Source organism: Catenulispora rubra (assembly GCF_015356825.1).
Lineage (GTDB): Bacteria > Actinomycetota > Actinomycetes > Streptomycetales > Catenulisporaceae > Catenulispora > Catenulispora rubra.
This window is the reverse complement of sequence record NZ_JAACYW010000008.1, coordinates 1-97,863: the sequence shown is the minus strand read 5'-3', so window position 1 is coordinate 97,863 and position 97,863 is coordinate 1. Positions and strand designations below refer to the sequence as shown.

The 97,863-nt window shown below is 70.5% G+C and carries 72 protein-coding genes; 28 read left to right on the top strand and 44 right to left on the bottom strand.

Annotated features, from left to right (window positions below):
• Positions 1-241: 241 nt before the first annotated feature.
• Positions 242-985, top strand: a complete 744-nt coding sequence (locus tag GWK61_RS04840) for a G1 family glutamic endopeptidase (protein ID WP_194905357.1) — start codon at positions 242-244, stop codon at positions 983-985.
• Positions 986-1,105: 120 nt separating this feature from the next.
• On the opposite strand, the gene GWK61_RS59285 is transcribed toward GWK61_RS04840, so the two are convergent.
• The 6 genes from GWK61_RS59285 to GWK61_RS04810 form a co-directional block, all read right to left on the bottom strand.
• A complete protein-coding gene (locus GWK61_RS59285) occupies positions 1,106-2,110 on the bottom strand; it encodes a glycoside hydrolase family 26 protein (protein WP_323747406.1) in 1,005 nt (334 codons plus the stop codon).
• Positions 2,107-3,453, bottom strand: coding sequence for a sensor histidine kinase (locus GWK61_RS04830; protein WP_194905355.1), 1,347 nt, complete (start codon positions 3,451-3,453; stop codon positions 2,107-2,109). The genes GWK61_RS59285 and GWK61_RS04830 overlap by 4 nt, the downstream gene beginning before the upstream one ends.
• The gene (locus GWK61_RS59280) at positions 3,450-4,115 is read right to left on the bottom strand and encodes a winged helix-turn-helix domain-containing protein (RefSeq protein ID WP_194905353.1); all 666 of its coding nucleotides are present in this window, start codon (positions 4,113-4,115) and stop codon (positions 3,450-3,452) included. The genes GWK61_RS04830 and GWK61_RS59280 overlap by 4 nt, the downstream gene beginning before the upstream one ends.
• A gap of 31 nt (positions 4,116-4,146) precedes the next feature.
• Positions 4,147-5,160: a glycosyl hydrolase family 18 protein gene (locus tag GWK61_RS04820; protein WP_194905351.1), complete on the bottom strand. Its 1,014-nt coding sequence runs from the start codon at positions 5,158-5,160 to the stop codon at positions 4,147-4,149.
• 54 nt (positions 5,161-5,214) lie between these two features.
• Complete coding sequence (locus GWK61_RS04815; protein ID WP_194905348.1) at positions 5,215-6,306, bottom strand: glycosyl hydrolase family 18 protein; 1,092 nt, start codon at positions 6,304-6,306, stop codon at positions 5,215-5,217.
• Between the two features lie 145 nt (positions 6,307-6,451).
• Positions 6,452-7,288, bottom strand: coding sequence for a GntR family transcriptional regulator (locus GWK61_RS04810; RefSeq protein WP_194905346.1), 837 nt, complete (start codon positions 7,286-7,288; stop codon positions 6,452-6,454).
• A gap of 254 nt (positions 7,289-7,542) precedes the next feature.
• Between GWK61_RS04810 and GWK61_RS04805 the strand changes: the two genes are divergently transcribed.
• Genes GWK61_RS04805 through GWK61_RS04785 form a run of 5 tightly spaced genes read left to right on the top strand, consistent with a single transcriptional unit; the run spans position 7,543 to position 13,124 of the window.
• The gene (locus GWK61_RS04805; protein WP_194905345.1) at positions 7,543-8,940 is read left to right on the top strand and encodes an ABC transporter substrate-binding protein; all 1,398 of its coding nucleotides are present in this window, start codon (positions 7,543-7,545) and stop codon (positions 8,938-8,940) included.
• A gap of 23 nt (positions 8,941-8,963) precedes the next feature.
• Positions 8,964-9,971: a carbohydrate ABC transporter permease gene (locus GWK61_RS04800; protein WP_228561746.1), complete on the top strand. Its 1,008-nt coding sequence runs from the start codon at positions 8,964-8,966 to the stop codon at positions 9,969-9,971.
• Positions 9,968-10,870, top strand: coding sequence for a carbohydrate ABC transporter permease (locus tag GWK61_RS04795; RefSeq protein ID WP_194905342.1), 903 nt, complete (start codon positions 9,968-9,970; stop codon positions 10,868-10,870). The genes GWK61_RS04800 and GWK61_RS04795 overlap by 4 nt, the downstream gene beginning before the upstream one ends.
• Complete coding sequence (locus GWK61_RS04790; protein WP_194905340.1) at positions 10,867-12,159, top strand: family 4 glycosyl hydrolase; 1,293 nt, start codon at positions 10,867-10,869, stop codon at positions 12,157-12,159. The genes GWK61_RS04795 and GWK61_RS04790 overlap by 4 nt, the downstream gene beginning before the upstream one ends.
• A complete protein-coding gene (locus tag GWK61_RS04785) occupies positions 12,156-13,124 on the top strand; it encodes an N-acetylglucosamine kinase (protein ID WP_194905338.1) in 969 nt (322 codons plus the stop codon). The genes GWK61_RS04790 and GWK61_RS04785 overlap by 4 nt, the downstream gene beginning before the upstream one ends.
• A gap of 49 nt (positions 13,125-13,173) precedes the next feature.
• Here GWK61_RS04785 and GWK61_RS04780 read toward each other — a convergent pair whose 3' ends face one another.
• Both GWK61_RS04780 and GWK61_RS04775 read right to left on the bottom strand, forming a co-directional pair.
• On the bottom strand, positions 13,174-13,869 hold the full coding sequence (locus GWK61_RS04780; RefSeq protein WP_194905336.1) for an aspartate/glutamate racemase family protein: 696 nt from the start codon (positions 13,867-13,869) through the stop codon (positions 13,174-13,176).
• Between the two features lie 72 nt (positions 13,870-13,941).
• A complete protein-coding gene (locus GWK61_RS04775; RefSeq protein ID WP_194905333.1) occupies positions 13,942-14,478 on the bottom strand; it encodes a MarR family winged helix-turn-helix transcriptional regulator in 537 nt (178 codons plus the stop codon).
• A gap of 83 nt (positions 14,479-14,561) precedes the next feature.
• Here GWK61_RS04775 and GWK61_RS04770 point away from each other — a divergent pair, with 83 nt between their 5' ends.
• On the top strand, positions 14,562-15,470 hold the full coding sequence (locus GWK61_RS04770) for an NADP-dependent oxidoreductase (RefSeq protein WP_194905331.1): 909 nt from the start codon (positions 14,562-14,564) through the stop codon (positions 15,468-15,470).
• A gap of 96 nt (positions 15,471-15,566) precedes the next feature.
• The gene (locus GWK61_RS04765; protein WP_194905329.1) at positions 15,567-15,950 is read left to right on the top strand and encodes a limonene-1,2-epoxide hydrolase family protein; all 384 of its coding nucleotides are present in this window, start codon (positions 15,567-15,569) and stop codon (positions 15,948-15,950) included.
• 28 nt (positions 15,951-15,978) lie between these two features.
• Here the strand turns inward: GWK61_RS04765 and GWK61_RS04760 are convergent, their stop codons facing one another.
• The 4 genes from GWK61_RS04760 to GWK61_RS04745 all read right to left on the bottom strand — a co-directional run bounded on the left by GWK61_RS04760 (position 15,979) and on the right by GWK61_RS04745 (position 18,494).
• Positions 15,979-16,965, bottom strand: coding sequence for a zinc-binding dehydrogenase (locus tag GWK61_RS04760; RefSeq protein ID WP_194905327.1), 987 nt, complete (start codon positions 16,963-16,965; stop codon positions 15,979-15,981).
• 124 nt (positions 16,966-17,089) lie between these two features.
• Complete coding sequence (locus GWK61_RS04755; RefSeq protein WP_194905324.1) at positions 17,090-17,674, bottom strand: TetR/AcrR family transcriptional regulator; 585 nt, start codon at positions 17,672-17,674, stop codon at positions 17,090-17,092.
• A gap of 122 nt (positions 17,675-17,796) precedes the next feature.
• The gene (locus tag GWK61_RS04750) at positions 17,797-18,117 is read right to left on the bottom strand and encodes a putative quinol monooxygenase (RefSeq protein WP_194905322.1); all 321 of its coding nucleotides are present in this window, start codon (positions 18,115-18,117) and stop codon (positions 17,797-17,799) included.
• Positions 18,117-18,494, bottom strand: a complete 378-nt coding sequence (locus GWK61_RS04745; RefSeq protein WP_194905319.1) for a nuclear transport factor 2 family protein — start codon at positions 18,492-18,494, stop codon at positions 18,117-18,119. Before GWK61_RS04745 ends, GWK61_RS04750 begins: the two co-directional genes overlap by 1 nt.
• 133 nt (positions 18,495-18,627) lie before the next feature.
• On the opposite strand from GWK61_RS04745, the gene GWK61_RS04740 reads away from it, so the two are divergent.
• The 6 genes from GWK61_RS04740 (at position 18,628) to GWK61_RS04710 (ending at position 26,421) form a co-directional block, all read left to right on the top strand.
• The gene (locus GWK61_RS04740; RefSeq protein ID WP_194905317.1) at positions 18,628-19,488 is read left to right on the top strand and encodes a MerR family transcriptional regulator; all 861 of its coding nucleotides are present in this window, start codon (positions 18,628-18,630) and stop codon (positions 19,486-19,488) included.
• A 265-nt stretch (positions 19,489-19,753) separates the two neighbouring features.
• Positions 19,754-21,841 carry a chitosanase gene (locus GWK61_RS59275; RefSeq protein ID WP_323747405.1) on the top strand — a complete coding sequence of 696 codons (2,088 nt, stop codon included), beginning with the start codon at positions 19,754-19,756 and terminating at the stop codon, positions 21,839-21,841.
• 104 nt (positions 21,842-21,945) lie between these two features.
• Positions 21,946-23,259, top strand: coding sequence for an MFS transporter (locus GWK61_RS04725; protein ID WP_194905315.1), 1,314 nt, complete (start codon positions 21,946-21,948; stop codon positions 23,257-23,259).
• On the top strand, positions 23,256-24,260 hold the full coding sequence (locus tag GWK61_RS04720; RefSeq protein ID WP_194905313.1) for a TolB family protein: 1,005 nt from the start codon (positions 23,256-23,258) through the stop codon (positions 24,258-24,260). Before GWK61_RS04725 ends, GWK61_RS04720 begins: the two co-directional genes overlap by 4 nt.
• A gap of 122 nt (positions 24,261-24,382) precedes the next feature.
• On the top strand, positions 24,383-24,931 hold the full coding sequence (locus GWK61_RS04715; protein ID WP_194905311.1) for a SigE family RNA polymerase sigma factor: 549 nt from the start codon (positions 24,383-24,385) through the stop codon (positions 24,929-24,931).
• Positions 24,928-26,421 carry a hypothetical protein gene (locus GWK61_RS04710; protein WP_194905309.1) on the top strand — a complete coding sequence of 498 codons (1,494 nt, stop codon included), beginning with the start codon at positions 24,928-24,930 and terminating at the stop codon, positions 26,419-26,421. Before GWK61_RS04715 ends, GWK61_RS04710 begins: the two co-directional genes overlap by 4 nt.
• Positions 26,422-26,503: 82 nt before the next feature.
• Here GWK61_RS04710 and GWK61_RS04705 read toward each other — a convergent pair whose 3' ends face one another.
• The 3 genes from GWK61_RS04705 to GWK61_RS04695 are packed head-to-tail and all read right to left on the bottom strand — an operon-like array spanning position 26,504 to position 28,281.
• Positions 26,504-26,941, bottom strand: coding sequence for a zinc-binding dehydrogenase (locus GWK61_RS04705; protein WP_194905307.1), 438 nt, complete (start codon positions 26,939-26,941; stop codon positions 26,504-26,506).
• A gap of 15 nt (positions 26,942-26,956) precedes the next feature.
• On the bottom strand, positions 26,957-27,817 hold the full coding sequence (locus GWK61_RS04700; RefSeq protein ID WP_228561745.1) for an MBL fold metallo-hydrolase: 861 nt from the start codon (positions 27,815-27,817) through the stop codon (positions 26,957-26,959).
• The gene (locus GWK61_RS04695; RefSeq protein ID WP_194905305.1) at positions 27,814-28,281 is read right to left on the bottom strand and encodes a nuclear transport factor 2-like protein; all 468 of its coding nucleotides are present in this window, start codon (positions 28,279-28,281) and stop codon (positions 27,814-27,816) included. The genes GWK61_RS04700 and GWK61_RS04695 overlap by 4 nt, the downstream gene beginning before the upstream one ends.
• Positions 28,282-28,371: 90 nt before the next feature.
• Between GWK61_RS04695 and GWK61_RS04690 the strand changes: the two genes are divergently transcribed.
• The gene (locus tag GWK61_RS04690) at positions 28,372-29,028 is read left to right on the top strand and encodes a CGNR zinc finger domain-containing protein (RefSeq protein WP_194905303.1); all 657 of its coding nucleotides are present in this window, start codon (positions 28,372-28,374) and stop codon (positions 29,026-29,028) included.
• Positions 29,029-29,115: 87 nt separating this feature from the next.
• On the opposite strand, the gene GWK61_RS04685 is transcribed toward GWK61_RS04690, so the two are convergent.
• Together GWK61_RS04685 and GWK61_RS04680 are read right to left on the bottom strand one after the other, a co-directional pair.
• Positions 29,116-31,716 carry a malectin domain-containing carbohydrate-binding protein gene (locus GWK61_RS04685; RefSeq protein WP_194905300.1) on the bottom strand — a complete coding sequence of 867 codons (2,601 nt, stop codon included), beginning with the start codon at positions 31,714-31,716 and terminating at the stop codon, positions 29,116-29,118.
• A 97-nt stretch (positions 31,717-31,813) separates the two neighbouring features.
• Positions 31,814-33,475, bottom strand: a complete 1,662-nt coding sequence (locus GWK61_RS04680; protein WP_228561744.1) for a beta-1,3-glucanase family protein — start codon at positions 33,473-33,475, stop codon at positions 31,814-31,816.
• A 303-nt stretch (positions 33,476-33,778) separates the two neighbouring features.
• Here GWK61_RS04680 and GWK61_RS56000 point away from each other — a divergent pair, with 303 nt between their 5' ends.
• A complete protein-coding gene (locus GWK61_RS56000; protein WP_228561743.1) occupies positions 33,779-35,338 on the top strand; it encodes a discoidin domain-containing protein in 1,560 nt (519 codons plus the stop codon).
• Between the two features lie 53 nt (positions 35,339-35,391).
• Here the strand turns inward: GWK61_RS56000 and GWK61_RS04670 are convergent, their stop codons facing one another.
• The 5 genes from GWK61_RS04670 to GWK61_RS04650 all read right to left on the bottom strand — a co-directional run bounded on the left by GWK61_RS04670 (position 35,392) and on the right by GWK61_RS04650 (position 41,642).
• A complete protein-coding gene (locus tag GWK61_RS04670) occupies positions 35,392-36,621 on the bottom strand; it encodes an ROK family transcriptional regulator (protein WP_194905298.1) in 1,230 nt (409 codons plus the stop codon).
• 136 nt (positions 36,622-36,757) lie between these two features.
• Positions 36,758-37,477, bottom strand: a complete 720-nt coding sequence (locus GWK61_RS04665) for a hypothetical protein (protein WP_194905296.1) — start codon at positions 37,475-37,477, stop codon at positions 36,758-36,760.
• A gap of 366 nt (positions 37,478-37,843) precedes the next feature.
• Positions 37,844-38,884 carry a hypothetical protein gene (locus tag GWK61_RS04660; protein WP_194905294.1) on the bottom strand — a complete coding sequence of 347 codons (1,041 nt, stop codon included), beginning with the start codon at positions 38,882-38,884 and terminating at the stop codon, positions 37,844-37,846.
• On the bottom strand, positions 38,881-40,164 hold the full coding sequence (locus GWK61_RS04655; protein ID WP_194905291.1) for a PrsW family glutamic-type intramembrane protease: 1,284 nt from the start codon (positions 40,162-40,164) through the stop codon (positions 38,881-38,883). Before GWK61_RS04655 ends, GWK61_RS04660 begins: the two co-directional genes overlap by 4 nt.
• Positions 40,165-41,024: 860 nt before the next feature.
• The gene (locus tag GWK61_RS04650; RefSeq protein ID WP_194905289.1) at positions 41,025-41,642 is read right to left on the bottom strand and encodes a carboxypeptidase regulatory-like domain-containing protein; all 618 of its coding nucleotides are present in this window, start codon (positions 41,640-41,642) and stop codon (positions 41,025-41,027) included.
• A 1-nt stretch (position 41,643) separates the two neighbouring features.
• Here GWK61_RS04650 and GWK61_RS04645 point away from each other — a divergent pair, with 1 nt between their 5' ends.
• Genes GWK61_RS04645 through GWK61_RS04635 form a run of 3 tightly spaced genes read left to right on the top strand, consistent with a single transcriptional unit; the run spans position 41,644 to position 44,346 of the window.
• Positions 41,644-42,465, top strand: a complete 822-nt coding sequence (locus GWK61_RS04645) for a hypothetical protein (RefSeq protein ID WP_194905286.1) — start codon at positions 41,644-41,646, stop codon at positions 42,463-42,465.
• A gap of 43 nt (positions 42,466-42,508) precedes the next feature.
• Positions 42,509-43,369, top strand: a complete 861-nt coding sequence (locus GWK61_RS04640) for an SDR family oxidoreductase (protein ID WP_194905284.1) — start codon at positions 42,509-42,511, stop codon at positions 43,367-43,369.
• Positions 43,369-44,346 carry an SMP-30/gluconolactonase/LRE family protein gene (locus GWK61_RS04635; RefSeq protein ID WP_194905283.1) on the top strand — a complete coding sequence of 326 codons (978 nt, stop codon included), beginning with the start codon at positions 43,369-43,371 and terminating at the stop codon, positions 44,344-44,346. The genes GWK61_RS04640 and GWK61_RS04635 overlap by 1 nt, the downstream gene beginning before the upstream one ends.
• A gap of 67 nt (positions 44,347-44,413) precedes the next feature.
• Here the strand turns inward: GWK61_RS04635 and GWK61_RS04630 are convergent, their stop codons facing one another.
• From GWK61_RS04630 to GWK61_RS04565, 14 genes are all read right to left on the bottom strand, one after another.
• The gene (locus GWK61_RS04630) at positions 44,414-44,698 is read right to left on the bottom strand and encodes a hypothetical protein (RefSeq protein ID WP_194905281.1); all 285 of its coding nucleotides are present in this window, start codon (positions 44,696-44,698) and stop codon (positions 44,414-44,416) included.
• 10 nt (positions 44,699-44,708) lie between these two features.
• Positions 44,709-45,341: a hypothetical protein gene (locus GWK61_RS04625; protein ID WP_194905278.1), complete on the bottom strand. Its 633-nt coding sequence runs from the start codon at positions 45,339-45,341 to the stop codon at positions 44,709-44,711.
• Positions 45,342-45,459: 118 nt separating this feature from the next.
• A complete protein-coding gene (locus GWK61_RS04620; RefSeq protein WP_194905276.1) occupies positions 45,460-45,981 on the bottom strand; it encodes a hypothetical protein in 522 nt (173 codons plus the stop codon).
• Between the two features lie 128 nt (positions 45,982-46,109).
• Complete coding sequence (locus GWK61_RS04615; protein ID WP_323747404.1) at positions 46,110-51,746, bottom strand: non-ribosomal peptide synthetase/MFS transporter; 5,637 nt, start codon at positions 51,744-51,746, stop codon at positions 46,110-46,112.
• 6 nt (positions 51,747-51,752) lie between these two features.
• The gene (locus GWK61_RS04610) at positions 51,753-54,917 is read right to left on the bottom strand and encodes a non-ribosomal peptide synthetase (RefSeq protein ID WP_194905274.1); all 3,165 of its coding nucleotides are present in this window, start codon (positions 54,915-54,917) and stop codon (positions 51,753-51,755) included.
• A 24-nt stretch (positions 54,918-54,941) separates the two neighbouring features.
• Positions 54,942-56,312, bottom strand: a complete 1,371-nt coding sequence (locus GWK61_RS04605) for an ATP-grasp domain-containing protein (protein WP_194905272.1) — start codon at positions 56,310-56,312, stop codon at positions 54,942-54,944.
• Complete coding sequence (locus GWK61_RS04600) at positions 56,305-56,496, bottom strand: MbtH family protein (RefSeq protein WP_194905270.1); 192 nt, start codon at positions 56,494-56,496, stop codon at positions 56,305-56,307. The genes GWK61_RS04605 and GWK61_RS04600 overlap by 8 nt, the downstream gene beginning before the upstream one ends.
• 21 nt (positions 56,497-56,517) lie before the next feature.
• Positions 56,518-62,106: a type I polyketide synthase gene (locus tag GWK61_RS04595; protein ID WP_194905269.1), complete on the bottom strand. Its 5,589-nt coding sequence runs from the start codon at positions 62,104-62,106 to the stop codon at positions 56,518-56,520.
• Positions 62,090-64,606, bottom strand: coding sequence for a lantibiotic dehydratase (locus GWK61_RS04590; RefSeq protein ID WP_194905267.1), 2,517 nt, complete (start codon positions 64,604-64,606; stop codon positions 62,090-62,092). The genes GWK61_RS04595 and GWK61_RS04590 overlap by 17 nt, the downstream gene beginning before the upstream one ends.
• A complete protein-coding gene (locus GWK61_RS04585; RefSeq protein WP_323747403.1) occupies positions 64,603-65,364 on the bottom strand; it encodes a thioesterase II family protein in 762 nt (253 codons plus the stop codon). The genes GWK61_RS04590 and GWK61_RS04585 overlap by 4 nt, the downstream gene beginning before the upstream one ends.
• Positions 65,361-67,112: a beta-ketoacyl synthase N-terminal-like domain-containing protein gene (locus GWK61_RS04580; protein WP_194905265.1), complete on the bottom strand. Its 1,752-nt coding sequence runs from the start codon at positions 67,110-67,112 to the stop codon at positions 65,361-65,363. Before GWK61_RS04580 ends, GWK61_RS04585 begins: the two co-directional genes overlap by 4 nt.
• The gene (locus GWK61_RS04575; RefSeq protein WP_194905263.1) at positions 67,109-69,178 is read right to left on the bottom strand and encodes a non-ribosomal peptide synthetase; all 2,070 of its coding nucleotides are present in this window, start codon (positions 69,176-69,178) and stop codon (positions 67,109-67,111) included. The genes GWK61_RS04580 and GWK61_RS04575 overlap by 4 nt, the downstream gene beginning before the upstream one ends.
• The gene (locus GWK61_RS04570; RefSeq protein ID WP_194905262.1) at positions 69,175-70,563 is read right to left on the bottom strand and encodes a DUF6002 family protein; all 1,389 of its coding nucleotides are present in this window, start codon (positions 70,561-70,563) and stop codon (positions 69,175-69,177) included. The genes GWK61_RS04575 and GWK61_RS04570 overlap by 4 nt, the downstream gene beginning before the upstream one ends.
• Before the next feature lie 97 nt (positions 70,564-70,660).
• Complete coding sequence (locus GWK61_RS04565; protein ID WP_194905261.1) at positions 70,661-71,530, bottom strand: potassium transporter TrkA; 870 nt, start codon at positions 71,528-71,530, stop codon at positions 70,661-70,663.
• Between the two features lie 446 nt (positions 71,531-71,976).
• On the opposite strand from GWK61_RS04565, the gene GWK61_RS04560 reads away from it, so the two are divergent.
• From GWK61_RS04560 to GWK61_RS04550, 3 genes are read left to right on the top strand one after another with little or no spacing between them, the layout of a single operon-like run.
• Complete coding sequence (locus GWK61_RS04560) at positions 71,977-75,621, top strand: non-ribosomal peptide synthetase (protein ID WP_228561742.1); 3,645 nt, start codon at positions 71,977-71,979, stop codon at positions 75,619-75,621.
• Positions 75,621-76,301 carry a thiamine pyrophosphate-binding protein gene (locus tag GWK61_RS04555; RefSeq protein WP_194905359.1) on the top strand — a complete coding sequence of 227 codons (681 nt, stop codon included), beginning with the start codon at positions 75,621-75,623 and terminating at the stop codon, positions 76,299-76,301. The genes GWK61_RS04560 and GWK61_RS04555 overlap by 1 nt, the downstream gene beginning before the upstream one ends.
• Positions 76,298-76,864 (top strand): thiamine pyrophosphate-dependent enzyme, encoded by a 567-nt coding sequence (locus tag GWK61_RS04550; RefSeq protein WP_194905259.1) that lies wholly within the window; start codon positions 76,298-76,300, stop codon positions 76,862-76,864. The genes GWK61_RS04555 and GWK61_RS04550 overlap by 4 nt, the downstream gene beginning before the upstream one ends.
• Before the next feature lie 38 nt (positions 76,865-76,902).
• On the opposite strand, the gene GWK61_RS04545 is transcribed toward GWK61_RS04550, so the two are convergent.
• Positions 76,903-77,202, bottom strand: a complete 300-nt coding sequence (locus tag GWK61_RS04545; protein ID WP_194905376.1) for a hypothetical protein — start codon at positions 77,200-77,202, stop codon at positions 76,903-76,905.
• On the opposite strand from GWK61_RS04545, the gene GWK61_RS04540 reads away from it, so the two are divergent.
• Positions 77,189-77,659, top strand: a complete 471-nt coding sequence (locus GWK61_RS04540) for a peptidylprolyl isomerase (protein WP_228561741.1) — start codon at positions 77,189-77,191, stop codon at positions 77,657-77,659. The genes GWK61_RS04545 and GWK61_RS04540 overlap by 14 nt on opposite strands.
• Before the next feature lie 53 nt (positions 77,660-77,712).
• Here GWK61_RS04540 and GWK61_RS04535 read toward each other — a convergent pair whose 3' ends face one another.
• Together GWK61_RS04535 and GWK61_RS04530 are read right to left on the bottom strand one after the other, a co-directional pair.
• Positions 77,713-78,726 carry a hypothetical protein gene (locus GWK61_RS04535; protein ID WP_194905255.1) on the bottom strand — a complete coding sequence of 338 codons (1,014 nt, stop codon included), beginning with the start codon at positions 78,724-78,726 and terminating at the stop codon, positions 77,713-77,715.
• A 119-nt stretch (positions 78,727-78,845) separates the two neighbouring features.
• Positions 78,846-79,640, bottom strand: coding sequence for a DUF1295 domain-containing protein (locus GWK61_RS04530; RefSeq protein ID WP_194905253.1), 795 nt, complete (start codon positions 79,638-79,640; stop codon positions 78,846-78,848).
• 60 nt (positions 79,641-79,700) lie between these two features.
• Between GWK61_RS04530 and GWK61_RS04525 the strand changes: the two genes are divergently transcribed.
• Complete coding sequence (locus tag GWK61_RS04525) at positions 79,701-80,204, top strand: EXPERA domain-containing protein (RefSeq protein WP_194905251.1); 504 nt, start codon at positions 79,701-79,703, stop codon at positions 80,202-80,204.
• 56 nt (positions 80,205-80,260) lie between these two features.
• Here GWK61_RS04525 and GWK61_RS04520 read toward each other — a convergent pair whose 3' ends face one another.
• Positions 80,261-80,416 carry a hypothetical protein gene (locus GWK61_RS04520; RefSeq protein WP_194905248.1) on the bottom strand — a complete coding sequence of 52 codons (156 nt, stop codon included), beginning with the start codon at positions 80,414-80,416 and terminating at the stop codon, positions 80,261-80,263.
• A gap of 381 nt (positions 80,417-80,797) precedes the next feature.
• Here GWK61_RS04520 and GWK61_RS04515 point away from each other — a divergent pair, with 381 nt between their 5' ends.
• On the top strand, positions 80,798-82,426 hold the full coding sequence (locus tag GWK61_RS04515; protein WP_194905246.1) for a discoidin domain-containing protein: 1,629 nt from the start codon (positions 80,798-80,800) through the stop codon (positions 82,424-82,426).
• Here GWK61_RS04515 and GWK61_RS04510 read toward each other — a convergent pair.
• Together GWK61_RS04510 and GWK61_RS04505 are read right to left on the bottom strand one after the other, a co-directional pair.
• Positions 82,410-83,435, bottom strand: a complete 1,026-nt coding sequence (locus tag GWK61_RS04510; RefSeq protein ID WP_194905244.1) for a LysR substrate-binding domain-containing protein — start codon at positions 83,433-83,435, stop codon at positions 82,410-82,412. The two genes, GWK61_RS04515 and GWK61_RS04510, sit on opposite strands and share 17 nt — an antisense overlap.
• Before the next feature lie 70 nt (positions 83,436-83,505).
• A complete protein-coding gene (locus tag GWK61_RS04505; RefSeq protein WP_194905243.1) occupies positions 83,506-84,336 on the bottom strand; it encodes an alpha/beta fold hydrolase in 831 nt (276 codons plus the stop codon).
• Between the two features lie 382 nt (positions 84,337-84,718).
• Between GWK61_RS04505 and GWK61_RS04500 the strand changes: the two genes are divergently transcribed.
• Positions 84,719-87,967, top strand: coding sequence for a LamG-like jellyroll fold domain-containing protein (locus GWK61_RS04500; protein WP_194905241.1), 3,249 nt, complete (start codon positions 84,719-84,721; stop codon positions 87,965-87,967).
• Between the two features lie 105 nt (positions 87,968-88,072).
• Here GWK61_RS04500 and GWK61_RS04495 read toward each other — a convergent pair whose 3' ends face one another.
• A complete protein-coding gene (locus tag GWK61_RS04495) occupies positions 88,073-91,522 on the bottom strand; it encodes a CHAT domain-containing protein (RefSeq protein WP_194905239.1) in 3,450 nt (1,149 codons plus the stop codon).
• Positions 91,523-91,597: 75 nt separating this feature from the next.
• Between GWK61_RS04495 and GWK61_RS04490 the strand changes: the two genes are divergently transcribed.
• On the top strand, positions 91,598-92,032 hold the full coding sequence (locus GWK61_RS04490) for a hypothetical protein (protein ID WP_194905237.1): 435 nt from the start codon (positions 91,598-91,600) through the stop codon (positions 92,030-92,032).
• A gap of 245 nt (positions 92,033-92,277) precedes the next feature.
• On the top strand, positions 92,278-96,396 hold the full coding sequence (locus GWK61_RS04485) for a beta-galactosidase (protein WP_194905236.1): 4,119 nt from the start codon (positions 92,278-92,280) through the stop codon (positions 96,394-96,396).
• Positions 96,397-96,423: 27 nt separating this feature from the next.
• On the opposite strand, the gene GWK61_RS04480 is transcribed toward GWK61_RS04485, so the two are convergent.
• Complete coding sequence (locus GWK61_RS04480; protein WP_194905233.1) at positions 96,424-97,761, bottom strand: condensation domain-containing protein; 1,338 nt, start codon at positions 97,759-97,761, stop codon at positions 96,424-96,426.
• Positions 97,762-97,863 lie beyond the last annotated feature (102 nt).

Genomic DNA, 97,863 nt, shown 5'->3' with positions numbered 1-97,863 from the left:
CACACAGGCCAGCAGCGCCGGTCTTCTCGGTATGCCTTGACAGGGTACGAACACGCTTCTATTTTCCGAGAAATCGGATGATGTCCGACGTATTCGCCAGACGGCGCCCGGAGGGGGGCGCCCTGCCACCCCTGCACCTGCCCGTGCCATACCGCCTGGCTTCGTGCCCGGCTCCCGCCTGCCTTCACGGTGGTTCGCCCGGAACCCGGACGGCCGCCCATCGCCACGTGAAAGGACCACTATGGCAATACCCGGATACCGGGTCGGCCTGGCCTGTCTGGCCGCCGCCGGCTCGGTGGTGCTCGCCGCGACCCTGGCCGATCCCGCCTTGGCCGCCGAGGCGTCCCCTGCCACGGGCGCCGCGAGCTTCCCGCACTACGACCACGTCCGGCACTCGGACCAGATCTGGGGCGGCTACGCGGACACCGGCGCGCGCTTCACGTCGATCAGCGGGTCGTGGACGGTGCCCACGCTCAACTGCTCGTCGGTCCCGAACAGCTCGGTCTCGCCGTGGATCGGCATCGACGGCTTCAATTCCGACACGGTCGAGCAGATCGGTTTCGACCAGGACTGCGAGAACGGGGTGGCCGCCTACTACCCGTGGGTGGAGATGTACCCGGCGGACTCCATCTACTTCACCGAGACCGTCAGGGCCGGCGACCACATCACCGCCTCGGTGTCGGTGAGCGGCAGCTCCTGGACCCTGACCGAGAAGGACACCACCCGGGGCTGGTCGAAGACGTTCCACGAGACCGGCAGCGACCAGCTCTCCTCGGCCGAGGCGATCGTGGAGGACCTGGGCAACGGCATCCAGCCGGTCGCACCCTTCGGCTCGGTGACCTTCACCAGCCTTACCGCCAACGGCAAGCCCCTGGCGAGCGCCGGCACGGTCAACTCGACCGACATCGAGCGCGGCAACACCCCGCTGACGAGGAACTCGTCGCTGTCCGGCGGTACGTTCAAGCTGAGCTGGCTGCATTCCTGATGCGCTGCGACCGCTGATGCGCTGATGCGCTGATGCGGTGACGCGGTGACGCGGAGGACAGGGCCCGGCCGCCGGGCCCGGGCCCTGTCCCTGTGCCTACCCCCGCGCAAAAACGTCACGTCACGGATTGAGATACGGGTCCTGCGCCATGCGCTGGTAGGCCGCGAGCGACTCCGGCGAGGAGTTGATCTGCCAGTGCCTCTCCTTGTCGATGTCGAACCAGACGAAGGCCTTGATCTGCGGGTAGTTGTTCTTCAGCGTCGGGACTATGTCGTCGATCCACTGCGCCTTGCTGCCGCCGACCTCGTCGGAGGCCATCTCGCCGATGATGATCGGCTTGCCCTTCGCGGCGAGCTGCGGGTAGATGGTGGCGAACACGTCGTTGAAGCTCTGCCACGTGAAGCCCGCGGCGGAGGTGCCCCAGTTGTATCCGTCGACGCCGGTCCAGTCGACGTAGTCGTCGCCGGGGTAGTAGTCCATCGCCGCCGGGGCGCCGGAGCTGTCGGTGACGTTGGGGCACCAGGCCCAGACGACGTTCGTGGCGCCGGCCGCGGTGAAGATGTCGTGGATGTGGCGCCACGCGGCGATGAACTTCGCCGGGTCGTGGCCGCCCCAGCCCTCGTCCTCGTTCATCTCGGCGGCGAAGTCGAGGAAGAACTTCTTGCCGGACTGGGCCGCGGCGGTGGCGCGGGCCTGGATGGTGGCGTCCAGGCTGCCGCTGACGATGTCGTCGAAGTTGATGCCGAACGGCTCCCAGTTGACCAGCGGGATCCGTCCGTCGGCGAAGTCGGCGGTGGTGGCCGGTGCCGCCATCCAGTCGTCGGCCCAGTTGTAGTACGTGAGGTGGACTGCCGGCTTGCGCCCGATGCGCGCGTCGGTGTCGGCAATGGTGCCCGCGCCGTAGTAGTGGCCGAGAAGCGCTCCCTGGTCGGGGACCAGGATGTCTCTCGAGTCCGACGGTGTGGTTCCGGCGGAGGCGGCGATGGTCGCTGCGGGAATCGCGGCGGCGGTGAGGATCAGCGCTGCCGCGATGCCGTACCGCTTTCGGAGGCGACGTCTGGACGGCTTCTCATCAGGGGCGTTCTCGGCGGTGGCGGCGCGCTGGCGCCTGAGGTATCTGGTCACGTCGGCAGTCTGTCGAGCGGATCATGACGGGATGATGAGACGTGATGATGAGAGGGTCCGGGCTGGTGTTCCGGAAGGCTGAGCCTGACCAGCGCCCCGCCTCCGGGAGCCGTGGTGGCGTCAGCCGTTCCGCCGTGCAGCTCCGCGACCCAACGGACGATCGCCAGGCCGAGACCAAGACCGAGACCCAGGCCAAGGCCGTTGCCTTCGCGCCCGCAGGTGACCCGGCTGTCGAAGATCCGCTCCCGTTCCGCCGGGGCGATCCCCGGCCCATGATCCCGGACCGTCACCGTCCCTGACGCCACATCCACCTCGACCGGCAGCGTCGACTGCGTTGCTCCGTGGCGCAGAGCGTTCTCCACAAGGTTGCGGACCGCCTGAGCGAGCAGGTCGGGATCTCCGCGCACGATGGTCGGCGTGGTATGCACGACGACCTGCCCGGCGATATGAGGGAGTTCCTCGACCGCCTGCTCGACCAGCTGGTCCAGCCGCAACGGCGTGAGCACGAGCTGGCCCGTTCCAGTCTGGATACGTGCCCGCGTAAGGAGCCCGGACACCAGCCGCCCCATGTGGTCGACGAGCCGGACGGCCTCGGCCATCGCCGCCGGAGCGCGGGCCGGCGAGGCACGGCCGTCTTCCATCATCAGACGGACGGTGGCCAGCGGCGCGCGCAGCTCGTGAGCCGCCTCGGCCAGGAACTGCTCCTGCCGGCCCAGCTCCTGCAGAGCCGGTCGCATGCTCCGTCCGGACAGCAAATGGCCGGCGGCGGCCGACGCGAGCACCAGTCCTGTGCACCCGACGACGAGCCACCGGACCAGTGTTTCGTGGCTCTTCTTCTCCGGCGCGAGGTCGGCCGCGGTGAGCACGACGGCACCGATGTCATCGGCGTCCCACACCGGCGCGGCAGCCCAGCGGGTTCGCCTGCCGTCGCGGCCCGCCATCGTCGTCAAGAACGTGTCCTGCTCCCGCACGGTCGACGTCCACAACAGATCGAGGCCTGCCGCCGACGGCAGCGCGGCGCCAGCGGACCGTACCCAGCGAACCTGGACCTGCCCGCCGCCGGGACGCTGAAGCACCGCGGTGACGGCGGACGCACCAGCCAACTCGTCCTCGGACAACGGATCGAGATGGAGTATGCCCTGGTCCATCCAGACCGCCCGGGACAGCGCTTCGGCATGGCCTGCCACCTGTGCGTCGACGCTGTCCGCCCGGGACCGGCCGTCGATGGTCGCGGCGATGAACGCCAGCGTGATCAGACAGACGGCGCTGGTGGCCGCGTACAGCAACGTCATCGACCGGCGCAGGCGCCGCAGCCGGGCGACGGCGCGGCCGTCCACGGTCATACCGGCTCGCGGATGAGGTAGCCGGCGCCTCGCAGAGTCTCGATGAGATCCGGCGCCCCGAGCTTGCGCCGAAGCCGGCCGATCACCGTGTCGACCACGTTCGACATCGGGTCGCTCATCTCGTCCCAGCAGCTCTCGATCAGCTCGCTGCGGCTGACCACGCGCCCGGCCCGGAGCATCAGGGCTTCGAGCACGGCGAACTCCTTCGCGGTGAGGATGAGCAGCACGCCGGCGCGCCGGACCTGCCTGCGCGGCAAGTTCATGGTCAGGTCGCCGACCGCGATTTCCGGCAGGGACTGTGGCTGACCGCGTCGGCACCGGGCCCGTACCCGCGCGGTCAGCTCAGCCATGGCGAACGGTTTGACGAGGTAGTCGTCGGCTCCGTTCTCGAAACCGGCCACCCGGTCTTCGACGGTGCTGAAGGAGGTGAGCATCAGGACCGGGACCGTGTGTCCTGACCTGCGCCACCTTTTGAGCAGCTCCAAGGCGTCGCCGTCGGGGAGCCCGCGGTCGGCGACCACGCAGTCGTAGGCGTTCACGGACGCCTTGAAGTCGGCCTCCGCGAGCCGGTCCGCGAGATCGACGGCGAAGCCCGCCGAGCGCAGACCGTCGACGATCAGCGGCCCGAGCCCGGGATCGTCTTCCACCACGAGCACCCGCACGGCGGCTCCAGCCTTCGCGACCGGGAAGGGGCTACGGCTGGATCTGGTCGGACAGCGCGAGGTCCCAGACCGCCAGGCCGTGGATCTGCTCGTTCGCGGCCATAGTCCGGCGCAGCGCGAAGGACCGGGCGTCGGACCACCACAGGACCGTGCCGTTGGAGAGCGTCGCGGTCCACTCCCCGGAGGCGTCGTCGAACTGCGCCGTGGCGCCGTCGGCGGCCACGAGGTCGCGCGCGCCCTGGTCGCTGACCTGGGTCGCGGCACCGCCGGCCGGCCAGGAGTAGCCGTAGCCCGCGACGCCCAGATCCACCTTGGCCGCCGGGACCTGGCTCACGAGCGCGTCAAGGCCCTGCTGCTGCCAGGCCAGAGAACCGGCCGGGCCGGGGCCCGAGGCTTGGGTGTGCTGGTCGTAGGCCATCAGCACCAGGTGGTCCACAACCTGGCCGAGGGCCGGCAGGTCGTATCCGAGGGCTGCGTATTCGTCCGCGCTCTGGCCGTTCATCAGGTCCAGGCTGACGGTCTTGCCGGCCGGCAGCGCCTGCTTCAGCGCGGTCAGGAAGGCCGTGAGGCCCGCGGTGTCGCGTGCCTGCAGGGACTCCATGTCGATGGTGACGCCGTCCCAGCCCTGGGAGCTGACCGCGCTGCTGAGGGTGGCGACCACGTTGTCGATGTTGGTCTGGTTGCTCAGCAGGTTGTAGGCGGCCTGCTCGTCGAAGTCCCCGATGCTCTGGCTGAAGTTCCCGGCCAGGAACTCGGCCGGCAGGCCGTCGGCGTGCGCGGCGGCCAGCTGGTTCTGTGCGGCGCTGCTGGGCTGTCCGACGCTCGTGCCGTCGGCGGTGATGTTGACGCCGTCGGTGCCGACCGAGCCGAGGGCCCCGGCGCTGGCGTCGATGAGCGAGGTGGAGTCGCCCTCCTCCTGGTAGCCGATCACCGGCAGGCCGCTGGCGGCGGAGGCGGTGACGCTGGGGAGGGTCATGGCGGCGATCGCGAGGGTGGAGACCGCTGAGACGGCGAGCGTGCGACGGGTTTTCCGGTGGTTCGTCATGTTCTCTCTTTCGCGGTGGTGGGGTGCTCCGGGTGTGGGACTCCGGGTGGGGATCTAGCCGAACCAGGGGTTGCCGCCGCCGAGCGACCACACCGAGACCTTGGTGACGCCCAGGTCGGTGAGGACTTTCAGCTTGGCGGTCAGGGACGCGCTGTCGACGTAGTCGTAGAGGACCCCGCCGGAGGTCCAGCGGATCTCCCCGGAGGACGGGTCGCGGCGGGCGGCGATGACGGCCGGGTCCTGGGAGAAACCGGGGCTGTTCTTCATGTCGCTGAACTGGATGTTGCCGGTGACCGAGTTCAGGTCGCAGGGGTCCGGGGCGTGGTAGCCGTAGGACGGGAGCCCGATGACCAGCCGGGAGTGGTCCGGGACCTTGCTCTGGGCGTAGGCGGTGACCTGCTTGAGCCAGGCGTACGGGGTGATCGCCAGGCAGCGGGCGCCGGGCTGGGTGTCGAACTCCTCGTCGTAGGCCATGATCACGAGCTCGTCGACGCCGGTCGCCGAGACCTGCGCGTAGTCGTAGAACGTGGCGTCGGCGGTCATCGCCGGGGCGTCGACCTGCAGGCGCTTGCCGTGCGCGTGCAGCGAGGTCGCCAGCTGGGTCAGGAACTTCTTGTAGTTCGTGAAGTCCGCGGCGGACCAGGACCAGTAGTCCTCCAGGTCGACGTCGACCCCGGACAGGCCGTTGCTGACGATCAGCGAAGTCAGCTGCGAGACGGCCTTGGACCGGTTGCCGGAACTGCTGACCAGCGCGTGGACGTCGGCGGTCGTCATCCCCGAGATGGTCGGGTACTGATACGCCGAATGGGCCTTCACGCTGGCGACGTTCGCCGCGCTGTAGGCGTTGCACAGTCCCGAGGCGGCGGTCTCCAGCTTGACCGAGCCGTTCGACTGCACCGACCAGTACTCGGGCTTGAGCGCGCCGGTCAGGACGCGGTTGTCGGCGTACTCCTGCGGCGCGGAGCAGGTGGAGTCGCCGGGGGAGCCGGGGTAGAGCCAGGTCTGCAACTGCACGCCGGCGGCCCGCGCGGCGGGCTTGGCGGGCTTGGCGTGGGGGACGGCCGCCATGGCGGGCACGGTCGTCGCGACGATTCCGGCCGCCGCGCAGGCGGTCAGGATGGTGAGCGGTCTTGTTCGGCGAAGCATGTGTCCTCCGGAAGGCGTGACTGATCACCACGCGGACCGGGTGGTCCGCGCGGGGCGTGGCGATGGTTCCGGTGGTGCCTGTCGTGCGTGCCGTGCGTGTCGTGCCTGTCGTTCCTGTGGATGCGCGGACCGCCGCGCCGACCGCTCAGCCGGACCAGTAGGAGTCCAGGACCAGCGTGTCGGCGCCGGGGACGGCCGAGGCCGTCGACCAGGAGCCGCCCACCACCCGGCCGCCGCTGCCGTCGTCGTCGGCGGCGAGCGACAGCTGCGTCACGATGCGGTAGCGGTCGCCGCGGTACACCGAGTGCGTGAACTCCACGACCCGGCCTTCGGTGTCGGCGGTCGCCCGCTCGAACAGCAGCGCCGGGGTGTGGACCGGCACTCCCAGCAGTTCGGCTTCGGCGGTGTCGACGACGGTGGGCTCGATGATCTGCGTCGCGGTGGCGAGCCCGATCCCGTACCGCTGTCCCAGGATCTGATAGAACGAGCCGGTCTCAAGGTCCTGAGGAGCGAGTCCGGGCACGAGGACGGCCGGCACGTGCAGCGTGTCGACCGACATCGGGTCCCCGTCGGCCAGCCGCAGCCTGGTGATGCGCAGGATGGGTTCGGCCGGGGACACGTTCAGGCGCCGGCTGATCCGGGCTCCGGCCGCGACCGCCTGGAAGTCCACCATCCGGCTGGTCCAGACCCCGTCCACGCCGCCGACGGCCAGCGGCCGGCCCGGCGGGGTCGCCGGGGCGCCCAGGCGCTGGGCCACCTTGGCCTTGGCCACGAAGACCCCGCGTCCGTGCTCTCTGACGAGAAGACCGTCGCGGACCAGGTCGTCGACGACCGAGCGCAGCGTCGGGCGGGACACCGAGAGCTCGTCGCTCAGCTGGCGTTCGCCGGGGATCGCCCGGCCCGGGCCGTACTCGTCGACCAGGTCCAGCAGGTGTCCGCGGATGCGCTCGCGTTTCTGCCAGCGGCTCTCGCCCACGTTCATCGGCGCTCGGCTCCCTCTCTGTCCGTCGTGCCGTCCATCGCGCTGTCCATCGCACTGCCCGTCGGCGCCGGGTCTCGGCGCCCGCCGTCCCGGACCGGTGATCCGGAACCCTTGACGTTGACCAAATAATGACCCACGATAAGCCCACTGGTCAATGGTTGGTAAGTTTTCGGCCTCGGATGGGGCGGCTGCTCTCCGTAGATGACCTGAATCCACACCACTTCTGTTCCACCCATCCTGGGTCGGAGGCCCCCATGTTTCTGCACCGCCGCATCCCCGCAGGCTCGCCGAGCACCCGGAACAGTTTCCGGGCCCGCCTGGCCGTCGCCGCTGTCGTCCCCACGTTGGCACTGGCCCTGGCCGCGACGACGGCGGCCTGTTCGGCCGGCGACGGCTCCACCGCCAAGGCGAACACCGGCGCCGAGGACACCACGCCGGTCACCATCACCTTCTGGCACGGTCTGAGCTCGCCGCACGAGGTCGCGTCCATCGACGCGGTCCTGGCCGAGTTCCACCAGAAGTACCCGTACATCACCGTGCAGGCGGTCAAGGCCCAGGACGACGACAAGATCAACCAGGCGATCCGCGGCGGCACCGCGCCGGACGTGGCCTCGTCGTTCAACGCGAACAACGTCGGGGGCTGGTGTACCAGCGGCGCCTTCCAGGACCTCACCCCGGACATCGCCGCCGACCACGTCGACATGACGCAGATCCCGCAGGCCGTCCAGGCCTACACCGCGTACGCCGGCAAACGCTGCACGATGCCGTGGCTGGCCGACACCTTCGGGCTCTACTACAACAAGAAGCTGTTCGCCGCCGCCGGGATCGCCGCACCGCCCAAGACCATGACCGAGCTGGCCGACGACGCCAAGAAGCTGACCGTGCGCAACCCGGACGGCTCGATCAAGACCGCGGGCTTCATGCCGTACTTCGGAGCCTACGAGATGCTCACCGAGCACCTGCTCCCCAGCTGGGGCGGCAGCTGGCTGAAGGCCGACGGCACCTCGAACACCGCCTCCGACCCGGCCTTCGCCGCCGCACTGAGCTGGCAGAAGAACCTGGTCGACTGGTTCGGCGCGGACAAGCTGGCCAAGTTCAAGGCCGGTATGGGCGACGAGTTCTCGGCCCAGAACGCCTTCGAGACCGGCTCGCTGGCGATGATGGTGGACGGGGAGTGGCGCACCGCGTTCATCAAGAACGACAAGTCCGACGTCGACTACGGGACCGCGCCGATGCCGGTCGCGGACGACAAGCCCGACCTGTACGGATCCGGATTCGTCGGCGGCAACGTCATCGGCATCCCGCGCGGCGCCAAGCATCCGGCCGCCGCCTGGAAGCTGGTGAAGTTCCTGACCACCGACCCCGACGCGGTGGCCTCGTTCGCCGACGCCATCGGCAACGTTCCGACCACGTTGGCCGCGCTCAATTCCCCGAACCTCGCGCTGGCCAAGGACCCGAACTTCGCGACGTTCCTGGAGGTCTTCAAGAACCCGAAGACCTCGACCACGCCGGCCAGCCCGAACGGCGGCGCGTACCTGACCAACTTCGGCCCGTTCGCCGACAAGTGGCAGAACGGCAAGGTCCCCGACCTCAAGGCCGGGCTCGCTGATATCGACAAGCAGAACGACGCCGCGCTCAAGCTCAGCCAGTGAGATCCGGAAGACCGGTCCCCATCATGAGCACACCGATACTGCCCGCCCGGATGATTCGGCGGCGGCCCGCCTCGTCCGGCCCGTCCGCTCCGTCCTCCCCGCTCCCGCCGGCCCTGCGCGCCCAGCATCGGCGCCAGCGAATCCGGGTCCTGCTGTTCCTGTCCCCGTGGATCGCCGGCTTCGCCGTCTTCCTGGCCTACCCGCTGGTCATGACGTTCTGGCTGTCGTTCACGAACTCCAACATGATCTCCGCCCCGCACTTCGTGGGCCTGCGGAACTACCGCTACCTGCTCCACGACGACCCGCTGATCTGGCAGGCGGTCCGCAACACCGGCTGGCTGATGGCGGTCATGGTCCCGACGCAGGTGCTGTTCGCGCTCGGCGTGGCGATGGTGACCGCCCGGCTCAAGGCCGGCGCGGGCCTGTTCCGGACCGTGTTCTACCTGCCGGCCCTCGCGCCGCCGGTCGCCGCGACCGTCGCCTTCGTGTGCCTGTTCAACCCCTCGACCGGGCCGGTGAACCGGGCCCTGGGCCTGCTCGGCGTGCACGGGCCGCTGTGGTTCGACTCGCCGGCCTGGTCCAAGCCCGCGCTGACGCTGCTCACGCTGTGGGGGAGCGGGACGATGATGGTCATCTTCCTGGCCGCGCTGCTCGACGTGCCCGCCGAGCTCTACGAGGCGGCGCACCTCGACGGCGCCGGGCCGCTGAAGCGGTTCCGCTTCGTGACCCTGCCGTCGATCTCGCCGGTGCTGCTGTTCGCGACGGTGACCGCGGTCATCGCCACATTGCAGTACTTCACGCAGGCGATGGTGGCTTCCCAGACCGCCAACGGCAACATCCAGTCCTCGCCCGGGTTCCCCGGCGGATCGACGCTCACCTTCTCCCAACAGATCTACGTCACCGGGTTCAACCAGTTCCACATGGGCTACGCCTGCGCCCTGGCGGTCGTGATGTTCGCCGTGGCGATGGCGTTCACCGTGCTCCTGCTGCGCCGGGGCTCCGGCTTCGACACCGAGGGGGCAGCGAAGTGACCACCCTGGCTCCCACAACGCGCGACAGATCCGCCCGGGCGGCCTCGCCGCACCGCGCCGCGCGCGGCCGGTACCGGCGTCGCAGGGTCCTGATCTGGATCGCCGAGCACGCCGTCGCGGTCGGGCTGGCCGTGGCCTTCCTCGGACCCATCGTCTTCATCCTGCTCACCTCGGTGATGACCGACCAGCAGTCCCTGACCTCGGACCCGTGGCCGAAGCACTGGCAGTGGTCCAACTACACCAAGGTGTTCTCCCAGGCCCCGACCGGGACCTGGCTCACCAACACCGTCGTCTACGCCGCAGTGGTGACCGCCTGCACGCTCGTCTCCAGCATCCCGGTCGCCTACGCGCTCGCGCGGTTCCGCTTCCGGGCCCGCAACGGCGTCTTCCTCGCCGTGATCACGATGATGATGCTGCCGCCGCAGGTCCTGATCATCCCGATGTACATCATGTGGGCCCGACTGCACCTGACCGGCACGATCTGGCCGCTGGTCATCCCCTGTGCGTTCGGGGACGCGTTCTCCATCTTCCTGCTGCGCCAGTTCCTGCTGACGATCCCGGAGGACTACCTGAACGCGGCGCGCGTCGACGGATGCAGCGAGGTGCGCGTCCTGCTGCGCGTGGTCCTGCCGATGATGCGCCCCGCGGTGGTCGCGGTCGGCCTGTTCGCGTTCTTCAACGCCTGGAACGACTACTACGGGCCGCTCATATATACCGGCGAGAACCCGGACCACTGGACGCTCGCGGTCGGGCTGGCCAGCTTCAAGACGGCGCACGCCGTCCAGTGGAACATCACCATGGCCGCGACCGTCATCGCCATGGCGCCGGTGATCATCGTGTTCTTCTTCGCCCAGAAAGCCTTCATCGAAGGCGTCACACTGACAGGAGTCAAGGGTTGAAAATCGTCGTCGTCGGTGGCGGATCCACCTACACCCCCGAACTCGTCGACGGGTTCGCCCGGCTGCGCGACACCCTGGCCGTGGACGAGCTGGTCCTGGTCGACCCCGACGCCGAACGCCTCGGCCTGGTCGCGGGGGTCTCGGCGCGGATCCTGGCCAAGCAGGGGCATCCCGGCCGGCTGGTCAGCGGGACCGAGCTGGACGAGCACCTGGACGGCGCGGCCGCGGTGCTGCTCCAGCTGCGCGTCGGCGGTCAGGCCGCCCGGCACACCGACGAGACGGTGCCGCTGATGTGCGGGTGCGTCGGGCAGGAGACCACCGGGGCCGGCGGGCTGGCCAAGGCGCTGCGCACCGTGCCGGTGGTCCTCGACATCGCCGACCGGATCCGGAAGCGCGCCCCCGAGGCCTGGATCGTGGACTTCACGAACCCGGTCGGCATCGTGACCCGCGCCCTGCTGGACGCCGGGCACAAGGCGGTCGGGCTGTGCAACGTCGCCAAGGGCTTCCAGCACCGGTTCGGCGAGTACTTCGACGTCGATGCCGAACAGGTGCAGCTCGACCACGTCGGGCTCAACCACCTGACGTGGGAGCGCGGGGTGCGGATCGACGGGGTGGACGTGCTGCCGCAGCTGCTCGCCGAGCACGGCGAGGAGCTGGCCGCGCGCGTGCAGATCCCGATCGAGGTGATGCGGCGGCACGGGGTGATTCCGTCGTACTACCTGCGGTTCTTCTATGCGCACGACGCCGTGGTCGCCGAGCAGCTGGGTCAAGAGTCGCGGGCCGAGCAGGTGGCTGAGCTGGAGCGGGAGTTGTTGGCGATGTATGCGGATCCGGGGCTGGATGTGAAGCCGGCGCTGTTGGGGAAGCGGGGTGGCGCGTATTACTCCGAGGCTGCGATCGGGCTGGTCGCCGGGTTGCTTGGGGAAGGTGGTGACGGGGGCGATGGCGGCGGCGGTGATGGCGGCACCGTCCAGGTCGCCAACGTGCGCAACGGCGACACCATGCCGTTCCTCTCGGCCGACGCCGTCATCGAGGTGCCGTGCCGCGTCGACGCCACCGGTGTGCATCCGCTGCCGATCGCACCGGTCGATCCGCTACAGGCAGGACTCATCGCCCACGTCGCAGCCTACGAAGAGCTCGCGCTTCGGGCCGCGATACACGGCGGCGCGGGCCGGGTCGAGGACGCCCTGATAGCGCATCCGTTGATCGGGCAGACCGAGCCGGCGCAGAAGCTGGCCGCCGAGCTGATCTCGGTGAACCGGCGGTATCTGCCCTGGGCCGCGTCGTGAACGAGCTCTTTCTCGCCGTGGACGGCGGCAACAGCAAGACTGATGTCGTCCTCGGCGACCTCGCGGGGACGATCCACGCCCGGGCCCGCGGCGGCTCCTTCCGGCCCCAGGTCACCGGAGTCCCAGCGGCGCTCGACGCCCTCGAAACGGTGGTCGCGAAGGTCACGGCGTCGGCCGGTCAAGCCGGGTACATCGACGGTCTGTCAGCGTTCGTGGCCGGCGCCGATCTTCCGCATGAGGAGGCGGCGCTGCAGACGGCGTTCGTCGAGCGGGGCTGGGCCCGGCGCGTGCACGTCGCCAACGACACCTTCGCGCTCCTGCACGCCGGGTCGCCGAACGGTACCGGCGTCGCAGTGGTCTGCGGTACCGGGATCAACTGCGTCGGCATCGGGCCCGACGGTGCGGTGGCGCGGTTCCCCGCCCTCGGCGCGTTGTCCGGGGACTGGGGCGGCGGCCAGGACATCGGCACCGAGATGCTGTGGCACGCGGTGCGCGGCGAAGACGGTCGCGGCCCACGGACGGCTCTGACCGCGGCGGTCGCCAGCCACTTCGGCCTGTCGACGGCACTGGACGTGACCTTGGCGATCCACACCGGGGAACTCGCCGACGGCGAACTGCGGACCCTGGCGCCGGCGCTGTTCGCGCTGACCGACGATCCGGTCGCCCGATCCGTCGTGGACCGCCAGGCCGACGAGGTCTGCGCCCTGGGCCTGGCCGCGCTGCGCCGGCTCGGCCTGGAGCGGACACCGACACCGGTCATCCTCGGCGGCGGCGTCCTCGGTGCTGCGGATCCCTACCTCCTGGGACGGATCACCGAGGGGTTCGCGCGGGAATCGAGAGCCGAACTGCGGGTCGTGACCGAGCCGCCGGTGGCCGGCGCCGCTCTGCACGCCCTCGGCGCCGAAGCCGGCACGGTGGTACGCGAGCGGTTGCTGGAACAGCTCCGGGCTGCTCGGATGCAGTGAAGCGCGTCGCCTCCGGCCGATGGACGTGTCGGCCGGAGGCGGCTTCGGGTTATGCGGGTTTCAGGGCCCAGTCCAGCGCTGCTTCGATGTGGAGCAGGGTCGTGTCGTACACCGGCAGCGGGCTGGTTTCCCGGTCGAGGAGCAGCCCGATTTCGGTGCAGCCGAAGATGACGGCTTGCGCGCCCTTCTGTTTCAGCGACTCGACCACCGCGATGTAGGCCTGTCGCGAGTGGTCGAGGACCTTGCCGAGGCACAGCTCGTCGTAGATGACGTCGTGCACGAGGGTGCGGCCGGGCTCATCGGGCGTGACCACGGTCAGTCCCCGGCGTTCCAGGATCGACCGATAGAAGTCCTGCTCCATGGTGTACCGGGTGCCGAGCAGCCCGACCGTGTGGACGCGGTCTGCCAGCAAGGCGTCGGCGGTGCCGTCGGCGATGTGCAGGATCGGGATGGTGACCGCCGCGCTGATGTCGTCGATGACGCGATGCATGGTGTTGGTGCACAGCACCAGGCACTCGGCACCGCCGGCTTCCAGGCGCCGAGCCCAGGACGCGAGATAAACGCCCGCCTCGGCCCAGTCACCGCGCTCCTGCATCCGCTCCACTTCCGCGAAGTCGACAGATGCGACCAGACACTGCGCCGAGTGCAGACCGCCCAGGCGCTCGCGGATCCCACGGTTGAGGCCCTGGTAGTAGGTGAGCGTGGATTCCCAGCTCATTCCGCCCAGCAGTCCGACTACCTTCATGACGCTGTCTCCTGTTCTCCTCCACCGCGCCAACATCGTAGGCCGGGCACTGCCGGTCCCCGGTCACGCGTCTCACTCGTCCCGGGGCGGCGGCGGCCAGTCCACCGGCGCCGGCAGCGTGCCGTGCGCGATGATGTTCCCGTAGACGCTCTCCAGCGCCTGGCTGAGCGGTTCGACGAGCTCGGGCGGCAAGCCGTCGAAGAACAGGCGGCGTACGAGTTCCACGTGTCCGACGGCCGCGGCCTCGAGCACCTTGCGGCCGTGTCGGGTCAGACTCACCTCGGTCACGCGCCGGTCGTTCGCGGACGGGCCGCAGCTCACCAGGTCCCGGTCGGCCATCCGCCGCACGTGGTGCGAGACCCGGCTGCGCTCCCAGCCGATCTGCGCGGCCAGCACCGTGATCGGCATCAGGCCGCCGTCGGCGACGCTCAGGGCCGTCAGGACGTCGTAGTCCGGCAGGGACAGGTCGCTGTCGGACTGCAACTGGCGATTCATTTCGTAGGTCAGCCGCAGCTGCACCCGGATGTACGCCAGCCAGGCCCGTTGCTGGTCGCCGTCGAGCCACCCGCCCTCGGGCACCGGCGCGCCGCGGTTGGCATTGCGTGACATGTCACCTATGCTTTCTGTCGAGCACCACCGTGTAGCCGTGCCGATCTCATTCTCGCGCGGGCCGCCAGGAGCAGGAGGTACCCATGCCGTACGCAGCAGTGCTCACCGGATACGGATCGCCCGAGACGCTCGTCTGGTCGCAGGTCGCCCTGCCGGAGCCCGGACCGGGGCAGATCAGGATGCGGGTCCAGGCGGCGGGGGTCGGCCCGACCGACCTGAAGATCCGGCGCGGCGACCTGCGGGCGGTCTTCCCGCTGCCCGACCCCGCCGTCCTCGGCTTCGAGGCCGCCGGCACCGTCGACGCCCTCGGCCCGGGCGTGGCCGGCGTGTCGGTGGGTGACGAGGTCGCCGCCCTGCTGCCCGCGCTCGGCGGCTACGGCGAATACGCCCTCGCCTCGGCCTGGACCGTCAAACCGGGCACCGTCGGCTGGGCCGACGCCGCCGCGCTGCCCGCCTCGGCCGAAGCCGCCGTCGGCGTCCTGCGCCAACTCGGAGTCGCCTCCGGCGAGACCCTGCTCATCCTCGGTGGCGGAGGGTCGGTCGGCGTGATCGCCACCCAGCTGGCGGTGTCGCAGGGCCTCACGGTCTTCAGCGCCACCGGCCCGAGCGACGAGCAGTTCGCCAAGGAACTCGGCGCGATCCCGGTCCGCTACGGATCGGCGCTGCTCGCACAGATGCGCGCGCACGTCGAGACGGTGGACGCCGTCTTCGACGCCGCAGGCAGGGGCGGCCTGCGCGACGCCGTCGAACTCGCGGGCGGCCCGGCGCGCGTGATCACCCTCGCGGACGAGCACGCGGCCGACTTCGGCGTGGCCCTGTCCGCCCCCACCCCGGACCGCGCCCCCGACGCGGTCGAGCTGACCATGCCGCTCCTGGCTTCCGGGCGGCTGCGGCTGCGTGCCCAGCGGCTGCTGGCGATGCGGGACGCCGCGCAGGCGCATGCCCTCCTCGAAGCGGGCACAGCGCACGAAAAGCTCATCCTCGCCGCCTAGCGCGGTTATCGCAGCGCACTGTCATCATCGACCGCAGAACTTGGACCGCAGACCGCAGACCGCAGACCGCAGACCGCAGACCGCAGGAGGAGCCAAGTGGAGAGCCCCATCGAGCTGGTGCGCAGGTTCTGCGCGGCGTGGTCGGACAACGCCGGTACCGCCGAGCTGGCGGCGTTCTTCACCGACGACGCCACGTACCACAACATCCCGATGGCGCCCGTCACCGGCCGGGAGGCCATCGCCGACACCATCGCCACGTTCATCCGCCCCGGCGCGCCGGGCATCGAGCGCATCGAGTTCCGCGTCATCAACATCGCGGCCAACGGACCGATCGTGATGACCGAACGGGTGGACGTCTTCACACTCCCCGGCAAATCGTTCGAACTGCCGGTCATGGGGACGTTCGAGGTGACCGACGGCAAGATCGACGCCTGGCGCGACTACTTCGACGTCAACCAGTTCACCAGCCGGATGGGATGAGACCGGCCACCGAATCAGTAGGCTGACCTCAGAGCTCGACCACCATCTTGCCTCCGGCCGTCCCGGCCTCCATCTGCCGGTGCACCGCCACGATGTCCTCGACGGCGAACGTCCGTGGCGGCCTGACTCGCAGCGTGCCTGCGGCCACCTTGGCGAAGATGTCGTTCAGCGGTATCCCGGCCAGCGGATACTCCGGCGTCCCCAGCACGAACGCGCTGCCGAAGAAGCTCAGCTGGACCCCGGTGGGCAGGTCGGTGAGCGGGTTGAAGTCCGCCACCGGCGCCAGTCCGCCGAGGAATCCGAGCTGGCAGAGCCGGCCGCGTGGGGCGACGCACGCCAGTGAGTCCCGCAGGACGCTGTTGCCGACCAGGTCCGCAACAGCGTCGATGCGCAGTCCGTGTGCGGCCGCCTGCGCGGCCAGGGCGCCGTCGTCGATGAGGACGGTGTCCGCGCCCAGCTCCTTCAGCACGGCGGCGCGCTCGGCCGAGCGGCTGGTGGCCACCACGTGGGCGCCGAGGTCGCGGGCCAGGTCGACGACCGCCTGACCGAGGGCGGAGGTCGCACCGCGGACCAGGACGGTCTGGCCGGGCCGTAGCTCCAGGTTGGCGTGCAGGGCGCTCCAGGCGGTCGCGTACACCTCGGGGATCGCGGCCAGGGCGGTCCACGGCAGGTCCGCGGCGACGCCGGTCACCGGGACGACGTTGGTCGCCGGGACGGTGACGAGTTCGGCGTAGGAGCCGTCGCGGGTCCGGCCCATGCCGCCGAGGATCGCCACGACCGGCGTGCCGACGGCCAGCGTTCCCGACGGGTCGGCCTCGACGACGCCGGTCGCCTCGATGCCGGGCACGTCGGCGACCTGGCCCCAGGCTCCGGAGCGCATGTAGGCGTCCGCGTGGTTGATGCCGAAGGCCCGGACGCCGATCAGGACCTCCCCGGCGGCGGGCACCGGGTCGGGGAGGTCAGTGAGGGTGAGGACTTCCGGGCCGCCGGGGCGGGAGATGGTGATGGCGCGCATGCTGATCAATCCATTCTTGAATAGGTGTTCAACTATCGGGCCGGAAAACGGCCGCCGGAATCACACCGGCGGCCTGCTCAACGCCATGGCTCATTGCCATGCTCAGCGCCCTGCGGCGCAGCGGTCAGACGAGGTTGCCGAACGCGCCGTCGACGATGGCCGTCAGCACCCCCTCGTCCGGATTCGCCTTGCCCACGACCATCAGCCCCTGACACGTCGCGACCAGCACCCGCGCCGCAGTCGTCGGATCCAGGTCCTGACGCACCTCGCCGCGGTGCCGCGCGTTCTCCAGCGCCGCGGCCATGTTCCGCTCCAGCCGTGCCAGGTGCCCGCGCACCACCGCCGCGGCCGCGTCGTCCTCGGCCGCCTTCTCGATCGCGGTGTTCACCAGCAGGCAGCCCTGCCGCCCCTCGGGGGTCAGCAGGTCCCGGACCAGGCCGTCGAAGTAGCCGCGGACCTCCGCCAGCCCGGCGTGCGCCCCCTCCAACTCGCCCAACTTCTGTGGCACGACGAGCTTGGAGTAGCGCTCCAGCGACAGCAGGAATAAAGCCTGCTTCCCGCCGGGGAACGCGCTGTAGATGCTGCCCGGTTTGACCCCGGTCGCCTTCACCAGATCCTCGATGGAGGTCGCACGGTAGCCGCGCTCCCAGAACCGGTGCATGGCGACGTCGAGGACGGCTTCGGGTTCGAACTCGCGCGGTCGGGGCATGCGCCCACGGTAGATGAATGGTCACTCAAGAACAAGGGGGTCGCTGACCTGCGGGACGGAGCCGCATCGGGCCGCCGCCGGCCAGTGCGTCGGGCCGGTCGGTGGCGGCGGTGGCGAAGCGCTCAGCGATTCCGCGCCGCGATTCCCGCGCCCTGGAACGCCTCGTCGTAGTAGTGGATGACCAGCGGCCGGGTCATCATCGCCTCGAAGGTCGCGGTGAAGCCGTGCGCGGTACGCCAAGCGAGGTAGTCGGTGTAGTCGTGCCTTTCGGTCCATCGGGTCAGCCCGGCGACGTGGTCGGGGTCGTCCTGGTCGCGCAGGATGCGGATGTCCTCGCATCCTTCGTGCTCGAGGCTCTCCCCGAGGATCTCCAGCAGGAGTTTCGCAACGTCGTCGCCGCGGCCGGGCCGGGCGAACAATTCGGTGACCACCGTCGTGCTCATCAGACGCTCCCGGCGGGCCTGTTGCGCAGGGTGATCAAGCTGGTGATCTTGCCGCCTTCGACGGTGAAGTAGTTGGTCAGGATGAGTTCGGCCGGCAGGTTCGTCTTGTCGTAGTCGCCGTCGTACCGCGCCCGCACGATGGTGAGCGTGCGGTGCGGCACGACCTCGGTCACGGCCATGGTGACCTTGTCGCCGACCAGCTCGCGCCCGGCCCACGCGCGGATCGCCTCGGTGCCGGAGAACTCCCGCTGGGCGTCGTTCACGAGGGCGTCGTCGGCGAAGGTGCCCACGATCGCGTCCAGATCGAAAGCGTTGACCGCCGCGACGTGTGCCGCGATGACGTCGGGCAGCTCGCGGGGCGGGTTCTGCGGGTTCATCGTCGCCGTCCTCCAGGTTGGGTGCGGCCCCCTTTCCGGGGCTGACCTCAACACTCGGGCCTGCGGTTGCCAGAGGGTCAACTGCCGGTGTTCCGCTGGACTCTCAGGTAACCCGAGAGTTGATACTGGGGACATGCACAAGGGCCTGGCCATCGGCGAGTTCTCCCGGGTGACCCACCTGAGCATCGCGACGTTGCGTCACTACCACGAGGTGGGACTACTCGCCCCGGCCCACGTCGACCAGGACACCGGGTATCGCCACTACACCCTCGACCAGGTCCCGACCGCCCAGGTGATCCTCCGGCTGCGCGAACTGGACATGCCCGTGCCGGACGTCAGATCCGTACTGGCCACGCCCGACGCCGTCGCGCGCAACCAGCTGATCACCGCGCACCTCGCGCGGCTGGAACAGCAGCTGTCCCGGACACAGAACGCTGTCGAAGCACTCCGCGATCTGCTGAAACCGCCCGGCGGCGGGCCCGACATCGAGTACCGCACGGTCCCGGCGCAGCCCGCGATCGCCATCCGCGAGGTCGTCGACCGCGAGGACGTGCTGAGCTGGTGGCGGGGTGCGCTCGGCGAGCTCTACGGTGTCGCGGCAGCCCAGAACCTGAACCGCGCCGGCGCGAGCGGCGGCGTTTTCGCGAGCGAGCTGTTGACGCACGAGCGAGGTGAGGCCGTGGTGTTCATTCCGGCGGACGGGGACGTGCGCCCGGTCGGCCGCGTCGAGCCGTTCCTCGTGCCGGGCGCCGAGCTGGCGATCGCCGTGCATCACGGGCCCCTGGACACCATCGACCTGACCTACGGCGCTCTGGGCACCTACGCGGAACGACACGAGATCGGCATCGACGGACCCCTGCGCGAGTACTACCTGCGCAACCCGCTCGACACGTCGCACGCGAAGGACCTCGTCACCGAAGTCGGCTGGCCCATCTTCAGGTCCGACGGCCACGGCGGCGACCCGTTGGACACGATTTCTGGTAAACCTTCTTGACAAGCGTGTCTCAGCGCCTGTAGGTATTCATATCAGCGGCTTGGCGTGAAAGTTCCGAACCGGACACGCTCAGAGGGAATCTGACCCGGCTGCCTGCGGCCCTATGCCGCCATCTCGTTGCGGAAAGCGCCTGCGGCGATGCCCGGGCGCTGCCGTTCCCCCCATCGCATCGAGGGCAGCGTCCCTCAAGGAGACCGACATGCGATCTCGGCATCCCTTTGTGCGTCCCGGGCGCACGCGTCCACCGTTGACTGCGGAACCTCTGTTGGCCACGAAGAAGCGCCGCGCCGTAGTGGCCGCCGGTGCGGCCTTCGCGCTCGCCGCGCTCGGCGTGGCCTCGACCGCCGCGGCGGGTCCGTCCACGGCGTCCTCGTCCTCCTCGAATTCCTACTCGACCTCGGCTGCGGGGCTGCCGGTGTACGACCACATCGTGCTGGTCACCGAGGAGAACAAGTACTACGACGACATCGTCGGCAGCAGCAACGCGCCGTACATCAACTCCCTGATCACGCAGGGTGCGTCGTTCACGAACTTCCACGGCACGACGCATCCGAGCCAGGGCAACTACGTGGCCTTGTTCTCCGGCTCGCTGCACGGGGTCAATTCCGACGACTGTCCGTACAACTTCAGCGCCGACAACCTCGGCAACCAGCTGCTGACCAGCGGCCACAGCTTCGTCGGCTACTCCGAGAGCCTGCCCTCGGACGGCTCGAAGGACTGCGGCGACGACGGGAGCGGCGGCTATGCCCGCAAGCACAACGGCTGGGTCGACTTCGCCGACATCCCGGCGAGCTCGAATCTGCGCTTCAGCCGCTTCCCGACGGACTTCAGCCAGCTGCCGACCGTGTCGTTCGTGACGCCGAACCTCGACGACGACATGCACGACGGCACGGTCCAGGCCGGCGACACCTGGCTGCACGACCACCTCGACGGCTACGCCCAGTGGGCCAAGGCGCACAACAGCCTGCTGATCGTGACCTGGGACGAGAACGACGGCGACGACTCGGACAACCAGATCGCCACCATGATCGTCGGCGCGCACGTCACGCCGGGCGCCAGCAGCGGCACCCACTACAACCACTACTCGCTGCTGCGTACGGTGGAGGACGTCTACGGCCTGCCGGCGCTGGGCAGCGCGGCCACGGCCGGCGACATCTCCGGCATCTGGGACCAGGGCGGACCTCCGCCGACCTCTCCAACATCCTCGACTTCACCGCCGGGCGGCGGTACCGACCTCGCGTTGAACCGGCCGGCGAGCGCGTCCTCCACGGAGAGTTCGTCGCTGGGAGCCGCCAACGCTTTCGACGGCAAGCTGACGACCAGGTGGGCCAGCAAGGAGGGCTCGGATCCGCAGTGGATCTCCGTCGACCTGGGAGCGGATACGGCGATCGCTCAGGTCAAGCTGAGCTGGGAGGCCGCCTACGGCAAGGCCTACACGATCCAGACCTCCGACGACGACAAGACCTGGACGACCGTGTACTCCACGACCACCGGCCACGGCGGAACCGAGGCCCTGACGGTCAACGGCCACGGCCGCTACGTCCGCATGTATGGCACCAAACGTGGCACCTCCTACGGCTACTCGCTCTACGAGTTCGCCGTCTACGGTTCGGTGTCGGCCTTGGCGGCCCCGGCCGATCCGCCGGCGAACGTGCCGACCAGCGACCTGACCGATCCGCGCAAGAAGGAAGTCGCGATGGAACTGGTTTCCAGCGCGCAGAACTCTTCGTTGGACTGGAAATCGCAGTACGCGTCCATCGAGGACATCAGCAATGGCCGCGGCTACATCGCGGGGACCGCCGGATTCAGTTCCAGCAACGGCACGCTGCTCGACCTGGTGAACCTCTACACCCAGCGGGTTCCGAACAACGCACTCGCCGCCTACCTGCCGGCGCTGCGCGCCGTCAACGGCAGCAGCTCGCACCTCGGACTGGACCCGGGCTTCACCTCCGCCTGGCACACCGCAGCCTTGGACCCGGCGTTCCAGCGGGCCCAGAACGACGAGACCGACCGGCTCTACTTCACCCCGGCCGTTGCCCAGGCCAAGGCGGACGGCCTGCACGCGCTGGGGCAGTTCGCCTACTTCGACGCGATGATCGCGAACGGCTCCGGAACGGATCCGGTCAGCTTCACCGCGATCCGCGCCGCAGCCCTGAAGCAGGCGCGCACACCCGCACAAGGCGGTGACGAGGCGACGTACATCAACGCCTTCCTCGGCGCTCGCAAGGCCGCAGGTGGGGACACCAGCCGGATCGACACCGAACAGCAGGTCTTCCTCAGCAAGGGCAATCTGAACCTGAACGCGCCCCTGACCTGGCAGACCGACGGCGACGCGTACCACATCGCCGACTGACGCCGACTGACACTGGCTCGCCCTCCATCGCTTCCGGTGGGCACACCGCTGAGGTGTGCCCACCGGAAGCTCCCGCTCGCGGCAGTCAGTCTGAGAGGACAGACATGTACATCTCGTCGGCGCGCGTGAATCCCACCGATGTAGCGGCTTCGCAGGTCTCAGAGATCTCGGAAGTCTCGGCGATCGCGGTCGGCTCGCCGGGTTCTGAAAATCCTGTACCGGCACATCCCCGCGCAGCCATAGCCCCCAACGTCCTGGCCCTGGGCTCGGTCAGCCTGGTCACCGACATCTCCTCGGAGATGATCACGGCAGTGCTGCCGATGTACGTGATCTTCACCCTCGGCCTGAGCCCGCTCCAGTTCGGCGAGCTCAACGGCCTGTACTTCGGCATCACCGCGCTGGTGCGCCTGGCCGGCGGGCACGCGGCCGACCGGTGGCAGCGCCGCAAGCTGGTTGCGGGCAGCGGATACGCGTTGTCCGCGCTGTGCAAGCTGGGCCTGCTGACCGCCGGTTCCTCGGTCTCGGCGCTCGGCGTCGTCATCGCCGCGGACCGCACCGGCAAAGGCCTGCGTACCGGGCCCCGGGACGCGCTGATCTCGCTGAGCAGCACGCCCGAAACGCTCGGCCGGTCGTTCGGCGTGCATCGGGCGCTGGACACCGTCGGGGCGTTCCTGGGCCCGGTCGTCGCGTTCGGCCTGCTGCTGGCGAACCCGGAGCGCTACGACACCGTCTTCGTCGCCAGCTTCGGCATCGCGGCGTTCGGCGTCGTGATGCTGGCCGTGCTGGTCCGTGACCGGACGGAGGCCGTGGACCGGGCGAACCCGGTTTCCGTGGGCGCCGTACTGCGGCTCCTGCTGCTGCCGCGATTCCGCCGGGTCTGCGTCGCCGCCCTGCTGTTGGGCGTCGTGGCGCTCAGCGATTCCTTCGTCTACCTGCTCCTGCAACAGCGCCTCGACATCTCCGCCGAGTACTTCCCGCTGCTGCCACTCGGCACCACGGCCTCGTACTTGCTGCTCGCCGTCCCGTTCGGACAGCTCGCCGATCGGGTCGGCAGGATCCGGGTGTTCGTCGGCGGCTACGCCGCCCTGCTGTGCGCCTACCTGATGTTGTTCGGTCCGGTGGGCGGCGTGGTGTTGCTGCTGCCTACCCTCGTGCTGCACGGCGTGTTCTACGCCGCCACCGACGGCGTCCTGATGGCCGCCGTCGGGCCGATGGTGCCCGCACATCTGCGCGCGAGCGGCATGGCCCTGATCCAGACCGGCCAGTCGGTGGTGCTGCTGGCGTCCTCGGTGCTCTTCGGCGCGGCCTGGGACCGCTGGGGCCTGCACACGGCCATCGCGGTGGCGGTGGTCTCGTTGGCCGCCGCGATCCTGGCGGCCCTGTGGATCCTCCCGTTGGCGAAGGAAAGCAATACATGAACACGCGTGCACGAGTACTGATATTGACCGCCTCCGGGCTGCTGGCGGCCACCGCGATCACCGGATATGTGGTGAACACCCACGGTGCCGCCGCCGGCGACTCCCCGACCGGCAGCATCGACCTCGCGACGGCCGGCACGATCCTTTTCCGCGACACCGCACCGGGGCCCGACTTCGGCCACGTGGCGTCGGTACCGGCCGCACGTCCGGACGCCACGCCGACCGTCAGCAGCACACTGTGCGATCGCTTCTACGCCGCCCACGGCACCGCGATCTGTCTACAGCGCGGAGGTGCGCTGCCCGCCACCTATGCCACCGTCCTGGACCACTCCCTCCATCAGGTCCGCCAGATCAAGACCGCCGGTTTCCCCAACCGCGCGCGGGTCTCCGCCAGCGGCGCGATGGTGTCCTGGACGACCTTCGTCCAAGGTGACTCCTACCTGGCCGACGACTTCTCCACCCGGACATCCATCCTGGACACCAGGACCGGCCGGCTCGTCGACAACGTCGAGAGCATCCCCCTCACGCTCGACGGCAAGCCGTACCACGCGGCGGACGTGAACTACTGGGGCATCACCTTCGCCGCCGACGACAACACCTTCTACGCCACCGTGCGGACCGGGGGCCGTACCTACCTCGTGCAGGGCGACTACCGGGCCTGGACCGCACGGACGTTGCGGGAGAACGTCGAATGCCCCTCCCTGTCACCCGACGGCACGCGCATCGTGTTCAAGAAGCGCGTCAACGCAAGCGCGAACCGCCCCTGGCGGCTGTACGTCCTCGACCTGCGCACCATGCAGGAGGCGCCGCTGGCGGAGGAGCACAGCATCGACGACCAAGCGGCCTGGCTCGACGAGCATACGGTCGTGTACGGCCGCCCCCGCCAGTCCGGCGGCGACTGGGACGTCTGGTCCGTGCCTGCCGACGGCGGGGGAGAACCGCGTGTTCTGATTCACGACGCGAGTTCACCCGCGCCTCTGGGTACTGATATCGGGCCCTGAAGTCCGGGCCGTGGTTCGGGGCCTGGCAGCTTCCTGATCGCCGACCTCGAACCGGATGACAACCTTTCCGGGCTCCGCGCGCGTATAGCGAGGCGACACCGAGGAGTCGGGGGAGGAGATCGATGCGCAGACCTGATGACGGTGAGTTCACGAAGCTGGTAGCGGCCAGATCGCTGGCGCTGCGGCGGATGGCGTACATGATGTGCGGCGACTGGAGCCAGGCGGAGGACCTGGTGCAGGTCGCCTTCATCAAGTTGCACGCGGCCTGGGGGCGGGTCCGCACGGAGCAGGGGGTCGACGCGTACCTGCGGACCACGCTGCTGCGCGCCTGCATCGACGAGAAGCGGCGCGCGCACTGGCGGCGCGAGCAGCCGTCGTCGAACGCCATGCCCGAACTGGCCGCGACCCACGACAGCGCAGTGAACAGCGTGTCCGACCGCGACGTCGTGGTGTCGGCGCTGCGCCGGCTGCCGCCCGGGCAGCGCGCGGTGCTCGTCCTGCGCTTCTTCGACGACCAGGACATCGAGGGCACGGCCCGGCTGCTCGGCGTCTCGACCGGCACCGTCAAGAGCCAGACCGCACGGGGCCTGGCGGCGATGCGCTCGATCCTGCCCGACCCCGCTCGCCCTGTCGGCGAGGAACTCCTCACGACGAAGAAGGAGCAGTCATGACCGAAGACGGCGAGTGGATGCGGGACGTGTTCGACACGACGCGGGGCGAGGCGGAGCCGATCTGGTACGCCGACACGCAGGCCATCATCGGCGGCGGCGACCGTCGGCGGCGGCTGCGCACCGTCGGGGCCGGGAGCGGATCGCTCGCGGTGGTCGCGGCGGCGGCGACGATCGCGGTGAGCCTCGCCGGACCGGCGGGGGGCGGGCGGTCGACGACCGCGCCGCCGACGACGTCGCTGGCCACCTCGGGGACGCCGTCCGCCCCGCCGACGACCCTGTCGGACGGGACCGTGTTGGAGCGGGTCAACTTCCTGCCCGGCCAGGACAAGATCATCGGCCTCGGTGGCAACGTCCCGCCGAAGACCATGAACGTGCCCGAGCCGGCCGTGGCGGACATGGGGATTGTGCTGGCGGGGCTGGACCCGACGTCCTCGCACATCGTCCCGATGCCCAACCGGACAACGCCCGCCAAGGCGGTGCCGTTCGGCGACGCGCAGGGCGACAACTACGCCAGCCTCGACGTCGCCTCCTTCTGGACGCCGAACGGCAAGCCGCCGGCGCGGAGCGGCATCGCCAATCACCCGGTTTCACCGACCGGCAACCTGCTCACGCGGTTCCTGGACGGCGACGACGCGAAGTTCCAGCCGGCGATGCCCGGCTGCGGCGTGGCGGACGAGCTGGCGGTTCCCTGGAACCAGGCGGCGGCGTGGAGTGCGTGCGACCACCGCCAACTCGCGGACGGATCGGTCCTGGCGAGCTCGACGAAGTCGTTGGGCAAGCTCACGGCGATCTTCGTGATGCGGCAGTTCCCCGGGGGCGCCGGGACTGTGGAGTCCTTCTGGGAGAACTACACTATGAGGCAGGCCGCGCGCGGCATAGAGCCGAACCCGGACACCGTGATCTCGCCGTCGCCACTCACCGTGCAGGACCTGGCGCGCGTGCTTTCCGGCGGCATCGCCCCCGGCCTGAAGCCGGCGGCCGCCGTCACGGTGCCGCCGACGCTGCTTCAGGCGGCTGACTTCGGCACCGGGTGGAACGTCGACGTCACCGGCACGCCCAACCGGCCCTCCACCCTGGTGACCGACGCGTGCGCGAGCGTCCACAAGGATCTGCTCGGCCCGACGGTGCCGGACTACGCCTTCTCCGGTCCGACGCCGAGCGGGTTGAACGTCCGGGCCGACGTCCTCCGCCTGACGGTGAAGTCCGGGACCGGCGCCCAGAAGCTCGCCGCCCTCCGCCAGCAGGCGGAGACCGGATGCGGGGACACCACCGTGACCTCGCTGCCGAGCGGGATCGGGGACGGCGGCTTCGTCGAGAGCATCCCCGAGCTGCCCAGCAAGACGTGGAACGTGTTCGTCCGCTTCGGCGACGTCGTGATCCAGGTCGACGTCAACAGCCCGGAGGGCTCGTCCACCTTCACGCAGGCCGACAAGCAGTGGGTCACCGGCCTCGGCGCGAAGATCGCGACGCGGTTCGCCGCGACGGGCTGAGTCGAGGTCGCGTCGGCGTCGCATCTGGGACGCCCGCCCGCCGCCGCTCGGCCGGATCGTTTCCGGCCGAGCGGCGGCGGTATCAGGAAGCTGACCCGCCTTCGGGGCCGACCGAACCGGCGCCGACATCGACGGAGACGGCGACCTTGCCTCGGCGGCTTCCGGAGGCCACGGCCTGATGCGCCTCGGCGACGGTGCCCAGGTGGTAGGGCGTCGGGTCGACGATGGGGGTGATCAGGCCCCGGTCCACCAGCTCTGCCGCGGCGGCTAGCGCGTTTCCGTGGTGCGCGCGGTGTTTACCGGTGAGCAGCGGCAGGAGCGTGAACACGCCGGAGTAGCTGGCGCCGCGGAAGCTCAGCGGCGCCAGGCTGTGCTCGCCCCAGTATCGGCAGTCACGGCAGACAGCGACACCGGTGGCGGATACTCGCAGCGTCGCCGCTGCTCTGCCCCGCTCGTGCCGGATAATCGACCGGCGCTGCGACAACCCCGCCGGCGTCGTCAGCATTCCGGTCGGCGCCATCGCGCGCCCCGGCGGCTAGTCCGCGAGCAGTCGGCCGGCGCTGAGCCAGACGATGTAGGGGTTGATCCGGTCCGGGTAGAGCTCCAGGACCCGTGCGAAGAATTCGGCCCGGGTGGGCTTGTTCTCCAGCAGGGTGGAGGTCGCGTCCAGGTAGCGGTGGGTCTCGTCGATGTCTGATACCGCGTCCGGGCGCCGGGCGTCCTTGTGTCCGGCCACGACGTGACGCGGTTCCAGGGCGGCCACCAGGTCCAGGGCGCGGTGCCAGGCCTCCAGTCCTCCGTCGGGCGTCTCGGCGAGGTACTGGTGAACGTTGTTGTAGACCACGTCGCCGGCTGCCACGAGACCCAACGAGGGCACGTGCAGGACGGTGCTGTCGTCGGTGTCGCTGTGGCCGGCCTCGATCGACACCAGCTGCTGTCCGTCGATCTCGAATCCGTCGGCCGGCACCGGTTCGACCGCTGCCGCCGCGGCCGCCAGGGCGGCTCCGTCCGACAGCCGTTCCCCGAACAGGGCGGTCCACAGCTCCGGCGCGTTTCCGCCGGCCACGCTCTCGCGAACGCGCCGCCGCGTCTCGCCGCCGGCCAGGACGGTGGCGCGGGGGAAGCGGCGCAGCAGCTCGGCGGTGCCGAACCAGTGGTCGCCGTGCCAGTGGGTGATGTAGATGTGGGTGAGTTCCCGCTCGTGCGCGGCGATCCAGTCCGCGAGCGCTGTCGCCTGTCCGCGCGTGATCGGCGGATCGACGACGGCTGCCTCGCGGGCGCCGTAGACGAGGGTGTGTGCCAGCGGCGACCACTTCGCGGCACTGCCGTCCGGCAGGGTCGCCCCGTGCGTCGGCTCCAGGCCGGAGACGAAGACGTCATACTGCAGCGCGTTCATGCGTGCACCTGCGTTCCGTGCAGAGCCGGAACCGGGACTGACCCGGGATCGGCCGAGAAGTACTGCGCGTATTCGGTGCCGGCGAAGTGCTCGGCCATCAACCGCGACCACAGCAGTACCGAGCCGAGCGGACGGTGGCTGACGATGATGTGCTGGGTCTGGCCCGCCTCGTTGTAGCGGACGACCACGATGCTGCCGATCGGCGCGACGCCCTTGACCTGCGCGCTGTAGTCCTCCGCGAAGCCGTGGCCCGGCTCGCCGTACGGGCCGACGAACTCGAACTCCTGGTAGTCGTACAGGGTCTTGGCGACGCCGAGAATCGTCCGCACCGCTTCCGGCCCGGTCACGATGCCCGTCATGACGGACGCCTCCATGGTCACGTCGTCGGCGAGCTGGTCCAGCCACGCCGGCCAGTAGTCCCGGTTCTGCCTGCCCTCATCCCCGCTGCCCAGATACGTCGCCATCGGTCTCTCCGTCTCTGACTGTTGTTGACAGAGTCAAAGCGCATTTGCCTCTGTCCTGATGGCAGAAGCATAGGCATGTAGGCTGTGTCCATGCAAGACGAGACGGACCAGGGGATACGACCTGCCGGGCGCGCGCCCGGCGGGCTGGTCCTGGTCCAGGACCTGGTCAACACCGCAACGCTGGAGCAGTACGCCGAGCACGCGTACCCCGGCGATCTGCTCGCGGACCTCGCGGCGGCGAACCGTTGGCTGGACGGGGCTTCGGCCCGGTGGGCCGCCGCGAACGCTCAGGCTCCGCCCGCGCTGCACCTGGCCGAGGCCGACCTGGCGCCGCTTACCAGGTTTCGCGAGGCCGTGCGTGCACTGGCCGCCGGCAACGGCGAAGACCGCGCCGGGATCGACTCCGAGGCCGGCGCAGGCCAGGGCGAACAGCCCCAGACCGCCATCCCGCTCGGCGCCGCGAGCCTGAGCCTGCGCATGGACGGCGACGGAGTGGTCCGCCACGGGACGACGGCCTCAGGCTGGCGGGGCGTGTCCGCCCTGGTGGCCGGGGAGATCATGCTCGCCCAGCACACGGGAACGTGGTCGCGCTTGAAGACCTGCCGGTATCCGGTCTGCGGCGTCGCGTTCTACGACGAGTCACGCAACAACAGCCGCGTCTGGCACGACGTGCGCACCTGCGGCAACCGCACCAACCTGGCCGCCTCCCGCCAGCGCCGCCGGGCCGTCGGCGCGACGGAGCAGTGATCGAGCGTCGCACCGGCGGCGGTGCGGCGGTGCGGTCGGTGCGGTCGGTGCGGTCGGTGAGCGCACCGCCGCACCGCGCTGCTCGCCTTACGCCACTTCGATGCCGTTGACCTGTGCGTTGTCCTTGACCGTGACGAACTGGACGGCGATGTGACCGCTGCCGTCGGCGGTCGCGGTGAACTGTTCGACGACCGCCTTGTTCGTGGCGCCCGCGGCGGTCAGGATGTCGAAGGAGTTGAGTACCTGGGTTCCGTTGATCGTCACGTTGAACAGGCGCGCGCCTTTCGTCGTCCAGTACGTCTCCGCGAAGTGCAGGCGCACGGTGTGGCTGGAGCCTGCTGTGAAGCCGGGGATGGTGTACGTGAAGTTGCCGTACCGGTTGGTCTGGTAGACGGCCATCGGCGCCGGGTTCGTCACCCCGCTCAGGTCGATCGTGTTGGTGCTGCCCGCGGTCGCGCTGCTGCTGAAGTCCTCATCCGCAACGAACGGGGACGCGGCCGGACCGCCGGAGTTGATCTGCACCGATGTGGGCGGTGGCGTCGTCGAGGACGACGGGTTGATCTCGATCCCGTTCACCTGTGCGTTGTCCTTGACGGACGCGAACTGGATGGTGACCTTTCCGGAACCGTCGGCGGTCACGGTGAACTGTTCGACGACTGCCTTGTTCGCGGCGCCCGCGGTGGCCACGATGTCGAAGGAGTTGAGTACCTGGGTTCCGTTGATCGTCACGTTGAACAGGCGGGAGCCCTTCGTCGTCCAGTACGTCTCCGCGAAGTGCAGCCGCACCGTATACGTGCCGCTCGTCGGCAGTCCGCCCACGCTGTAGTCGAAGGTGCCGTAGCGGTTGGTCTGGTAGACCGCCGCAGGCGCCGGGTTGGCCGCCCCGCTCAGGTCGATCGCGTTGCCGCTGCCCGATGTCGCCCCGCCGGTGGAGTACTGGTCGGCGACGAACGGGGACACCGCGGGGCCGCCGGCGTTGATCTTCACGCCGTTCGGCAGCGGCGGTGGCGGCGGTGGCGCGTTCGCGATGATGCCGAAGATGGCGAGGCTGGAGGACAGTCCCACGAAGACCTGACCGTTCGTCACCACCGGCGACGTGAACTTCACGTACCCCGAGATGCCGTCCCGGGCCTGGTTCTGACTGCTGTTGTAGAGCTCGCTCCCGAGGTTTGTGGCGTCGTAGGCGCGCAGCACCGATTCGCCGCCCTCGGTCCACAGGACACCGCTGCCGGCCGCGGTCCCGTTGCTCGAGACCACCGCGTCACCGCCGGTGCCGCCGAACGACTCGGTCGTCTTCGAGGTCGGGTTCGCCGACAGCTTGCCGCCGCTGAACGAGTAGGCCACGGTCGGCCCGCCCGACTCCGAGAAGTACACGGACTGCCCGTTCGGACCGTTGTAGAACCCCGGCGTGCTGAACAACGACCCGACGCTTCCGACCGGCAGCTCCTGGACGATCTTGTCGACGTCCGTGCGGTTGTAGTCGGTGCCGCCGCAGACGAGGTTGGGATCCGCCGTGAAACCGCCCATGTTCGTGGTGCTCACGACATAGGGCCGCCCTTCCTTCCCGGCGTCGATCACCTCGTTCGCCGACGGGATCAGCAGCGGGCCGCCGGCGCCGAGGTCGTTGTCCCCACCGCACTTCGCCGTGAACGGCGCGAAGTAGTCCTGCCGCTGGAGCGAGGAGTTCAGGCGCACGAAGCTCTGGCCCATGTCGGGACCGCCGCTGTCGGCGTCGAACGTGCCGTTCCCGCTCACGTAGTAGAGGCTGCCGCCGGGGTCGGCGGCCAGCCCGGCGCCGCCGCCCCAGATCCCGCCCTCGGAACCGTTGGCGGTGTCGTTGTAGAGGTTCGCGACCGCGAACGCGCTGTTCGAGTAGTTGTAGCCGAAGATCCAGCCGTGATAGTTGCCGATGTCGCAGAACGAGGTGAAGCTCACGTAGAGCCGGCCGTTGGCGAGCACGAGCGCGGACCGCTGCCGTTCGACGCTCGGGTCGAAGGTGATCGTCCCGCCGACGCTGCCGGTGCCCGTGCCCGGCGCCGAGCCCTGGATGACGACGGCCGGCCACTTGTCCGCGCCGGTGGAGACGTCCAGGGCGTGCAGGCGGTAGACCTCTTTGCCGTTCTCCTGGTCGTAGGCCACGACGAACATCGTGTTCGTGGCCGGGTCGATGACCGGCGTGCTGGTGATGCCGATGATCGGTTGCAGGTCGCCGCAGTCCTGGAATGTGCTGGGCACCGCTTGTGCCCCGGCCGGCAGCAGGCTCACCTTCCACAGAGGTGCCGGGGGAGTGGTCGTGAACTGGTCGGCGTCGAAGGCGTAGACGCTGTCGTTCTCCGTCGCCGCGAAGACCACGTTGTGGGTCGCGCCGCCGATGGTGAGGTTCGGCAGGTAGAGCGGCTGAGCGTAGAGCTGGCCGTCCACCGGGTAGGTGACCCGCTTGCCGAACTGGGACGAGGTGACGTTCGAGGTGTTCAGGACGGTCTCGTTCGGATACTGGCCGCTGTGCGCGTTGTCGTTGCGCAGCGTGGTGACGGCGGTGTTCGCCGCCGCCGCGTGCGCGGGCGTGGTGCTCAGGTTCACGGTGATCAGCGTTTGCGCGACCACCAGCAGTGCGGTGAACCAACTCAGGAGGACGGAGCGCCGTCGCCGTCGTGTGGCGGATGGCGCGGGCAGGATGAAGGCTCGCATCTGGCATGCCCCTTAGGCAGGGCCGCGGCCGGGGAACTCGCCTGGGTGGGCGGGCTCCCCGGCCGCGACGAGAGGGAGCCCGCCGTCCGTGCGGCGGCTACCAGCCGACCGCGACCACCATGTACTGCGGGTTGGTCACTGAGACGTCAGCGGACTGACCCGCGTAGTCGTCGTACGGGAAGCCGTACTGCACCCCGTTGATCGCGTTCTGGTGCCAGAACTGCGCGTAGTAGTTGGCCGGGGCGGCCTGGTAGAAGTTGCCCGGGACCGACTGCTGCGCGGCCGGCAGCTGCGCCACGTGCCGGTTCAGGCCGGCGCACAGCTGCGGGTTGGCCGCGAGCGTGCCGCCGCACCCGAAGATCTGCGCGGTGGAATCGCTGGTGTCGCCGTTGGCCGCGGCGTAGCTCTGGAAGTAGTTCGCGTACGCGCCGCCGGTCTGGAAGGCCTTGTCGTTGCCCGGCGACGGGATGCCGTACGGCGCCTGGTCGGTCGCCAGCTCCTTGAACTCGGTGGGCACCGAGCTCTGGAACCGGCTGAAGGTCGCCGCCCGGGATTCCTGGAACGTGGCGTAGTTCTCGCCGACCTGCTGGTTGGAGCCGTCGTGGCCGTGCAGCAGCAGGGCCAGCTTCAGGCCGAACCGGTCGACGCGGGTGGTGTCCACGTTGATGAAGGTCGTGCCGACGGTGAACTCGATGAAGTCGTAGTACTGGCCGTTCGGCGTGCCGAGGTAGAAGTACATCCGGCCGGCCGAGTTCGCCGGCATGTCGACGTACCGCTGTTGGGCGATCGACTTGGTCTGGCCGTTGAAGCTCCAGAAGACCTGGCTGTCGGGGTACTGGCCGTTGGTCTGGTTGACGATCGACAGCTCCAGAACCTGCGTGGCCGCCGGGATGGCGGACGTGTCGCCCCAGAACTGCGGCGGCGGAGCGCCGTTGCCGCTGCTGGTGCCCACGGTCCAGCTGAAGGTCGCGGTCCCCGAGGCTCCGGTGGTGTCCTTGGCGGTGACCGTCACCGTGGAGTTGCCCGCCGTCGTCGCCGTGCCGGTGATCAGCCCGGCGGGGCTGATGGACAGCCCGGCCGGCAGGCCGGTGGCGCTGTAGGTCAGCGTCTGGCCGGCAGCCGAGTCGGTGGCCTGGATCTGGAGGTTGACCGAGCCGCCGGTGGCAGTGGTCTGATTGCCCGGATTGGTCACCGTCACGGTGTCGCCGCCGACGCTGCCGGTGCCGAACACCTGGAACTCCCACAGGGAGTAGCCCCACTGGGTGCCGCGCGCGGTGCCGTACATGCGGACGAACCGGCCGCTGCCCGAGACGTTCAGCGTCTGCGTGCCGCCGGTGCCGGTCGTGGTCGAGTAGACCGAGGTCCAGGTCGCTCCGTCGGTGGAGGTCTGGATCTGGAACGCCTTGCCGTAGGCGGTCTCCCAGTGCAGGGCGACCTGGCACAGCGACTGCACCGAGCCGAGGTCCACCTGGACCCACTGCGGGTCGGAGAACTGCGAGGACCAGCGGGTGTTCAGGTTCCCGTCGAAGGCACCCGCCGCCGGGAAGCTGGCGTTCTCCTGCGAGGAGGCGGTGGCGAGGTGGTTCAGCGCCAGGTTCGTGCCGGTGTCGCAGGTGGCCGCCGCCGCCTTCGGCGTGCCGGGCTGGCTCAGGATCAGCCCGGCGACGAGGGCCAGGACCGCCAGGACGATGGTCAGGGGTCTGCTACGGGGTCGGTTACGCGGTCTGCGGGCAGCCCGGGCGATGGGTGCTGAGGACAAAGCTCTCTCCAGTACACGAGGAAGTGACGCTCCGTGCGTCGCGAATGAATCAGCCTTCGTGCACCAGTCGGGGGGCACCCTTGGTGGCTGATGTTGCGCCGGTGTTTCGGCGCTGTCAATCCCGGACCCGGTTCCGTAACCGATTTCGGTACCGGTTCCGGCCCGACGTGGGGTCCTGGCCGCAGCTCGCGGTCACGACTTGTTTCAAAGCTTGACGAAACCCCTCGGCGTCAATACCGTGCGACACGGCCACCAGTCGGCCGGGGCATCGCAGAGCACGACACAAGTGATCGTGGAGCTGCCATGAAAGAAATCTCTCGCTCGGCGGGCACGTCGCTGCGCCGTCTTTTGGTCCTGGCCGCGGCGTGCGCCCTGGCTGCGGCAGGGCTGACGCAGGCCCCTGCCTTCGCGGCCGGGACCCCGCCGCCGGCGCCGCTCAACCTGGGCATCAACGCCAACCCCGACACCTCGCTCTCCCTGAGCTGGGACCAGACGCCGGGTGCGACGTCGTACCACGTCTACCGCGGCACCGCGGCGGGCGGCGAGGCGGCCGCGCCGATCGCGACGACGACCGTCCCGAGCTACAACGACACGCACCTGAGCAACACGCTGGACTACTTCTACGTGATCACCGCGATCAACGCCGGCGGTGAGTCGCCCAAGTCGGCCGAGGACTCCTCCCGGACCCCGCCGCCGATCGGGACCGGCGGGAACACGCCCGGCACGGGCTCGGGCGGCTCGCTGGTCTACTACGGCAAGGACGCGCTGCTCGGCGGCTTCGACTGGTTCCCGACGTTGAGCGGCTGGTTCCCGCAGCTGCTCGGGTCCTCCGGCGCGCTCACGCCGGGCGGCCAGGTCGTCGACATGGCCTACGCGGCGGAGGGCACGATGTCGTTCAACGACGTCGTGGTGCCGACTGCCGGGCTGTATACGCTCGATTGGCGGTACGCTTTCGCGCAGGGGCTGTTTCCCGGGGTGATGTTCCGGGACATGCAGCTTGTGGTGAACGGCACGGTCATCACGTCGACCGAGCACTTCCCCGTGACCGGTAGCTTCGACGTGTATCAGCACTCTGCGTTGCAGGTCCATCTGAACGCGGGTAAGAACTCGATCACGCTGGGCGCGACCAACGGGCACGGCGTTTCGCGCGTCGACGAGCTGACCGTCAGCCCGGCGACGGCCTCCGCACCGAGCGGCCCGAGCAACCTGAAGGCGACCGCCGGCAACGCGTCTGTCACGCTCAACTGGACGGCCGCCAGCGGTGCGACGTCCTACGGCGTCTACCGCGGCTCGACCATCTCCGACGGGGAGGCCACCACGCAGGTCGCCACGGTCGCCGGCACGAGCACGACGTTCACGGACACCGGACTGAAGAACGGCACGACGTACTTCTACTTCGTCGCCGCGAACAACGCCACTGGCGTCTCGCCGGACTCGAACGAGATCTACACGAGTCCCGGAGAGGCTTCCTTCAACGGTACGAACCTCGCGCTGAACGCGGATGCCTACGCCTCGTCGGTCGAGGGCAACGGCACCCCGGCCTCGGCCGTGACGGACGGGTCGTTCAACAGCCGGTGGTCCAGCGTGGCCGCCGACCCCCAGTGGCTGATGGTCGACCTCGGGGCCGTGCACACGATCAACCAGGTGGTTCTGTACTGGGAGAACGCGTACGGCAAGGCCTTCCAGATCCAGACCTCGAACGACGGGACCACCTGGACGACGGTCTACTCGACCACGACCGGGACCGGCGGCACGCAGAACCTCGCTGTCACCGGCACGGGCCGCTACGTGCGGATGTACGGCACGCAGCGGGGTACCGGGTACGGGTACTCGCTCTGGGAGTTCCAGGTATACGGCAGCTGATTTTCGATCCGGTTCCTTCGCCGGTCATCGGTCATCGGCCGTAGGCACAGTGCCTACGGCCGATGACCGATGGCGCCGTTGAGGAAGCCCTCCAGGGGCAGCGTCGCCGCGCCGAGCACCATCGATTCCGGGCCGAGCCGGCCGAGTTCGATCGACGTCGCCGCGAAGGGGTGCTTGAGCGAGTGGCGTTCCGCGGCCGAGCGGATCGCCGGCAGCAGCCGTCCGCCGAGCATCAGGCCGGCCCAGCCGGCCAGGATCACCCGCTCCGGATTGAACAGGTTGACCAGATTTGCGATGCCGATGCCGAGGTATTCCGCGGTCTGCGCCAGCAGAGCCTGCGCGGCCGGCGACTCGTCCATCGCGACCAGGGCCGCGAGCGCCGACTCGGCGTCGCCGGCGGATGCGGATGCGGATGCGGAGTCGGCCACGGACATGGCCGCCGCCGGGTCGGCGAAACGCTCCAGGATCGCCTCGGCGCCGACGTAGGCTTCCAGGCAACCGGACGAGCCGCACCGGCACCGCCGCCCGTCGGCGATGATCGTCGTGTGGCCCCATTCGCCCGCGCTGGAGTTGACGCCCCGGTAGATGCTCCCGCCGGAGACCAGCGAGGCGCCGACGCCGGACCCGATCAGCGCCACCGCCGCGGTGCGCGCGCCGCGTCCGGCCCCGAACCACAGCTCGGCCTGGCCGGTCGTCTTGGCGCAGTTCTCGAACCGCAGCGGCAGGTCGGTGTGGGCGCGCAGCAACCGCTCCAGCGGCACGGCGTTCCAGCCGAAGGTCTGGCCGTGCACCACCGCCTCAGGGCCCTGCTCCACGATGGCCGGGACGCCGATGCCGACGCCGAGGACCGCTGCGGGGTCCACCGCGGCGTCGGCGAGGACGGCGTGCAGGGTGTCCGCGATGGCCTGCACCGCCGCGGCCACGTCGTGCTCGCCCGGGCCGAACGGCCGCTCGGCCTTCGCCCGCTCGACCAGCGTCAGGTCGTACAACCCGGCCTGCACCCGCGTCTCGCCGACGTCCACGCCGATCACGAACCCGTGCTCGGCGTAGACGTCCAGCAGCCGGCGCGGTCGCCCGCCGTCCGAATCCTGCGATCCGACCTCGGTGACGATGCCCTCGTCGAGCAGCTCGCGCACCACGTTGGTCACCGACGCCGGACTCAGGCCGGTCGCGGCGCCGAGGTCCTGACGGCTGCGCGGCCGGTCGAAATACAGCGACCACAGGACCGCCGACCGGTTCTCGCGTCGCAGGTCCCTGAGCGTCCCGCTTCTTCGGCCGTGCATCGGCTCCTCGTTGTTTCAAAGCGTGAATGAAGGGTCGCTCCCGACCGAGGCGCGATTGCCGAGAGAGGGGAGAACAAGAGCATATGCGGTGGACCGTCGGGGCGGAATCCATTCCCCCTGTGACCGGGTCAGGTCGTCAGGTCACGAGCAGGTGGGTTTGCAGCCAGTGACAGACGGAGTCGACCGTCGGCTGGTGGAAGAGGTGGTGCACGATCGCCAGGACGATCACGCTGATGATGTAGAGCATGATCGACAGGGGAGCGTAGGCTCCCAGCGACAACAGCGACAGGATGATGCCGACGGCCAGCACGGCCATCCCGATGCCGAGCGAGACGGTGAACCAGGGGGTTTCGAAGGTGGGGACGGCCGTCGACGTCGGATGCTCGAAGGACGGCAGGATGCCCGCTTCACCGGTCGCCGGCACGGCGGGGCGCGCGATGGGCGTGCTCGTCAGGAGGATGAGCCCGCCCAGGACCAGGACCCAGCCGAGAGCGACGATGCTGGCCATGGCACCGTGGATGACCTTCGCCACGGCGTGTACCGAATCGACCTTCGACACATTGATGCCGAGTCGGTCTGTGACGACGACCGCGGTCCTGAGCAGGGTGCCCGCGATCAGCAGGAAGATGAGATCCCACAGTCGTGACTCCGGCGCCGCGTGGGCGAACTGCAGGCTGCTCGCGTGGAAGTCGAACGCGGTGATGCGGTGACCACCCAGTACTTGGGAGCCGCCTGGCGGGTTGAACTTGGCCCCGAACAGCGGCAAGGGCAAGGCGATCAAGAAGATCGCGGTGCCGAGCCACATCAAGATCAGCCCGCGACGGGTTTCCACGGGCTGCGGCTTCAGTGACACCATGCGGCTCTCCCCCTGTCCACGGACCGGCTGCGCCCCTGGTACTGACGGACGGGTTGTGGCTTTGCTCCTGCTGAAAGCGGCGGCGCTGGTCGGCCGCGGCATCACCGTTCGGGGCGTTCGCCGCCCCGCTCGAACCTGAACACCTCGCCTGGACAGGTCGAGCGGTATGTCAGTACTCCGCCGTGGTGCCCTGGTGCCCTGGCTCCGTGGTCCGCTGGCTCCCTGGCCTTCTGGCGTCCGGGGACACGGAGGCGGCGAGTGGCGTGTTCGGAGCAGGCCGCATCGCCGCGTGGTAGTGGCGCCGGCCCGCCGCAGGCGTCATTGCCTGCGGCGGGCCGGCGGCTTGTGGTGGCCCTTGCGGCTAGCTCACGTGCTCGGGTGCCCGGTCGCGTCGAACCGGGCGACCGCCGTGCCGCCATGCCACAGCTCCTTGCTGCCGTCGGGGTGGTAGACGACCATGCCGCCGTCGGGTTGCGCCGCCGCCACGGACTGCGGCGGCTGCCACTGCGGCGCCGGGGGCTCCTGCCACGATTGCGTGACCGTGCCGCTCGGGGCCAGGCGCCAGCAGGTGCCGTCGGGGGCGCGCACGTCCTGTGTGCCGTCCGGGTAGTGGGTGCTGCTGGTGCCGTCGGGGTTGAGGATCGCGTTGTTGTGGAACGACGGGGTCAAGTTCTGGCTCTCCATGTGCGTCGTGCTCTCCACGTGCGTCGTGCTCTGGACGTGGGTCATGCTCTGGACGTGCGCCATCGGCGGTTGCGGGCCCGGCTGGTTCAGCAGCGGCGGCGGCGTCGGTGCCGGGTTGGGCGGGATCGGGGGCTTGGTCGGGTCGAACTGCCAGTTGCCGGAGCCCTCGAACATGCCCGGGGTCTGGGCGTTGAACTGAGGCGTCCCCGGCGACGGCGCCGTGGTGTCCCACTGGAGGCCGACGGCCCAGTCCGGCCCCGGCGGCTGGGCGCCGCTCGGGTCGTGCTGGAAGCGCGGATCGTAGTCCGGCGAGTCGTAGGACTGCGGTCCCGGCAGGCTGTCGGCGGGCGTGGACGGGAAGAAGTAGGGGTCCCGCAAGTGGGCCGGGTCGGGGTCCGGGCCGGCGTCGAGGATGAGGCCGCCGGGCGGCCTGGCCATGATGTCGGGCATGGGCCGGTACGGCGGGGGCTGTTGCGGGCCGGCGTCGGTGCCGCCACCAGCGCCACCATCGGCACCGCCGCCTGCGCCGGCGTCAGCGGACTGCGAACCCGATGAGGCAGGCGGCGAAGCGGGCGGGGTCGGCGCTGGAGCCGAGGCGGTCAGGGCAGGTGCTGCGGCGGCAGTGCCGGTCGCCGCGGCCGTCGACGCGTCGGCCTGGTTGGCGCTCGGTGCCGCGGCGGTGTTGTGCCAGAGGTCGAAGATGGTCTGGAGTAGTGAACTCATCGCTGTCCTCCGAACGGGGCCGAGTGCCACGGACCGGGTTGAGGTGCCGATTGCGGTACTGATTGAGGAGCGCTGGTCTGAAGCTGAGCCAGCTGCGTACTGCGCCGACCACTCTCAGCGGCGGTGAGCCACAGCCAGTGCGGAACACCCACCTGCTTCTGCTGCTGCGCACCGTTCCAGAACGCCGGAGCCTTCGTGGCCCGCCGCCACTCGACCACGACCATCGCCGCGACGCCGCCGATCAGCAGCACCGAGGACAGCCGCCCCCACAGCGTCACCCCCGACAGCAACCCGATCCACCCCGGCGCCGCGTCCCCGGCCAGTGCCTTGCCGTTCCACGAGGCGTGTTCGGCGAACGCGACCAGGAGCCCGGCCGGCGCCGCGAGCCAGGCGAACCGCCAGCGCCGCCGGTAGAGCACGCCGATCCCGAGTCCCAGGCCGACGACCCCGGTGTAGAGCAGGTGTCCGGCCCCGACCTGGTTCAGGCCGCTGACCTGTGCCTGGGTCGGGAAGATCACCGAGAACGGCGCGGCGCCGCCGAAATGCGCACCGCCGCGACCGAACATCGCGTCCTCGTAGAGCGCGAAACCCGCGCCGACCCACATGCCCAGCAGCGTGATGTCCACCGCCGACGGACGCACCTCACGGCGGCGCGCGGCCAGCCACACGATCAGCACCAGCAGCAGGGCTTTGAAGACCTCCTCGATGGCCGGGCCGATCACCGCGCCCTCCAGCAGGCTGTCGGGACCGTAGTGGTTGTAGATCGGCACGTTCACCACCCGGACCAGGGCACTCACCGCCAGCAGCCCGGTGAGCCCGGCGCCGAGGTGCACCCGCCACGTGAACGTCCGCACCGACCCGGCCGCGACGGTCACGATCGCCAGCGTCCAGCCGTGCGCGAACACGTCGCCGAAGAACGGCCCCATACCGCCGGCCTTGGTGATCCGCGGCAGCGTCCCGACCAGCACCGCCCCCGACACCGCGAGCCCGGCCAGCGACACCCGGTTGAGCACCTTGGCCCGGTGCGCGGCCGCCGCCGAGCGCGCCGAAAACAACAGCAGGATGCGCAAACTGATCGCCACCGCCCCGAACCCGATGCCGACCGCGGCCGAGGCGGGCAGCAGATGCAACGCCCGCAACACGATCCCGGCCACCGACACCGCCAGAGCCGCCACCGCGAGCAGCGCCAGCCGACGGTCGACGCCGGACTTGGCGGCGCGCAGGGCGGCGGCCGGCGGCATGCCGACCGGAGGCGGCGGCGGCGAATACGCCATGGTCATCGCGCGCTCACCGCACAGCGCGCCAATCCCAGCGGTAGCAACCTGATCGGCATGAGATCCCCCTAGCTCTCGATCGGACACGAACGACGCTAGGGACTCCAGTGACTGGTCGAACCCGTGGAACTACGCGAATCCCGCGACGGAAGCGCACCGGGGCCGCGAAGCCGCACCCCTGCGTGCCCCTCAGCGCGACGCGGGCCAAGCGATGGCGCCTGACCTGCTGTCAAAGCTGGGCGCCACTGTCTTGTGTGTGGGTTGGGTGCTGGGTGCTGGGCGTTGCGGGTGCGGTTGTTTTGTGGGTTTTAAGGGCTTTTTACGGCTTCGCGCATGGTTTGATGACCTCGCAGGGGGACGCAGTTCGGTTGTGCGAGTCGTTTCGCGCTGGCGGCCGCCGGTTTTCGCGTACACGACCGCGCGGCGGTCCGAGTCACTGCGCACACGTCATGCGGGCGGGCGTCTGCCGCGTGTGGTGGGTGCCTGAGATCAAGAGCAGGCGCCTGCGCGGCGAGCGGCCTCTGCTCGGAGGGATGACCAACCCCGCGCGCCGCCGCCGGTCTGAGTGTTGGTCGCCTTCGTCCCGGTTCCCTCATCGCTGTCGTCGCCGTGAACGGAATCAGGCCGGCCAGGCGGTATCAAGTCGGATCGCTGCTGCTGTGGCCGGGTTTCGTGCGACTTGACACCGCCTGTCCGACCTGATTGGCAGAGCCCGCCGACAGCGACGAGGGAACCGGGACAACCCCCGCCTGTGGTGTGGACGGGGTCCACTCGGTGGCCACACGCGGCGGTGAGGCGTCGGGCGGGAGGTGCGGGAACCCATCCCGCAGGCGGGGTTGTCCGGGAACCCGGAGTGCTTCAGTCCGTCACGCGGTGGCCAACGAGAAGTCGACGTCGAAGACGCCGCCTCTGCGGATCACCACCTCCTTGCTCTGCGCGGCGTATCCCGCGCCGGACGCGACCACTGCCAGCGACTCGCCCCGGCCGGGCAGCCACAGCGAGTACCCGCCGTGCGCGTCGGTGGTGACCGTGTACCTCGGGTGCGTGCAGGTGCCCGACGCCGCGTCGCGGGCCGCGCACAGCTGCACCGTCGCCCCGGGAAGGGGTTTCGCGGCGCTGCCCGCCGTCGCGGCCGAGGTCACCGTGCCCTTGACCTCGCCCCAGGACCGGGGCGCGGTCGCGTGCAGCTTCACCGGCAGCGCGGCGTACTTGCCCGGCGCCGTGAGCTGCGAGGCGTCGACCGTCACCCGGACGTTGACGCTCTGGCCCGGCGCCAGCTCCAGCGCGCCGCGGCTCCGCTGCGTCGTGAGCCAGGACACTGTGTCGCCGCCGCACTGGTCGAAACCGGGCAGCACCTGCGCCACGGTGTTGCCGCTCGGGAAGCCGAACCCGGCCGCGATCGAGCCGCCGATCTGGTACATGCCGCAGCTCGTGCCGCCGCTGCGGAAGGTCGGGTAGACCGCGTTCGGCAGCGCGCTCCACACGTTGGTCGCCCGCGGCCAGCGCGAGATCGGCGGCCTGCTCGGCGTACCGGCACCACTGCGTCATCTCGTTCGCGGCCTGGTAGTGGTAGGCCAGTCGCGCGACGGGTACCGGGCGCTTGTCCTCCAGCGTCGCCGCGGCCCGCCGATGTGCGGCCCGGCGATCCGGTCCGGCGGCACGGTGATAGACGGCGCGCGCGGCGAGGACGTGCCGGAACGCTATGCGTCCTGCCTCGTCCTCGCCGATCAGGCCACTGAGAACCGCCTCGCGCAGTGCGGAGTCGACCTCGTGCGGAGCCAGACCACTGACATGGGCCAGGACCGGCTCCGCCTCGGCGTCCACGAGCACCGCGGCGGCCAGCAGCATCTGTTGTGCCTCGGCGCTGAGCCGGCCGACGCGGTCGGTGACCGCGTCCCGGATCGAAGGCGGCACGTCGATCTCGTCGAGGGTGCGCCGGATCCACTCGCCGTCCCGCCGGATCAGGTCGGAGCGGGCATGCAGAAGCCGTACCGACTCTTCAAGCGCCAGCGGCACGCCTTCGGTTCGCGAGTGCAGCAGCTCGGCGAAGGCCGGGGAGACCAGCTCGTCGTCCAGCATCGAGGAGACCAGCTGCTGGTGCCCGACTCGGGGAGAGCGAGGGGCCGGGGATCAACACCGTTGAGAAGCGCGGTGCCGCCGGATCTCTCCGTGGCCGCGGCGGAGGTCGATGTTGCCTGCGTCACGATCGTCGCGGACGGCATCGCACCCACCTGTTTTCTTTCCGCCGGGTGGCTACCTTACCAAAAAGTGGCTACTTCCCAGCGGTTAGTCCGCAGGTCAGCATGAAGGCGTGCCGCGGGAGGCCGCGGCGGAAAAGAGGAACGGGTCCATGTCAGTCGTCGTCACCGGAGCCACGGGACAGCTGGGCCGGCTCGCCGTCGAGGCGTTGCTGCGGCGCGGGGTGCCGGCCTCGCGGATCATCGCGACCGGGCGGGAGGTCGCCGGGATCAAGGATCTGGCCGATCGCGGAGTCGTGGTGCGGCGGGCCGACTTCGCCGACCCGGAGAGCCTTTCGGCGGCCTTCGCCGGGGCCGAGAAGCTGCTGCTGATCTCGGCCTCCGTCCCCGTGGCGGAACGCCTGGCCAATCACCGGCGGGCCGTCGACGCCGCACAGGCCGCGGGCGTCTCGCTGGTGGCGTACACGAGCACGACGCGCGCCGACTCGGCCGCCACGATCATCGGCGCCACGCACCGCGAGACCGAGGAGTACTTGCGCGAGCAGGCGATTCCCAGTGTGGTGCTGCGCAACAGCTGGTACCTGGAGAACTACACCTCCCAGTTGCCGGCGGTCCTCCAGCACGGCGCCTTCATCGGGGCTGTGGGCCAGGGCCGGATCAGCGCCGCGTCCCGCGCCGACTACGCCGAGGCCGCCGCGGTCGTGCTGACCACCGAAGGCCATGCAGGCAAGGTGTACGAGCTCGGCGGCGACGAGGCGTTCAGCCTGCCCGAGCTCGCCTCGACGGTCTCCGTCGTCCTCGGCCAGCCGATCGCGTATACCGACCTGCCGGTAGAGGAGTTCGCGAAGACGCTGGTCGGCGCGGGCATACCGGCCGATCTCGCGCACGTGCTCGCCGACGCCGACCTCGGCCTGGGCCGCGGCGAGATGTTCAGCGACTCCGGCGACCTGAGCCGCCTGATCGGCCGGCCCACGACCTCCCTGGCCGCCGCGATCGCCGAGGCGGTGCGGTGATGATGCGACGCACGCTGGTCACCCTCGCCGCGACCACCGCCGCCCTGGCCGCCGTCACGGTTCCGGCCACTGCTACGACCACGGCCGCGACGTCCCGGAGTCATCAGCAGGGTGCTTACACGCTCACCATCCACGGCGAGAACGCCTTCCCGGAAAGCATCGCGACCGACGGCGACCACATCTACACCGGCAGCATCGAGGACGGCACGGTCTACCGCGGGCGGCTGGGAGTGAAGACGCTGGAGCCCTTCCTGCCGGCGGGCCAGGACGGTCGCACTGAAGTGACCGGCGTCAAGGTCGTCGGCGACCGGCTGCTGCTCGCTGGCGCCTTCACCGGACGTTTCTTCGTCTACACCAAGGCCGGCAAGCTCGTCGCCTCCTACACTGTTCCTGACACCGGCGAGAAGACCCTCGTCAACGACGAGGCGATCACCCCGAACGGCGACGTCTACATCACCGATTCCCTGCGCGCCGTGGTCTACCGGATACCGGCTGCCGAAGTCCGGGCCTCGGCGGCGGGGCGTGCGCCGCAGCGGACGTTGCAGGTTGCCTACCGGCTGCCGGACTACGTGGCCGGGCAGTCCAATGGCAACGGCATCGTCGCGACGCCGGATGGCAAGTCCCTGATCATCGGGTACTGGTACAGCGGGGCGCTCTACCGGCTCACCCTGGCCGACGGCACGGTTCGGAAGATCGACGTCCCGGCGCTGCCCAGTGACGACGGCATGGTGCTGCGCGGGAACACCCTCTACATCGCGCGTTCCGTGAACAACGAGGTCACCGTGGTGCGGCTGTCGCACCACGACACCCGGGGCGCGGTCGTGGCCGAACGTACCTACCCGGGAGCCGACACCACCACCGGGATCGCGGTCAGCGGGGATCGGTTGCTGGTGACCAACTCGCAGTTGGACGCCTTCCTTTATGGCAACCCGCTCAGGAGCCCGGTCTTCACTGTCGAGGACCTGCCGTTGCGGTGATTCGCTAAGCACTGATTCAGCGAGACGGCCTCCAGACCCGCCTGTGTTCTGGAGGCCATGGGTCGTGTCAGCCGGGGGAAGTGGCGAGTACCGGCGACCGCTTGGCTCTCACGTCCGCGAGCCACTTGGTCGTTCCGGTCGTGGCGTCCACGCAGGCGATCGCGTATTTCTCGGTGTCGCGGTTGAGTCGGTAGGCGACGTTCATGAAGGCCTCGCCGCCTGCGGTCACGACGGTCGAGTCCTGGAGGAGGAAGTCGGTGCGTTCCCAGAGCTTGGCGCCGGTCGCGGCGTTGAATCCGGCCGGGTTGAGGTAGAAGCTGCCGTAGTTTCCGGCCATGGAGGTCGCGCTCACTCAGGGTGCATCACGACGACGGCGCGGGCCACTCGGTCGCCGTGAACGTCATCTTCTGATAGTTGGGCCCGTCTCTGCCGCTCTCGGAATCCAGCCGGACCCAGGCGATTCGGCCGGTCGCCGTGATGACGCACCAGGCGGTCCCGGGCGGGGCGGCATCGATGGTCATCTGCTGAAGCGGGGCCGACTGGATCGCCAGGGTGCAGGATGCGGCGGACGGGTGTGCCGGTGCGGCCGCGAACTCGTTGTTGTAGTTGGGCGAGAAGTAGGCCAGCAGCGGTCCGTTTATCGTGTCGCCGCAGTTGTAGAGCAGATCGCTTTGGTCGGCCAGTCCGACGTGGACGCTCGGCTTGTCGAGGTTGAGGGCTGACAGCCCGTACATGCACCCGCCGCTGATGTCGATGGTCAGCGCGCGGTTGGTGTACAACGCCGCCGGTGTCGAGGCGATGCTCGAGTGGCTGGAGTTGCCGGCCGCCGGCGGGGCTGCGCCGCCTGCGCCCGCCTTGCCGGACGACGGCGCCACCGATCCCGTGCCGCTCGCGACCGGCTGGACGGTGTTCGGCCACAGCCACGTCGCGAGTGCCGCGACGGCGCCGACGAGTGCGGCGATCGCACCGACGGCGACCCACCGGCCTTCAGTCATGTCGCCCTGCTCCGCTCCTCAGACTCGCTGCCACTCTATCGCAGGGTTCTGCTATGTAGTGCCGCATGACGCTCTCCAAGCTGGCTTGGGGTCCGAGCGCCGTCCGCGCATGTCGCCGTCAGAGGATGCTCTTGATGAGCAGCAGGTTGTGATCCTCCGGGGTCCAGCGCCACGCGGTACCGATTACGGTGCCCTTCTCGGCCAACTGGCGCCGGTACTCGGTGACCATCTGGGGTACCGTGCGCACGATCAACGAGAAGTAGTCGGGAGCGGCCAGCATCGCTTCCAACAGGTGCGTCTGGTGCAGGATCAGCGACCATCCCGCCTCGGCGTCGTGGAAATACACCGGGAAGAAGGTGTTGTCGCGGGTGAACGAGTTAGCTGCCTCCAGCGCCGCGAGGCGGTCGTGGTTGATGTCGTCGTGGTTGATGTCCTTGACGATCCCGCCGGAGACCATGATCCGGTTCTCCTGCCCCGCCATGATCGACAGCAAGGCGTACTCGGTCTCGCCGAAACCGACGACCATCCCGACCCCCATGACGAAGTCGGGGAGTTCGAGGTACTTGAGCCCCAGGCCGTCGCAGAGCACCTTGATCCGGTTGAGCTGCTGGGCCGCCAGCGCGTTCATGGCGTTCTCCATTGCGGTGTCCTCCTCATCCCAGGCCGTGTACCGCCACAGGTGTCTGACGGACCGGCCCCGCGGAAAACCCGATCGGCGCTCAGGCCAGGCGTAGGAGTCTGCCGGAGGAGTCGTCTCGTGGCCGACGCTCAGCGCGCGCTGCCGGCGAATTCCCCCTCCGCGACTGCACCCTCCGCGACTGCCTCCACCGCAGCCTCCGCCGCCCTGCGCTCCCGCTCCCGGAGCCCGACCAGGTCGTCCGGCACGGGTTCGGCCGCGTCCTCGTCGAAGTGGGCGAACACCCGCAAGCGCATGGCGATCAGCGTGGCGACGAGTACCGCGAGCGCCATCGCCACGAACATCAGGCCGATGCCGCGGCCCTTGCCGGTGCCGAGGATGGTGCCCAGGGAGGAGGCCAGGGTGCCGTGGGGGGCCATCAGGGATTCGAAGCGGTCGGCGACGGCCGGGGCGAGGATCCAGCCGAGGGGGAGGGTGGACCAGGCGATCATCATGTTCAGGGAGAAGACCCGGCCGTGGTAGCGCTGGGGGACGGTGACCTGGACGATCGTGGTGTAGATCGCCTGGATCACCTCCAGGCAGAAGGCGGTGCCGAAGACGCCCAGGCCGATGACCAGCACGCTCGGGTGCAGGCCGGTGACGAGGAAGAACACCGACAGGACCAGGGTGGCCAGCATCGCGCCGGCCATGCGGCGGCGGCGCGGGCCGCCCCAGACGGTGATCAGGGCTGCGCCGCCGACCGCGCCGAGGGCTTCCAGGAGGGAGACCACGCCGACTTGGGTGAGGCTTCCGAAGGCCAGGACCAGCGGAACCACCAGGATGAAGACCGGTGCGAGGAAGATGTTGAGGACGGCCGAGAACAGCAGCATGGACCGCAGCTTCTTGTTTCCCCAGGAGTAGCTCAGGCCGTGCCGGACCTCGGTGAGGAGGGGTTCGCGGCGGTGGGCGCCGAGGGTGGCGGGGAAGCGGACCAGTGCCAGGACGCTGAGCGCGGCCGCGTAGCTCACCATGTCGATGACCAGGATGCCGGACAGGTGGATCGCGGCCATCAGACCGGCCGCGAGCATCGGGACGACCAGGGCCGCGAAGCCGTTGGTGAGCTGGGCGACCCCGTTGGCGTGGCCCAGGAAGCGCTTGGGCACCAGCTGGGGGATCGCCGAGAGGTACGACAGGCGCTGGAACGCCGACGACACCGACAGCCAGACCACCAGGACGTACAGGTGCCACACCGCGAGATGATGGCTCCATAGCAGGGTACTGAGGATCAGCTCGCCGCTCGCGGAGGCCGCGGAGAAGATGAGCATGAGCCGCCGGCGGTCCGTCCGGTCCACGACCGCGCCGGCGATGGGGCCGACCAGCAGGTTCGGGACCAGCGCCAGGATCGACAGCGCCGCCATGCGGCCGATGGATCCGGTCGCGAGGTAGACGTAGATCGGGATGGCCCACCCGGTCAGCGCAGATCCGGTGAGCGACACCAGCTGGCCGGCGGCGACGGCGAGGAAGCGGCGGACGCTCGGCGCGGCGGCGCGGTCGGCGGAGTCCGGTCCGGTGTCGTGGTGCACTTCGAGGACCGTTGCTGGGTTTGCGGTCGCAGGGTTCGACGACGACGCGGCACCGGCCGTGCCGGGCGGCAGCGGCTCGGCTGCAACCGAGTCGGCCTCAGCACCGCCCCGCCCCGCGATCTCGACATGCGCCGACGTGACGATCGCCGCGAGCTCCCCGGCCCGGTACTTCAAGAAGAAGTGCCCGGCCTCGTCCAGCACCGCCAACGCCATCGTGTCGCTCAGGAACCCCCACTCCCGATACCGCTCGCGGTGGTACTCGGTGACCGGATCGGCGCTCCCGACCACGCTGATCACCGGCGCCGCCAGCTTCTCGACCGCCGAGTCCAGCAACCCGGTGAAGTACTCCTGCGCGGCCGTGCCGTCCCGCCGCATGTTGCGGATGATCCGGTCGGCCTGCTCCGGCTCGACGTCGTCCATGTCGACGCCCATCGAGCGCAGCCACGACGCGTGGTTGCGGTTGGCGCCGAACCGGCCCTCCATCCGGCCGACCAATCCCAGCGGCCCCTTCGGCTTGGCGAACGGGAACATCGCCCCGATGTAGACGGCCTCCGGCGCGCGGCCGGCCGCCGCCAGGCGCAGGGCGATCTCCACCGCCAGCGCGCTGCCGACACCGCAGTGGCCGTAGACGACGACCGGCCCCGTGACGCGCTCCAGCGCCTCCTTCACGCACCGGTCGGCCAGTTCGTCCAGCGCCAGCCCGTCCTCGTCGAGCCCGACGTCGTGGCCGGGGATCGCCAGCGCGAACAGCGCGTGGTCGCCGGGCAGGGCGTCGGCCAGCGGCTGGTACACCGCCGCGCTGCCGCCACCGTACGGGACGCACAGGAACGTCGCGGTGGCAGGCCGGGCCCGGTTCCGGCGCGTCAGCTCGTGCAGCAGCCGGCGCGGGCCGTCGTCGGTCTGCGGCCGGGCCATCAGCGCCGCGAGGCCGCGGACCGTGCGCTCGGCGAACAGGTCCATGACCCCGGCCTGGCGCTGCGCCGACGGCAAGTTGCGCAGCTTGGCGACGACCTGGGTGGCGGACAGCGAATGCCCGCCGAGTTCGAAGAAGTCGTCCTCGGCACCGACCCGTTCGACCCCGAGGACGGCACACCAGATCGAGGCGATATCGCGTTCCAGCCCCTCGCGGGGTTCGACATACGTGGCCTGCGAAGTCCCCCCGCGCTCCGGGGCCGGCAGCGCCGCGCGGTCGAGCTTGCCGTTCGGGCTGAGCGGGAGCGCGTCCAGCGTGACGAACGCCGAGGGCACCATGTAGTCCGGCAGCGTCTCCTTCAACGCCCGCCGCAGTTCGGCCGGATCAGCCGGATCAGCCGCATCGGCCTCGCCGACCACATACCCGACCAGCCGCTGGTCGCCCGGAACGTCCGTGCGCACCAGCACCGCGGCGTCCCGCACACCGGGCCGGGCCCGCAGCGCCGCCTCGATCTCCCCGAGCTCGATGCGCAGCCCGCGCAGCTTCACCTGGTGGTCCAGGCGGCCCAGGAACTCGATGACGCCGTCGGGCCGCCAGCGCGCCGAGTCGCCGGTCCGGTAGAGCCGGGATCCGGGCGGCCCGAACGGATCCGGGACGAACCGGTCCGCGGTCAGCCCCGGCCGGTTCAGGTACCCGCGCGCGACCCCGACGCCGCCGATGTGCAGCTCGCCGGGAACCCCGATCGGCATCGGCTCGCCGTGCGCGTCCAGCACATACAGCCGCAGGTTCTGGATCGGTGCTCCGATCGGAACGCTCGTGCGGCCGGCCAACCGCTCCGGCGAGCACCGCCAAGAGCTGACGTCGATCGCCGCCTCGGTCGGACCGTAGAGGTTGTGCAGCTCGCACTCGGGCAGCCGGGACAGGAACTCCGAGGCCGCCGCATGCGGCAACTCCTCGCCGCTGCACACCACCCGGCGCAGCGACGTGCAGTCCTGCACACCGTCCTGGCCCAGGAACACACCCAGCATCGACGGCACGAAGTGCGCCGTCGTGACGCCTGCCCCGACGATCAGGTCTCTGAGATATCCGGCGTCCTTGTGGCCCCCCGGCTTGGCCAGGACCAGGCGCGCGCCGGTGATCAGGGGCCAGAAGAACTCCCAGACCGACACGTCGAAGCCGGCCGGCGTCTTCTGCAGCACCACGTCGTCCGGGCCCAGCGGGAACGCGCGCTGCATCCAGTCGAGCCGGTTCACGACCCCCCGGTGGCTGTTGACCACGCCCTTGGGCTTGCCGGTGGAGCCGGAGGTGTAGATCACGTACGCGGCGTTGTCGGGCTGGGTGTCCGGGCTCGCGACGACGGCAGACGCGGATGTCGGCGCTGGCTCCGGATCATCGAGCACGATGACCTGCACGCCGGAGTCCGGCACCAGCCCAAGCAGCCGACGCTGCGTCAACACCACCGACGCCCCAGCGTCCTCGGTCATGAAGGCCAGCCGGTGAGCCGGGTACTCCGGATCCAGCGGAAGGTAGGCGCCGCCAGCACGGAGCACGCCCAACAAACCGACGACCAGCTCCAGCGAACGCTCGGCGCACACCGCTACCAGCGTCTCCGCACCCACGCCGAGTTCGCGCAGCCGCCCGGCCAGCCGGCCGGAACGCTCGCCAAGTTCCTGCCACGTCAGGCTCTCGCCTTCAAAGGACACTGCGACGGCGGTGGGGTTCGCGAGACAGCGTGCTGATATCAGCCCATGGAGCGTCGCCTCCGACGGGAACGGCGTGTCCGTGTCGTTCCAGTCGGTGGTGGTCAGCTCCCGTTCGGCGGCGGGGAGCAGACCCAGCTCCGAGATCCGGGCCCCGGGGCGCTCGACCGCGTCTGCCAGCAGCGTGATCAGGTGCGTGCTGAACCGTTCCACGGTCGCGGCGTCGAACAACGCGGTGTTGTAGATGAACTCGCACCACAGGCCGTTCGCCGACTCGGCGGCGTGCAGTTCCAGATCCCAGCGGGAAGCGGGCAGTTCCAACGGCATCCAGCTCAACGCCGGCAGATCGGACCGCTGCGGCGCGTGATCGCGGATCTGGAAGTTCTGGAGCGCGAACACCGCCTGGAACAACGGCGGACGGCTGACATCGCGCGCCACCCCCAGCTCGTTGACGATCTGCTCGAACGGGACGTCCTGGTGCGCCAGCGCGTCGAGCACGGTACGGCGGGTGCGGTCGAGCAGGTCCATCACACTGGGATCGTCATCGTTCTCGGCGGTGAACCGCATGGTCAGCATGTTGACGAACATGCCGATCAGCCCTTCGAGCTCCGGCCGGGAGCGACCGGCGACCGGAGTGCCGACCGCGAAGTCCCGCTGCCCGCTGTACCGGGCCAGCACGGCCTGGAAGCCAGCGAGCAGGGTCATGTACAGCGTCGCGCCGTGGTCCCGGCCGAGCGCGGACACCCGGTCGGTCAGGGCCCCGTCGATGTGGAACCGGAACGTGCCGCCGACGAACGTCTGGACGGCGGGTCGCGCCCGGTCCAGGGGCAGCTCCAACGCCGGCAGGTCGGCCAGCTGCGTGCGCCAGTAGGAAACGTCGCGGGCGAGCGTCGCGGTCTGCGCGCGCTGCCACGTGGCGTAGTCGCCGTACTGCACCGGCAGCGGCTCCGGAGTCCAGGCGGCGCCGGCGCTCAGCGCCGCGTAGGCGTCCAGGATCTCGCCGACCAACAGGTCGCTGGACCAGCCGTCGCTCACCGCGTGATGGGCTTCGAGCACCAGGATGTGCGAGCGGACGTCGCGCTGGACCAGGAAGGCGCGCACGAGTGGTCCGGCTGCGAGGTCGAAGGGCTGGCCGGCCAGGGAGCGGGCCAGATCGGAGGCGGCGTCCTCATCGGAAGCAGCATTCCCATCGGCAGCGCCGGTTCCATCGGCGCCGGGCTCGCCTGCCGCCGGAACGTGGACCGGCAGCGAAACAACCGGATCGGCGTCCACGACCACCGTCGGCAGACCGTCGTCCCCCACCGGGAACCGCATCCGCAGGCTCTCATGCCGCCCGATCACCGCAGCCAGCGCGCGTTCCAGGATCCCGGCATCGAGCGGACCGTCGACATCCACCGCCACCGTCACGTGATACGCGGCGGTCCCGGGAGCGAACTGGTCCATGAACCACAGGCGCTCCTGCGCGAACGACAAAGGCGGCGCGGCGCCCTCGGGGCGCGGGCCGATCGCGGTGTTCGCCCGCCGGCGCAGCCGTTGGTCCAGCAGGGCCCGCTTGTCGGCGGACAACCCGGCCGCGGGAGTGGTCGTGGACACGACGTCTCACCTGTCCGTTCCATGAAGGAGGCGATCCGCCTCGGCGTCGGACAGGGTGTCGATCTCGGCGGCGAGCAGCTTCTCGACCTCGGCCGCCAGGTCTCCGACGGTGGGGTGCTGGAACACCGCGTGGATCGGGATGTCGGCCTCGACGGCCGCCGACAGCCAGGCCACGAAGCGTGCGGCGGACAACGAGTTGCCGCCCAGATCGAAGAAGTCGTCCTCGACCCCGACCCGGGTCACGCCCAGGACTTCCGTCCAGCCTTCCGCCACCAGTTCCTCGGCGGCCGTGCTCGGCGGTGCGGACTCCCGGTCCGTCCCGCCGGATGCGCCCGGCGCGGCCGGAGCCGGCAGCGCGGCCGTGTCCAGCTTGCCGTTGGGCGTCATCGGCAGCACGGGCACGGGCACGAAGGCGGCCGGGACGAGATGCGCCGGCAGCGCGGCGCGCAGGTCCGAGCGCAGCCGCGCCGGCTCGGCCTCGCCGGCGACGTACGCGACCAGGGCCCCGTCCCGCACCAGCACCACCGCGTCGCGCACGCCGGGCCGGGCCCGCAGCACGGCCTCCACCTCGCCGGGCTCGATCCGCAGCCCGTTGAGTTTGACCTGGCCGTCCACCCGGCCCAGGTATTCCAGCGTGCCGTCGGCCCGCCAGCGTGCCAGATCCCCGGTCCGGTAGAGCCGGGAGCCCGGCGGTCCGAACGGATCCGGGACGAACGCCTCGGCGGTCAGAGCGGGACGGCTCAGATAGCCCCGGGCCAGCGGGACGCCGCCAGCGTGCAGGTGCCCGGGGACGCCGATCGGCGTCGGTTCGCCGTCCTCGGCCAGGACGTAGAGCCGCGCGTTGGCCAGCGGACGCCCGATCGGGACGGCCCCGGCCTGCTCCGGGTCCGCACGCTGGCTGGCGACGTCGATCGTCGCCTCGGTCGGGCCGTAGAGGTTGTGCAGCGTCGCGGACGTCCGGGCCGCCAGCGCGCCGGCCAGATCACCGGTCAGCTGCTCGCCGCCGCAGAAGACGTGTCGCAGGGAACTGCATTCGTTCAGCTCGGACCGCTCCAGCAGCAGCCTGAGGGTGGTCGGTACCAGCGCGAGCGCGGTCACCTTCTCCTCGGCGGCCACCGCGAGCAGCCGGGCCGGCTCCAGCATCCCGGACGGCGGCGCGACGACCAGCGTCCCGCCGGCCGCGAGCACCGGGTAGAGCTCGATGCCGAAGGCGTCGAAGCTGGGGGAGGAGGAGACCAGCATGCGGTCGTCCGCGCCGATCCCGTACTCCCGGTTGAACCACAGGACGTAATTCAGCAGGCTGCGATGCGCGACCATCACGCCCTTGGGCCGGCCGGTCGAGCCGGACGTGTAGATCACGTAGGCGAGATGGTCAGGGTTCTGATCCCGGAGCTCGTCAGTGTTCTGATTTTCGGCGGCGGTCGCATGCTCCGCCGTCCGCGGCTCGTCGACGAGCACGACCCGGGCGGCTCCCGGCGGGCACGCGTCCCGGTGGGCGCGCGAGGTGATCAGCGCTTCGGCCCCGCTGTCGTGGAGCATCATCGCCAGCCGTGCCAGCGGATACCCCGGATCCAGCGGCACGTACGCCCCGCCAGCCCTGAGCGTGGCCAGGAACGCGACCACCAGGTCCGCCGAACGCGGCAGCGCGACGGCGACCGGCCGCTCGGGTCCGACCCCGTGCGCCCGCAGCCGCCGGGCCAGTTCCTCGACGCGTTCCCGCAGCTCCCCATAGGTGAGGCGGACGTCCCCGTCGACGACCGCGAGCGCCTGCGGGCTCGCGGCCATCCGGCGCCGGATCACCTCCGACACCGTGTTCGCGTCGGCGAATTCGTACCCTGTCTCGGCCCAGTCGACCGCCGTGTCGTTCCACTCGTCGAGGACCAGGGCGCGCTCCGCCTCGTCCGCGACCGGCAGCCGCGACAGGCGGGTGTCCGGGTCGGCGAGCGCGGCGACGGTCAGCCGGGTGAACCGCTCGCAGATCCGGTCCGCGGTCGCGGCGTCGAACAGGTCGGTCCGGTACTCCAGCCGGGCGTTGTCCTCGGAGATCTCCAGCGTGAGCTCGTTGCGCGCGACGCCGTTGGACCGGTTGAGCCCGACATCGCCGATGTCGTTGATCCCGATCTGGTACAGCGGCTGCACATCGGCGTCGGGACGGATGCCCAGGGCCTCGGCGACGTGGTGGATCGGCAGATCCTGGTGCTCCCAGGACTCCAGCGTCCGCTCGCGCACCCGGTCGACGAGCTCGGCGAACGTCGGGTCGCCCGAGGCGTCGATCCGCACCGCCAGGGCGTTGACGAACATGCCGATCAGCGGCGCCAGCTCCGGCAGTTCCCGCCCGGCCACCTGCACCCCGACCACGATGTCGTCGGCGCCGGAGAGCCGGTGCAGCAGCGCGGTGTAGGCGGCGAAGAAGACCATGAACGCGCTGGCCCGGCGCGTGGAACCCAGGTGTGCGGCCGCCGCCGCGGCGCCAGTCGGCAGTGTGAACTGCCGGTCTGCCCCGGGCTGGCCGGCCCCGGCGGCACGCGGCCGGTCGGTGGGCAGGCTGTGGACCCGCGGCAGGCCACTGAGACGCTCGCGCCAGAAGTCCGCCTCGGCCTGCGCCTTGGCGCCGCTCACCGTGTCGCGTTGCCAGGCCGCGTAGTCGGCGTACTGGATGGGAAGCTCGGGCAGCACGGCCGGCCGGCCCTCGATCGCGGCCAGGCACTGCTCGCGGATCTCGGCCTGCAGCAGGTGCACCGACCCGCCGTCGAAGACGGTGTGGTGGGCCGCGAATATCAGCACCGGTTCGGCATCGGTGTACGCCAGCGTCGCCCGCCACAGCGGCGCCTCGTCCAGGCGGAACGGCATCCGCAGGTCGGCGTCGTCGGCGTCCGCGATCCCCTGCCAGCGATCGTCATGGCCGGACAGGTCCACCGTCGCCAGGCGCACCGCCGCGGCGGGGTGGACCGCCTGGAGCAGGCGCTCGCCGTCCAGGCGCAGGCTGGTGCGCAGGGTCTCGTGCCGCGCGGCCGTGGCGGCCAGGGCGGCGGTGACGATCGCCTCATCCGCGCCGTCCGGCAGCCGGATCCAGGCCGACAGGCTGTAGATCGTCTCGTCCGATCCCAGCCGGGTGGCCAGCCACAGCCGCTCCTGGCCGAAGGACGCCGGCCCGGTCCACACCTCAGACATCGCACACCTCAGACATTGCACACCTCAGACATCGCACACCCCAGCTATCACCGGCTCGGGCTCGGACACCGGTTCAGACACCGGCTCGAACTCGAAGCGGAGCAGGTTCCGGCCCTCGTGGTAGACCTCGACCAGGTCCTCATGGTCGGCGTAACCGGCGACCAGGGCGTTCACCGCGAAGATCTCGTACTCGTCGCTGAGCACGTCGCCGGGCGCCACCGTGGTGACCACCGCCAGCACGTCCGGGTGGGCTTCGAGGTCCGCGACGCCGTGCAGCGCCGTCAGGCGGCCCGAGCCGGTCGGGTAGAACATGCACAGCGCGATCGGGATCGGCAGCAGCGGGTCGCGGCGCTCCGGGCGCGGCAGCCCGGTGGCCGCCGCGACCGCCTCCTCGGCCATGTGCACGCCGGTGGTCAGCGAGATCATCTGGCCGACCAGCGCGCCGCCGGGCCGGCCCGGGTTCACCTCCACGACGACCGGCCCGAGCGCCTCGTCGTCCATGACTTCGATGTGCGCGACGGTCTGGTCCAGGCCCAGCGCCGTGGCGGCGGCGCAGGCGGCCGCCACCATCGGCCCGGTGCGGTCCTCGGCCAGGTCCAGCGGCGGCTTCACCAGGCCGAGCTCGAAGAACTTGTCGTCCATCAGGAACTTCCCGATGAGCCCGAAGTCCTCGACGACGCCGTCCCGGATCACCACGTCCACGCTGGCCTCCGGTCCCCGCAGCCGGCCCTCGACCAGGAACTGCCGGGCCGGATCGATCGAGCCGAGCGCGAGTTTGTAGTTGCCGGCCAGCTGGCCCGCGGGGATCCGCGCGGCGAGTTCTTCGTAGGCGGCGGCCAGTTCGGCGGCCGAGTTCACGCAGCGCACCATGTGACTGCCGGAGCCGTTGACCGGCTTGACGATGGCCGGCAGCCCCACTTCGTGCGCTACCTCCTCGGCCTGGTCGGCGCTGGAGATCAGGGCGAAGCCGGGCGTCGGCAGGCCGGCCTCGCGCAGCGCACGCCGCACCGCGTACTTGTTCCGGGCCAGCTCCAGCACCTTGGGATCGGTGCGCGCCACACCCAGGGCCGCGGCGGTCTGCGCGGCGGTCACGATGGCCGCGTCGGACCAGGTGATGACGCCGGTCGGCGGGGTGCCCGGGCCGCACGCGGCGGTGATCGCCGCGGCGGACTCCTCGACGTCGTAGGGGTCTGCGACGGTCACGATCCGGTCCACCAGCGCGGCCAGCGCGGTCTGCTCGGCGTCGGTCAGGGCGCCGGTCAGCAGCACCGGGCGGCCGCCGCAGGCCCGGATCGCGTCCGCGAACGGCGGGATCCAGGCGATCCCGGCCTCGCGGAGGATGACGACGGCGGTCTGCCACGCCGATCCGCCCGGGGCCCAGTCGGACTCAGTCATCGGCGGCCATCGCCTCGCGCAGGCTCAGCGGCCGCATGTCGGTCCAGACCTCGTCGATGTGGGCCAGACACGCTTCCTTCGGGCCGGCGAATCCGGCCTCGCGCCACCCCGCGGGCAGCGAGCGGCCGGCCGCCCAGATCGAATACTGCTCCTCGTCGTTCACCACGACCGTGTAGTCGTCCATGTCGGTTGCCTCCTTCAGGGCTCAGGCGCGCGGGATGCGCGGGATGGTGGTCGGCGCCGGGCCCTCGTCCGCCCGCAGCTGCTCCACCCGGGCGGCGAGCCCGGCGACGGTCGGGGTCTCGAACAGGCTGCGCATCGGCAGCCGGACGCCGACCGCCTTGCGCATCTGGGTGACCAGCTGGACCGCGATCAGGGAGTTGCCGCCGAGTTCGAAGAAGTCGTCCTCGACCCCGACCCGGGGCACGCCCAGGACGTCCGTCCAGCTCTCGGCCAGCGCTCGCTCCACCTCGGTGCGCGGGGCGACGTAGCCGGCCGCGTCCGAGTCCAGGGCGCGCGCCGCACCGTCCGAGCCGTCGGCGACCGCCGAGGCCAGGACGCCGTCGGCCATCGTCTCGGGCCGCTCCTGCCGGACCCGCGCGATGATCTCCGCGACCGGCCGGGGGTGGATGACGACCTGGGCCCCGAGGTCGGTGGCCAGGACGCGGGCGAACGCCTCCGCGCCGTCGGCGGGCGCGATGCCGCCGCCGGTGTCAGGGCTCTGCGTCGCGACGCGGGTCGCGGGCCCGGCGGCGGCCAGGTCGGCGGCGACCGCGCCGGGGTCGATGCGGCGCAGCACGAAGTCGCCGATCGCGGCCAGTTCCCGGCCGGTCTCGTCGAACAGCGTCACGTCGCAGGCCAGCACCTCGGTGCCGGCGTCGCCGCGGTAGGTCATGTGCGCGTGGAACCGGGCCGGCAGCGGAGCGCGCACGAGCAGGCTTCCGTAGCCGAGCGGCAGGTAGGAGCCCTCGCCGCGGGAGGAGCCGAACGAGGTCGCGACGTCGAGCAGCGCCGGGTGCAGGTCCCACCGGGACAGGTCGCCGAGGGCGGCCTCCGGCGCCGCGATCAGCGCCAGTTCCTCGCCGTCGCCGACGCGGTGCTCGGCCGGCGACTCCCACCGCGGACCGAACGTCAGGATGCTGGTTCGCCCGCCCTCGGTCTCGGCGTCCGCCGCGTCGGCCTTCGTGAACCGCTCGGCCATCGCCGCCGGGTCGTGGCGGGGCGCCGGGCCCGGGTCGATCCAGCCGTAGGCGCCCCGGACGTGGACCCGGGTGCGGCCGCCGGAGACGCTGACCGTTTGGAACGTGCCGTCGGACCACTGCACGCGATACTCCGCGAGGGTGCCGTCCGGGACCGCGAAGGGCTCGACGAAGGCCACGTCGCGCAGCTCCAGCACGCGATCGGCGGGGCGTTCCGGGTCTCCGCCGATGGCGGCCCGAGCGCACTCCAGATGGCCTGTTCCCGGCAGGACCGGGACGCCCTCGATCCGGTGCTCGTCCAGGACCCAGTGCGTCGTCGCCGACACCAGGGCGCGGGCCCAGCCCGCGCCGCGTTCGGTCAGCACCGGGTGGTCCATCGCGACGGCCCGGCCCGGGAGCCGGACGGCGGCGGTGGGGGTGGCGGTCGCCGCCGAACCCGGCTGCGGGGTCTCGACCGCCATGCCGACCTCCAGCCAGCCGCCCCAGTTCAGGGAGACGACCTTGGCCTTCCAGCCGTGCTCGCTGCGGGCGTAGGCGTCGAGGAAGGCGTTGGCCGCGCAGTAGTCGACCTGCCCGAAGCCGCCGGCCACCGAGGTGACCGAGGAACACAGGGCCACGGTGTCCAGGTCGAGGTCGCCGAAGGCCTGGAACAGCGCGAGCGTGCCGGAGATCTTGGGTTCGAGCACCGACACCGCGGTGTCGCGCTCCTTGATCTCCAGCATGCCGCCGCCGGCCACGCCGGCCGCGTGCACGATGCCGTCCAGCCCGCCGAAGCGCTCGACGATCTGCTCGCGGACCCGGCGCAGGTCCGCCGGATCCGCGACGTCGCCGGCCAGCACCAGGACCTCGCCGCCGAGCGCTTCCATCCGGCGGACGGCCGCGATGGTGCGGCCGGTCCGGTCGGCGGTCCCGTAGACGGCGAGGTGGTCGTCCCAGGCGGCCCGATCCGGCAGCGGGGAGCGGGCCAGCAGCGCGACGCGGGCCCGGGCCCGGCCGACGAGGTCCTCGGCCAGGGTGATGCCGATGCCACCGGTGCCGCCGGTGATCAGCCAGCGGGCGCCTTCGGCCAGGGCCGGTGATGTCGCGGTCAGTGAAACAGCTGCCTGCGATTTGGCTGTCTCAGTTTCCTGACTCTGCGGCGCGTCCGGCACTTCGACCTGTTCGTAGTCGAGGGCCCAGCGCCGTCCGCCGCGCAGGACCACAGTCTCCGGACCGGTCGGCCGCCGCAGTTCGGCGACCAGCTCGGTGGTCGAGCGAGCCGAGCCGACCGGATCGGCGTCGATCCGCCGAACCGTGCGCTCAGGCATCTCCAGCGGCAGCACCCGGGAGATACCGGCCAGCGTCGCGTGCTCCGGCCGCGTCAGGTCGCCGCCGAGCACGTCCTCGGCGCCGGCCGACACCACATCGAGGTGCACGCCCGCGCTCTTCTCATCCGCGACGAGTGCCTGCACCAGTGTCAGGACGCTGAGGAAGCCGTGCTCCTGGGCCAGCGCGGCGGCGGCCAGGTCGGACCTGGCCGCCTCCCCGTCCAGTGCCCACGCGTGCACGATCCGCCCCGGCAGCCCGCCGGCCACCAGCGCCCGGTAGTCCTCCGGCTCCGACGCGCGCACCGTGACCACCGCGCCGTCGCGGTCGAACCCGCTGCCCGGCCGGATCTCGGTCACCGCCACGCCGCGCCGGCGCAGTTCGGCGGCCAACGCTTCACCGCGCGGCCCGGCCACGAATGTCAGAGCACTGTCGAAGTCCGCGACCCGGGGGTCGGGCGGCAGCTGGCGCCGGGTCGGCACCGCGAACCACCGGCTGATCGGCGCCGTCCCGCCCCGCTGGGGCCGGCTCGGGCCGGTGTGCGCGCCGGCGGCCTCGGGCACCGGATCGATCCAGTGCCGCACCCGCTGGTATGGATACGTCGGCAGCGGAATCCGGCGGCCGACCTCCGGCAGTTCGACCGGGACGCCGGCGATCCACAGCGCACCGGTCGTCCGCTCGAAGTCCACGACCTCGGTCTCCGGCTTGCCCGGCAGGCTGGCCAGCGGCGGGGAGGTCCGGTCGGTCTGCATCCGGGCCAGACCGGCGAGCTGGCGGCCCGGACCGCACTCCAGGAGCGTCCAGCTGCCCTCGGACAGCAGCCGGGCGACGCAGTCGCCGAACCGCACCGTCCCGCGCAGGTGCCCGGCCCAGTACCCCGGGTCCTCGGCCTGCTCGGCGGTGATCCAGTCCCCGGTCACGTTGGACAGGAAAGGAGTCTGCGGGGCCCGGCGCGGAACCGATTCCACGAGCGCGGCGAACTGCTCGACGACCGGGTCCATCATCGCCGAGTGGAACGCGTGCGAGGTCCGCAGCATCCGGGTCTGGACCTTGGTCGGCCCGGCAGCCAGCTGCTTCGCGAACGCCTCGACGGCCTCGGTCTGGCCGGCCACCACGCAGGCCCGCGGCCCGTTCACCGCCGCCAGCGACAGCTCCGGCGGGAGCAGGTCGCGCAGTTCGGCCTCGTCCAGGGACACCGCGAGCATCGCGCCGGGCCGCACCGACTGCATCAGCGCGCCGCGTCCGGCCACCAGCCGCAGGGCGTCCGGCAACTCGAAGACCCCTGACATGGTGGCCGCGACGTATTCGCCGATGGAGTGGCCGATCATCGCGGCCGGCCGGACGCCGCGACTGCGCCACAGCTCGGCCAGCGCGTATTCGAGCACGAACAACGCCGGCTGGGTGACGCGGGTCTCGCGCAGCGCGTCCTGCGCCGCCGGCAGCGCCTCGCCCTCGGCGCAGATCAGGTCTCGTATATCGATGTCGAGGTGCGGACGCAGCAGTTCGCAGCACTCGTCGACGGCGGCGGCGAACACCGGCTCACTGCGATACAGCCCCGCGCCGACGCCTGCGGACTGCGAACCCTGGCCGGAGAACAAGAACGCGACCGACGGCGCGGTGCCCTCGGCGCGCGCGGTGAGCAGCCGGGACTGGTCCCGCAGTGCGACGACGGCGTCCGCCGCGTCGGCGGCGACGACCGCGGCCCGCTGCGGATGCCGGGCCCGGCCGACCCGCAGGGTGTGGACCACGTCGTCCAGGTCGATCCCGGGGTTCGCGGCCAGATGGTCGGCCAGCCGGGTGACCGCCGCGGCCAGCGCCGGCGCGGTGCGGGCCGACAGGGTCAGCAGCCGGGGCGGCTGGTCCGCCGGGCGCCCGGCGGTCCCGGCGGTTCCGGCAGTGCCTGCGGTCCCGGCGGCCGGCGCCTCCTGCAGGATCAGGTGCGCGTTGGTGCCGCCGATCCCGAACGAGCTGACCCCGGCCCGCCGCGGCCCGCCGCCGCCGTCCCCGTCCCATACAGTCAGGTTCGACACCACGTGGAACGGGGTGTCGTCGAAGTCGATCGCCGGATTCGGGGTCAGGAAGTTGACCGTCGGCGGGATCAGCCGGTGCTGCAGCGCCAGCGTGGTCTTGATGACCCCGACCACGCCCGCGGCCTGGCTCAGGTGGCCGATGTTCGACTTGACCGAGCCCAGGGCGCACCAGCCGCGCTCGGCGCTGCCGTGCCCGTAGGCCGCGGTCAGCGCCGCCACCTCGATCGGGTCGCCGAGCGCGGTGCCGGTGCCGTGCGCCTCGACGTAGCCGATGCTCCGCGGGTCGACCCCGGACACCGCGACCGCCTGGGCCACCGCCTCGGTCTGGCCCTCGACGCTCGGCGCGGAGAAGCCCACCTTCGCCGACCCGTCGTTGTTCACCGCCTCGCCGCGGATCACGGACCTGATGTGGTCGCCGTCGGCGAGCGCCTGGTCGAGCCGTTTGAGCAGGACCACCCCGGCGCCGCTGCCCCACAGCGTGCCGGCGGCCCGGGCCTCGAACGGCCGGCAGTGGCCGTCGGGCGAGGTGTAGCCCTCGACCGCCTGGTAGCCGGTGATGTACGGCAGCTCCACGCACACCCCGCCGGCCAGCGCCATGTCGCACTCGCCGTTGCGCAGCGCCTCGGCCGCCAGGTGGATCGCGACCATCGACGTCGAGCAGGCGGTGTGCACCGTCATGCTCGGACCGCGCAGGTTCAGCTTGTAGGAGACCGAGGTCGCGACGTAGTCCGGCTGGTTGGACGTGGCGATCGACAGCCCGCCGGCGATCGCCGACCACAGCTGGGGGTCGGCCTTCAGGTTCAGCCACATGTAGGCGTCCGCGCCGGTTCCGGCGTAGACGCCGATCGTCCCGGGGTAGCGCGCCGGGTCGTAGCCACCGTCCTCCAGCGCGCTGTGCGCCGTCTCCAGGAACATCCGGTGCTGCGGATCGGCGATGGCGGCCTCGCGCGGCGACATGCCGAACAGGTCGTGGTCGAAGTCCGTCATGTGGTCGCAGATCGGCGCGGCCGGGACGTAGCCGGGATCGTCGATCTCGTCCTGATCGACGCCGGCCGCCAGCAGCTCCTCGCGGGAGAAGAAGGTGATCGACTCGACGCCGTCGACGAGGTTCTGCCAGAACGTGTCGATGTTGTCCGCGCCGGGGACCCGGGCGGCCATCCCCACTATCGCGATCGGTTCGACGCCCTCCGAGAAGTCGTCGAGGTCATTGGCATTAACGTCTGTGGCGCTAACGTCTTCGGCATCAACGGTGGCCGGCATCGCGGTCCTCCGATCGCTCGGCGCCCGAGGGCGGCGCTGGTTCTGGGTCGGTGATGTGCAAACGCAGTTCACTGAAATAGCGGCGGCCGGCCCGGTCCGGGACCCAGGCCTGGTCCGTGCCCGGCAGCATCTCGCTGACCGTGACGGACACCTCCGGCCCGGCGACCTCCTGCGCGCGGCGGATCGTCTGGCAGAGCATGGAGACGAGGGTGGGACTGGTCAGATCGACGTAGAAGGGCTTCACCTCGGTACCGACCTTGACGAAGGCCCGGTCCGGCAGCCCCAGGGCCGCGCGCCACCTGCGCGCGGCCAGGTACTGGTCGGCTTCTCCGGACGCCTCGGCCAGACCGGTCCGGCCGATCGTGGTCCGCCAGGTCCGCCGGGCCACCACGAGCCGGTCCACGGTGATCCGCGGGGTGTGGCCCGCCGCCGTGGTCTTGAACCCGTCCACCGCGTGCGTCGCCAGCAGGGTGGAGAAGATCTCCAGCAGCGGCCAGGTGCGACCGTCGGCCGCGCTTGCGACCAACTCGCCGCCGACCTCGGCCACGGTGACCGAGGCGACGGGCAGCAGGTGCTCCCGGCTGGCGCCGGGCGCGGCGGCGATGCCGAGCCGGTGGTCGGTCGGACCGTCCAGGCTGTCCGTGAGCCGCGAGGTGGTCCGCGGCCAGTCGGTCGGGTAGAGCAGCCGGATCCGGTGCTCGCCGAGATCTGCGGCGAGCGCGGCGGCCAGGTCCTGCGGCCGGGGATGGCACACCGTGAGCGCGGCGCAGTCGAACGTCGCCCAGGCTACGTGCAACTCGCCGAGCACGACCAGGTAGTCGCCGCGGTTGAGGGCTTCGAGGTCCGGTGCGCAGATCTGCAGGTCCGGACTGTGCAGCCGGCCAGCGGACCAGCCCGGGTGCTCGGCCGGGAAGAGTTCCGCGGCGCGCGCGCTCACTTCGGCGGCGGACAGGACGATGTCGGCTTGCTGCAACGCGGCCTGGTCCGACGCGGCTCCGGCCGGACCGGAGCGGTCACGGCCTCCAGAAAGGTCATGGCGGTCAGGGTCATTGCGGTCTAGGTCAGCGTGGTCCGGGCTAGATTTGTCCAGCCCGAACAGTGCCGACCAGCGCCGGGCGAAGTCGGCGGCGACCGCGTCCACCGGCCGCGGCCCGCTGCCGTACCAGAGCCCCTGCGCCAGGAACCACAGGTCGGCCAGGCTCACCGGCTTGCCCGGCTCGGCCTCGGCCAGGTCGTCGAACAGCGCCCGCAGCGCCTCCGAGTGCGTCCGGGCCAACTCCGCGCTGAGCCAGCGCGCGGCCAGCAGCAGGGGTTCCAGCGGCGCCGCGATGTCGTCGAGCAGCCGCCGGCCCACCACCACGTCGAGGTCGCGGACGGTGTCCTCGACGCACAGCGTCCGGCCGGCGTACGTCTGGCCCGCGCTCCGGGTGGCGTCCCGGCCGGTCAGGGCGACGAACTCGGCGGCCAGGAATTCCAGCGCCGAGCGCACAGCCTCGGCGTCCCCGGCCGCCGCGGTGACCTTGTCCCGGGCGTCCTGAAGCCGCTGGAATCCGGCCAGCGCCCGGGCGCGCGGCGCCTCGTCGGCGATCGCGGCGATCCGGTCGGCCAGGACGTCCTCGCCGCCGGGGCCGATCGGCAGGTCGGCGTCCCAGGTCAGAATGCCGCGCCCGACCAGCCGGTCGAGCATCGCCGAGCCGTCCTCGGCGCGTCGCAGGACCCTGTCCTCGACCAGGCCCGCGACGACGGTCGCGGCCGGGGCGCCGGTGCACCGCCGGACCAGCTCGGCCTCGGCGGGCAGGAGCGTCAGCGGCGGTTGCGCCGGACGCAGCACCGTGTCGCCGTCCAGGGCGAAATGCGGCAGCAGCGCGGGAGGAAGGAAGGCGCGGATCTCCGGATCCGCGGCGAGGGTCTGCGCGTAGGCGTCCAGGGCCCAGTGTTCGAAGAAGACCTTCCGGTCCCGCAGCAGGGCCGGTCCGGCCTCGGCCCGGACCACGTCGGCCTCGTCCGCGCCGATCGAGCCCCAGCACACCGGCCCGAAGAAGCCGATGGTCTCGTTCTTGGCGCAGTACCGCTGCCAGTACCGGGCGATGGCCCGCTCCCGCCTTCGCAGGATCCTGCGTTTCGTCGGGCGACCGGACGCCAGGCTGTCCAGGCAGACCTGCATCGAGCTGTTCTGCCAGGCCAGGGCCTCGCGGAAGAGCGGATCGGCGACGATCCCGGCGATCTGCGCCGACTCGGCCCCGGCGACGGCCGTCAGCTCCCGGTCGAAGTCGGTGCGCAGCGCGGCATCGGCCGCGGTCCCGGCCAGCAGGGCGTCGGCGGCCTCGGCGGCGGCGGCTGCGCCGAACCGGTCCAGGCCGTCGGCCGGGAACCCGGTGGTCCGCAGCAGCACCTCGCGCCACACCGACCATCCGGTGTCGCCGAGCGGGACACTGTGGCCGCCGGTGTTCTGTGTTGTCCCGGCAATCTGTGTTGTCCCGGCAATCTGTGCGCCAGTCATCGGCGGCCTCCCGCGTGAGTCAGGGTCCGCAGATCGGACCGGATCACCGAGGCGATCTCCGGGATCCGGTCGTGGAGGAAGAAGTGCCCGCCGGCCAACGGATGCAGGGCGAACCCGGCGGTGGTGTGGCGGGCCCATCCGGCCATGGCAGCCGGGGTGACCGCCGTATCGGCGTGCCCTGCGAAGGCGGTCAGCCGGACCGGCAGCGGGGACTCGGCCCGGTACACGTAGTCGTCCAGCCAGGCGAAGTCGGCGCGCAGGGTCGGCAGGATCAGGTCCAGCAGCTCCGGTTCGGCCAGCACTTCGGCCGGTACGCCGCCGCCCTGGACCACCCGCTCCAGCAGTTCCGCGTCGTCCAGCCGCGACAGCTTGTCGAACGGTCCGTCGGCGCGCACATCCGGCGGCTTGCTGCCGGAGACGTAGACCGCCGCCGGCAACGGCGCGCCGTTCCGGCGGAATTCGCGCACCACCTCGAAGGCGAGCCGGCCGCCGAGGGAGTGCCCGAACAGTGCGAAGGGCCGGTCCACCCGGTCCGCGATCGCCGCCGCGACTTCGGCGGCGTCGAACTCCGGCGGCTCGGCGATCCGGGTCTCCCGGCCCGGTAGCTGCACCGGCAGGACCCTGATGTCCGGGATGAACGACGCCGGCCAGCGCCGGAACACCGAGGCGCCGCCGCCGGCGTAGGGGAGGCAGAACAGGTCGGCGGCCTGGCCGGTGTTGTGGGCGCCGGTTTCGGAGAACCACATCGGCGGGGTCACGCGTTCACCCCGGACCGGTCGGCGGTCGCGGCGGGCGCGTCGGACACGTCAGGCAGGTCGATCCAGTGCCGGACCCGCTGGAAAGGGTAGCCGGGCAACGGAACGCGGCGACCCGAAACCACGCTGCTCCAGTCCACGGCGGTGCCGAGCATCCATTGCCGGGCCAGCTCCGCCACGGTTCCGGGCTCGGGACTCGGGTCCGACTCCGGGTCGAGCGCCGCGATGGCCTCGGCGACATCGTCACAGACCACTGCGAAGCGGTGTCGCAAGGCTCTGCGTCCCATGGCCAGGGTGAAGGAGACGTCGGCGAGATCGACGTCGGGATGGTCGGCCAGATAGGTGCGCAGGCGCTTGATCTGTTCGGCCAGGGCTTGCGGTGAGGCCGCCGACAGCGGCAACGGCCAGGGTCCCGGCCGACGCTCGGCCGCCGCGTGTGCGGGCGGTTGTTCGACGATCACGTGGGCGTTCGAGCCGCCGAGCCCGGCCGCGCACACCGAGGCCAGTCGTGGATTCGCCGAATCGGCCGGCCACGCCGTCGTCTCGGTGGGCACGAAGAAGGGGCTGTCCTCCAAACCGGTTTCCGGGTTGGGTTTGTCGAAGTGCAGGCTCGCCGGGATCACCCCGTGCCGCACGGCCAGGATCGCCTTGATCAGACTGGTCACGCCGGAGGCCGCGTCGAGGTGCCCCACGTTGGTCTTCACCGAGCCGAGCGCACAGGCCGCCGTGGCGCGTGCGCCGGCTGCCCGCCAGGCCCGGGTCAGGGCCTGGACCTCGATCGCGTCGCCCCAGACGGTCCCGCCGCCGTTGCCCTCGACCAGGCCGATCTCGTCCGCGCCGACCTCGGCCACCGCCAGTGCCTCGGCGGCCGCGGCGGTCTGGCCGGACAGGCCGGGCGCGGCGAATCCGGCGCGCTGTGCGCCGTCGTTGGACAGGGCCCAGCCGCGCAGGACCGCGTGCACGTGGTCGCCGTCGGCCTCGGCGTCGGCCAGCCGCTTCAGGACCACGACGCCGACGCCGCTGCCGTAGACGGCTCCGGTGCCCGAGGCGTCGTAGGCACGGCAGCGCCCGTCCCGCGCGACCAGCCCGCCGACGGTGTGCCGGTACCTCGGCCAGGTCACGCTCACCCCGCCGGCCAGGGCCAGGTCGCACCGGAAGTCGCCGAGGCTTTGCGCCGCTAGGCACACCGCGGTCAGCGATCCGGAGCACGCCGACTGCACGGCCAACGCCGGTCCGGTCAGCCCGAGCCGGTACGCGGTCTGCGCCGGGAGGTAGTCAGCGGCCTGATGCTCCAGCAGCCGGCCCTCCCAATCATCCCGGTCGGCCCGGGACACCGCCGGGTTCCCGAACAGGTGGAACTGGAAATACCGGTTGACCGACGCCGAGCCGAACACGCCGACCGGCCCCGGGTACCTGCCCGGGTCGTATCCGGCGTCTTCCAGCGCGGTCCAGCTCGCCTCCAGGAACAGGCGGTGCTGCGGGTCGGTGAGTGCGGCCTCGCCGGGGCCGAAGCCGAAGAACTCGGCGTCGAAATCCTCCACGCCTGGCAGCCGGCCGCCGGCCGGCACGTGCGCGGGATCGTCCAGCAGGCCCGGGCCGATGCCCAGGTCCAGCAGCTCCTCGCGGGTGTAGTCGTGCACTGAGTCGACACCGGCGACCAGGTTCTGCCAGAACGCTGATACGTCCGGCGCCCCGGGAAGCCGGCAGGCCAGCCCGATCACCGCGATCTCCTCGCCGGTCACGGCGCTCATCCCGCCGCCTCGGTGCGGCGGGCGTCGGCCGACCGGGCCCGCGCGGTGCGCCGGCGGGCGAGGCGGTCGGCGATCCGGGCGACGTTGTCGGAGTCGGGAGCCTGGTCGGCGCCTCCGGTGCCATCAGCGTCGTCCGCGGCGTCCAGATAGGCGGCCAGCGTGCCCACAGACGGGTACTCGAAACTGCTCATCGCGGCGACGTGCAGGCCGTGATCGCGTTCGAGCCGCTGCCGGACCCGGGACAGGTGCAGCGAATTGCCGCCGAGGTCGAAGAAGTTGTCGGTGGTGCCGACCCGGTCCAGACCGAGGACGGCGCACCACACCTGCGCGACGACGCGCTCGGTGGGAGTCGTCGGGGCCGGACCGGTGCCGGGGTGCGCGGGCAGCGGCAGTGCGGCCACGTCCACCTTGCCCGTCGAGGTGAGGGGGAACCCCTGAAGGACCACGAAGCGTGCGGGCACCAGGTAGGCGGGCACTCGCTCGGCGAGTTCGGTCCGCAGCTCCGCAGGTTCCAGGTCGGTCTGGTCGCGGGTCGGCTGGACGTACCCGATGACCTCGACGGCGCCCGCCGCGTCGGTGCGGGACACCGCGACCGCCCGGACGACGCCGGTCAGCGCGGCCAGGTGTGCTTCGACCTCGCCGAGCTCGACACGATTGCCGCGCACCTTCACCTGGCGGTCGCCGCGTCCTGCGTAGACGATGCGGCCGTCCGGCAATCGTTGGGCCAGGTCACCGGTCCGGTAGAGGCGCATGCCATCGCGGTCGCTGCTGTCGCTGTCCCCGCTCTCGTCGGCGAACTTCTCAGCGGTCAGCTCCGGCTCCCGCCAGTAGCCCAGCGCGAGATACCGGCTCCGGATCACGATCTGCCCGGCCTCGGCGGGCCGATCCTGTTCGTCCAGCAGCACTATCTCGTAGCCGGGCAGGCCCCTGCCGATCGGCACCACTTCGTGGTGGACCGCTTCAGCAGCGGGGACGCCGGGTGGCACATGGTTCTGGACTGCGAAGCTGGCCTCGGTCGCGCCGTAGCCGTTGACCAGAACGCAGTCCTGGGCGAAACAACGGCGCACCGCAGCCAGGTCCAGCGCGGTCACGGCCTCGCCGCCGAGGACCACGGCCCGCACCGAGGGCAGGCGCTGGCCCGGGCCGAGCTCGGCCGTCAGGTAGCGGAAGACGGTCGGTGTGGAGTGGTAGACGCTTATCTCGTGCTCGGCGATCGCGGACGCCAGCTGTCCGAGCCCGTGCCGGTGGACGCCGACCGGCACCACCGCGGCACCGGACAGGATCGCCGCGAACAGGTCGGTGACGGCCATGTCGAAGCCGAACGATGTCAGGAGGCTGATCCGGTCGGAGGGCGCGATGCGCAGGTTGGTGATGTGGTTGCGCACGCCGTGCAGGACGTTGCGGTGGTTCTGCACCACGCCCTTCGGCCGCCCGGTCGAACCGGACGTGAACAGCACGTAGGCCGGATCGCGCGGGTCGGCGTCCACGGGCTGGTAAGGCGCGGGCCGGGCCTGCTCGGTCAGCACCACCGGCCGCCCGAGCTCTGCGGCCTTGGCCGCGTTGGCCTGGTCGGCGACGACCAGCGAGATGTCGCAGCGCTCGACCATGTATGCCAGGCGGTCGGCCGGGAACTCCGGGTCCAGCGGCACGTAGCAACGGCCCGCGCCGAGCGTGCCCAGGACCGCGCCGATCATCGCCGGGCCGTGCTCGATCAGCAGACCCACGCGGTCGCCGGTGCCTCCGTGCCCTGCGATGAGCGCGGCGATCCCGCCGGCCTCGGCGGCCAGGTCGGCGTAGCTGAGCCGGCGGTCGTCGCCGAGGACCGCGGGGCGGTCCGGGCCGAGCGCGACCTGGCGGGCGAAGCGCTGCGCGATGGTCTCGTCGGTGGCTTCGAAGGGCACGAAGTCCGGTGATCGGCGGTGGGCGCGCGCCGGATCGAGAACCGGGCCTGCGGTCCGGACACTGTTGCGCGGCCTCGGAATCGCCTCGCCGACGGCCACATCGCCCGGCAGGTCCAGGTGTGGGCTTGCCTCGTCCTCGACTGCCCCCCGCAGTTCGGAGGTCATCGGCTGCCCAGCAGCGCCGCCGCGATGTCGCCGGCGTCGCGCACCTCGGTCAGCGCGTCGGCGGCCAGCGGCTCGTAGTCGGCGGTGGTGTAGCTCCCGGAGCCGTGCACCACCAGGTCGCGGCCCGGGTCTATCAGGGAGCGGTCGACAGCGTTTAATACGCCGGTGAGCGCCATGGTCAGCGACCATTCGCGCAGCATCCGCGGGTCGGCGGGCAGCGGGCGCCCGGTCGGGGCCAGCCACTGGCGCACGAACGGGTACCGCTCCAGGCACTCGTGCAGCGAGACCACGATCCCGTCGCCGCCGTGCCCCTTGATGATGGCGTTCATCGCCGGCGAGGTCGCGGGGGCGTGGGTGTAGAAGGTCGGGTCCAGCACCTCGTCCGGGTCGAACGTGGTCTGCGGGAACCGGGGGTCGCCGTCCTGCCGGTACAGCCCGCCGTCCATGGTGTAAGCGGGCAGACTCGCCCGGTCGAAGTCCCCGTGCCGCAGGTTCAGGACCATGTCCGGTGTCCCCAGATGCTGGACCAGCAGGCTGGCCGGGCGCAGCGCGGGGTCGAACCGACCGGCGGACTCCAGGACGTCCAGGCCCTTGTGGTAGCCGAGCAGGCCGAACGCGCTGGAGACGGCGTGCGCGTGCAGCCGCTGCGGGCCGTCGGCGCGGATCGGGTCGACGGTCTGCTCGAAGAACGCGCGCGCGGTGTCGGCGACCAGGTAGTTGGCCAGCTCCAGCGAGAACCACAGCCGGCAGCCCTGCTCGGCCAGCACGCGGTCGGCGTTGCGGTCGGCGAACTCGCGCCCGATCGCCTTGACCCCTTCCGGCTCAGCACCCGGATACACCAGCACCGGGTTGAGCGCCCGCAGCGCGGGATCGGTCGAGAGCCGGCTGCCGCGCAGCTTGGGCAGGCAGCCGCGGGGCGCGACGGTGGTGACGCGGAGCTGCTCGGGCTCGGCCAGCCCGGCGTCGAGCGCGCGCAGCACCGCGTCGCGCAGCGCCGTGCCCTTGTTCGCCGAGGTCGGTGAGAAGATCATCACCGACTCGCCGCTGCGGCGGATGTACTCCACGGCCCGGGCGACGATCAGCAGGGACGCGAAGGTCTTGGTGGTCTGGGTGCCCGGATTCCCGGTCAGGTCCAGCAGCGTGACGCGGTGGTCCTGGTAGTGGCCCAGCTCCTGCCAGCGCGCGGTCGCCGCGCTGAAGAACTCGCGGACGTCGTCGCCGGCTTCCGGCAGGTGGAAGCCGGGGCTGAACGGCCCGGTCCCCACCCGCGGCTCCGGATCGTCGGTGCAGGCGGCTACCGCCAGGGGCAGCAGGTCGGGATAGTCCAGCAGCAGGTTGGCGTGCTGGGAACGGTTCGGTGAACCGGCCCGAGGGGTGGCGACCATCAGGGCTCCTCAAAGTGCGGATTCGATCGTGTCGTTTCGCGCGTGATGTGGACTGTTCAGTTCTGCTGTCGAATGCCTCGCGCCGGTGCGGATCTCGTCACGTGCGCAGGCGGGCCCGCAGCCCGGCCAGCTGCTCGCAGGCGGTGTCGAGCCGGTCGACTCCGAAACCGTCGGCGAGCTCCGGCGCGAGCGGCCGCAGGGCGGCCGACGCAGCGGGGGAGAAGGTTAGGTGTTTTCCATCAAGCACGGCGCCGTCCAGCGCCGAGGCCCGTCGGTTGGCGGCGATCGCGGCCTCGCGGTCCAGCTCAGCGGGCAGGCGCAGGCTGACCTCGCCGTCCCGGACCAGGACCGGATAGCCGCCGGGCAGCCCGGCCGGCCCCGGCAGGTGGGTCGCGCGTTCGGCGCCGGTCAGCAGGTCGGTGATCAGCGTCGCGGCCCCGAGCCCGGTGACCTGGTTGAGTTCGCGCCGCTCCACGCGGCGGCCGGCGGCCAGCAGCGCGCCGACCTCCGGCAGCGCGGTTTCACCCTGCCAGGCCAGCGCCTCCTCGGCCGGGTCGTGCGGCGCGTGCAGGTGGTAGTGGTGGGCCAGGAGCTTCAGCTCCTTCTGGTCCGGCGCCCCGGTGGCGGCCTGCAGGAACGCCGCGAGGATCGCGACGTTGCCGATGCCGCAGAGCACCGGGACGTCGAGTGCCGTTATCAGAGGATTGACGATGTCGGGCAGGCAGGCGTTCACGAACCACGGGGCCCGGCCGCGCCCACCGCTCTCGCCGCGCGCGCCCAGCCGATCAACCGCCCGGCCGACGGCCAGCGCGAACTGCGCCTGCAACGGCACGGTGACGCCGTAGCCGGCGTGCTGGACGAACTCGGTCCAGGGCGACGGATCCGTGGTCCGCTCCCACGGCGACTGCCGGGACGCGCACAGGAAAACCCCGTCCGGACGCAGCTCCCGCAAGACGTCGTAAAGCACTGACTCCGTGAACCCCGGCACCGATATGGGCCGGAAAATCGCAGGTGAACCGGCGAGTGCGGCCCGGGCGGACGCAACATCGCAGATGTCTGCGATCGCGGCGCTGTCGCGCGCCACGACGTGAACTTCGAATGGTGCCCCGTTCGCGGTCGCCAAGGCGTACGCCGTAGCTCTGGCCAAGGAACCGCTTCCGAGCACGACGACAAAACCCTTGTCACCCATGCCCCTGCCCCGTGTGCTGCCCCGTGTGCGAGGTGTCCGGATATGTCATGCGGACGCCACAAATCGCAATAGTGTTCGAACTCAGTGGTCGAACGGCGCCGAGAATACTCGGGGGTATGCGGCCGGGCAAGCCCCCTTTCCCGGCGGGTCCCGGCCTGATAGGAAGGGCGGAACGACAGCCGAGAGAGGACACGGGGTTGGCTGGTCCGTTGGACAGTGAAGCGATGACGCGCGCCCTTTTCACCGGCGCGATGCCGCGATCCGAAGCCGGGGCGCAGTCTGCGACAGTGCCCGCGTTGGTGCTCGCCGCGGCGTTGCGCAGACCGGCCGCGGCCGCGGTGAGCCAAGGCGATCTACGGATTTCGTACGGCGAACTCGTCCGCACCGCGGCGGGTGTGGCGGCGGCGCTCGCGGCCGTCGGCGTCGGTCCGGAGGACCGGGTGGTCGTCTGCGCCGACCGTCGGCCGGCGACGGTCGCGGCGATGCTCGGGGTGATGCTGGCCGGTGCGGCCTATGTGCCGCTGGACCCGGCGCAGCCTGCGGAGCGCCTGGTCAGGCTGTGTCGACGCGCTGCTCCGGCGGCCGTTCTGGTCGACGCGGCGGGTGCTCGGGCGCTGGACGGTGCGCCGGAATCACCGGAATCAGACGGCGGCATCGGCGATACCGGTGGCACCGGGGGCATCGGCGCCTGGAGGCTGGATCTGACCGGCATCCAGCCGTTGTCCACTGCGATCGAGGACATCGGCCCGGGACCGGCCGGACCGGACCACGCCGCGTACGTCATCCACACCTCGGGATCCACCGGCGAGCCCAAGGGCGTCGTGGTCACCCAGCGCGCCCTGGCGGCGCTCGTCGCCGCGACGGTCGAGGACTTCGGACTCACCGAGTACGACAGGACTCTGGCTTACGCCTCTTTCGGCTTCGACGTGTCGGTGCTAGATCTGTGGGTCCCACTGGCGGTCGGCGCCTCGGTGCAGCTCGCCGCCGAACCGGACCGCACCGACCCCGCACGCCTGCGGCGCTTCCTGATCGGCCACCGCGTCACCTTCGGATCGCTGCCGCCGATGCTGTTGCCGCTGCTCGATCCGTCCGACTACCCGGAACTCAGGACCCTGATGACCGGGGACGAGGCACCGCCCCCGGAGCAGCTGGGCCGCTGGAGCGCCGACGGCCGCAGGTTCTTCAACTGCTACGGCCCCACCGAGACGACAGTCCAGGTCACGGCGTTCGAGGGGGTCGGCGACCACCCGGGGCCGCTGCCGATCGGCCGTCCGCTGTCCGGCCACCGGGTGCACGTCGTCGACGAGGCGCTGGAACCCGTACCGCCCGGAACGCCGGGCGAGTTGCTGATCGGCGGCCCAGGGCTGGCGCGCGGTTACTTGAACGCCGCCGGGGTCACGGCGGACCGGTTCGTCCCCGATCCGTTCGGGTCCCGGCCCGGCGCCCGGCTCTACCGGACCGGCGACCGGGTGGTTCAGGACCCTGACGGCATGCTCACGCACCTGGGCCGGATCGACCGGCAGATCAAGATCCGCGGCCAGCGAGTCGAGCCGGGCGAGGTCGAGACGGTGCTGCGGGCGCATCCGGCGGTGGTTCAGGCTGCGGTCTTCGCCGTCCCGGCGGCCGGTGGGCACGAACTGCTTGCCGCCGTCACGCCAGCTGATGCTTCGACCGACGCGCTGTCGGCGGTCGACGTGCGGGCCTGGTGCGCCGACCGGCTGCCGACGGCGTTCGTGCCGTCGCGGGTCGTGTTGCTGGACCGACTGCCGGCGACGGCTTCGGGCAAGGTGGACGCCGCGCGGATCGCGGCGCTGGAGCGGGCCGTCACCGAGATCACTACGACGACCGTCACCGAGATCGCTACCGAGACTGCCACCGGCCCGGACCTCCGCGAGCCGGAGCTGCTCGACATCGTCCGCGACCTGTGGTGCCGGGCCCTCGACGTGCCCCGCGCCGCTCCCGACGACGACTTCTTCGACGCCGGCGGCCACTCGCTCACCGCGATGCGGCTGGTGGCGGCGATCCGCGACCGGCTCGGCCGGGAGGTGGCCGTCGAAGAGGTCTTCGACGCCCGGACCCCGGCGGGCCTGGCGATCGTCGTGGCCGAAGCGCCGGGCACGGTGATCGAGCAGATCAGCACCGGTCACCCGCCGGCGTTGTCGGCGGGGCAGCGCCGGGTTTGGTTCATCGACCAGTTCGCCCCGGACAGCGCCGCCTACAACATCACCATGTCCGAGCGGATCCGCGGTGCGCTCGACGTCCCCTCGCTGGGCCGCGCGCTGCGGGCCGTGACCGAACGCCACGAGCCCCTGCGCTGGCACTTCCCGATGCTCCAGGGACAGCCCTCGGTGAGCGTCGATCCGCCCACAGACGTGCGGCTGCTGGTGCAGGACCTGGCCGGATTGCCCGAGGCCGAGCAGCGCGCACAGATCGACAGTGCCCTGACCGGCGAGGCCCGGACCCGTTTCGACCTGGCGACCGGACCGCTGTGGCGGGCCCGGCTGCTGCGGGTCGCCGACGACGACCACTACCTCCTGATGACGGTGCACCACGCGGTCTTCGACGGCTGGTCCCAGGACCTCCTGTACCGGGACCTGGGCCGGATCTACGCCGGCGCCGAGCCGCCCGCGCTGCGCGCGAGCTTCGCCGACTATGTCGCCTGGCGCGAGCGCGGCCGCGGCGCCGCCGATCTCGCGTGGTGGCACGATCACCTGGCCGGCGCGCCGTCCCACCTGGACCTGCCGCGCGACCGGCCGCGTCCGGCGGAGCAGACCTGGCGCGGCGCCCGAGCGTCGGCCCGGCTCCCGATCGGCGTCCATCGCGGGGTCCGCGCACTGTCGGCCCGCCTGGGCACCACCCCGGCGACCATCCTGCTGACCGCGTTCGCCGAGCTGATGTCGCGGGTGGCGGACCGCCGCGACCTGGTGATCGGCACTCCGGTCTCCGACCGCCGGCACGCCGCGTTCGAGGACCTGATCGGCTTCTTCGTGGACATCGTCCCGCTCCGGATGCGCCTGGACGCCGACGCGGACTTCGCCACGGCGGTCCGGGACTGCCGCGGCGAACTCCAGGCCGCGCTGGCCCATCCGGGCGCCACCCTCGACGAGCTCGTCAGGGATCTGCGACTGCCCCGGGATCCGGCGCGCGGGCCGCTGATCCAGGTGCTGTTCAACGTCTTCAACTTCTCCCAGCCTCGGCTGGAGCTTGCCGGAACCCGCAGCGAGCCGGTCGTGCCGGCGCTGCCGGGTTCGCTGTTCGACCTCACCGTGTACCTGGTCGACGAGGACGACGGCTGCACGCTGACCTTCGTCTACAACCCGGACCTCTACGACGCCGACCGCATCAGCAGGCTGATCTCCGGCTACCAGCAGCTGCTCGCCACGTTCACGGACGATCCGTACGCCGCGCTCACCGCCGCGCCGCTGCCGGATGCGGACGCTCTCACCGCAGGCTTGTCCGATCCGCCCCGGATCATCGGCTCCGAACCGGCCCGGCCCGACGCGCGGCTGCGTACCGGGGCCGATCATGTTCCGGCCACCGCGACCGAAGGCGTGGTCGCGACGGTGTGGCGGGAGGTGCTGGGCCGCTCGGACGTCGGGCTGACCGAGAACTTCTTCGAGGCCGGAGGGGATTCGCTGGCCATCGTCGCGGTGCAGTCCCGGCTCGGCGCCGTCCTCGACCGCGAGATCCGGGTCGTGGACCTCTTCCACCTTCCGACGATCAGGTCGTACGCGGCCTTCCTGGACAACGGCTCGGACACCGGGGCGCAGGACCGGGCCGCGGAACGGGCCAGGATGCGGCGCGACGCCGGGCGCGGACGCAACGCCGCCCGCCGTGGCGCGCGACTCACCGAGAAGAAAGACGACTGATGGCCGATCAGACCACGTTCACCCCGACCGCGGATCCGGCGGATCTCGCAGCCAAACGCGCCACCGATCTCGCTGCCGATCGAGCCGCCAACCGCGCTGCCGATCGAGCCGCCAACCGCGCTGCCGATCGAGCCGGCAGCCGCGCCGCCGACCGCATCACCGGTCTTGCCGCCGATTTCGCCACCGATCCAGCCGCCGACCTCGCCGATGCCCTCATCGACGCCGGCTACTCGCCCTTCTTCGGCACCCCCTGCGGCGTCCTGGCCCCGCTGTACTCCGAGCTCTCCAGGCGCGCGGGCCTGATCACGGTCCCCCGCGAGGACAACGCGGTGGGACTGGCGGCCGGCGCGGAGCTGGCCGGCGCGCGTCCCGTGGTCCTCATGCAGAACTCGGGGCTCGGCCAGTCGGTGAACGCCCTGGCCTCGCTCGTCGTCCCGTACGGGATCCGGGTGCTGTTCGTGGTCAGCCTTCGAGGTCAGCATCCTGACATGACCCCCGAGAACACCGCCATGGGCAGGCTCACGCAGCCGGTGCTCGACGTCCTCGGCCTGGAGTCCAGGAGGTTCGAACCCTCGGTTCCGGCCCGCTCGCAGATCGCCGAGCTGGCGGAGCTCACCGCCGCGAAGCACTGCTCCGCGGTCCTGACCGTGGCCCCCGACGCCTTCGGGTGGGCGGCATGAACAAGACCACGGCGGTCGCGGCCGTCATCGAGGCCTTCCCCGAAGCGCCGATCGTCTTCACCACCGGCTACACCTGCCGCATAGCCCGGCACCTGCGCGACACCCCGAACCACTTCTACATGGTGGGCTCGATGGGCCTGGCCCCGTCGATCGCGATCGGCATCGCCTTGCAGACCGGGCAGCCCGCGGTGGTGGTGGACGGCGACGGCAGCCTCATGATGAACCCCGTCGGCCTGCTCGTCGCCGGACCGATCCGGGACCTCCCGCTGCTGCACGTCCTGCTCGACGACGGCGTCTACGACTCCACCGGCGGCCAGCCGACCCCGTCCGCCGGCGTGGACTTCGGCGCGTGGGCCCGCGGATCCGGCTTCGGTGAAACCCTCCGCGCCGACGACGAGGACACCCTGCGTATGGCGCTCGCGCGCCACACGAACGTCAGCACTCCGGTTTTCCTGCACTGCCGCGTGGACGCCGACGCGGGTGCGCCGCCCCCGCGGGTCGACGCCGATCTCGCGGATCACGCGGACCGGCTGCGGCGGCACGTGGCAGGGCTCGTCGAGTGAGCTCATGAAACCGTGGAGTAGCCTGCCCGCGTGAAGACTCATCGACGCCACATAGCCGGTATCGGCGCGTTCGCCGCGGTGGCGGGAATCCTGCTGTCGGGCTGCGCATCCTCCGGCACGATCGGCTCCGCTGCCGGGGCTGCCGCCGGGTCCTCGACGTCCAGCGAGAGCACCGCCTCGGGTACGGCGTCGACCTCCGCTTCGGCCTCGGACACCGCCTCCGCCCCCGACAGCGCCTCGACGTCGGCCCCCGCCGCGTCGGGCGGGTCCAAGAGCTGGCCCACCGAGCCGCCGATGACCATCGACAAGGCGAAGGCGTACACGATGACCCTGAACACGAGCGAGGGTGACATCGTCATCGCGCTCAACGCGGCCAAGGCGCCGCATACGGTCAACTCCTTCAACTTCCTGGCGGCCCAGAAGTTCTACAACGGCAGCCGCTGCCACCGCCTCACGACGCAGCAGATCTACGTCCTCCAGTGCGGCGACCCGACCGGCACCGGCACCGGCGGCCCCGGCTACCAGTTCCCGGACGAGAACCTGGCCGGCGCCACCTACCCGGCCGGCACCGCGGCGATGGCCAACGCCGGCCCGGGCACCAACGGCAGCCAGTTCTTCCTCGTCTACAAAGACACCACACTGCTCCCGAGCTACACCCCCTTCGGCACCATCACGTCCGGCCTGGACGTCGTGGCGAAGATCGCCGCCGGCGGCGAGGACGACTCCAACGGTGCCGGCGACGGACGTCCGAAGATCAATGTGGTGCTGAACAGCGTGACGGTCGCCGCGCACTGACCGGCCCTCCCCGCGGCCTCGGCCCGGATCGCTGTCGTGTGCTAGCAAGGGCTTCACGCTGACTTGGAGGCCAACGCGGCCAACGCAGGCGACCGGGTGTCGTGCAACCTGCCCAGATGCAACGCGGTGTGCTGGACGAATTCCAGCGCGGTGAAGTACTTCCGCAGGAACGTCGGCTGGTCGAGCACGATCTCGGTCACCGTCACGTTCCGGTTCTGCGGGATGTCGCGCTTCATCAGCCCGATCAGGCTGTCCATCTTGTTCCGCGCGTACGCGTCGTCGTCGGAGTCGCGGAACAGCAGGATGCTGTGTCGCCGATCGGGGCCGGTCTCGGTGCAGTGCATGTTCGCAAGCTTCGGCAGACTCATGGACCAGTTCGGTGAAGCCAGCAGGATGATGTTCGCGTCCTGCGAGCGGAGCGCGGTCTCCAGTGCCGCCTGTTCCAAGGCCGGGGTGAAGTCGGTGGCCAGGTCATCAGCCAGAGCGGCGACCTCGGCCCGATGGCCCTGGCTGATCAGCCCCAGCCGGTGGAACATGTCCAGCAGGATCCCGACGTGCCGGCCGACGTGGAGGAGCGGGTAATCCGGGTGCGGCTCGCTCAGCTCCCAGCATGCCACCGAGACACCGGCCCGTCGGCCCAGCTCCGCCAGCTGACCGCCCGGGGTGAGCAGTAGCGTGCGGTGGTACCGACCCGCCAGGGCGCGGAAGGCCCTGACCGACTCCTCCGACTCCTCCGACTCCTCCGCGTGGCCGCCGTCGGAGTTGATGACGAACAGCGTCCCCTCATCGTCCGCCACGGAGCGAGGGACCGTGGACGGGAAGTCACAGCCGTCGACGACGAGCACCTCCACCTCGGCCCCCGAGGCGTTGAGGAACATCCCGACCACATCGGAGACGACGGCGGGGCAGCCCGTCCCTGAGATGACGATGCGGCGGAACCGGCCGCTCGAGATACGTGTTCTCAACTCCGGGGTGACTTCGGCGATGGAGTACTCGTCGGACTTGCGGAAATCGGCCCGGTACCTCTTCTCGAGGAACTCGGCGTACCGATCGAGGCGTGCGGACATAAAGGGTTCTTCTCTCTGCTGCGGGATCTCGGCCAGATGCCGCGCCTGCGACGATCCTTCACGGGCTCGGCATCCGAGTCCCGTAGTCGGTCCAAGTCCGTACACCCGGTCGGTCCGGTTCAGCGAGGCCGCCACGGCACGACCGCCGACGTCCGCCGCTGGTAGTCCGCGTACTCCGGGTAGCGCGAGAGGCTGATGTTCTCGGTGAAGCGGGTCGAGCCGATGAACAGCGAGGTCAGCAGGATCGCGCCGACGATCGTCCAGGGCACCGCGTGGGCCGCGGCCACGCCGAATCCTGCGATCGCCCACCACTGCGCCTGCTCGAAGAAGAAGTTGGGGTGCCGCGAGTAGCGGAACAGGCCGGTCGTGACGAAGCGTGCCGAGGGCTCGCGGCCGGCGTCGAGGTCGGCGCGCTTCGCCTGCTGGAACCGCCACTGCTGCTGGTCCGCCACCGTCTCGCCGACCAGGAATCCGGCGAACAGCACGGTCAGGGCGCCGTCCGCGACGTTGAACGAGGTCCGGTGCTTCAGGGCGGTGTCGGCGGGGAGGGCGATCAGCAGCAGGATCGCGTTCTGGTACAGCGTGATGAAGAAGGCGTTGAAGAGCTGGAACTGCCATGGCGCCATCCGGCCACGCAGCACCCCCCACCGGTAGTCCTCGCCGCCGCGCGTGTAGCCACCCTTGCGCGCGAAGTTGAAGGTGAGCCGCGCGCCCCACAACGTGACCAGGACGAACATGACGTTCAGGCGCGCGTCGTGGAAGCCTGCCGCGCCGGCGAAGATTCCGGTGTAAGCGAGGGGGACGAGCGACCAGATGCGGTCGACCCACGAGTACTCCCTCGTGAGGACCGACATCAGCCAGGTCGCGAGGCAAACGCCCGCGTATACGTACAAGCAGATCCTGATCACGTCCATGGGCTGACTGTAAGGTGCCGCAGCCTGGAAGGGCAGTACCGCTCAGTCTTACGATCAGGTATGGCCGACGCGGTGAACCTCCCCTTTAGGGAGCGCAAGATCGACGTCTTCTTCGCGGTCGTGTTCTCGGCGTTCGTGGTGACGTCCTGCATCAGCGACCTGCTGCCCACCGTCGGTGTCGACTTCTCGCACCCCGGCGGCAACTTCTTCGTCCGCTCCAACTACTGGTACGCCCACGACGCCGACCCGCTGTTCATGCACCCGCCGGCCTGGATGCGGATCGTGACGGGCCTGTCGGCCTTCGTCTACATGCCGTTCTACATCCTGCTCGTCATGGCCCTGACGACCGGCCGGAACTGGATCCAGCTGCCCTCGGTGATCTACGCGACGATGATCGTCACCCTGACCGGCATCGTCGTCTTCGGCGTGGAGTTCTTCGGCGAACAGGCGACGCGGACCGGGAATCCGGCCAAGTTCTTGGCTTTCAACCTGCCGTACGTGCTCGTTCCGCTGCTGCTTCTGGTGCGGATGCGCAAGCCCTCGCCGTTCACGCGGAGGTTCTGAAACGGGATGGCGCCGCCACCCGGTGGGGTGGCGGCGGGCTGACGGGACTCAGTGCGTCACACGTAGTGCACGTACAGGTCGTAGTCTCCCGGCCCGTCCCAGCTCGCCGGGTAGACCGTGTCGCAGTAGTAGTAGTCCCACTGCCCGGCCTGCTGACCGGCGTAGCCCGAGGAGGCGCAGGCATCTCCGTGCGTGTAGCTCTTGTAGAGCACGTAGCCCGGTGCGCCGCCGGCTTCGGCAGTGCCGGCGGTGAGGGTGATGAGGGGGTCGCGGCGAGCGCGGCGACCCCGAGCATGGTGGCGATGCGTCTCATGGTCTATACCTTTCCCGCGCCGTCGCGACTCAACGCGGTGCCGGACACTCGAGACCGTTTCGTTATCAGGGGTCTGATATCGAGTCGCGTGCCACGGTCGTGTCGCACCGTGTTGTTTTTCGTTAGTAAAAGTTCTTAACAAGAGTCTCGACAGGCGCCGGAGCCGGAATTACGGTGTGCAGGCAGCGGTCACATGAATGAACCATGTTCACACTCATGAACTGCTTCGGCAGATCGACGCCACCGGTCCGCCGACCCCCTTCGTCGATGAGAGGGCACCATGAGACGCATCTCCCCTTTGCGCGGATCACGCCATCTACTCCCGGCGGGCATGGCGCTCGCGCTCGCCGCCGCCGCGGCGTTGGTGACGATCGGCTCGTCCGCGAGCGCCAGCCCGAGCGCCACCGATCTGGCCTGCGGCCGGCCGGCGAGCGCGTCCTCGAACTCCGGCACCGCCGGCAACGCCGACGACTGCGCCTCGGGCACCGTCTGGCAGAGCGGCACCAGCAAGCCGCAGCAGTGGCAGGTCGATCTGGGCGCCGCCACGAGCGTCGACCATGTGACCGTGACGTGGGGCGCCGGGTACGGCACCAACTACAAGATCCGCACGTCCCCGGACGGGTCCAGCTGGCACACGGTCGTCGCCACGACGAGCGGCCACGGCGGTACCGAGACCCTCGCGCTCCCGGCGGGCACCAGCACGCGGTGGATCCAGCTGTACCTGAGCCAGTACGCGGGTACCGCGGGCTTCACGATCGACGAGGTGGCCGTCTACGGCACGCCGGGCGGGTCCACGTCGTCGAGTTCGAGTTCGCTGCCGAGCACGCCTTCGACGACGCCCACCACAACGCCCAGCACAACACCCTCGACCACGCCTTCGACGACGCCGTCCACGACACCCTCGACCACGCCTTCGACCACGCCGTCCACGACGCCCGGCGGCCACACCTGGAACGTCTCCACCGCGGCCGAGCTCACCACCGCTCTGGCCGGCGTGGCGCCCGGCGACACCATCGTGCTGGCGGCCGGGAGCTACGACGGCGCGTTCTACGCGACGACGTCGGGCACGTCGAGCAAGCCCATCACGATCACCGGTCCCCGCACCGCCAAGCTCTCCAACAGCGCGTCGGGCTGCGACCCGAACGTGCCGCCGCCGATCGCCAACGATGTCTCCTACTGCGGCTACGGGCTGCACCTGAACCGCGTCTCCTACTGGCACCTGAACGGGTTCGCGGTCGACAACTCGGCCAAGGGCATCGTGCTCGACGGGTCCAGCGACAACGTCCTGAACGGCGTCGAGGTCTCGGGCATCGGTGACGAGGGCGTGCACTTCCGGGCCGACAGCTCGGACAACCTGATCGAGAACTCCTTCATCCACGACACCGGCAAGGTCCAGCCCGGCTACGGCGAGGGCCTGTACTTCGGTTCGGCGGAGAGCAACTGGGACAAGTACGGCGACAGCTCCGGCCAGGACCGCAGCATGGACAACCAGGCCGTCGGCAACTCGTTCGGCCCCAACATCGGCGCCGAGCACATCGACATCAAGGAAGGCACGACCGGCGGTCTGGTCCAGGGCAACACGTTCACCGGCGGCGTCTCGGGCGAGAACAGCGCCGACTCGTGGCTGGACGTCAAGGGCAGCGGCTACACGATCATCGGCAACCACGGCGGCTACGGCAGCGGCGGGGTCCTGGCCGACGGGTACCAGGTGCACCGGATCGTGGCGCCGTTCGGCTGCGGCAACGTCTGGAAGAACAACGACTCTGACCTCGGCGGGGTCGGCGACTACGCCGTCAACGTCACCGACCAGTCCGACTGCGCCGGGAACCCGAACGTGGTCTACAGCAGCAACACGGTGACCCGCGCCGTGAAGGGCCTGACCAACATCACCGTCACGGCCGGGGGCTGACCGCCTCGCCGGTCGGGGTGCCGCCGGTCGGGGTGCTGCGAGTCGGGGTGCTGCGAGTCGAGGTGCTGCGAGTCGAGGTGCTGCGAGTCGAGGTGCTGCGGGTCGGGGTACTGCGATAGGACTGCACAGCGATGCGCAGCAACCGGCCCTCGGTGTCGGTGAGCGGCCGGCTGGTGGACCAGACCGCACGCAGGCGACGGCGCAGATCCATTCCCGTCACCGGGACGTCCACGAGCCGGCCGCCTTCCAGGTCGCCGCGCACGGTCAGCATGCTCATCACGGCCGGACCGGCGCCGTCCGCGACCGCGGCGCGCATGGCGGCGTTCGCGTCCAGGACCATCAGGGGCTTGGCCGGAGCGGCCTGCGCGTCGGACAGGACACGTTCCAGCGTCTCCCGGGTGCCCGAACCGCTTTCCCGCACCAGCAGGCGCGTGCCGGCCAGCTCCGCCGGGCCGACCGGCTCGGGCCGGCGGGCCCACGGGTGATCGGGGCCCACCACGACGACGAGCCGGTCGGTGCCGACCACGCGGGAGGACAGGCCGCGGGGCACGCTCGGCGCCTCGACGAACCCGAGCCCGACCTCCCCGGCGGCGGCCAGCTCGGCGACCTGCTTCGAGTTGGTCATCCGCAGGCTGACGACCACGTCGGGCAGCTGCCGCCGCAGCGCGCCGATCCACCGGGGGACGAACTGCTCGGCGAGCGTCATGCTGGAGGCCACGCGCAGATCGTTGTCCAGGTCGGCGCGCAGGGCCGCCGCGCCGACCAACAGGGCGTCGAAGCTCGCCACGACCTTCTCGGCCCACTGGCACACCGCCTTGCCCTCGGCGGTCAGCGCCGACCCCCGGCTGTTGCGGTCCAGCAGGCGCAGGCCCAGGCGCCGCTCCAGTTGGTCCATCCGCTTGCTCGCCGCGGGCTGGCTGATGCCCAGCTTCTCGGCGGCCCGGCCGATACTGCCGAGCTCGCCGACCATGGTGAGCAGTTGCAGGTGGCTGAGCTCGGGGGAGGTCATAGCGGGCAGACTATCTTCCGCGCTGCTCAGGCTTCCTGCTCAGGCTTCCTGCTCAGGCTTCTTGTTCAGCTCAGGCGAGGAACCTGAGCAGCTGCTCGTTGACCTCCTCGGCGTGGGTCCAGCACAGGCCGTGGTCGGCGCCCTCGATGGGGACGTACTCGCTGCCCTTGATCTGCTCGTGGGTGCGCGGGCCGGTCGCCTCGACGGGCAGGATCCGGTCGGCGGTGCCGTGCAGGACGAGCACCGGGATGTCGATCTTGGGCAGGTCGGCCCGGAAGTCGGTGGTCCAGGTGGCCACGCACGCGATGGTGCCGGTGGGGGAGGCGGACACCGCGGTGTTCCACGAGTCCTGCACGGCCTCGGCGCTGATCCGCTTGCCGAGGTTCTCGTCCAGGTTGAAGAAGTTCTTGTTCCACTCGGTGAAGTACGCGAACCGGTCGGCGGTCAGGGCCGCGGCGATCTCGTCGAACACCTCCTGCGGCGCGCCGTTCGGCGTCTCCGGGGTCTTGAGCAGGTACGGCGGCACGCCGGAGATGATCACCGCCTTCCGGATCCGTGCCGAGCCGTAGGTCCCGAGGTAGCGCGCGATCTCCCCGCCGCCCATCGAGTGCCCGGCCAGGTCGACTTCGGCGAGGTCGAGGGCGGCGAGGAGCTTGTCCAGGTCGGCGGCGAACGTGTCGTAGTCGTAACCGCCGGTCGGCTGGCTGGAGCGGCCGAACCCGCGCCGGTCGTAGGTGACGACCCGGTGGCCGGCGGCCAGCAGCGCGCGCTCCTGGCGCTCCCAGGCCCGGCCGGAGAGCGGGAATCCGTGGATGAGGACCACGGGGCGTCCCTCGCCGTGGTCCTCGTAGTAGATCTCGATGGGTGCGGAGTTCTCTTCGCCGACGGTCACGTAGGGCATGGCGTTCTCTCCTTCTGGGGCGGTGCTCGCGCGCCTGATGTCGCGCTCCCGCGGCCAATCCTGGCCCGCGGGCATCTGGGCCGGTACCGGCCAATCGGGAATGCGGCGATAACACGGGGTTATGGCCGGACACGCTGGAGCAGCCCGAGTCAAGACACTGAGTCAAGACTAGGTAAAGGGTCCTTGACGGCTTGTGTTGGAAGTTGTTCGCTGACGTTCTGTACAACGTTGTAAAGGCGAACAGATCACGACAGCATCGTCGCCCGATCGTCTCCGCACCCGCTGGCTGTCCTGGCTCGGAAGGAGAAGCCTGATGCCCGTCCACCGCCATCGGCCGCCCCGTACGCCATCCCGTCGACCCCTGCGTTTGTCGGCCGTGTTCATGGCCCTCGCCGTCGTGTTCGGTCTGTGCCTGCCGGCTTTCGCCGCGGCAAGCGCAGGCGCGACAACGGAATACCCGGGCCTCGAAGCCCAGTACGGCCCCGCCACGGGCACCGCCGGAGGCAGCGACTGGACCCTGGGGCCGGTGAAGAACACCATCGTCGACCCGAACATCGACTTCTCGAACCTCCTGCCGCGCCTGCAGCAGTTCGCCGGCGGGCCCACCGACGCCGGGATCCAGTGGAGCGGCGTCATCCACGTGCCGACGACCGGCAGCTACACCTTCCAGTGGTACGGGGACAACGGCTTCCGGATGACGATCGACGGCAACTCCGTCATCGACCACTGGGTCGACGACTGGAACGTCCCGATCACCGCCACCGTGAACCTCACCGCGGGCGAGCACGCCTTGCAGGCGCAGTACTTCCAGGACTTCGGCGGCGCGTCCGCGCAGCTGTCCTGGGCTCCGCCCGGCCAGTCGATGACGCCCGTCCCGGCCTCGGCCTTCACGCTGCCGCCCGGCTACGTCCCGACCCTGACCGACGCCTCGCTCTCGACCGACGGCACGCAGGTCCGGATGACGTTCAGCAAGCCGCTGGCCGCTTGGCCGTCGGCGGCGACCAGCCATCTGAGCGTCGGCGGCTTCCCGATCTCCTCGGCGGCGCTGGACCCGGCCGATCCCGCGACGCTCGTCGTCGCCCTCGGCGGCCCGCTCTACAAGACCTGGACCGATCTCACGATCGGCTATGACGGCACCGGCGGTGCCGCCTACGCCGACGGCTCGGCTGTGCCTTTGTTTTACAGCGGTCTGGCCAACACCTCAACGGCCAACATGACCACGCCGTGGGCCTCGCAGGTCAACCCGGACAACCCGCTGCCGGACTACCCCCGCCCGCAGATGACGCGGCAGCGGTGGCAGTCCCTCAACGGCAAGTGGGGCTTCGAGGGCTTGCCCGCGAGCACCGGCGCGACCGACGTCCAGAAGCCGCCGGCGAGCACCGTGCACCTCACCGGCTCGATCGTCGTGCCCTATCCGATGGAGTCGGAACTGTCCGGTGTCCAGCAGCACTACGACTACTCCTTCTACCGGCGCACGTTCACCGTCCCCGCCTCGTGGCGCGCCGACGGTCAGCGGGTCGTGCTCAACTTCGGCGCCGTCAACTACCAGACGACGGTCTGGGTGAACAACGTCCAGGTGGCCACCCACACCGGCGGCTATCTGCCCTTCAGCGCCGACATCACCGCGGCTCTCAAGGGCTTCGGCCCGCAGCAGATCACCGTGGGCGTCACCAACACCGATGCGCCCAACCAGCCCCAGGGCAAGCAGCAGATCGACCCGTCAGGGATCTTCTATACCGCGTCGAGCGGCATCTGGCAGACGGTGTGGCTGGAGCCGACCCCGGCGAAGCGGCTCGACCAGGTCGTGTTCACCCCGAACCTGCCGAACGCGCCGAGCACCGCGAACGCCTCGGTCACCGTGGACGCCGTCAGCAGCACTTCGGCCGGCGGCTGTGTTCACGTGACCATCACCGACGGCCGGCGGACCGTGGCCGAGGGCACCGGGACGGCGAACACTCCGTTCACCATCCCGCTGGCTAATCCGCGGCTGTGGTCGCCGTCCGATCCGTTCCTGTATCGCGCGACGGTGACGCTGACCGACGGGTGGTCGTGGGACCGGGTCGGCTCGTACTTCGGCGAACGCACGGTGAGCACCGGAAAGGTGAACGGGGTCAGCAAGATCCTGCTGAACGGCACGCCGACCTTCGTCGACGCCACGCTCGACCAGGGGTTCTGGCCGGACGGCATCTACACCGCGCCGACCGACGCCGCCCTGAAGTGGGACGTCACCGAGACCAAGGCGATGGGCTTCAACGCGATCCGCAAGCACATCAAGGTCGAGCCGGCGCGCTGGTACTACGACGCGGACACCACCGGGATGCTCGTGCTCCAGGACATGCCGTCGATGAGCGCCGGCTACACCCCGACCCCGGCGGACGACGCCGCGTTCCGGTCCCAGCTGCACCAGATGGTCCAGGACCTGCGCGGGGAGACGTCGATCATCTCGTTCGAGCCCTACAACGAGGGCTGGGGCCTGGACCGCAACACTGTCTCCAACGCGGTCAGCGAGGTCAAGCTCGCCGCCGCGCAGGTGCACGCCGACGACCCGAGCCGGCTCGTGGACGCCGAGTCGGGCTTCAACTGCTGCGGCAGCGTGAACACGGACACCGGCGCCGGCGACGTCATCGACTGGCACACCTACACCGGCCCGGCCGACCCGCAGCCCGACACCGCGGACAACCGCGCCGCCATCGACGGCGAGCACGGCGGCTGGGGGCTCGCGATCCCGGCCCACGACTGGGATCAGGGCTTCATCAACTACGCCGGCGCCGCCGACAGCACGCAGCTGACCCAGAAGTTCGTGCAGACGGCCGACGCGGTCCGGGTGGAGGCCCAGTGCCAGCTTTCCGGAAGCGTCTACACCCAGCTGACCGACGTGGAGGGCGAGGTCAACGGCCTGTGGACCTATGACCGTCGGGAACCGAAGATGGACGTGTCCCAGCTCGCGGCCGCCAACGCCAAGGTGATCGCGGCCGGGAGCAGTGCCGGTGACTGCGGCCAGAACGTCGTCAGCAAGGCGGGCCGCTGGCCGCTGGCCGACGGATCCGGAAGCGTCGCCAAGGACACGTCCGGCAACGGCGACGACGCGACGCTGCCGAACGGCGGCGCCTGGGCCACCTCCGGGCCGAACGGCGGCGGGCTGCAACTGAACGGGACCGACCAGTACGCGCAGACGCAGGGGCCGCTGCTCAATAGCGGCGGCAGCTACACCGTCGCGGCGTGGGTCAATCTGTCCAAGAAGGGCGCGTTTGCCACCGCAGTCAGCGAGGACGGCACGGTGAACAGCGTGTTCTTCCTGCAGTACGACGCCGCCGACGACCGGTTCGCGTTCAGCAACGCGAACGCCCGCGCGGTCGGCAACAGCGGCCCGGGCGGCGGGCCCCCGGCGACGGGGACCTGGTACCACCTCGTCGGGGTCCGGGACGCCACGGCGAACACCATGTCGATCTACATCAACGGCACGCTCTCCGGCACGACGACCGTTTCGCCGGCGGACATGGCGACCGGCGGGCTCGCCATCGGGCGCGCGAAGTTCGGTGCGCAGCAAGTGGACTTCTGGCCGGGGAGTCTGGACGACGTGCAGATCTTCCCGACGGCGCTGACGGCGGGTCAGGTCTCTGCGTTGGGCTGACGGAGCCGTAGTCAAGTCACGGTCGTGACGCGTCGGCCAGACCGGTCGGCGCGTCACGACCGTTCAGCGGTGAGCGGCCTCGGTGGCCTCCGCGGACTCTTCGGTTCAGGGGCCGGTGTGGGTGTAGGGCGCCCACAGGCTCGGGCTGGTCGGATGCTTGGCACGTACGGTGCGTACCGCGTGGTGCAGGGCTTCGGCGGCACGCTTCGAGTTCAGCGTGGTGCCGTCCTCCGCGAGTCGGGTGTAGACATCGACGGCCAGGTCGGCGGCGATGAGGTCGTCGACCGGCCAGAGGCTGCCGATGACGTGGCGGTAGCCGAGAAGATGGAACGCGCCGGTCAGGTGCAGCGCCTCGTCGGCGAGTTGGGTCGCGGTGACGCTGGTGTTGCAGGCGGACAGATAGGCGAGGTCTGCACTGAATTCGAGCTGGACCAGGTCGGCCACGGTCAGGGGCGCGGTCTCGTGGTCGGCCAGGAGTAGCCGGCTCTGTCTCGGGCGCGTGCGGTCCGCGTGGCCGTGGCACGCGAAGTGCGCGATCCGGTGCTTCGGCAACGCGTCGAGGGCTTCGGTGCGTGTGGGGTTGAACAGCACGTGCGCATCGGGGAGCAGGGATATGAGAGCACCGGCTTCGTGCTCGGCTCCTTTCAACTGCGATACTCCGGGGGCGTTGGGAACGGCGATGATCAGGGGCGTGCCGGCGGGTGCATCGCCGGGCTGACCGGTCGGTCCGGCGGCAGCATTGGCGGCGGCGCGCAGTGCGAGCAGCGTCGGAGTGTAGGAGGAGACGACGCGGTCGAGGACGGTACGTCGGCCCCCGGGACGGTCGGCGGGGTCGTCGTGGTGACCCGCAGCGTGCAACGGCAATCCCGCGGCCACACCGACGGGGCACCACCAGATCCTCGGCCACTCTGCGGTGTCATCCGTGTTGTCGCCCGGGGTGGCTCGATATCCGAGCGCGGCCAGCACCGGCTCGACGATCGCGTCCCACTGCCAGGCCAGGACCTGCAGGATCTCCTGCTCGGCATCAAAGTGCTGCGACGGGCTCAGATCCCGACTGGTCGCCATCTGCCTGGCGTTCCAGAGCTCCACGCTGTGCTCGACGGCTGCGGCGTGGTCCATGCCGGGCAAGGGAACGTGCCGGACGGTCTCGACCGCGTCGCCGGTGACGATCAGCGCGTCGCAGCGTTCGGGCGTGCAGGTCACCAGGACGACCGGGCCCGCCTGAGCGCACGCGGCCAACTCGGTCAGCCCGGGGCGCAGAAAGCCCTCAAAGGTTGGCAGAGCTCGAATTTGCCCGAGTATGTCCTCGATCTTCGAACGAATCTCATCACGCTGCTGCGCCACGTGCTGCTTGGCAGCCGCCGACGCGAGCACCTGCACCTCGGTGACCGACGTGGCGTCGGGACCCTGAGCAAGTGCGGCGAGTGTGCCGCGCGCCGAATCAAGGCTCTGAGCCAGCTCGGGGTGCGCCGCGCGCAGCCGGGCCGACTCGCCGCCGCGCAGGGCCAGAGCTTCGGCGACCAGTACCCCGCGGGTGCGTTCGAGCAGCTCCACCGCACGCTCGGGCCGTCCGGCGGCGAGCGCGGCGGCGGCAGCCTGCGCGGGCAACCCGTCAAGACGTGCCATCCGGGATTCCCGGTCCGAGCGGACGAGAGTGGCCGGTGCGAGGTGCTCGATCAACTCCACCACGCGTTCGATCGCCTCCAGCGCCGCATCGGCCGCGCCCGCAGCGAGATCGAGACGGGCTTGCTCGCGTCCGGCTTGGATCCGTACGAGCGTGGAGGCGGAGGCGAGGTCGGTAGCCTCGCGGAAACGGCTTCGCGCCTCCTCAAGGAGGTCTGTGTTCGTGTCCTGCTCCGCTGCGACGGCCTGCAACGCGAGACCAAGATTGCACAGCCGGGAGGCACGAAGCGGGTCGTTTTCCGGCGTCTTGAGAGCCACCATCCGCAGCGCCGCGACAGCGACCTCTCCGATATCCGGCCGCTTGTCGGACTTGAAGATGGCCAGTGCCGTGGCTGCGAGGTTGCTCAGGATCAGCAGACGATCGGGGTGGTCGGGAGGAACGAGGGCTTCTGCTTGTGCGAGGTAGGTATACGCGAGGGAGAAGCCTTCCCGCATACCGGTGTGCTCGGCCAACAGCATCGCGGTGTGAGCGAGGTCGTTGAGTCTCCCGACGCGGTCCGGGTGCCCTTCCGGGGTCGCCTCTAGCGCCTTGAGCAGTACGCGGCCTGACTCGCCCAGCGCCGTCTCCAGACCAGTACTCTGATATGCCGTCCGCAACACGTTGCCCAGTGTGACCAGCACGGCGCCACGGTTGGCCAGGTCCTCGGGCATCGCCTCCACCGCCATCCGCGCGTGGGCGACGGCCTCCAGTATCGCGTCCGAGCGCCCCGTGGTCTCGAACTGCCGTTGCAGGGACGTCACGAGATTCGTGGCCCGAACGACATACGCCGGGTGGCCCGAAGGCGTCGCCTCGACCGATTCCCGTCCCACCTTGACCGCCTCAGCGAGCAATTCCTGGTCCCCGGTGCGTTCGAACGCTTCCCGCGACGCGATGCCCAGATTGCTGAGATGATCCGGCCGCATCGTGTCGCCGCCCGGCGTCGCGGCCACGGCGGCCCGCCCGGCAGACACCGCTTCGGCGAGCACTCCGGTCTGCCCGGTGTACTTGTAGAGCAGGCGCGCCATGGCACCGAAGTCGCTGAGCATCGAGGCGCGGCGAGGATGGTCCGCCGGGATAGCCGCTACGCCGGCTCGGCTCAGATCCACCGCCTCAGCCAGCACCTCCACATCTCCCGTGCACTCGGCCAACCGATACAGCGCAGTTGCCAGGGTGCTCAGCCGGGTACCCCGTTCCGGGTGGTCCTCGGATGTGGCAGCCACGGCCGCCCGGCCGGCTTCGATCGCCTCATGCAGCACTGCCTTGTCCCCGGTCCGATCAAAGAGGTTCCGGAGCACATTCACAAGATTGGTCTGCCGCTGCGCCCGATCCGGATGCTCCGCCGGCATAACGGCAACGGCGTTCCGACTCGCGCTGACTGCTTCGTGCAGTACTGACAACTCCCCGGTGCGTTTGAACAGTCGCTGCAGCGCTTCCCCGAGATTCGTCAGTCCTGCTGCACGATCCACGGGGTCCTTGGTGGGGACGCCGTCGGAGCGCCGGTACATCGCCAGCGCTTCATCAAGCGCTTCTACTCGGCCGGTGCAGTCATATCGAGCCAACGACACGTTCCCGAGCAGAGTCAATTGCGCTGCATAGAAGGTGTCGTCGGGGCCCGTGCGAGCCAAGGCTTCGCGGCCGAGTTGTTCCGCCTCGTCGAGCAGCTCGACCCGACCGGTGCGATCGAACAGTTGCTTGATGCACATCCCGGCAGCGGTCAGCACGATGGCGCGCTGCGCGTAGTCGTGGGGCAACATGGCCACCGATTCGCGGAAGCATTCCGCCGCCCGTTCGACGAACTCAGTTCGACCGCTTACTCGATACTTCTCCTCCAGCCGGACGGCCTCCTGGGCGAGTGCGATCGGGTCGGTCGGCGGGTCCTGATCCGTTGCCATGCACACTCCTGACGGACCCGCGCCGAACGAACCCCGTGGGCACAGGCCGGTAGCTTGTCGCTCCGATGATGCCGCTTGTCAGGCGAATACGACCAGGGAGTGCTGGTCGACTGGTCCCTGCCGCCGCTGGCGTTCGACACCGTCCAGCTGGTTCGGGAGGGCGGCACGCCGACCACGCTCGCCGAACTCGCGCGAGGTGGCGGCGCCGTGGTCCTGATCGACTGCGCCGAAAAACCGGTGCATGAGCTGCCCGAGCGTGTCGTGACCGAGCTGGCAGAGCTTCCGGACCTGCTGGTACTCGGCATCCACCCAGACACTGCCGGCTCCGGCCGCATCGGCGAACGTACCGTGGAAATCCTGGCCGACCCGACCGCCGGCCTGGCCCGCGCCTACGGCCTCACCCCGGACAAGCTGCACGCCGTCACCTACCTCAACACCGAGGGCGGCTTCCGCGGCGCCGCCCGCCGGGACTACGCGAAGTTCAGACATCTGCTGGCCGACGAAGAGTGATGAGTTGGCATGTGCCCGAATTATCCCCATGAGCGCCCTGAAACATCGGCGTCACGCTCTGGACAGCGGCTCTGCGGCGCACTATACATACCCAACACAAGGGAACGCTCGATCACATAACTCATCAACTTTCTTCACAATCGCGCGACGCGCTTCTTGGGCGGGAATGACGCATGAGACTTCGGGTGAACAGTCCGTCGCGCCTTCGGCGCACTGGCCGCACGCTGGCCGCAGCCGGCACTGTCATGGCTCTGATATTCGGATCCGTCGGTGGCGCGCACGCCGCCCCGACACAGAACACTGATGCCACACCGGCGGTGACCGCGGCGAACTCGGCGACCACAACCCCCGCCGGGACTCCGCACACCGTCACCTACGACGGCTACTCCTTCCTCGTCGACGGCACGCGCACCGCCCTGTGGTCGGGCGAGTTCCACTACTTCCGCCTCCCCAGCCCCAGCCTCTGGCTGGACATCTTCCAGAAGATGAAGGCGGCCGGCTTCAACGCCACCTCCCTGTACTTCGACTGGGGATACCACTCGCCGGCGCCGGGGGCCTACGACTTCACCGGCGTGCGGAACGTCGACGAGCTGCTGGACATGGCGCAGCAGGCCGGCCTGTACGTGATCGCGCGGCCCGCCCCCTACATCAACGCCGAGGTCGACGGCGGCGGCCTGCCGGCCTGGCTGGGCACGAAGAACGTGCACAACCGCACCGACGACCCGGCGTTCCTGTCCTACGCCGACCAGTGGCTCACCCAGATCGACGCGATCCTGGCCCGGCACCAGCTCACCAACGGCACCGGCACGGTCATCGCCTACCAGGTCGAGAACGAGTACTACAACGGTTCGGCGACCGGCCAGTCCTACATGCAGCACCTGGAGGACAAGGCGCGCGCCGACGGCATCACCGTGCCGCTGACCGGCAACAACAACGGCACGTTCACCAGCGGCGCCGGCGCCCTGGACGTCGACGGCCCCGACTCCTACCCGCAGGGCTTCGACTGCTCGAACCCGAGCTCGTGGAACGGCGTTCCGGACATCAGCTACGACCACCCGGCCGGCAAGCCGCTGTATTCACCGGAGTTCCAGGGTGGCGCCTTCGACCCCTGGGGCGGCCCGGGCTACGACAAATGCGCCCAGCTGATCAACGATCAGTTCGCTGACGTCTTCTACAAGAACAACATCGCCAACGGTGCGACCGCGCAGAGCTTCTACATGACCTACGGCGGCACCAACTGGGGCTGGCTCGGCGAGCCCGAGAACTACACCTCCTACGACTACGGCGCGGCGATCCGGGAGACCCGGCAGCTCGACCCGAAGTACTACGAGGACAAGCTGATCGGCTACCTGCTCGCCGCGATGCCGGACCTGACCAAGACCGACCGCATCGAGACCGTCGCGCCGAGCGACAGCACCATCATCGACACCGCGCGGCGCAACCCCGACAGCAGTGCCCAGTTCCACGTGCTGCGGCACTCGGACTCGACCTCGACCGCGGTGGACAACACGCACATCGCCATCGACTTCAACGCGCGGCTGGCCGGCCAGTACACCTACGACGACACCGATCCGACCCTGCAGTACGCCGGTTCCTGGTCGCACGTCGCCAACCAGAGCTACACCGGCAGCGACTACAAGAACACTGAGTCGTTCTCCAACGCCGCCGGCGACACGCTGACGATTCCGTTCACCGGCACCGCGATCCGCTGGATCGGCTCGAAGACCAACAACCACGGCTACGCAGACGTCTACCTCGACGGCGTCAAGCAGACCACCGTCGACTGCTCCGGCGGCCAGAGCCAGGCCGTGCTCTACCAGGCCAGCGGCCTGAGCGCGGGGTCGCACACGCTCAAGATCGTCGTGGACGGCAACCACGCCTCCGGCTCGACCGACAACTTCGTGTCCGTGGACGCCATCGACCTGCCGCCGGACGCGAGCAGTCCGACGTACCCGAGCGTCCCCCAGGAGCCCGGGACCGCGATCACCCTCAACGGCCGCGAGTCGGATCTGCTGGTCGCGGACACCAAGCTCGGCGACTCGCGGTTGCAGTACTCGACCTCGCAGCTGATGAGTTCGATGACTTTGCAGATAATACAGACGCTCGGCGGCCGTGACGTCGCGGTGCTCTACGGGGATCAGGGTACTGACGGCGAGACCGTGCTGCGGTACACCAGCCAGCCGACCGTCCAGAGCAGCGGCGGGCCGGTCAAGGTGACCTGGGACGCCGCCAGCGGCGACCTGCGGCTGAACTACAAGCACGACGGCCTGACCCGGGTGACCGTCAGCGGCGGCGGCTCGCGGCCACTGCTGCTCCTGCTCGCCGACAAGCCGACCGCTGAGACCTTCTGGACTCAGAACACTGCCACGGGTCCGGTCCTCGTGCGCGGCACGCACCTGCTGCGCACCGCGACCAGCCTCGATGGCGGCCGCGTCCTCAGCCTGACCGGCGACAACGGCACCGACCCCGGCATCGAGGTGTTCACCTCGGCCGCGTCGGTGGTCTGGAACGGCCACGCCGTCCACGCCAAGGCCTCCTCCACGGGCAGCCTCGTCGGCACGGTCGCCACGGCCGCAGCCGTCACCCTGCCGGCGCTCACCGACTGGAAGGTCCAGGCCGAGTCGCCGGAGGCGCAGCCCGGCTTCGACGACTCGACCTGGCAGGTCGCGGACAAGACCACCACCAACAGCGCCACCGGCATCGGCTCGCTGCCGGTTCTGTACGCCGACGACTACGGGTTCCACACCGGCAGCACCTGGTACCGCGGCAGGTTCACCTACTCCGCGGCCGCCACCGGCATCCATCTGGTCTCTGATTCGGGAGGCGGCGCGCAGGCCTTCTCGGTCTGGCTCAACGGGACCTTCCTCGGCAGCTCCACCAACGGCAGCGGCGACTTCACCTTCCCCGCCGGGTCTTTGAAGCAGAGCGGCGACAACATCGTCTCGGTGCTCACCGTGAACATGGGCCACGAGGAGGACTACAACTCCAGCAACAACAACACCTCCGCGCGCGGCCTGACCGGCGCCTCGCTCATCGGCTCCGCGCTGACGTCGGTGACGTGGCGGCTGCAGGGCGTCCGCGGCGGCGAGCAGGAGATCGACCCCGTGCGCGGTCCGCTGTCGGCCGGCGGCCTGTACGGCGAGCGTGCCGGCTGGCAGCTGCCCGGCTTCGACGACGCGTCGTGGAAGCCGGTGAGCCTGCCCGCGAAGGACACCACCCCGGGCGTCGCCTGGTACCGGACGAACGTGAACCTCGAACTGCCGAAGGGCCAGGACACGTCGGTCGGTCTCACCATCACCGACGATCCGTCGCGGAAGTACCGCGCGGAGCTGTACGTCAACGGCTGGATGGTCGGCAACTACGTCAACTACCTCGGTCCGCAGCACAGCTTCCCGATCCCCAACGGGATCCTGAAGACCGACGGCACCAACACGATCGCGGTCGCGGTGTGGAACCTGGACGGCAGCACCGGCGGGCTCGGCAAGATCTCGCTCACCGACTACGGCAGCTACGCGTCCTCGCTGAAGGTGAGCACGGTCGACAGCCCCCGCTACAACAGGGCCACCTACGCGATGCCCGAGGCGCCCGGCGTGACCGCGAGCCTCCAGGTCCCCGACACCGCGCAGCCCGCGACCGCCTTCACCGCCACCGAGACCGTCTCGGTCCCGGCCGGACGGTCCCGCGCGACCGGCCTCACCCCGTCGCTGAACCTGCCGACCGGCTGGACGGCCAGTGCGCCGAGCCCGACGTCGATCAGTGCCCTGAAACCCGGTCAGTCGGCGACGTTCATCTGGACGGTGACGCCGTCGGCGGGCAGTCAGGCTTCAGCCTCCGCGCTCACCGCGACGGTCGGCTACACGCAGAGGGGCAAGGCCGGCGCGGCGAAGGACGAACGCATCATCGGCTACTACGTGCCGCCCTCGGCGGGCCGGGACTATGTCAGCGACTTGCCGTTCATCGGCGCCACCAACGGCTGGGGACCGGTCGAGCGCGACATGAGCAACGGCGAGCAGGCGGCGGGAGACGGGCACACCATCACCATCAACGGCGCGACCTTCGCCAAGGGCCTCGGCACGAACGCGGTCAGCGACGTGAAGGTCTACCTCGGCGGCCACTGCACCGCCTTCACCGCGTCGGTGGGCGTGGACGACGAGACCGCCGGCGCCGGCACCGTCACCTTCAGCGTGCTGGCCGACGGCGCGACCCGGACCACCACACCGGTCATCCGCGGACACCAGGCGGCGACGGCCTTGTCGGTCGACGTGACCGGTGTTCAGGTTCTCGACCTGGTGGTCGGGGACGGCGGCGACGGCAACGCGCACGACCACGGGGACTGGGGAGGGGCGCAGGTCACGTGTAGTTGAGACAGTCGTTCAGGACGTTCAGGACGTTCAGGACGTGGCGCGGACGCCTTCGCCGGCTCGCGCCGCGTCCAGGACGACTGACTCCAGCGCGAGCACGAAGGACTCCACCATCGGGGCGGTCATCGCGTGCGTGTCGACCTCGACGAGGAGCTCGATCGCGTCCGGGGCCTCGTCGACGGTCACCATCAGCCGCTCGTTGAACAGCGGCAGCGGCTCGCCCCAGACCGGGGTGCCCGGCGCCGACGAGGGCTCGATGGCGTCCTGATCGGGCTCCGAGCCGAGTCGGCGGTCGTTGAGCACGCAGCCGATGTCGACGACGACGCCGCGCTCCCGGTCGACGCGCTGCTTCAGCGCCTCCCACTGGACCGGGTCGTAGTAGGCGTGCTTGGAGCCGAGGACCGACGCGCGGGCGGCGCGCTCGACGGCGACGTCGAAGGGCACCTCGGCGACGTCGAGCTGGAGCAGGCCGTTCTGGCTGACCGGGTGGATCGCGGCGGCCAGGCCGGGGCGGAACCGGTTGCTGACGATGGTCTGGGTGAGCACGGGGTGCACGCCGGTCGTCCGGGCCAGGGCGACGGCGTAGGCGGCGAGCAGCACCGGCGCCGTACCGCCGCCGGTGCGGGCCGCGACGGTGCGCGCTGCTGCGAGCAGCGCGGGGGACCGGAACGTCAGTTGGCGGTAGCGGGGACCGTCGTCGGCGTCGGGGACCACCGGCCCGAAGCGCTCGGGCTCGGCCGCGCGCAGCAGCCGCTCCCAGTATCGCAGGGCACTGTCGCTCTGTCGCTGCCCGCCCGGCGAGTCCTGCCAGTCGGCCAGGCCCGTCGCCGGAACCCCGGCCGGCGGCTTGGCCTGCACGTCGGCGGTCCGGTCCCAGGCGCTGAGGTCTTCCATCATCACCGCGACACCGCCGGCGTCGGCGGCCAGGTGGTTCAGGACGACCACGACGTGCGTCACCGTCCCGCCGTGCCGGACCGCGGCCAGCCGCATCGGCCACTCGTTCTCGTAGTCGAACTTCGTGCCCTCCCACCGGTCGGCCAACTCCTCGGCGGCGCGCGCCGGATCGTCGGCGTCCGGCACGTCGAGCACGAACAGCTCGGCCTGTCCGGACCCTGCGACCACCTGCGTCGGCCGGCCCTGCTCGTCGAACACCAGCCGGCTGCGCATCGACGAGTAGCGGCTGAGGAAGAAGCGGAGCTCGCCGGCCAGATCGTCGACGGTTTTGGCGCCGTCCAGGGGCACGACGGCGCGCAGGCTCTGCGAGGTGTCGGTGGCCACCATCGCGTCCCAGATCTGCCGCTGCCCCCAGGTCAGACCCCCGGTTCCGGAGCCCGGTCCGGCGAAGGGGACGACTATGCGGTCGTTCACAGGAGCAGCGTTGTGTACGGGTGCTGTGTGCGTCAACTCGGGCCGAGGCGCGGACAAGCCTTTGGATTTGCGGTGCTTGTGACTTGTGCATGGGTATCGGGG

Bases quoted from the DNA above. Each gene is read 5' to 3' on its own strand.
- GWK61_RS04840 (WP_194905357.1), top strand. From the start codon at position 242: ATGGCAATACCCGGATACCGGGTCGGCCTGGCCTGTCTGGCCGCCGCC.
- GWK61_RS04830 (WP_194905355.1), bottom strand. From the start codon at position 3,453: ATGACCGTGGACGGCCGCGCCGTCGCCCGGCTGCGGCGCCTGCGCCGG.
- GWK61_RS04820 (WP_194905351.1), bottom strand. From the start codon at position 5,160: ATGACGAACCACCGGAAAACCCGTCGCACGCTCGCCGTCTCAGCGGTC.
- GWK61_RS04815 (WP_194905348.1), bottom strand. From the start codon at position 6,306: ATGCTTCGCCGAACAAGACCGCTCACCATCCTGACCGCCTGCGCGGCG.
- GWK61_RS04810 (WP_194905346.1), bottom strand. From the start codon at position 7,288: ATGAACGTGGGCGAGAGCCGCTGGCAGAAACGCGAGCGCATCCGCGGA.
- GWK61_RS04805 (WP_194905345.1), top strand. From the start codon at position 7,543: ATGTTTCTGCACCGCCGCATCCCCGCAGGCTCGCCGAGCACCCGGAAC.
- GWK61_RS04800 (WP_228561746.1), top strand. From the start codon at position 8,964: ATGAGCACACCGATACTGCCCGCCCGGATGATTCGGCGGCGGCCCGCC.
- GWK61_RS04780 (WP_194905336.1), bottom strand. From the start codon at position 13,869: ATGAAGGTAGTCGGACTGCTGGGCGGAATGAGCTGGGAATCCACGCTC.
- GWK61_RS04775 (WP_194905333.1), bottom strand. From the start codon at position 14,478: ATGTCACGCAATGCCAACCGCGGCGCGCCGGTGCCCGAGGGCGGGTGG.
- GWK61_RS04770 (WP_194905331.1), top strand. From the start codon at position 14,562: ATGCCGTACGCAGCAGTGCTCACCGGATACGGATCGCCCGAGACGCTC.
- GWK61_RS04760 (WP_194905327.1), bottom strand. From the start codon at position 16,965: ATGCGCGCCATCACCATCTCCCGCCCCGGCGGCCCGGAAGTCCTCACC.
- GWK61_RS04755 (WP_194905324.1), bottom strand. From the start codon at position 17,674: ATGCCCCGACCGCGCGAGTTCGAACCCGAAGCCGTCCTCGACGTCGCC.
- GWK61_RS04750 (WP_194905322.1), bottom strand. From the start codon at position 18,117: ATGAGCACGACGGTGGTCACCGAATTGTTCGCCCGGCCCGGCCGCGGC.
- GWK61_RS04745 (WP_194905319.1), bottom strand. From the start codon at position 18,494: ATGAACCCGCAGAACCCGCCCCGCGAGCTGCCCGACGTCATCGCGGCA.
- GWK61_RS04740 (WP_194905317.1), top strand. From the start codon at position 18,628: ATGCACAAGGGCCTGGCCATCGGCGAGTTCTCCCGGGTGACCCACCTG.
- GWK61_RS04725 (WP_194905315.1), top strand. From the start codon at position 21,946: ATGTACATCTCGTCGGCGCGCGTGAATCCCACCGATGTAGCGGCTTCG.
- GWK61_RS04720 (WP_194905313.1), top strand. From the start codon at position 23,256: ATGAACACGCGTGCACGAGTACTGATATTGACCGCCTCCGGGCTGCTG.
- GWK61_RS04715 (WP_194905311.1), top strand. From the start codon at position 24,383: ATGCGCAGACCTGATGACGGTGAGTTCACGAAGCTGGTAGCGGCCAGA.
- GWK61_RS04710 (WP_194905309.1), top strand. From the start codon at position 24,928: ATGACCGAAGACGGCGAGTGGATGCGGGACGTGTTCGACACGACGCGG.
- GWK61_RS04705 (WP_194905307.1), bottom strand. From the start codon at position 26,941: ATGGCGCCGACCGGAATGCTGACGACGCCGGCGGGGTTGTCGCAGCGC.
- GWK61_RS04700 (WP_228561745.1), bottom strand. From the start codon at position 27,817: ATGAACGCGCTGCAGTATGACGTCTTCGTCTCCGGCCTGGAGCCGACG.
- GWK61_RS04695 (WP_194905305.1), bottom strand. From the start codon at position 28,281: ATGGCGACGTATCTGGGCAGCGGGGATGAGGGCAGGCAGAACCGGGAC.
- GWK61_RS04690 (WP_194905303.1), top strand. From the start codon at position 28,372: ATGCAAGACGAGACGGACCAGGGGATACGACCTGCCGGGCGCGCGCCC.
- GWK61_RS04685 (WP_194905300.1), bottom strand. From the start codon at position 31,716: ATGCGAGCCTTCATCCTGCCCGCGCCATCCGCCACACGACGGCGACGG.
- GWK61_RS56000 (WP_228561743.1), top strand. From the start codon at position 33,779: ATGAAAGAAATCTCTCGCTCGGCGGGCACGTCGCTGCGCCGTCTTTTG.
- GWK61_RS04670 (WP_194905298.1), bottom strand. From the start codon at position 36,621: ATGCACGGCCGAAGAAGCGGGACGCTCAGGGACCTGCGACGCGAGAAC.
- GWK61_RS04665 (WP_194905296.1), bottom strand. From the start codon at position 37,477: ATGGTGTCACTGAAGCCGCAGCCCGTGGAAACCCGTCGCGGGCTGATC.
- GWK61_RS04660 (WP_194905294.1), bottom strand. From the start codon at position 38,884: ATGAGTTCACTACTCCAGACCATCTTCGACCTCTGGCACAACACCGCC.
- GWK61_RS04655 (WP_194905291.1), bottom strand. From the start codon at position 40,164: ATGACCATGGCGTATTCGCCGCCGCCGCCTCCGGTCGGCATGCCGCCG.
- GWK61_RS04640 (WP_194905284.1), top strand. From the start codon at position 42,509: ATGTCAGTCGTCGTCACCGGAGCCACGGGACAGCTGGGCCGGCTCGCC.
- GWK61_RS04635 (WP_194905283.1), top strand. From the start codon at position 43,369: ATGATGCGACGCACGCTGGTCACCCTCGCCGCGACCACCGCCGCCCTG.
- GWK61_RS04625 (WP_194905278.1), bottom strand. From the start codon at position 45,341: ATGACTGAAGGCCGGTGGGTCGCCGTCGGTGCGATCGCCGCACTCGTC.
- GWK61_RS04620 (WP_194905276.1), bottom strand. From the start codon at position 45,981: ATGGAGAACGCCATGAACGCGCTGGCGGCCCAGCAGCTCAACCGGATC.
- GWK61_RS04610 (WP_194905274.1), bottom strand. From the start codon at position 54,917: ATGTCTGAGGTGTGGACCGGGCCGGCGTCCTTCGGCCAGGAGCGGCTG.
- GWK61_RS04605 (WP_194905272.1), bottom strand. From the start codon at position 56,312: ATGACTGAGTCCGACTGGGCCCCGGGCGGATCGGCGTGGCAGACCGCC.
- GWK61_RS04600 (WP_194905270.1), bottom strand. From the start codon at position 56,496: ATGGACGACTACACGGTCGTGGTGAACGACGAGGAGCAGTATTCGATC.
- GWK61_RS04595 (WP_194905269.1), bottom strand. From the start codon at position 62,106: ATGCCGGCCACCGTTGATGCCGAAGACGTTAGCGCCACAGACGTTAAT.
- GWK61_RS04590 (WP_194905267.1), bottom strand. From the start codon at position 64,606: ATGACTGGCGCACAGATTGCCGGGACAACACAGATTGCCGGGACAACA.
- GWK61_RS04580 (WP_194905265.1), bottom strand. From the start codon at position 67,112: ATGAGCGCCGTGACCGGCGAGGAGATCGCGGTGATCGGGCTGGCCTGC.
- GWK61_RS04575 (WP_194905263.1), bottom strand. From the start codon at position 69,178: ATGACCTCCGAACTGCGGGGGGCAGTCGAGGACGAGGCAAGCCCACAC.
- GWK61_RS04570 (WP_194905262.1), bottom strand. From the start codon at position 70,563: ATGGTCGCCACCCCTCGGGCCGGTTCACCGAACCGTTCCCAGCACGCC.
- GWK61_RS04560 (WP_228561742.1), top strand. From the start codon at position 71,977: ATGACGCGCGCCCTTTTCACCGGCGCGATGCCGCGATCCGAAGCCGGG.
- GWK61_RS04555 (WP_194905359.1), top strand. From the start codon at position 75,621: ATGGCCGATCAGACCACGTTCACCCCGACCGCGGATCCGGCGGATCTC.
- GWK61_RS04550 (WP_194905259.1), top strand. From the start codon at position 76,298: ATGAACAAGACCACGGCGGTCGCGGCCGTCATCGAGGCCTTCCCCGAA.
- GWK61_RS04540 (WP_228561741.1), top strand. From the start codon at position 77,189: ATGACCCTGAACACGAGCGAGGGTGACATCGTCATCGCGCTCAACGCG.
- GWK61_RS04535 (WP_194905255.1), bottom strand. From the start codon at position 78,726: ATGTCCGCACGCCTCGATCGGTACGCCGAGTTCCTCGAGAAGAGGTAC.
- GWK61_RS04530 (WP_194905253.1), bottom strand. From the start codon at position 79,640: ATGGACGTGATCAGGATCTGCTTGTACGTATACGCGGGCGTTTGCCTC.
- GWK61_RS04525 (WP_194905251.1), top strand. From the start codon at position 79,701: ATGGCCGACGCGGTGAACCTCCCCTTTAGGGAGCGCAAGATCGACGTC.
- GWK61_RS04515 (WP_194905246.1), top strand. From the start codon at position 80,798: ATGAGACGCATCTCCCCTTTGCGCGGATCACGCCATCTACTCCCGGCG.
- GWK61_RS04510 (WP_194905244.1), bottom strand. From the start codon at position 83,435: ATGACCTCCCCCGAGCTCAGCCACCTGCAACTGCTCACCATGGTCGGC.
- GWK61_RS04505 (WP_194905243.1), bottom strand. From the start codon at position 84,336: ATGCCCTACGTGACCGTCGGCGAAGAGAACTCCGCACCCATCGAGATC.
- GWK61_RS04500 (WP_194905241.1), top strand. From the start codon at position 84,719: ATGGCCCTCGCCGTCGTGTTCGGTCTGTGCCTGCCGGCTTTCGCCGCG.
- GWK61_RS04495 (WP_194905239.1), bottom strand. From the start codon at position 91,522: ATGGCAACGGATCAGGACCCGCCGACCGACCCGATCGCACTCGCCCAG.
- GWK61_RS04485 (WP_194905236.1), top strand. From the start codon at position 92,278: ATGGCTCTGATATTCGGATCCGTCGGTGGCGCGCACGCCGCCCCGACA.